Here is a 114327-nt window from a genome sequence, read left to right on the forward strand (position 1 = left end):
GAGCGCGATGCCGGTGGCGACGCCGAGCCCGCCGAGGATCTGACCGGCGATGAGTACGGCGGTGATGCGGCGCCGCAACGCCGGTATCTCCCCGGCGTCCACGGGCACGGCGAGCTGCCGCTCGACGGAGGTCACGGCGAACACTCGGACGCGCTGGAATCGGCTTGGGTCACCGGCGCAGTTTCCAGCCCGCGCCCCCGCATGAACAAGGGGTGTCGCGAGCTATGAGCGCTGTCGGCTCCGCGGGTACGGCAGGTACGGACAGGTAACGGCGTTCCGCACCGGGCACGGCAAGCACCGTACCCAGCCGCCAGCCGCCAGCCGCCAGCCCCGCCCGTCAGAACAGCGGTTCCGGCAGCACTCCCTCCAGCGCCAGCAGCTTCCGCTTGGTCTCCAGGCCGCCCCCGAACCCCCCGATGCCGCCGTCGCTCTCCACCACCCGGTGGCACGGCACGACGACCGGCAGCGGGTTCGAGCCCATGGCCACGCCCACGGCCTGCGCCGCGCCCGGCTGGCCGACCCGGCGGGCCAGGTCGCCATAGCCCACGACCCCGCCGTACGGAACTCCCGCGGCCAGCTCGCGCAGCACCTGACGGTTGAACCCGGAGATCAGCGACCAGTCCAAGGGCAGCTCGAAGTCCCGCCGCTCGCCCGCGAAGTACGCCGTGACCTGGCGTATCGACTCGGCCAGGAGCGGTGAGCCGGGTGCCTCGACCGGCTGGGTGCCCAGACGTGCGGCGAGCCGCTCGAGCGCCTTGTCGCGCACCGCGTCCGTGGCGTGGAAGACCACGTTCACCAGGCCGTCCGGTGTCGCCGCCAGCAGCAGCGGACCGATGTCCGTGCCGACGACGGCCCACACGACCCGCTGTTCGTCCTGCCCATCGCTGTTCATGCGATCCACCGTACGGTCCGCCACTGACAATGCCCGCGGCGCGGACGCCGCCCGGCGTCCGCGCTGCGGGCGAGAGACCCGCCGACAACCGATCAGGTCTGTTGCAGAGCGCTCCGGATCACGTCGGGCTTGTTCGTGATCACGCCGTCCACGCCGTAGCCCGCCAGGCGCCGTGCGGTGTTCGCGGCGTCGATGGTCCAGGCGAAGACCTCCATCGGCCGGCTGTGCGGTCCGACGAGAGAGTGGACCGCGGAGACGTAGTCGGCCGAGAGGGAGGCGTGGTCCGGGTTGATCAGATCGGCGAACCGCGCGTACTCGTGGAGGCGCGCGACCGACGGCTTGCCCAGGAAGGCCGTCGTGATGCCGGGACGCAGTTCGTGGACCGTCCGTACGCTCCGCTCGCTGAAGCTCTGGACGACCAGCCGGTTCCTGAGATGGTCCGGATCCAGCCAGCCTTCGTTGCTCAGGACCTTGAGGGTCTCCCGCTCGATACCCGGATAGAGCTCGGGGTTCTTGATCTCCAGCACGAGCTTCTGGTGATTGTGCGAGACGCGGTTCATGTACTGCTTCAGCGTCGGTACGCGGGTGCCCGCGTACCGGGGACCGAACCAGCTCCCCGCGTCCAGGCGCGCGACCTCCGCCGCGGTGAAGTCCTTGACCTTCCAGGGAGCCCGGTGCGGATAGACCTTCTTGACGTCGGTCGTACGCGCCAGGCTTGCGTCGTGGAGCACGACCAGCTCGCCGTCCTTGGTGCGCTGGACGTCGTTCTCGACCCAGCCGAAGCCCATCGCGGCAGCCTTGTCGATGGAGGCGAGGGTGTTCTCGGGCGCGTAGGCGGACGCTCCGCGGTGCGAGACGATCAACGGAGCTTTGCGCAGGGAGCCGGCCTGTGCGTGGGAGGTGGGCAGTATCAGGATGGTTCCCCCGATGAACGCGGCGGTCGTGGCGGCGGCTGCGCGCGCGTGCATACGTACTCCTCGCGTCGAGCGATCACAGACAGATCAAGAGTGACAGCAGAGAGTCAACGACGGAGGGGTGCGGGATGGACACGGATTGAATGGAGTTGACCAAGTCCGCTCACCGGCATCACACAGGTGCGGCGAGGTCGTGATTCTTTGCCGGAAAATCGTTCGACCATTCAGGTGGGGGTCATACTCTCTGCCTCGACCCTGGCCGTTGTTTCGGTCCCGAGGGTGGGGGGCATTTCTGGGAATTTCTGGCGTAAAAGGGCGGGAAGGGCAGCCGCGCATGCAGGGCACGGTCGACGGCTTCAGTTACGGTCTCGTCACACCGCTGGTGGCGTACCTCATGGCCTGCCTGGGCGGAGCGCTCGGCCTGCGCTGCACCACCAGATCGATGCTCGTCGCCCACTCCTGGCGGGCCGGCTGGCTCGCGCTCGGCTCCGTGGCGATCGCCTCCGGCATATGGACCATGCATTTCATAGCCATGATGGGGTTCACCGTAAAGGAGACCCCGGTCCACTACGACAAGCCGACGACGTTCGCGAGCCTGGGCGTGGCCGTCGTGATGGTCGGCATCGGGATCTTCATCGTGGGTTACCGGGGCGCCACCGGAACGGCGCTCTTCACCGGGGGAACCATCACCGGTCTGGGAGTCGCCTCGATGCACTATCTGGGCATGGCCGGCATGCGCCTCAACGGGAACCTCGAATACAACACCCTCACCGTCTCCGCCTCGGTGGTCATCGCCGTCGTCGCCGCCACCACCGCTCTGTGGGCGGCGGGGCAGGTCCGGGGATTCCTCTGGAGCGTGGGCGCCAGCCTTGTCATGGGGCTGGCCGTCAGCGGTATGCACTACACGGGCATGGCCGCCCTCAGCGTCCATCTCCACGGCACGTCCAGCAGCCCCGGCGGCGACTCGGCCGCCGCACTGCTCGCGCCCATGATGATCGGCCCGCTGGTCTTCCTGTGTCTGGCGGGCGTCGTCGTGATGTTCGACCCGCTGATGGTCATGGGCAAGCCCGACTGGAGGCCCACGGAGCACCGGCCCGGCGTCCCGGCCCACTCCACGGTCCAGTACGTCGGCCGCCGCCCCCTGCCGCGCGCCGGCCGGGAGCGCGGCCACCGCAGCTCACGCACCCCCCAGAACCGCTGATCCGGGCCCGTTGTCAGTGCGGGGTCGTACGGTGGAACCCATGCGGCCCGTATCAAAGATCGAACGTTCGGTGGCGCCCTTCGAGGTCGTCAGCTCCTACCAGCCGAGCGGTGACCAGCCGGCGGCCATCGCCGACCTGGAAAAGCGCATCCGCGCGGGTGAGAAGGATGTCGTCCTGCTGGGCGCGACCGGCACCGGCAAGTCCGCCACCACCGCGTGGATGATCGAGAAGCTCCAGCGCCCCACGCTCGTCATGGCACCGAACAAGACGCTGGCCGCCCAGCTGGCCAACGAGTTCCGCGAGCTGCTGCCGAACAACGCGGTCGAGTACTTCGTCTCGTACTACGACTACTACCAGCCCGAGGCCTACGTCCCGCAGTCGGACACCTACATCGAGAAGGACTCCTCGATCAACGAGGAGGTCGAGCGCCTGCGCCACTCCGCGACCAACTCGCTGCTCACCCGCCGCGACGTCGTGGTGGTCGCCTCGGTCTCCTGCATCTACGGCCTCGGCACGCCGCAGGAGTACGTCGACCGGATGGTCAGCCTCAAGGTCGGCGACGAGATCGACCGCGACGACCTGCTGCGCCGCTTCGTCGACATCCAGTACACGCGCAACGACGTGGCGTTCGCCCGCGGCACCTTCCGGGTCCGCGGCGACACCATCGAGATCTTCCCGGTCTACGAGGAGCTCGCCGTCCGCATCGAGATGTTCGGCGACGAGATCGAGGCACTCTCCACGCTGCACCCGCTCACCGGTGAGGTCATCAGCGACGACAACCAGGTCTACGTCTTCCCGGCGTCCCACTACGTGGCCGGCCCCGAGCGCATGGAGCGCGCGGTCAACGACATCGAGAAGGAACTGGGGGAGCGCCTCGCCGAGCTGGAGAAGCAGGGCAAGCTCCTGGAGGCCCAGCGCCTGCGCATGCGTACGACGTACGACCTGGAGATGCTCCGCCAGATCGGCTCCTGCTCCGGCGTCGAGAACTACTCGATGCACTTCGACGGCCGCGCACCCGGCTCCGCACCGAACACGCTGATCGACTACTTCCCGGACGACTTCCTGCTCGTCCTCGACGAGTCGCACGTCACGGTCCCGCAGATCGGTGCCATGTACGAGGGCGACGCCTCCCGCAAGCGCACCCTCGTGGACCACGGCTTCCGGCTGCCCTCCGCGCTGGACAACCGTCCCCTGAAATGGGAGGAGTTCCAGCAGCGCATCGGGCAGACCGTCTATCTGTCGGCGACCCCGGGGAAGTACGAACTCTCGCGCGGTGACGGCTTCGTCGAGCAGATCATCCGCCCCACCGGCCTCATCGACCCCGAGGTCGTCGTCAAGCCCACCGAGGGCCAGATCGACGACCTGGTGCACGAGATCCGCAAGCGCACCGAGAAGGACGAGCGCGTCCTGGTCACCACGCTCACCAAGAAGATGGCCGAGGACCTCACCGACTACTTCCTTGAACTCGGCATCCAGGTGCGCTATCTGCACAGCGATGTCGACACCCTGCGCCGCGTCGAGCTGCTGCGCGAGCTGCGCTCGGGCGAGTTCGACGTCCTGGTCGGCATCAACCTGCTGCGCGAGGGCCTCGACCTGCCCGAGGTCTCCCTGGTGTCGATCCTCGACGCCGACAAGGAGGGCTTCCTGCGCTCGGGCACCTCGCTGATCCAGACCATCGGCCGCGCGGCGCGCAATGTCTCCGGCCAGGTCCACATGTACGCCGACCGGATCACCCCGGCGATGGAGAAGGCCATCGAGGAGACCAACCGCCGCCGGGAGAAGCAGGTCGCCTACAACGAGGAGAGGGGCATCGACCCGCAGCCCCTCCGCAAGAAGATCAACGACATCGTGGCCCAGATCGCCCGCGAGGACGTCGACACCGAGCAGTTGCTCGGCTCCGGATACCGCAAGGGCAAGGACGGCAAGGGAGCCAAGGCCCCCGTGCCCTCGCTCGGCGGCAAGGCGGCCAAGTCCGCCAAGGGCAAGGCCAAGGAGACGGTGCCGACCGACCGCCCCGCGGCCGAACTCACCGAGCAGATCGAGGAGATGACGGAGCGGATGCGGGCCGCCGCGGCCGACCTCCAGTTCGAGATCGCGGCACGGCTGCGCGACGAGGTGTCGGAGATGAAGAAGGAACTGCGTCAGATGAAGGAGGCGGGCCTGGCCTGAGGCCCCCGCCCACCGTGCCGGACCTCGGCGGATGCGCGCTGTGTTGCAACACCGACACAAAGCGCGCCCCAGGGTTCGGCACGGTCGCCGACGCTGCGTAGGGTTCTGGACATCCGCGGACTCCGCGGCAACAGGGGACAGCTCGAGAGGGGAACAGCGCGTGACGGTCAACATGACCAAGGGTCAGGCCATCAGTCTGCAGAAGAACGACGGGGGCACCTTGACCGCGGTGCGCATGGGGCTCGGCTGGCAGGCGGCTCCCCGGCGCGGCCTGTTCGGCTCGCGCACTCGGGAGATCGACCTCGACGCGTCCGCCGTGCTGTTCGCGGACAAGCAGCCCGTCGACGTGGTGTTCTTCCGTCACCTCGTCAGCGACGACGGATCCGTGCGGCACACCGGTGACAACCTGGTCGGTGGCGTGGGCCAGGGCGGCGACGACGAGGCGATCCTCGTCGACCTCCAGCGCATCCCGGTCCACATCGACCAGATCATCTTCACCGTGAACTCCTTCACGGGCCAGACGTTCCAGGAAGTGCAGAACGCTTTCTGCCGTCTGGTCGACGAGACCAACGGCCAGGAGCTCGCCCGCTACACGCTCGCGGGCGGCGGCCAGTACACGGCGCAGATCATGGCGAAGGTGCACCGCGCGGGCCCTGGCTGGCAGATGACGGCCCTGGGCACACCGGCCAACGGCCGCACCTTCCAGGACCTGATGCCCGCGATCCTGCCGCACCTGTAGGCAGCGCGGCGCCCGGCACACGAAGCGACACGGGGGGACAAGGCGATGACGGCCGAGCTGGTCCGGGGGCAGAACCACCCGCTCTCCCAGGCCCGTCTTGAGGTCCGCGTATCGGCCGGCCGGCCGATCGTGGCCGGGGCCACGCTGAGCGACGAGCAGGGCAGGGTCCGGGGCGTCGAATGGGTGGCTCACCCGGGCGCGCCGACCCTGCCCGGACTCGAGGTCTCCAAGCAGGCGGCGGCCGACCACCGGCTCGCGTTCGACCTGGACGCCCTGCCGGGGACCGTGCACCGCGTCAGCGTGCTGCTCGCACTGCCGACCGGTGTCGGTGGCCCTGTCCGGTTCGGGGCCGTCGCCGCCCCCTTCGTCGCCGTCACCGGCCTCGACGGCTCCGAGGTCGCCAGCTACACCATCACCGGCCTGGACACGGAGTCGGCCGTCGTCGCCCTGGAGCTCTACCGCAGACAGGGCGTCTGGAAGGTACGCGCGGTCGGCCAGGGGTACGCGGGCGGCCTCGCCGAACTCCTCACCGACCAGGGCCTGTCCGAGGCCCGGCAGCTCGCGGGCAGCATCAACGAAGCGGTGGCCCAGGGGCTGGCCCGCTCGGTGTCGGCACCCCCGCCGCGTTCGGCGGACACGGACCGCTCACGACAGGCGGCCGCCTCGGCGCCGGGACCGGACCAGCCGTACGCCGGACCGCAGGGCGCCCCCGGGACCGTACCGCCGCAGTCCCCGTACGACGCGCCGGGTCCGCAAGGAGCCACGGTGCCGCAGTCGGGCTACCCGGGAGGCCCCGCTCAACCCGACCCCTCCACTGTCACCCAGCCGTCCGCTCCCACGGGCGGCCCGGTCAACTACAGCCACCCCGGCAGACAGGCCGCCGCGCCGCCCCCGCCTCCGCCGACCGCACCACCGGCCGCGCCGGGGCAGCCCGCGCAGCCCGTCGCCGGTGACGCGACCGGCTGGTCCATGGAGGAGCGGCTCTACAACCAGGTGTGGGGCATGTTCGAGGACCTGGCGCGCACCACGGCCGCGTATCGCAGCGCCGTCGACTTCGCCGACTCGCGCCTGGAGCAGGAGCTCGACAAGGTCCTGTCCGACCCGCGCAGCCGGATCGGCGGGCAGGGCGACGCCGCGCGTGAGGCCGCCCAGGCCAAGCGCGCCGGTCTGGTCGACCAGGCCCGCGCGGCGCTCGACCGGGACCTCGCCCAGCTCGCGGCCGAGGCCGAGGTGGTCGAGCCCGCGCTGCCCGCGGCGTACGCATCCTGGGACAACCCGGTCTGGCACCGTTACCGGGTGCCCATGGAGATCCCCATGGCCCTGCGCCTCGGCGACCTCCGGCTGCCCGAGAGCGAGAACCTGGGCATCCCGATGCTGGTCCGCCTTCCGCTCGAACGTGGCCTGTGGATCGACAGCGGACGCGCCGGCCTCGACGACACGCTCGCCGACTCCGACGAGCTGCGCCGACTCGCCATGGACACGGCCGTGGCGCACGCCGCCCGGCTGCTCGCCGCCTATCCCGCGGGTGAGTTCACGGTGCATGTGATCGACCCGGCCGGTTCGGGAGCCTCGTGTCTTGCGCCGCTGGTGCGTTCCGGAGTCCTCGACGCTCCGCCCGCCGCCGGGGCCGCGGGGGTGGGCGAGGTGCTGGCCCGGCTCACCCAGCGTGTCGACCTGGTGCAGATGGCGGTGCGTGGCGGCGTGGCCGACTCGCTGCCGCCGGACCTCGACACCGCCGAACAACTGCTGATCGTCAACGACTTCCCGCACGGCTTCGACGACCGAGCCGTGACGCAGTTGCGCTATCTCGCGGACGAGGGACCGGCCGTCGGCGTCCATCTGATGATGGTCGCGGACCGGGAGGACGCCGCCGCCTACGGGCCGCTGCTCGATCCTCTCTGGCGTTCGCTGTTGCGACTCACCCCGGTGCCCGACGACCATCTCGCCGACCCGTGGGTGGGGCACGCCTGGACGTACGAACCCGCGCTCGTCCCGCCGGGCAGTCAGGTGCTCCAGCAGGTGCTCTCCCAGGTGGCGGCGGCCCGCCGGTCATGGAACCGCTGACCCGCAGAGGACTTTGCCAAGCATCGGTAAAGCCGTCCGACCAGCAGGTTTGGTCTTTCTTTTACTAATCGCTTTACCTTTCCTTGGTGTTTCGGGTACTGTTTTCCGTACGGAGGGGAGTACTCCCTACCAGTAGCGGCGTTCCCGTCAATACGGATCTGACCAGATCCCGGGGCGTCGGCCCGTGGACCGCGGACGCCTCACGTGTCCCCTCGGTCGCGGGTGGAAGAGACCTCCGGCAGCGACGACGCTGGTATTTGCCGTTACGACTGCCGGAGGCGCAGTGAATGTTTCCGTGACCCTTTGGGTCCTCACGATCGTGGGCCTCGCCGCCCTCATCGCGGTCGACTTCTTCATCGGTCGCAAGCCGCACGACGTATCGATCAAGGAAGCCGGGATCTGGACGATCGTCTGGATCGCTCTGGCCGGACTGTTCGGCCTGGGACTACTCGTGTTCTCCGGCGGCCAGCCCGTCGGCGAGTTCTTCGCCGGCTTCATCACAGAGAAGTCGCTGAGCGTCGACAACCTCTTCGTCTTCGTCCTGATCATGGCGAAGTTCGCCGTGCCGACGCAGTACCAGCAGCGGGTCCTTCTCGTCGGCGTCCTCATAGCGCTCGTCCTGCGCACGATCTTCATCGCCGCGGGCGCCGCGATCATCTCCAACTTCGCCTGGGTCTTCTACATATTCGGCGCGTTCCTCATCTACACGGCCTGGAAGCTGATCCAGGAGGCGCGGGCCGACGAACCGGAGGAGGAGTTCGAGGAGAACAAGCTGCTCAAGGCCGCCGAGAAGCGCTTCGGTGTCGCGGACCGATATCACGGCACGAAGCTGTGGATCCAGCAGAACGGCAAGCGCGTCATGACGCCGATGCTGGTCGTGATGCTCGCGATCGGCACCACGGACGTACTCTTCGCGCTCGACTCGATCCCCGCGATCTTCGGCCTGACCCAGGACCCGTACATCGTCTTCACGGCCAACGCGTTCGCGCTGATGGGTCTGCGCCAGCTGTACTTCCTCATCGGCGGCCTGCTCAGGAAGCTGGTCCACCTCAGCTACGGCCTGTCCGTCATCCTCGGCTTCATCGGCGTCAAGCTGGTGCTGCACGCACTGCACGAGTCCGGCGTCCACGTTCCCGAGATCTCCATCCCGGTCTCGCTCGGGGTGATCTGCGCGGTTCTGGTCGTCACGACGATCACCAGCCTGATCGCCTCCAAGAAGCAGGCGGCGCTGGAAGCGTCCGAGGGTGCTTCGAAGGCGCCGACGTCGGAGAAGTCCCCGACGAACAGCATCGACGTCTGATCACGTCGGAGGCGGCAACAGCCGCCTCGTGGCGGGGTGTGCGGGTGCAGGGCCGCGCATTCCGCCACGTGTTGGCTCGGGCGACCATCGGAATGCGGGGCCCGCCCGCGCCTGCGACGATCGCTGCATGATCGTTCGGCTCCGGTCACTCCTGACGCAGTGGACGGCCGTCGTGCCCGTGGTCGCGGTGGTCCTGCTGGCCTTCACCTGGGGGCGCGACCTGCCCGGCGCGATCGTCGCACTGGTGACCCTGGTCCTGGCCGGGGCGGTGCTGGCCGCGGTCCACCACGCCGAGGTGGTGGCGCACCGGGTCGGCGAACCCTTCGGTTCCCTCGTCCTGGCCATCGCGGTCACGATCATCGAAGTGGCGCTCATCGTCACCCTGATGGCGGACGGCGGCGCGAAGAGCTCGACGCTCGCCCGTGACACGGTGTTCGCGGCCGTGATGATCACATGCAACGGCATCGTGGGGCTGTGTCTGCTCGTCGCCTCCCTGCGTCACGGGCTCGCCGTCTTCAACGCGGAGGGCACCGGCGCCGCCCTGGCGACCGTCGCGACGCTGGCCACGCTCAGCCTGGTCTTCCCGACCTTCACCACCAGCAGGCCGGGCCCGGAGTTCTCCACGGCCCAGCTCACCTTCGCCGCGCTCGCCTCACTCGTCCTGTACGGCCTGTTCGTGACGACCCAGACCGTGCGGCACCGCGACTACTTCCTCCCGATCACCCGTCTGGGCGAGGTGATCGATGTGGACGAACACGCGAACGCCCCGTCCGCCGGTGCCACCAGGATCAGCCTGGGCCTGCTCGCCCTGGCCCTCGTCGGAGTGGTCGGCCTGGCCAAGGGCGTGTCGCCCACCATCGAGTCAGGCGTCGAGGCGGCCGGTATGCCGCAGTCCGTGGTCGGTGTGATCATCGCGCTGCTCGTACTGCTGCCGGAGACCATCGCCGCGGTCCGGTCGGCCCGCCGCGACCGGGTGCAGACCAGTCTGAACCTCGCCCTCGGCTCCGCGATGGCCAGCATCGGTCTGACGATTCCCGCGGTCGCCCTGGCGTCCGTCTGGCTCTCCGGACCGCTCGTACTCGGCCTCAGTTCCACCCATATGGTGCTGCTCGCGCTCACGGTGGTCGTGAGTTCCCTGACGGTCGTACCCGGACGCGCGACCCCCCTCCAGGGAGGCGTCCATCTGGTGGTGTTCGCGGCGTACTTGGAGCTGGCGGTCACTCCCTAGCCGACGCTCAGCCGTTGGAGGCGACGCTGAGCCGGTGGGGGCGACGCTGAGCCGGAGGAGCCGCTGCTCACTCCGTGGCCGGGGCGACGGCCATCCGGGGCACCGGCCGGGTCTCCGGCAGCAGTGCGAAACACCCGAGGCTGAACAGGGCGATCCCCGTCAGATACGCCGCCACGCCCCAGGGCACCCGCTCTCCCTCGGCCACCGCCGTCGCCACGATGGGCGTGAGCGCGCCGCCCAGGACCCCGCCCAGGTTGTAGCCCACCGCTGCTCCCGTGCAGCGCACCCGAGGCTCGTACAACTCCGGCAGATACGCGGAGATCACGGCGAACGTCGTGATGAACGCGAGCAGCGCCACCAGGAAGCCCAGGAACATCAACAGGGGTTCGCCGGTCGACAGCAGCGCGATCATCGGGAACATCCACAGTGCCGAGGCCGTACACCCCGCCAGACACAGCGGCCGCCGTCCGTAGCGGTCGCCGAGAAGGGCCACCACGGGCGTGAGGGAGCCCTGCACCACCACGGCCGCCATGATGCAGGACAGCATGACGGTACGGCTCACCCCGAGCCGCTCGACGCCGTACGCGAGCGCCCAGGTCGTCACGGCGTAGAACACGGCGTAGCCGACCGCGAGTCCACCGGCCGTCAGCAGGACGAGCCGCCAGTGGTCGCGCACCACCTCGGCGAGCGGCACACGCGCGTGGTCCTCCATTTCGAGGAAGCTGGGGCTCTCCGCGAGCGAACTGCGCAGCCACAGCCCCGCGGCGGCGAGCAGGCCCGCGGCCCAGAACGGCACCCGCCACCCCCATGCCGCGAACTGCGCGTCGGACAGCGTTGTCGACAGCATCAGCATCAGGCCGTTGGCCAGCACGAACCCCACGGAGGGGCCGATCTGCGGAAAGCTCGACCACAGTGCGCGCCGCTCGGCGGGCGCGTGCTCCGCGGTCAGCAGCACCGCCCCGCCCCACTCCCCGCCGAGCCCGAGCCCCTGAAGGAAACGCAGTACAAGAAGGAGCACGGGAGCGGCCGTACCGATCGAGTCGTACGTCGGCACGCATCCGACCGCGACGGTCGCGGTGCCGGTCAGCAACAGCGAGGCGACGAGCACCGGCCGCCGTCCGCGCCGGTCGCCGATGTGCCCGAACAGCATCGAGCCGAGCGGGCGTGCGACGAACCCGACGCCGAACGTCGCGAAGGCCGCCAGCGTTCCCGCCAGCGGTGAGAAGGTCGGGAAGAACAACGGTCCCAGGACCAGGGCGGCTGCGGTCCCGTAGACGAAGAAGTCGTAGAACTCGATGGCCGTTCCGGCGAGCGAGGCGGCCGCGAGCCGGAGCATGGAGGGCGCCCTTACGGTGTGTACATCGTGCATGCCGCGTCAACTACCCACGGTGACGGACGGTTACGGGGGCGCGCGGGAGCATGGTGCGCGTCGGAGGCTGATCCCGATGCGCCGGAGCAGACCGACCTCGTACTGCTCGGAGCGGGCCTCCTCTTGGAACGGCGGGTCTCATCACGGATTGGACGGCCCGTCACCACCGCGCCCCAGCGTGATAGACCGGGTCCGAGCAGCGGTCCGCAACGGGCCGGCAGATCTGGAAGGACCGGAGGAACCGTGCCCCGCACCCTCGCCAACGCCCCGATCATGATCCTCAACGGGCCCAATCTGAACCTCCTCGGGCAGCGGCAGCCGGAGATCTACGGCTCGGACACGCTCGCGGACGTGGCGGCCCTGTGTGCCAAGGCGGCCGCCGCGCACGGCGGCACGGTGGACTTCCGCCAGTCCAACCACGAGGGCGAGCTGGTGGACTGGATCCACGAGGCGCGCCTGAACCACGCCGGAATCGTGATCAACCCCGCCGCGTACTCGCACACCTCCGTCGCGATCCTGGACGCGCTGAACGCCTGTGACGGCCTTCCGGTGGTGGAGGTCCACATCTCCAACATCCACCAGCGCGAGGCGTTCCGGCACCACTCGTACGTCTCGCAGCGGGCCGACGGGGTCATCGCGGGGTGCGGGGTGCAGGGGTACGCGTTCGCGGTGGAGCGGGTGGCGGCGCTGGCGGGGACGGGGCAGGCGCAAGCCTGACTCAGAGCCGCCCCGCCTCCACGATCCGGCGCAGGAACCGCTGGGTGCGCTCCTGTCGCGGGCTCCCGAAGAGCTCCTCGGCCGTGCCGCGTTCGAGGACCACACCGCCGTCCAGGAAGCACACCTGGTCGGCGACCTCGCGGGCGAAGCCCATCTCGTGCGTGGCCAGCACCATGGTCATGCCCTCGTCCTTCAGGTCCCGGACGACGGACAGGACCTCACCCACGAGCTCCGGGTCGAGGGCGGCGGTGATCTCGTCGAGGAGCAGCAGTCGGGGACGTACGGCCAACGCGCGGACGATCGCGGCCCGTTGCTGCTGCCCGCCGCTCAGCCGGTCGGGGTACTCGCCCGCCTTCGCGCCGAGCCCGAGCCGGTCGAGCAGCTCACGCGCGTGTGCCTCGGCCTCCGCGCGGCCCACGCCGTGCACGCGGCGCGGGGCGAGCGTGATGTTCTCCAGCACGGTCATGTGCGGGAAGAGGTTGTACGCCTGGAAGACCACGCCGATCCGACGGCGTACGGCGTCGTGGTCGGCCCTCGGGTCGGTGATCTCCTCGTCGTCCAGCCAGATCGCGCCGTCGTCGATCTCCTCGAGGAGGTTCGCACAGCGCAGCAGGGTCGACTTGCCGGAGCCGGAGGCGCCGATCAGCGCGGTCACCGTGTGCGGGGCGACCTCCAGGTCGACGTCCCGCAGTACGACGGAGTCGCCGAAGGTCTTGCGGACGGATTCCATCCGCAGCACCGGTGTGCCGGTCATATGGTCCCTCCCTGGGCCCGCTGACGGTCCATCCGGGCCGTGATCCAGTCCGTGAAGCGGGTCATCGGAATGGTCAGCGCGACGAAGACCAGTCCCGCGACGATGTACGGCGTGTAGTTGAGGCTGCGGCCCACGATGATGTCGGCGGCCCGCACCGCGTCGACCGCGCCGCCGATCGACACGAGTCCGGTGTCCTTCTGGAGGGACACCAGGTCGTTGAGGAGCGGCGGCACCTGGCGGCGTACCGCCTGGGGGAGGACGACGTAGCGCAGGGCCTGCCGGTTGGTGAGCCCGAGCGAGCGGGCCGCGGCGCGCTGCGAGGGGTGGATGGACTCGATGCCGGCGCGGAACACCTCGGCGACGTACGCCGAGTACGTCAGCGTCAGCGCCGTACCGCCCAGGAGGACCGGGTCCACGGTGACGCCCTGCAGCCGCAGCGCGGGGACGCCCAGGACCACGATCATCAGGTTGATGATGAGCGGGAGGCCGCGGAAGAAGTCCGTGTACGCGGCGGCCAGGGCCCGTACGGGGAAGAACACCGGGCCGCGCAGGGTGCGGGCGATGGCGATCAGCATGCCCAGGACGAGGACCGCGGCGCCGCATATCAGGAGCAGCCGTACGTTCAGCCACAGCCCTTCGAGGACCTTGGGGAACGCCTCGCGCGCGTACTGCCCGTTGAAGAACGTCTCCTTGGTACGCGACCAGCCGGGCGCGTTGACGACGACGAGGTACAGGACGACGCCGGTGACCAGGGTGGAGAGCGCGGCGATCGCCGTCGCGCGGCGGGCGCGGGCGCGCTTGTGGCGCTCCCGTTCGATCCGCCGCTGCGACGGGACGTACGCCTCGGGCATGTCGCCCTCGCCGGAGTCCGCTCCAGGCTCCTCTCCAGGCTCCTCTTGCGACTCCTCCTTGGTGACGGTCACTTGAGCACCGGAGCGTCGACGGCCTCGGACAGCCACTGCTTCTCGATCGAGGCGAGCGTGCCGTCCTGGCGCAGGGCGTCCACGGCCTTCGTCACGCACGGAGTCAGGGCGCTGCCCTTGTCGAGGACGAGTCCGAACTGTTCGGGCGTGCCGCCGGTGTTCTCGAACTGTCCGACGATCTTGGCGTCGGTCACCTCGGCCGCCGTGATGTAGAACGCGGTCGGCAGGTCGACCACGATGGCGTCGACCTGGCCGTTCTTCAGCGCGGACTTGGCCTGGTCGTTCTTCGCGTACGCGGCCGGCTGCTGGGTCGGCTTCACCACGTCGTCGATGTAGTTCAGGCTGGTGGTGCCGACCTGGGCGCCCAGCTTGACGCCCTTGAGGTCCGCGATGCTCTTCGCCTTCGCGGCCTTGGAGCCCTTGAGCGCGATGACGGCCTGGCGGACGTCGTAGTAGCCGGACGAGAAGTCCACCGCCTTCTTGCGCTCGGCGCTGATCGACACCTGGTTGATGTCGAAGTCGAAGGTCTTCACGCCGGGCGCGAAGGCCTTGTTGAAGGGGACGGTCTGCCAGACGACGTCGCTCTTGCCGTAGCCGAGCTGCTTGGCCACGGCGTACGTGACCGCGGACTCGAAGCCCTTGCCATTCGCGGGCTTGTCGTCCTTGAACCACGGCTCGTACGCGGGCTCGTCGGTCGCGATGGTGAGCTTGCCGGACGTCCGGGTGCCCAACGCGCCCTTCGCGCAGGCTTCCCCGGTTGTCCCGGAGGCCTTGGCGGAGGCTTTGTCCTCCGGCTGCGGGGCACAGCCCACGGCGACGGCAAGCAGGGCGACGGTGGCGGCGGACGCGGTGCGGCGCAGGGTGCGTTGGGCGAGATGCATGGCGGGAGAGTGACAGCGAGGCATGCCGTTTGTCGAGGTCACAACGGCAAATGTCCGCATAGTGGGAACGTGTGTTGCGGTTCCGTGAACGCTCGATGAGAAGAGCCGCGGATCAGCCTGCCGACGGCTTTGCCGGGGCCGCCGGCCGAGGGCGGGGATCAATGGGCCGGCGGCCCGTTTCGCGTCAGGAGCCGTCGACCTGAGCGGGGCTGCTTCCAGTGGACTGCACCACCGCACGCGCCGGGAGCGCGCGCAGGGCACCGGTGCGTGCGCTCCATTCACACGAGGCGCGTGTTCGCGGACTTCACGCCCCCGGCCGGGGTTGCTGAGATGGCCCGGACCGGCCGGGGTTCGTCATACGACCCGGACCGGTCGGGGTTCGTTCGTCATGCGACCCGGAGTCACCAGCCGCGCGCGTGCCACTCCGGAAGGTGCGGCCGCTCGGCGCCCAGTGTCGTGTCGTTGCCGTGCCCCGGGTAGACCCAGGTCTCGTCCGGCAGTGCGTCGAAGATCTTCGTCTCGACGTCGTGGATGAGGCTGGCGAACGCCTTCGGGTCCTTGCGGGTGTTGCCCACACCGCCGGGGAAGAGGCAGTCCCCGGTGAACACGTGCGGGTGCCCGTGCGGGTCGTCGTAGACGAGGGCGATCGAGCCCGGTGTGTGCCCCACGAGGTGGCGCGCGGTGAGTTCCACGCGCCCCACCCGGATCGTGTCGCCGTCGCCCACGAGGACGTCGGTCGGCACGGGGATGCCCTCGGCGTCGTCCCGGCCCGCGTACGTGCGGGCGCCGGTGGCCGCCACGACCTCCGCGAGCGCCTGCCAGTGGTCGCCGTGCTGATGTGTGGTGACGACGGACGCGATGCCGTCGTCACCGATCAGCGTGAGCAGGGTGCCGGCGTCGTTGGCCGCGTCGATCAGCAGTTGCTCGTCGGTGGCCCGGCAGCGCAGCACATAGGCGTTGTTGTCCATCGGGCCGACCGCGACCTTGGAGATCATCAGGTTCTGCAGCTCGTGCACATCGGCAGGTCCGCCGACCTTCACCGCTCCGCTGTACGTCATGACGGCAGCCTATAGCGGGGGGAGCGCGGGGAGTGGGCCGCCATCGACGCTCAGCCCCAAGCCGTCGCGCCGTCCGCAGAGCCAGCCGAGCAGCGCCGGTGCGGGACCGGTCACGGTGACCTCGGGTCCGCCGCCGGCATCGCGTCCCGTGCTCCACGCGCGTGTGCCGTCGGTGATCCGTGTGGACGGCACCTCGGGGTGCCCCGTGAACCGATCGGTGAGGAACTCGATCTCCCGTTCCACGAACTCCTCCGGGAGATCCTCGAGCTCGTACCCGATCCCCAGGTCCACGTGGTGCAGCTCGACCTCGCCCCAGCGCCGGAACGGCACCCGGGCCGCGGAGTCCGTGACCCCGCCCCGCAGCTCCACCGTGCGCGACCAGTCCGCGGGCGCCGCCCCCGCGGTCTGGAACCGGGCCGCGCTCTCCCGCAGGTCCGCGAGCTGTCCGTCCAGGGGGCGCGGCGCGTCCCGCTCGATGTCGGCGTCCCGGGCTTCCCCGGAGACGTACATGGGGCGCCCGTCGAGGACGTTCACGAGCGCGTCCGCGTTACGGGAGAGGTGGGCGAGCACATGGCCGCGGCTCCAGCCGGGCAGCCGTGACGGCTCGGCCGCGGAAGCGTTGTCCATTTTGGCGGCTGCGTTGAGCAGCCGTTCGGTCGCGTCACGTACAGACGCCAGGTCGCGCACATGATCCATCATGCGGCCGACCCTAGCCCCGCCACACGTTCGGGTGAAGGTGGTCGGCCACGCCCGCAAATCGAATGCACGTGCTATACCCTCGAGTGCGGCGTCGGGCATGCTGGATGGTCCGGGATTGTTGTGAACCAGGGAAAGCAACCGGCGCTGTCAGTGGCTCCCCCTAGTCTGGGAAAGACGGGGGCCTCGGCCCCTGTCACTTCTCTCAAGAAAGGTGCGGACCGGCGTGGCCGACCGTCTCATCGTCCGTGGAGCGCGCGAGCACAATCTGAAGAATGTCTCGCTCGACCTCCCGCGCGACTCGCTCATCGTCTTCACGGGCCTGTCGGGGTCGGGCAAGTCCTCGCTGGCCTTCGACACGATCTTCGCCGAGGGGCAGCGGCGTTACGTGGAGTCACTGTCCTCGTACGCCCGGCAGTTCCTCGGCCAGATGGACAAGCCGGACGTCGACTTCATCGAAGGCCTCTCCCCGGCGGTCTCCATCGACCAGAAGTCGACCTCGCGCAACCCGCGCTCGACGGTCGGCACCATCACCGAGGTCTACGACTACCTGCGTCTGCTCTTCGCGCGCATCGGCAAGCCGCACTGTCCCGAGTGCGGCCGCCCCATCACGCGCCAGTCGCCGCAGGCCATCGTCGACAGGGTTCTGGAGCTGCCCGAGGGAAGCCGCTTCCAGGTCCTTTCGCCGCTGGTGCGCGAGCGCAAGGGCGAGTTCGTCGACCTCTTCGCCGATCTCCAGACCAAGGGGTACAGCCGGGCGAGGGTCGACGGTCAGACGATCCAGCTCACCGAGCCGCCCACGCTGAAGAAGCAGGAGAAGCACACCATCGAGGTGGTCGTCGACCGCCTCACGGTGAAGGACTCCGCCAAGCGCCGCCTCACCGACTCCGTGGAGACCGCCCTCGGGCTCTCCGGCGGCATGGTCGTGCTCGACTTCGTCGACCTCCCCGAGGACGACCCCGAGCGCGAGCGCATGTACTCGGAGCACCTGTACTGCCCGTACGACGACCTGTCGTTCGAGGAGCTGGAGCCCCGCTCCTTCTCCTTCAACTCGCCCTTCGGCGCCTGCCCCGAGTGCACCGGTATCGGTACGCGCATGGAGGTCGACCCCGAGCTGATCGTCCCGGACGAGGACAAGTCCCTCGACGAGGGCGCCATCCACCCCTGGTCGCACGGGCACACCAAGGACTACTTCGGGCGCCTCGTCGGAGCCCTCGCCGACGCGTTGGGATTCCGGACCGACATCCCCTTCGCCGGTCTCCCGCAGCGCGCCAAGAAGGCCCTGCTCTACGGCCACAAGACGCAGATCGAGGTGCGCTACCGCAACCGGTACGGGCGCGAGCGTGTCTACACCACCCCCTTCGAAGGGGCCGTCCCCTTCATCAAGCGGCGGCACAGCGAGTCCGAGAGCGACGCCAGCCGCGAGCGCTTCGAGGGCTATATGCGCGAGGTGCCCTGCCCCACCTGTGAGGGCACCCGCCTCAAGCCGCTCATCCTCGCCGTCACCGTCATGGAGAAGTCGATCGCGGAGGTCTCCGCGATGTCGATCAGCGACTGCGCGGACTTCCTGGGCAAGCTGAAGCTCGACGCGCGCGACAAGAAGATCGCCGAGCGCGTCCTGAAGGAGGTCAACGAACGGCTGCGCTTCCTGGTCGACGTCGGCCTCGACTACCTGTCGCTCAACCGCGCGGCCGGCACACTCTCCGGCGGCGAGGCCCAGCGCATCCGCCTGGCCACCCAGATCGGCTCCGGCCTCGTCGGCGTCCTGTACGTCCTCGACGAGCCGTCCATCGGCCTGCACCAGCGCGACAACCACCGGCTGATCGAGACCCTGGTCCGGCTGCGCGACATGGGCAACACGCTCATCGTCGTCGAGCACGACGAGGACACCATCAAGGTCGCCGACTGGGTCGTCGACATCGGCCCCGGCGCGGGTGAGCACGGCGGCAAGGTCGTGCACAGCGGCCCCTTGAAGGGACTGCTCGCCAACCCCGAGTCGATGACCGGCCAGTACCTGTCGGGCAAGAGGGAGATCCCGCTTCCGGACGTCCGCCGCCCCGCCGACCCGGGCCGCAGGCTCACCGTGCACGGCGCCCGTGAGAACAACCTCCAGGACATCGACGTGTCCTTCCCGCTGGGCGTGCTCACGGCGGTCACGGGTGTCTCGGGTTCCGGCAAGTCGACGCTGGTCAACGACATCCTGTACACGCACCTGGCGCGCGAGCTCAACGGCGCCCGGAGCGTTCCCGGGCGGCACACGCGTGTGGACGGCGACGACCTCGTCGACAAGGTCGTGCACGTCGACCAGTCGCCCATCGGCCGCACCCCGCGCTCGAACCCGGCCACGTACACCGGAGTCTTCGACCACGTCCGCAAGCTGTTCGCCGAGACGACCGAGGCGAAGGTGCGGGGCTACATGCCCGGCCGCTTCTCCTTCAACGTCAAGGGCGGCCGCTGCGAGAACTGCTCGGGCGACGGCACCATCAAGATCGAGATGAACTTCCTGCCGGACGTGTACGTCCCCTGCGAGGTCTGCCACGGGGCGCGCTACAACCGGGAGACCCTGGAGGTCCACTACAAGGGCAAGTCCATCTCCGAGGTCCTCGACATGCCGATCGAGGAGGCCCTCGGCTTCTTCGAGGCCGTCCCCGCGATCGCCCGCCACCTGCGCACGCTCAACGACGTCGGTCTCGGTTACGTACGGCTCGGCCAGTCTGCGCCGACGCTGTCCGGCGGCGAGGCCCAGCGCGTCAAGCTCGCCAGCGAGCTGCAGAAGCGTTCCACGGGCCGCACGGTGTACGTGCTGGACGAGCCGACCACCGGTCTGCACTTCGAGGACATCAGCAAGCTGATCACGGTGCTCTCCGGTCTTGTCGACAAGGGCAACACGGTCATCGTCATCGAGCACAACCTCGACGTCATCAAGACCGCCGACTGGGTCGTCGACATGGGCCCGGAGGGCGGCAACGGCGGTGGTCTCGTGGTCGCCGAGGGCACGCCCGAGCAGGTCGCCGGGGTTCCGGCCAGTCACACCGGCAAGTTCCTGCGCGAGGTCCTGGGTGCCGACCGGATCAGCGACGCCGCCTCCGTACCGGCTCCCCGCAAGGCGGCGGCCAAGAAGGCGGTCGCGGCCAAGTCGACGGCCAGGAAGACGACGACGAAGGCCGTGAACAACACGACCACGAAGGCCGTGAACAACACGGCCACGAAGAAGGCCGCCGCGGCCACCAGCACGACGGCCACGAAGAAGGCGACCCCCGCGAAGAAGACCACGCGGGCACGCAAGGCCTGATCCGGCCGGACGGGCCGGGCCCGACACATCACGAAGAACACGGTGCCCCATGGAAACTCCCCATGGGGCACCGCCCGTTGCACAGTCGGCCGCCCTTGGACCACATCGGTCTCAGAGGATCCGGCTGCCTCAGGGGGCGTCGAGTTCCGCGGCGAACGGGGGCTCCGCGCCCGCTCGTGAGCAGGTGATCGCCGCCGTGCGGGCCGCGAACCGCAGCAGCTCGCTCCAGCCGTCGGGGCCCAGCTCGGCCAGCGCCGCCGGGGACAGCGCGTCTCGCGCGGCCAGGCCGTGCAGCAGGGCCGCGTTCACCGTGTCTCCGGCGCCGATGGTGTCCACGACCTCGACCGGCTCACCGGGCACGGAGTGGACGGAGCCGTCCTGGGTGAACACCGTCAGGCCGTCGCCGCCCTGGGTGATCACGACGGCCGCGGGACCGGACGCCAGCCATTCGCGCGGGGTGCCGCCCAGCCACAGCGCGTCCTCCTCGGAGAGCTTGAGGAGCGACACCGACGGCAGCCAGCTCTTGAAGCGGGCCCGATAGGCGTCCGCGTCGGGGATGAGCACGGACCGGATGTTCGGGTCGAGCGTGGTGAACACACCGCGCGCGGCGGCGGCCCGCATCAGCTCCTCGTAGGCGCTCGCGCCCGGCTCCAGGACCAGTGAGCAGGTCCCGAAGGACACCGCCCGGGTGGCGTCCGGGAGGCGCTCCGGCGCGGCGAACAGGCGGTCGGCCGTGCCCTCGACGTAGAAGGAGTACGCCGCCGATCCGTCCGCGTCGATGGAGGCGACCGCGAGAGTCGTCGGCTCCGTCCCGCGCTGCACCGAGGACACGTCGACGCCGGCCTCGCGCAGCCCGCCGAGGAGCGCCTCGCCGAAGGCGTCGTACGAGACCCGGGAGCAGAAGGCGGTGGGGGAGCCGAGGCGGCCCAGCGCCACGGCCGTGTTGTAGGGGCCGCCGCCGCGCGCGGGCCGCAGGCCTACGAGCGCGCCCGCGCCCTGCGGTACCAGGTCGATCAGGGCCTCACCGGCGACGACGATCACGACAGGGTTCCTTTCGCGGGACTCTTCTGACTCAGGTCGGTGTGGGAGGCCCCGGATGTCCCGGGCGGCTCGGCGCAGCCGCACGAGGTGCGGTGGACGAAGGCGCAGGGGAGCCGCACGGTGCGGGCCGGGTGGTCCGGCGAGGCGAGCCGTTCCAGGAGCAGCCGGACGGCCTGCGCGCCGATCTCCTTGCTGGGCTGGGAGATCGCGGTCAGCCGGGGTGCGAACAGATCCGCCCAGGCGAAGTCGTCGAAGCAGCACAGCGCCAGGTCGTCCGGCACGGACAGACCGCGTTCGCGCAGGGCGCGCAGGGCCCCGATGGTCATCGCGTTGTTTCCGGTGACCAGCGCGGTCGGGGGCGCCGCCAGGGACAGCAGCGCGTCGGTGGCTCGTTCGGCGGCCGCCGCCTCGGAGTCGCCGTGCGCCACGAGCCGTTCGTCGTAGGGGAGTCCGGCGCCCGCGAGGCCGTGGCGGTAGCCGGAGATCCGCTCGTTCGTGGTGCTGAACCCGGGCAGGCCCGCGACGAGCCCGATGCGCCGGTGACCCCGTTCGGCGAGATGCCCGACCAGCCGTGCCATCGGCTCGGCGTTCTCGGCGCAGACCTGGTCGAAGCGGAAGGGGTGGTCGGCCGGGGCCTTGACCAGGCGGTCCAGGAAGACGGTCGGCACGTTGTGCTGCCCGAGGTAGCGCAGGAGCGCGTCCGGATCGGCGGAGGGCGCGACGATCAGACCGTCGACGCGTCGCTCGTGCAGCAGCTGGACGACCTTCCGCTCGTGCTGGGGATCGTCGTGCGGATCGGCGAGAAGCAGCCCGTATCCGTGCTCCAGGGCCCCCGCCTCGACGCCCTGGAGGATCTCCGTGAAGTACGGGTTGCTGATCGCCGACACCGCGAGGCCGATGGACCGGGTGCGTGCGGTGACCAGCGAACGGGCCAGGGTGTTGGGCGTGTAGCCGAGCACGTCGATGGCGTCCAGGACGGCCTGACGGGTGTGGGGCAGCACGGGGCGCGTGTCGTTGAGCACATGGGAGACGGTCGCCACGGACACTCCCGCGTGAGCCGCCACGTCGACCATGGTTGCCATCGCCCTGCCTCGCCTCTCCCCGGGCGCCCCACTGGGGCCTTCCCCGAACTCTCGGCCTGCTCCGGCGGGAACGTATCGCATTCGACGGTGGACGTAAACGCTTGCGCAAACGTTTACGTCCTGTGACCCGCACCTTGAGGGCACCGTCGGGGCCGCACCTACGAGGACCCCTCGGGCCGCCCCTACGAGGACCCCTCGGGCCGCACCTATGAGGCCCCTTCGGGTCGCACCTGTGCGGACCCCTTCGGGGCGGAATGATCCCTACCGGTATCGTCGGCACACACCACACCCGGCCCCGACCCGTGGAGACGCCATGCCTGCCCGCCGTACCGTCCTGCGAGGAGCGGCGCTCGCCCCGGTCGCCGGGATCGCTCTCAGCGCCTGCTCCGGCGGCGGCGGGGGCGGGACGCCGGGGGCGCCGACCGCGCCGGTCGAGCTTGGCGCGGAGAGCGAGGTCGCCAAGGGCGGCGCCACGCTGTACCGGGAAGAGAACGTCGTGGTCAGCCGTGCCGAGGACGGCTCCCTGAAGGCGTTCAGCACGATCTGCACGCACGCCGGGTGCGCCATCAACAAGCTTCAGGGCACGACGCTGATCTGCCCGTGCCACGGCAGCGAATTCGATGCGGCGACGGGCGAGGTGCTGCAGGCCCCCGCCACCGTGGCGCTGAAGGAGCTGTCCGTGCGGGCCAAGGGCGGCAGGATCGTCGCGGGTCCCTGACCGGGAGTGCGGCGACGCCCGCGTCCCCGGCCGGCCGGGTCACTCCCAGTCCCAACCGATGCCCACGATGCCCGACCGTACCCGCGGCTCGACGAGATGCACCGAGCGATGGCGCCCGCTGAGGGAAAGCTCCTGGCGGCCGCTGCGCGGCGCCGCCGCGGAGTGCTGGGTGAACCGGTGGCAGCGCACGGGCAGCGCATCCTCGGCGAACCGCACCTGGAGGGCGTACTGCCCGCCCGCGAAGCCGAACCCGCGTACGTACTCGCTGGACGCACCGGCCGTGCCGTCCTCGAAGCCGTAGCGGAAGAGGAACGTATCTCCTGCGCGCAGCCGCGTGTCGAAGAGCAGCTCGGCGACCAGCACCCCGGTGTCGTGGTGCCAGCGCACCCGTCCCGTGCGGCAGTTTTCCAGGGCTCGGACCGCCGTGCGCTCCGGGGCGCAACCAGGGTCACCGTGGTGGACGGCCACATAGCGGTCCACGCCGTCCTTGTAGGCCCGCACGATGTGGTGGGACTCGCGCGCGAGCAGCTCGCGGTGCGTGCCTATCCGGACGAGTTCGTGGTGGCCGAGGGTGTGCAGCCCGCCGTCGAGCGGCGACTCCAGCTCGGCCAGGAGCCGCTCCAGGACACCGGAGGCCTCCACCAGGGAGCGGTACGAGCGGCCGGTGGGGCGCTGGGGGTCGCAGCGCTGGTCGGCCTTGGCCAGCAGCCGGATCAGTGACTCGTCCGGGAGCTGGAGGATCTCCTCCAGGGCGCGTACGGCGCGCAGCGACTCGGGGCGCTGTGGGCGCCGGGCGCCCTGCTGCCAGTAACTCAGGCTCGTGACCCCGACTTTGACCCCGTACCGAGACAGGTGGTGCTGTACGCGCTGCAGGGGCAGGCCGCGTGCGGCGATCGCGGCGCGCAGCGCGACATGGAAGGGGCCTCCCGCCAGGGCCGTCTCCAGTTCCGCGATGGCGACGTCCGCGTGCTGTGTGCCGTACCGCATGCAGGGGCCTTTCTGTGAATGTTCACAACGGCTGGTCAGACCGTTGGACGTGGGTCGTCGGGGGCGCCCGGCCGGCGCGCGGGGCTTGTTCACACGCGCCTGTCGCTGTCCACGACCCCGAGTTCCCACGCATTGAAGCGTGTTGACCAAGCCCCGACAACACCTGATACGCAACCTACTCAACCTGCCGTACCGCCCTCTGGCCGATCTGCGATCGCGGTCCCGGCGGCTGAGTCCACAGGCGGGCCGGGAGGTCGTCGCGGTGTCAGCCCTCGCCAGTAGGGTGTGTGACATGGCCGACCCCTCCAGCTACCGCCCCAAGCCGGGACAGATCCCGGACTCTCCCGGGGTGTACAAATTCCGCGACGAGCACCGCCGGGTGATCTACGTCGGAAAGGCGAAAAGCCTGCGCCAGCGCCTGGCCAGCTACTTCCAGGACCTCGCCGGCCTGCACCCCCGCACCCGCACCATGGTCACCACGGCCGCGTCCGTGGAGTGGACGGTGGTGTCCACGGAGGTCGAGGCGCTACAGCTGGAGTACTCCTGGATCAAGGAGTACGACCCCCGGTTCAACGTCAAGTACCGCGACGACAAGAGCTACCCCTACCTCGCGGTGACGATGAACGAGGAGTTCCCGCGTGTGCAGGTGATGCGCGGCCACAAGCGCAAGGGCGTGCGCTATTTCGGTCCGTACGGGCACGCGTGGGCGATCCGCGACACCGTCGACCTGCTGCTGCGCGTCTTCCCGGTCCGCACCTGCTCGGCGGGCGTCTTCAAGAACGCCGCCCGCACCGGCCGCCCCTGCCTCCTCGGCTACATCGGCAAGTGCTCCGCCCCCTGTGTCGGGCGGGTCTCCGACGAGGAACACCGTGAGCTGGCCGAGGAGTTCTGCGACTTCATGGCCGGCCGTACGGGGACGTACATCCGCCGCCTCGAGCAGCAGATGACGGACGCGGCCGAGGAGATGGAGTACGAGCGGGCGGCCCGTCTGCGCGACGACATCGAGGCCCTGAAGAAGGCCATGGAGAAGAACGCGGTCGTGCTCGCCGACGCGACCGACGCCGACCTGATGGCCGTCGCCGAGGACGAGCTGGAAGCCGCCGTGCAGATCTTCCACGTGCGCGGCGGCCGGGTGCGCGGCCAGCGCGGCTGGGTCACCGACAAGGTCGAGGCCGTCACCACCGGTGACCTGGTCGAACACGCGCTGCAGCAGCTCTACGGAGAGGAGACGGGCGACTCCGTCCCCAAGGAGGTGCTCGTCCCGGCACTGCCCGACCCCGTGGAGCCCGTCCAGGAGTGGCTGACCGGGCGCCGCGGGTCGAACGTCTCCCTCCGCATCCCGCAGCGCGGCGACAAGAAGGCGCTCATGGAGACCGTGCAGCGCAACGCGCTCCAGGCTCTCGGCCTGCACAAGACCAAGCGCGCCTCCGACCTGACCACCCGCTCGCGCGCCCTGGAGGAGATCGCCGGAGCCCTCGACCTGGACAGCGCCCCGCTCCGGATCGAGTGCTACGACATCTCGCACCTCCAGGGGGACGACGTGGTCGCCTCCATGGTCGTCTTCGAGGACGGGCTGCAGCGCAAGAGCGAGTACCGGCGCTTCCAGATCAAGGGCTTCGAGGGCCAGGACGACGTCCGCTCCATGCACGAGGTGATCACCCGCCGCTTCAGGCGCTATCTCGCCGAGAAGGAGCGGACGGGCGAGTGGACGGACGGCGAGAACGCCTCCAGCGACAGGACCTCCGGCGACGGGACCTCCGGCGACGGGACCTCCAGCGACAGGACCTCCAACGACGGGGCCCCCACTGACGGGACCTCCACCGAAAGCGCTCCCCTGGGGAACACCACTCTGGAAGGTGACACCACGGGGAACGCCTTCGCGGGGAACGCCTTCACCGAGGAGGACGGCCGCCCCAAGCGCTTCGCCTACCCTCCGCAGCTCGTCGTCGTCGACGGTGGCCAGCCGCAGGTCGCGGCGGCCCAGAGGGCCCTCGACGAACTGGGCATCGACGACATCGCCGTCTGCGGCCTCGCCAAGCGCCTGGAGGAGGTCTGGCTGCCGCACGAGGACGACCCGGTGGTCCTGCCCCGCACCAGCGAGGGCCTGTACCTGCTCCAGCGGGTCCGTGACGAGGCCCACCGCTTCGCCATCACCTACCAGCGCACCAAGCGGGCCAAGCGATTCAAGGCGAGCCCCCTGGACGAGGTGCCGGGCCTCGGCGAGACCCGCAAGCAGGCGCTGATCAAGCACTTCGGCTCGGTGAAAAAGCTGCGGTCCGCGACCATCGACCAGATCTGCGAGGTCCCCGGCATAGGCCGCAAGACGGCCGAGGCGGTCGCCGTGGCCCTCGCCCAGGCGGCTCCGGCCGCACCCGCCGTGAACACGGCGACTGGAGAGATCATGGAAGACGAGGAAGTCGGGGCGTCCGGTACGACCACGGGCTCCCCGGAGGAGCCCGTGACCGCGGGCGCCTCACACGAGCGACGGGGGCAGGAGACATGAGCGACAACGAACGACAAGAGATCCCAGCACAGACCGGACAACCGGCCGAACAACCGGCCGGACCGCAGACCGGAGAGACGGCCGCACCACAGGCCGCCGACGAGACCCAGGGGGGTACGACGATGGAGACGCCCGCGGTGCCCGAAGCCGCCATCCCCGAGCTGGTGATCATCTCCGGGATGTCCGGGGCGGGCCGGTCGACGGCCGCCAAGTGTCTGGAGGACCTCGGCTGGTTCGTCGTCGACAACCTGCCACCCGCGCTGATCCCCACCATGGTGGAGCTCGGCGCCCGCTCCCAGGGCAACGTGGCGAGGATCGCGGTCGTCGTCGACGTACGAGGCCGCCGCTTCTTCGACAACCTCCGCGAGTCCCTCGCCGACCTGGAGGCGAAGAACGTCACCCGGCGGATCGTCTTCCTGGAGTCCTCCGACGAGGCCCTGGTGCGCCGCTTCGAGTCCGTGCGCCGTCCGCATCCCCTCCAGGGCGACGGCCGCATCGTCGACGGCATCGACGCCGAGCGCGAGCTGCTGCGCGAGCTGCGCGGCGACGCCGACCTGGTCATCGACACCTCCAGCCTGAACGTGCACGAGCTGCGCGCCAAGATGGACGCCCAGTTCGCCGGCGAGGAGGAGCCCGAGCTGCGGGCCACCGTCATGTCCTTCGGCTTCAAGTACGGCCTTCCGGTCGATGCCGACCTGGTCGTGGACATGCGCTTCCTGCCCAACCCGCACTGGGTCCCGGAGCTGCGCCCCTTCACCGGCCTGAACGAGGAGGTGTCGGCGTACGTCTTCAACCAGCCCGGCGCCAAGGAGTTCCTCGACCGCTACACCGAGCTGCTCCAGCTCATCGCCGCCGGCTACCGCCGCGAGGGCAAGCGTTATGTGACCATCGCGGTCGGCTGCACCGGCGGCAAGCACCGCTCGGTCGCCACCTCCGAGAAGCTCGCCGCCCGCCTCGCCTCGCAGGGTGTGGAGACCGTGGTCGTCCACCGGGACATGGGGCGCGAGTGACCGGACGTGCCGCACTGCGGCTGAGCAGGCTGCGCCGGGTCGCCTCCGAGGGACGCGGCGACAGGCCCGCCGAGGCGCGCGGCGGGAAGCCGCGCCGCCGGGGTGCCCAGCCCAAGGTCGTCGCCCTCGGCGGCGGCATGGGGCTGTCCGCCTCGCTCGCCGCGCTGCGCCGGATCACCGGCGACCTCACCGCCGTCGTCACCGTGGCCGACGACGGCGGTTCCAGCGGGCGTCTGCGTGACGAGCTGGGCGTGCTGCCGCCCGGCGACCTGCGCAAGGCCCTGGCCGCGCTGTGCGGCGACGACGACTGGGGCCAGACCTGGGCCCGCGTCATCCAGCACCGTTTCCAGTCCCAGGGCGATCTGCACGAGCACGCGGTCGGCAATCTCCTGATCGTCGCCCTGTGGGAACAGCTCGGCGACCATGTCCAGGCCCTGGACCTGGTCGGCAGGCTTCTCGGCGCGCACGGCCGGGTGCTGCCCATGTCCGCCGTACCCCTGGAGCTCCAGGCCTTGGTCAAGGGGCACGACCCGGAGCGGCCCGAGGACGTGGAGACCGTACGGGGACAGGCGACCGTGGCCCTCACCCCCGGCGAGGTGCAGTCCGTGCACGTCGTCCCCGCCGACCCGCCCGCCGTCCCCGAGGCCGTGGCGGCGGTCCTCGACGCCGACTGGGTGGTCCTCGGCCCCGGCTCCTGGTTCTCCTCGGTGATTCCGCACCTTCTCGTGCCCGAGCTCCTCGATGCGCTCACCGAGACGAAGGCGCGCCGGGTACTCTCCCTGAACCTCGCCCCGCAGCCCGGAGAAACCGAGGGCTTCTCCCCGCAGCGTCATTTGGAGGTTTTGGGACGACACGCCCCTAAACTCGCCCTGGACGTGGTGCTGGCCGACGAGGCCGCCGTGCCCGATCGCGACTCACTCACCGATGCCGCCCAGCGGTTCGGCGCCGCGGTCGAGCTGGCGCCGGTGGCCCGGACCGACGGATCTCCGCGGCACGACCCGGAGCTGTTGGCCGCCGCGTACGACCGTATTTTTCGGATGCATGGAAGGATCGGCCCATGGCGATGACGGCAGCGGTGAAGGATGAAATTTCCCGGCTCCCCGTCACCCGGACCTGCTGCAGAAAGGCGGAGGTCTCCGCCATTCTGCGGTTCGCCGGCGGCCTCCACCTGGTGAGCGGCCGGATTGTGATCGAGGCGGAGCTGGACACCGCGATGGCGGCGCGCCGGCTCAAGCGGGACATTCTGGAGATCTTCGGCCACAGCTCCGAACTGATCGTGATGGCGCCCGGCGGTCTGCGCCGCGGCTCCCGGTATGTCGTACGCGTCGTCGCGGGCGGCGACCAGCTGGCCCGCCAGACGGGGCTGGTGGACGGCCGTGGGCGCCCGATCCGGGGCCTCCCGCCGCAGGTGGTCTCGGGGGCCACCTGCGACGCCGAGGCGGCCTGGCGCGGGGCGTTCCTGGCGCACGGCTCGCTCACCGAGCCGGGCCGCTCCTCCTCCCTGGAGGTGACCTGCCCGGGTCCGGAGGCCGCGCTCGCGCTCGTCGGCGCCGCCCGTCGGCTCTCGATCGCCGCGAAGGCCCGCGAGGTGCGCGGTGTGGACCGCGTCGTAGTCCGTGACGGAGACGCGATCGGCGCGCTGCTCACCCGTCTCGGAGCACACGAGTCGGTGCTGGCCTGGGAGGAGCGGCGGATGCGCCGCGAGGTCCGCGCCACGGCCAACCGGCTCGCCAACTTCGACGACGCCAACCTGCGCCGCTCGGCCCGTGCCGCCGTCGCTGCCGGGGCCCGCGTGCAGCGCGCCCTGGAGATCCTCGCGGACGAGGTGCCGGAGCACCTCGCGGCCGCCGGACGGCTGCGCATGGAGCACAAGCAGGCCTCCCTGGAGGAGCTGGGCGCGCTCGCCGACCCGCCGCTGACCAAGGACGCCGTCGCCGGCCGTATCCGGCGGCTGCTCGCGATGGCCGACAAGCGGGCCCAGGACCTCGGCATCCCCGGGACGGAGTCGAACCTCACCGAGGAGATGGCGGACAACCTCGCGGGCTGACCCGTCCGATCGATCGCCAGAAGCCCAACACGCCGGTGCCGATGTCCACTTGGGACGTCGGCACCGGCGTTTGCGTTCCTGTGAGGCACCCTTGACTTGACCATGAAGTGTCATGAGCCTGGCATCTGTTCGCTGCTGTGGCGGACTCACGCAAGGGGGGCTCATGAGACGAAGAGCGAGAGCGATCCTCGCTACGGGCGCGCTCCTGCTGGGCGGTGCGGGCATGGCGCCCATCGCCCAGGCACAGAACGGCGGTTCACCCAAGCCCGACGCGAACGCCGTGAAGGTGTTCCGCGCGGAGATCACGAAGCAGCAGGTACCCCTGCTGCTCGCGGCCGGGCAGGACGGCCACGAACTCGGCGACACGACGTGGAAGAACGGCAAGAGCGCGGTCGAGGTCTACGTCACCGACCAGCAGGCCAAGAAGCTGCGGAAGCAGGGCGTCGACCTCACCGAGCACACCCTGACGGCCAACGCCGAGGCGCGGGTGGAGAACGCGGCCCAGGGCGTGTTCCGCCCGTACAGCGGCAAGGGCAATCTCCAGGAGGAGATCGTCAAGACCGGTGCCGCCCACCCCGACCTCGCCAAGGTCGTCTCCATCGGCAAGACGGTCAACGGCCAGGACATCCTCGCGCTCAAACTGACCAAGGGCGCGAAGAAGTCCAAGGACGGCTCCAAGCCGTCCGTGCTGTACATGTCCAACCAGCACGCGCGCGAGTGGATCACGCCCGAGATGACACGGCGTCTGATGCACTACTACTTGGACAACTACTCCACGGACAAACGCATCAAGAAGATCGTCGACTCCACCGAACTGTGGTTCGTCCTGTCGGCCAACCCCGACGGCTACGACTACACGTTCAAGGACGCCGACGCCCGCCAGTGGCGCAAGAACCTGCGGGACGTCAACGGCGACGGGGTCATCTCCACCGGTGACGGCGTCGACCTCAACCGCAACTTCGCCTACAAGTGGGGCTACGACGACGAGGGTTCGTCACCCAACCCCACCAACGAGACCTACCGCGGCGCGAGCCCCAACTCCGAGCCCGAGACCAGGGCGCTCGACGCCTTCGAGAAGCGGATCGGCTTCACGTACGGCATCAACTACCACTCCGCCGCCGAACTGCTCCTCTACGGAGTGGGCTGGCAGGTGGCGACGCCCACCCCGGACGACGTGCTCTACAAGGCGCTCGCCGGAACCCCCGAGAACTCGGCGATCCCGGGCTACCACCCCCAGGTCTCCTCGGAGCTCTACACGACCAACGGCGAGGCGGACGGCCACGCGGGCAACGTCAACGGCATGGCGATGTTCACCCCCGAGATGTCGACCTGTGAGACCGCCTCGGACATCGACCCGAACGACGCCTGGAACGCGGCCGACTGCGCCTCGATCTTCACCTTCCCGGACGACGAGAAGCTGATCGAGCAGGAGTTCGAGAAGAACGTCCCGTTCGCGCTCTCCGTCGCCGAGACCGCGGCCCACCCCGACCAGCCGTCGTCCTCGGTGGGCCTCGGCGCGGCCGACTTCACCCCGGCCCCCTTCACGACGTCGTACTCCCGCGGGGCCGACCAGGAGGTCTCCGTCGTCGTCCGCAAGTCCGTACGCGACAAGGAGCTCAAGTACCGTGTCAACGGCGGCCGTACGCTGGACATGGCACTCAAGGCCTGGAAGGGCGGCGAGACCTACGGCGGCAAGGACAACCTCTACTTCGACGAGTACCGCGCCAAGGTGAAGGACGGCGACCCCGGCGACAAGGTCGAGGTGTGGTTCACCGGTGAGACCAAGAGCGGCAAGAAGACCTCCAGTACGCACTTCACGTACACCGTGGCCCAGCGGCCCGGTGCCGACACGCTGGTCGTCGCCGAGGAGGGTGCGACCGCCACGCAGTCCCAGGCCTACGTCGACGCCCTGAAGGCCAACGGCAGGAAGCCCCTTGTCTGGGACGTGGCAACCCTCGGCGCGCCCGACGCGCTCGGCGTGCTCGACCACTTCAAGACGGTCGTCCACTACACCGGCGCCGCACGCCCGGGCAACGCCACCCAGCTCCAACTGCGCGCCTTCCTCAACGAGGGCGGCAAGCTGATCGAGGCGGGCGAGCAGGCCGGCGGCAACGTCGACCTCGGCGGCGGCACCCTTTCGAACGACTTCAGCCAGTACTACCTGGGCGCCTACTCCCGTACGTCCACTCCGGGGGCCAACGGATTCACCGGCGCCGGGCAGCTCACCGGCTTCACGGGGGCGCTCGGCGACGCGCCCGGCAATCCGCTGAACACGGCGGGCACCTACGGCGTCACCTCGGACTCGCTGGCGCCCGCGCAGTACCCGCAGTTCGCGTCGAGCGCGGGAGCGGGCCAGTTCGCCGGGACCGTCAACCCGTACGGGCCCTACGCGGGCTCGTACATGGCCGCCGCCGTGCACACCGACGACGCCTACAAGCGCCTCACCCGGACCATCGACCTCACCGGTGTCAGCGCCGCCGACAAGCCGACGCTGCGCACCCAGCTCCTGTGGGACACCGAGCCCGGCTACGACCACGCGGTGCTCGAGGCCCACACCACCGGGGCCGACGACTGGACGACGCTCCCCGAGGCGGGCGGCGCCACCAGCGCCACGGTCCCGGCGGAGTGCGAGGCCGGATTCCTGGTCAGGGAGCACCCCTTCCTCAAGCGGTACCTGACCGTGAGTTCCACCGGCTGCGCCAACACCGGTACCAGCGGGGCGTGGAACAGCTTCACCGGTGCCTCCAGCGGCTGGCAGCAGGTCAACTTCGACCTCAGCGCGTACGCCGGCAAGTCGGTCGAGGTGTCGCTGAGCTACATCACCGACCCGAACACCGGCGGTCACGGCGTCCTCGCGGACAACGCCTCCCTCGTCGTCGGCGGGGCGGCCACCGAGACCGAGGGCTTCGAGACCTCCCTCGGGCCCTGGAGTGCCTCCGGACCGCCTCCGGGCAGCCCCTCCGTGCTCAAGGACTGGGCGCGCTATGGAGAGCTGTTCAAGACATACGGCGGAGTCACCACGCACGACACGGTGCTGTTGGGCTTCGGCCTGGAGCACGTCACCGCGTCGGCCGACCGCGCGGCCCTCATCAAGAAGGCGCTCGGGGCGCTGAACGGCTAACCCTGTGTGACTATCTCGTCAACTCCGAGGGTGTTCCGTACCCCTACTGGTGGGTACGGAACGCCCTGCCGTGTATGGGGTATCTCGATGTCACCGCAGACGCCTCGGGGAGGTAGGGTCGTAGGCGGTCGGGGACATCCCATACAACTCGCCGGCACTGAGTCGGCGTACCTAACGAGGAGATCGGTTCGTGACGATCCGCGTAGGCATCAACGGCTTTGGCCGCATCGGTCGTAACTACTTCCGCGCGCTGCTGGAGCAGGGTGCTGACATCGAGATCGTGGCTGTCAACGACCTGGGTGACACCGCGACCACCGCTCACCTGCTGAAGTACGACACCATCCTGGGCCGCCTCAAGGCCGAGGTGTCGCACACCGCCGACACGATCACCGTCGACGGCCACACCATCAAGGTGCTCTCCGAGCGCAACCCCGCCGACATCCCGTGGGGCGAGCTCGGCGTCGACATCGTCATCGAGTCGACCGGCATCTTCACCAAGAAGGCCGACGCCGAGAAGCACATCGCCGGCGGCGCCAAGAAGGTCCTGATCTCGGCTCCGGCCAAGGACGAGGACATCACGATCGTGATGGGCGTCAACCAGGACAAGTACGACCCGGCGCAGCACCACATCATCTCCAACGCCTCCTGCACCACCAACTGTGTGGCGCCGATGGCCAAGGTGCTCGACGAGAACTTCGGCATCGTCAAGGGCCTGATGACGACGGTCCACGCGTACACGAACGACCAGCGCATCCTGGACTTCCCGCACTCGGACCTGCGTCGCGCCCGCGCCGCCGCCGAGAACATCATCCCGACCACGACCGGTGCCGCCAAGGCCACCGCCCTGGTCCTCCCGCAGCTCAAGGGCAAGCTCGACGGCATCGCGATGCGCGTCCCGGTCCCGACCGGCTCGGCCACCGACCTGGTCGTGACGCTGCAGCGCGAGGTCACCAAGGACGAGGTCAACGCCGCGTTCAAGAAGGCCTCCGACGACGGCGACCTCAAGGGCTACCTGGCCTACACCGAGGACGCGATCGTCTCCTCGGACATCGTCGGCGACCCGGCCTCCTGCACCTTCGACTCCTCCCTGACGATGGTCCAGGAGGGCAACTCGGTGAAGATCCTCGGCTGGTACGACAACGAGTGGGGCTACTCCAACCGCCTCGTCGACCTCACGGTCTTCGTCGGCGGCCAGCTCTAAGTCCCGGAGCAGGCACCTCTGATGTGAGAGCAGGGCTCGGGCAGCGCACAGCCGCGTTGTCCGAGCCCTGCTCTGTGCACGGATCGATCAGCCCTCCCGGACAACAGAGCCCTCCTAGGAGTCCCTTTATGAAGACGATCGACGAACTTCTCGCCGAAGGCGTGGACGGCAAGCGGGTCTTCGTCCGCGCCGACCTCAACGTTCCGCTGGCCGACGGCCTCATCACCGACGACGGCCGTATCCGCGCCGTCCTGCCCACCGTCAAGGCCCTCGCCGAAGCGGGCGCCAAGGTGGTCGTCGCCTCGCACCTGGGCCGCCCCAAGGGCGCACCGGACCCGGCGTTCTCCCTGCTGCAGCCCGCCGAGCGTCTCGGTGAACTGCTCGGCGCCCCCGTGGCGTTCGCCCAGGACACCGTCGGCCCCGCCGCCCACGACGCCGTGAACGGCCTCCAGCCCGGCCAGGTCGCCGTGATCGAGAACCTGCGCTTCAACCCGGGCGAGACGTCCAAGGACGACACCGAGCGCGGCGAGTTCGCCGACCAGCTCGCCGCCCTGGCCGACGTCTACGTAGGCGACGGTTTCGGTGCCGTGCACCGCAAGCACGCCTCCGTGTACGACCTCCCGGCGCGCCTTCCGCACTACGCGGGCTACCTCATCGCCACCGAGGTCAACGTCCTGAAGAAGCTCACCGAGGACGTCAAGCGCCCCTACGTCGTCGCGCTCGGCGGCGCCAAGGTCTCCGACAAGCTCGCCGTCATCGACCAGCTGCTCGGCAAGGCCGACCGTCTGCTCATCGGCGGTGGCATGGCGTACACCTTCCTCAAGGCCAAGGGGTACGAGGTCGGCATCTCCCTCCTTCAGGAGGACCAGGTTCCGGCCGTCAAGGAGTACATGGACCGCGCGGAGAAGAACGGCGTCGAGCTGGTCCTCCCCGTCGACGTCCTGGTCGCTCCGGAGTTCCCGGACCTGAAGACCAAGGCCCCCGCCAACCCCACCACCGTCGCCGCGGACGCCATCCCGGCCGACCAGGAGGGCCTGGACATCGGTCCGGAGACCCGCAAGCTGTACGCCTCGAAGCTCGCCGACGCGGCCACCGTCTTCTGGAACGGTCCGATGGGCGTCTTCGAGCACCCCGACTATGCCGAGGGCACCAAGGCGGTCGCCCAGGCCCTCGTCGACTCCCAGGCCTTCACGGTCGTCGGCGGTGGCGACTCCGCCGCGGCCGTCCGCATCCTGGGCTTCGACGAGAAGGCTTTCGGTCACATCTCGACCGGTGGCGGCGCCTCCCTCGAATACCTCGAGGGCAAGACGCTCCCCGGCCTCGCCGCACTGGAGGACTGACCCCGCATGACGACCCGTATGCCGCTGATGGCGGGCAACTGGAAGATGAACCTCAACCACCTCGAGGCCATCGCGCACGTCCAGAAGCTCGCCTTCGCCCTGGCCGACAAGGACTACGAGGCCTGTGAGGTCGCCGTCCTGCCGCCCTTCACCGACCTGCGCTCCGTGCAGACCCTGGTCGACGGCGACAAGCTCAAGATCAAGTACGGCGCGCAGGACCTCTCGGCGCAGGACTCCGGTGCCTACACCGGCGAGATCTCGGGCCCGATGCTGGCCAAGCTGAAGTGCACGTACGTGGCGATCGGCCACTCCGAGCGCCGGCAGTACCACAACGAGACCGACGAGATCGTCAACGCCAAGATCAAGGCCGCCTTCAAGCACGGCCTGACCCCGATCCTGTGCGTCGGCGAGGAGCTGGCCGTCCGTGAGGCGGGCAACCACGTCGCGCACACGCTCTCCCAGGTCGACGGGGGTCTCAAGGACGTTCCGGCCGAGCAGGCCGAGTCGATCGTGATCGCGTACGAGCCGGTCTGGGCCATCGGCACCGGCAAGGTCTGCGGCTCCGACGACGCCCAGGAGGTCTGCGCGGCGATCCGCGCCCGGCTGGCCGAGCTGTACTCCCAGGAAGTGGCCGACCAGGTCCGCATCCAGTACGGCGGCTCCGTGAAGTCCGGCAATGTCGCGGAGATCATGGCGAAGCCCGACATCGACGGTGCCCTGGTCGGCGGTGCCTCTCTGGACGCCGACGAGTTCGTCAAGATCGTCCGCTTCCGCGACCAGTAAGTATGCGCTAGCGGCGATTCGTCGTACCCTTGCGGGGGTCGTGGCCTTCGGAGTGGGCTTGAGATGCTCACCCAGTAGGCTTCGGCCCCCGTCGTCCATTCAGTTCCGAGGAAGTTGGTCCAGCCGTGGTTTTGGGGTTCTCGATCGCCCTGATCGTCTTCAGCCTGCTGCTGATGCTGCTGGTGCTGATGCACAAGGGGAAGGGCGGCGGCCTCTCCGACATGTTCGGTGGCGGCATGCAGTCGTCCGTCGGTGGCTCCTCGGTCGCCGAGCGCAACCTCGACCGCATCACCGTGGTGATCGGTCTGCTCTGGTTTGCGTCCATTGTCGTGCTCGGCATCCTGATGAAGGTCAACAACTGATCACCGACCGGCATCGGTACAGCAGCACAACTGCACATTACGCAAGCACAATCCGCACGTAAGGCCCCATGTCCGGTACGCGCCCCCAGGCGCGGCCTATCATGGGGCTTGCGTCTAGGGGCCGGGGTGTAACTCCAATCACTGGACGCGCGTTGGGCCTTACGTAGACTGAGGCGCTCGCAGCGAAGCGTCACGCCGACTCGCTTCGCGGCACCATCACGCAGGGAGTTACGACCGTGGCAAGTGGCAACGCGATCCGAGGAAGCCGGGTCGGGGCGGGGCCGATGGGCGAGGCCGAGCGCGGCGAGTCCGCGCCGCGGCTGCGCATCTCCTTCTGGTGCTCCAACGGGCACGAGACGGTGCCCAGCTTCGCCAGCGACGCGCAGGTTCCCGAGACCTGGGACTGCCCGCGCTGCGGCTTTCCCGCCGGACAGGACCAGGACAACCCGCCGGACCCGCCGCGCACCGAGCCGTACAAGACGCACCTCGCGTACGTACGGGAGCGGCGCAGCGACGCGGACGGCGAGGCCATCCTCGCCGAGGCGCTCGCCAAACTGCGGGGCGAAATCTAGGAGTTGAGAACCGGCCGGGCACAGAGGTGCCTGGCCGGACGTGTTTCGTACGCCGGGTCGCGCACGGGCGCACCGCCAGGGCGCACCACCGTGCAGACCCGGTCGTGGGGCGTCCGCGGCGCCGTCGCGAGCCGATTGTCAGTGGTGCCCTCTACGGTTCTTGAAGTGGCGGAACCGGAGGGGGCGTTGTGGCGACGGTCGAGGCGGCGGGGGTGCGGGCACCCGCGTGGCGCGGGGGATTCGGGCGGCTGTGGAGCGCGGCGGTGGTCTCGCGCTTCGGGGACGCCCTGCGCACCGCCGCGCTGCCGCTGCTCGCCGTGCGGCTCACGGACGATCCGCTCGTCATCGCCTCCGTCACGGCCTGCGGCTACCTTCCCTGGCTCCTCTTCGGGCTGCTGGGCGGCGCGGTCGCGGACCGGGTGGACCAGCGGCGGGCGATGTGGGCCGTCGACACCGTACGCGGCGGGCTGGTGGCCTGCTTCGCCCTCGCCGTCGGGCTCGGCCACGCCACGATCGGCCTGCTGATCGCGCTCGCCTTCGCCCTGACCACCCTCCAGACGCTGTTCGACAACGCGTCCACGGCCCTGCTGCCCTCCCTGGTCGGCAAAGAGACCCTGGGCAGCGCCAATGCCAGGCTGATGACCGGCCAGCAGCTCGCCGGCGGCTTCCTCGCCGGCCCCTTCGTGCCGCTGCTGCTCGCCCTCGGGGCCGCCGCGCCGTTCGCGGCCGACGCGGTCACCTATCTGCTGGCCGCGGCACTCGTGGCCTCCCTGCGGATCCGGGCGCCCGAGCGGGAGCCCCGCCCCGCCGGGAGCACCCTGCGGGCGGAGGTGGCCGAAGGAGTGCGCACCCTGTGGCACGACAGGGTGCTGCGCGCGGTCTGCACGGCCACACTGCTGTGCAACATCGGCATGGGCGCCCTGATCGCCACGCTGGTCCTGCACGTGACCGGCTGGCTGCACGCGGGAAACGCGGGCTTCGCGGCCGCGATGACGGCCTACTCGGCCGGATCCCTGGCCGGGGGAGGGCCGGCCCAGTGGATCGCGCGCCGGATCGGGGGGGTACGGAGCCTGTTCCTGGGCGGATGCGTCCAGACGGCGGCCCTGGTACTCCTCGGCACCGTCCGCCACCTGGGTGCACTCCTCGCGGGCATGGCACTGCTCGGACTGATGGGCATGGTGTGGAACGTCAACCAGGTCACGCTGATGCAGCAGCGCAGCCCGGCAGCCATGGTGGGCCGTGTCAGCTCCGCGTTCCGCACCGCCTCCACCTCCGGTGCCCCGGTCGGCGCCCTGCTCGGCGGCACCGTGGCGGGTGCCTACGGGCTGAACGGACCCGCGCTGTTCGCGGCCGTCCTCTTCGGGCTCGCCGTCGCCTCGCTGATACCCGCGCATCTGCCGGACGTATCTGTTGTTGAGCCGGACGACGGCGCTACGACAGCTCACGTCAAGCCCTGATCAATTAGGTTGGGACCGGCAGTGGGGCGAGGCAAGCAGCAGCACACGCAGGAAAGAAGGCGGAAGCCAGAGATGAACGCAGACAGCCGTGCCAGGCTCGACCAGACGCCCGAGTGGACCGCTCTGGCCAAGCACCGCGAGGAGCTCGCGGAGACCCATCTGCGGGACCTGTTCGCAACCGACCCCGGTCGCGGAACCGGGTACACCCTCCAGGTCGGCGATCTCCACGTCGACTACTCCAAGCACCTGGTGACCGACGAGACGCTGCGGCTGCTGCGCGAGCTGGCGGCGGCGACCGACGTCTTCGGTCTGCGGGACGCCATGTTCCGCGGCGAGAAGATCAACGTCACCGAGAACCGGGCCGTGCTCCACGTGGCGCTGCGCGCCCCGCGGGACGCGGTGATCGAGGTCGACGGGGAGAACGTCGTCCCGGCCGTGCACGCCGTGCTCGACAAGATGGCCGACTTCGCCGAGCGGGTCCGTTCGGGTGAGTGGACCGGTCACACCGGCAAGCGCATCAGGAACGTCGTGAACATCGGCATCGGCGGCTCCGACCTCGGCCCGGCGATGGCGTACGAGGTGCTGCGCTCCTTCACCGACCGCGACCTCACGGTCCGCTTCGTGTCGAACGTGGACGGCGCCGACCTGCACGAGGCCGTCCGCGACCTCGACCCGGCCGAGACCCTGTTCATCATCGCCTCGAAGACGTTCACCACCATCGAGACGATCACCAACGCGACCTCCGCGCGCAACTGGCTGCTGACCGAGCTGAAGGCCGGTCAGGATGCCGTGGCCAAGCACTTCGTGGCGCTGTCGACCAACGCCGAGAAGGTCTCCGACTTCGGTATCGACACGGCCAACATGTTCGAGTTCTGGGACTGGGTCGGCGGACGGTACTCGTACGACTCCGCGATCGGTCTGTCCCTGATGATCGCGATCGGGCCGGACCGCTTCCGGGAGATGCTCGACGGGTTCCACCTCGTCGACGAGCACTTCCGCACCGCGCCCGCCGAGACCAATGTGCCGCTGCTGATGGGCCTGTTGGGCATCTGGTACGGCAACTTCCACGACGCCCAGTCGCATGCCGTACTGCCGTACTCGCACTACCTGTCCAAGTTCACGGCGTATCTGCAGCAGCTGGACATGGAGTCCAACGGCAAGTCCGTGCAGCGCGACGGGCAGGACGTGGAGTGGGAGACCGGCCCGGTCGTGTGGGGGACGCCCGGCACCAACGGGCAGCACGCCTACTACCAGCTCATCCACCAGGGCACGAAGCTGATCCCGGCGGACTTCATCGGCTTCGCCGAGCCGGTCGCCGATCTGCTGCCGGGCCTGGTCGCCCAGCACGACCTGTTGATGGCGAACTTCTTCGCGCAGACCCAGGCCCTCGCCTTCGGCAAGACACCGGACGAGGTGCGCGCCGAGGGCGTGGCCGAGGAACTGGTCCCGCACAAGACGTTCAAGGGCAATCACCCGACGACGACGATCCTCGCGAGGAAGCTGTCGCCCTCGGTGCTCGGCCAGTTGGTCGCCCTCTACGAGCACAAGGTGTTCGTCCAGGGCGCGGTCTGGAACATCGACTCCTTCGACCAGTGGGGTGTCGAGCTCGGCAAGGTCCTCGCCAAGCGGGTCGAACCCGCGCTGACCGAGGGTGCGGACGTGCCGGGCCTGGACGAGTCGACGAAGGCGCTCGTCGCGAAGTACCGAGAGCTGCGCGGCCGGTAGGCGCGGTCGCGCGTGGGTCACGGAAAGCGGGCGGTGGGAGTCCGCCCGCTTCCCGTAGACTCCCGGACGATCATGCGGATGAAGGCTCGGGGGAGCGGAAGTTGACTGGTTCGCGAGGAAGATGGCTGAGCGGCACGCTGTCGGCGAGGTCGATTCTGCAACCCAAGGCCGTGGCGCAGGCGGTGTTCCACCCCGTGTGGATTCCGGCGTCGGTCGATCCGTCCGTGGAGCGGCTCAAGCGTGTGCGTGTCATTGCCGGGGCGGTCGCGGCGTTCGGCGTGTACACCTTCGTGCAGGGCAAGTTCGACTTCACCGAGGTCCTGCAGAACATGCTGACGGCGGCCGTCGTCCTGCTGTTCATCACGCCCACGACGGTGGGCGTGATGCTCTTCGTCTGGCGGCGCACCGGGAGGATCCGCCAGCTGCGCGTGCCTCTCTTCAACTCGCTCAAGCTGTTGCTGCTCTTCATCGGCATGGTCGTGGCGACGGTGTTCTTGTGGCAGCTGTCCACCTCGCTCGGCGGCATCATGCTGGTGGTGCTCGGTTTCACCGCGCTCTGGCTGACCGGATTCCTGGCCTACGGAGCCGTGCAGCTGTCCGGGAACTTCTTCGGATCCGCCGCCGTCCACCGCTGCCTGCCGCCGCTGCTCGCCATGGTGACGACCTGGCTGATGGCCATTCCCGACCTGGTCACGGGTGACCTGCACGGGCTCAGTTTCACGATGGGCATCGTCTTCATTCTGGGCGCGCCGGTGACGGTCACGGCCATAGCCTTCCTGGAGATGAACCGGCTCCGCCGCCGCTACGGGATTCGGCTGGGCGCGCACCCCGCCACGTTGCCGCCGCTTCCCGCGCCGTCGGCGTACGGGCCGAACGCGGGGTTCGTGCCGCCGCAGGGGAACCTCTACGCGCCGGGCCCGCAGTACCCGTATCCGCCGCAGCACCCGTACGCCCCGCCGAGCCCCTACCCGCCGCAGCACCCGTACGCGCCGCCGAACCCGAACCCGAACCCGTACAACCAGGGGAACCCGTACGGGTCCTGACCGTGATCAGGCCACCGCGCTCAGGGTGTCCGCGAGCCTTCGTCGGGCGGCGCGGCCCGCGGGGAGCGCGGCGAGGGCGGCGGCGCCCAGGACCGCGGCCAGACCGAACAGGGACAGCAGGAGGGGGGACGGCCCCCGGGCGATACCGGCGCCGATCCCACTCGACTTCCCCTGGACGTCGATCAGCCAGTGCGCCAGAGGCAGCCCCAGCGCCGTACCCGCGAGGACCGCTGCCAGCGCGGTGCAGGTGGTGGCCGTGACGGTGACCGCCGTGATCTGCCGCGGGGACAGCCCGATGGCCTTGAGCGCCAGCAGATCCCGTTCGCCCTCGCGCACGGTGCCGCCGACCGCGGTCAGCAGCTCGATGAGCCCGATCAGGGCCAGTACGGCGATCAGCCCGACGACGACGCCGCGCAGCGGCGAGAGACCGTCGGCCGGGTTGGTCACGGCGTGCACGTCCAGGTGCCCGTGTCCGGCCGCGGTCAGCTCGGCGGCGACCTTGCCCGGGTCGGCGCCGGGGCGCAACTGGAGCTGGTAGAGGGTCGGGCGGAGCTCCGGGTCGTTCTCGCGCAGGGTGTCGAGCGAGGTGGAGATGACGCGGCCGCCGTTCTCCGGCTCGATGCTGCGGCCGACGATGTGCAGGATCTGCGGGCGTGCGCCGACGGTCATCCGCACCCAGTCCCCGACGCGCACGTCCAGCAGGTCGAGCAGCCCCTGACCGGCCACCGCCTCGTCGGGCCCGCGGGCCGGGCGGCCCTCGGCCAGCGAGAACGGGTACGGGTCCTGGTGCGTACCGAGCCCGCGCAGTGCGATCGTCGCCGTCTGGCCCGGAACCAGAGCGGCCACCTCGGCGCCCGGGTGCACGGCGGTGACCTGCGCGTTCCGGGCGAGCAGGGCGCGGGCTGCCGGATCGCCGAGGCTCTCGTCCGGGTGTGCCGTGAGCGCGGCCGCGAGGCCGATCCGTTCGGGTTCGCTGTGGAAGCGGTCGATGGTGGTCCATGCGCTCAGCGCGACCACGATCAGCAGCAGGGGCAGGGCGAGCCGGGCGACCGTGGCCAGCGAGCGCGGCCGCCGCGGGAAAGCCTGGTGCCAGCCCAGCACGAGCGCGGGGGGCAGCCGCAGTCCGAGCGCCCGGCGGGCCACGCCCGACAGACGGCCGGCCGGCGGTGCGGCGGCCCGCAGCACGGGCACGGGGGGCACCCGGCCCGCCCGCCACGCGGCGATCCCGGTCGTCGCGCCGATGAAGAGCACCGCGGCCACCGGCACCGCCAACAGCGCCGCGGTGTGCCCGGGCAGTCCCTGCCAGACGCCCAAGGCGTCGCCGAGGCGGCCGGGGATCCGGCTCCCCAGCGCCTGCGTGAGCGTGGCGGCGACCAGGGCGCCCAGCGACGCGTACACCACGTGCTGGATCAGGAAGATGCGTACCACCTGGCCGGGCGTGAACCCGATCGCCTTCAGTACCGAGATGTCCCGCAGGTGGCCGCGGATACGGGTGCCGATCGCGCCATGCACGGCGAGCGCGGCGGCGAGGAGCGCGCCGAGGCCGAACAGGCCAAGGACCTGTCCCAGCAGCCGGTTGTCGCCCTGGGCCTCGGCGCGGGCCTGCTGCCAGTTCGACACCTGGGTGACCGCGCCGGAGCCGAGCGTCGTCACCGCGCGCTGCACGGCGTAGTCCGTGTCGCCGGGATCGGTCAGGCGCAGACCGATGATCTGGCCCGTGTGTCCGTCCGCGCCCCGCACCGCGGAGGGCAGCGCCCAGACGACCCCCGACCGCTCGCCGGGGCGGTAGCGGGGCTCGGCGCTGTCGGTCACGCCCAGGACGGTCAGGGTGCGTGTGGTGCCGGGCACGGTGAGGGTGTCCCCGGGCTCGGCCCACAGCGCACGGGCGAGACTTTCCTCCAGGACGACTCCGTCGGGCCGGGCCTGGTCGAGCCAGTGACCGGAGACGAGCAGCGGCCGACCGGTGACGGGCGGCTCGACGGCGCCGCGCAGCTCGACGGAGGCACGGGTGCCGCGTGACTCGACGGTGGCGGACGCGGTGCGGTACGGGCCCGCCACGGACTCGACGCCGTCCAGCCGCGCGAGCCGCCCGGCGTCGGCGGACGCGCCGGTGTGGATCCATACGTGCGCGCCGTGCGACTGCGTGAAGACGCGCTGCCAGGGGTTCGTCGCGTATCCGAAGAGCGCCGCGGCGAGCAGCAGTGAGGCGACGATTCCCGCGGTGGCGAGCACGATGAACAGCGCCTCGCCCCGATGCGTGCGCAGATCGGCATGCGCCCAGCGCAGAGTGGCCCGCACGCTGCTCAGTCCCTCAGTTCCAGCACGCCGGATATCCCGGCGCCGCGTGACGGCGTGCCGTCGAGTTCCGCGTCGTCGGCGATGCGGCCGTCGAAGAAGCTGATCACGCGGTCCGCGGCGCTGGCGAGCCGGGCGTCGTGGGTGACGAGCACGATGGTCTGACCGCGCTGGTGGAAGCGGGACAGCAGCCGCATCACCTCGCGGGTGCCCTTGCTGTCCAGGCTGCCCGCGGGTTCGTCGGCCAGCAGCAGGGACGGATGGTTGACCAGTGCCCGGGCCAGGGCGACCCGCTGCTGTTCGCCGCCGGACAGCTCACCCGGCATGCTGCGTCCCTTGCCCGCCAGGCCCAGCTCGGACAGCAGCCGCTCGCGCTCGGCGCGCGCCTGTTTGGGGGAGACCCCGGCGAGCAGGGCGGGCAGCTCCACGTTGTCGGCGACCGACAGATTGGAGACCAGGTTGAAGAACTGGAAGACGATGCCGATGCGCCGTCGCCGTTCCACCGCCCAGCGCGCCTCGCTGTAGGCGTCCGTGCATTCGGCGTCCAGCCAGACGCTGCCGGAGTCGGGCCGCTGGAGGCCGCCGAGGAGGTGTAGCAGCGTCGACTTGCCGGCGCCGGACGGGCCGGTGACGGCCACGAACTCGCCCTGGCGCACGGCAAGATCCACTCCGCGCACGGCATACGCCGGGGCGCCCTCGCCGTAGTGGGTCTTGACCAGGCCCTCGGCGCGCAGCAAGGGAGTCTGACCCTCGGCGCGCGGCACAGGAGCGGTGTGGCTCATTCCAGCTCCTCCAGTTCCTCCTGGCAGCGCTCCAGCCAGTCCAGATCGGCCTGCAGGTGCAGCATGGCGCCCTCGATCAGCAGCTGGGAGATGCGGTTGTCCCGGTCCTCGGCCGCGGCGAGCTTCGACAGATTGCGCATGGTGTTCAGGTACTGCCGCCGCTGCCTGTTGATCAGTGCGATCTGGTCGGCCAGGCCGGTCGTGGGGGCGAGCGCGAGTTTCATGAAGAACTCGTCCCGCACCCGGGGCTCGTCCGCCGTCTCCTGGTACCAGGCATGCAGCGCCTCGCGCCCGCTGTCGGTGAGGTGGTAGATCTTCTTGTTGGGCCGGCTCGACTGCTCGACTTCCTCGCCCTCGATCAGTCCCGTCTTCTCGAGGCGGCCGAGCGTGACGTAGATCTGGCCGACGTTGGGCTGAGGGTACGCGGAGCCCAGCAGTTGCTCAAGGTCCTGCTTGAGCTCGTACCCGTGGGCCGGGCCTCGCGCCAGCAGGGCCAGGAGGGGCAGCCGCACCCGTGCTCTCCTCCCCGCATCCTTGTCATGTGCCGCAGACCGATGTCACACCGATGTCAGGCCGTTGCCCGGTCGATGCGGCCGAAAGACCAATGTGTCTCAGGCCCTAGTATCGCCCATACCTAACAGGTATACATGGCCACTGACGTCGGGCGAAGGTGCCCGACGCCGGTGTACAGGGAGGAACCTATGCGGTGGATACGTGCCGCCGGTAGGGGCCTCCTGGTCGCAGTGGTGGTCCTGACCGGTTACGTCGCCTCCGGCACCCCCGCCGACGGGGCGCACGGCGCCGGTCGCGGCCCGCTCACCCTGGCGACCGCGGGGGACCTCACCGGCTATCTGGGGCCACTGCTCGAAGGCTGGAACCGTACTCACCCCGGTGAGAAGGTCACCCTCGTCGAACTCCCGGACTCCGCCGACGAGACGCACGCGCAGATGACGACCGACCTGCGCGGCGGCGGTGGCAGAAGCCGCTTCGACGTCCTCAACATCGACGTCGCCTGGACCTCGGAGTTCGCCGCCGCGGGCTGGATCTCTCCGCTGGACCGCGGCCGCTTCCCGCTCCACAGCTTCCTGCCGCCGGTCGTGGACACGGCGACGTACGACGGAAGGCTGTACGCGGTCCCGTACGTCACCAACGCGGGACTCCTTCTGTACCGCAAGGACGTCCTCGCCAAGGAGGGCGTCGCGCCCCCGCGGACCTGGGCCGAGCTGGAGCGACAGGCGAGGACCATCGCCCCGAAGTACGGACTCGACGGCTACGCCGGCCAGTTCCTGCCCTACGAGGGTCTCACCGTGAACGCGGCGGAGGCGGTCTACTCGGCGGGCGGCACGATCCTCGGGGACGAGGGCGAGCGCGTCACCGTGAACTCCGAGGCGGCCCGCGAGGGCATCGGGTTCCTCGCCGACGGCGTGCGCGACGGCTGGATTCCGAAGAAGGCGCTGACGTACAAGGAAGAGGAGTCGAAACAGGCCTTCCAGGACGGCCATCTCCTCTTTCTGCGCAACTGGCCCTACGCCTACGTCGGTGCTTCCGGCAAGGGATCGGCGGTGGCCGGGAAGGTCGGCGCGGTCCCCCTGCCCGGACCCGACGGACCGGGCACGAGCGTGCTGGGCGGCTCCAACCTGGCCGTCAACACACATGCGAGGCACCCCGATTCGGCCGCGCGCCTGATCGCGTACCTCACGACCGAGCGGGCGCAGCGCCAGGTCCTCACCAAGGGTGCGCTGCCGCCCGTACGGGCGGCGCTGTACCAGGACCCGGAGCTGATCCGGGAGTTCCCCTATCTGCCCACGCTGCGCGCCAGCGTCCTCGCGGCCGCCCCACGCCCCAAGAGCCCGCGCTACGACCAGGTCAGCCTGGTCGTGCAGGCCGTGGTCCACGATGCGATGACGGGGCAGGAGACGCCTTCCGCGGCGGTACGGCGGCTGGCGCGCGAGCTGGCAGCCATCTCGCCTCGGTAGCACCCCGAGGTGCCCTGTCGGCATCCTGCTAGTTACTTGTTAGGTAACGGGAGCATCCCATCTCCGGGTTTTGTGCCCGAAAAGTCTGCATATAACTGACCAACTTCTCGGTTGATGCTGCCTACTCGTTGACACCTGTGCGACACGCCTACCTAACATGCATGCATAACCGTAGGCACGCACAGACAGGTCCAACGGGTGACCCTCAACACACACCGCTGGTGGCGCGACGCAGTGATCTACCAGGTGTACGTCCGCAGCTTCCTGGACAGCACCGGCGACGGCATCGGCGATCTCGCCGGGGTTCGCGCGGGCATGCCGTACCTCAAGAAGCTCGGTGTCGACGGCATCTGGCTGAGCCCCTTCTACCCCTCGCCGCAGCACGACCACGGCTACGACGTCGCCGACTACTGCGACGTGGACCCGCTCTTCGGCGACCTCGCCGAGTTCGACCTGCTGATGACCGACGCCCGCCGCCTCGGCGTCAAGGTGCTCCTGGACATCGTCCCCAACCACTGCTCCAGTGAGCACCCGTGGTTCCGTGCCGCGCTCGCGGCGGAGCCGGGCAGCGCGGCACGCGCCCGCTTCCACTTCGCCGACGGACGCGGCCCGGACGGCGCCGAGCCGCCCAACAACTGGCATGCCATGTTCGGCGGACCCGCCTGGTCCCGCGTCACCGAGGCGGACGGCAACCCCGGCCAGTGGTACCTGCACATGTTCACGTCCGAACAGCCCGACCTGAACTGGCGCAACCCCGAGGTCGGCGCGCACTTCGACCACGTGCTGCGGTTCTGGCTCGACCGGGGCGTCGACGGCTTCCGCATCGACGTCGCCGCCGGCCTCTTCAAGCACCCCGACCTGCCGGACTCGCCCGACCCGGAGGCCGACGCCCGCACCCGCGACTCGGTCAACCCGCTCGCCTGGAACCGGCCCGAGGTGCACGACGTGTGGCGCCACTGGCGGTCCGTCTGCGAGGAGTACACCGGGCGCGACGGCCGCGACCGGCTGCTGGTCGGCGAGGTCTCGGTACCGACGGCCCGCGAACACGCCCAGTACGTACGCCCGGACGAGCTCCACCAGGCCTTCTTCTTCGACCTGCTCAGCGCGCCCTGGAGCGCCGACGCCTTCCGCAAGGTCATCTCCGAGGCCATGCAGGACATAGCCGGCACCGGATCGACGGTCACCTGGGTCCTCAACAACCACGACCAGGTCCGCACCGTCACCCGCTACGGCGAGCTCGGCACCGAGGGCAGCGGCCTCGGTACGGCCCGCGCCCGCGCCGCCGCACTGCTGATGCTGGCGCTGCCCGGAGCCGCGTACATCTACCAGGGTGAGGAGCTCGGGCTGCCCGAGGTCGTCGACCTGCCCGACGACGTGCTGACGGACCCGATCTTCCGCCGTACGGGAAGCCGCGCCCGTATCCGCGACGGCTGCCGGGTGCCGCTGCCCTGGTCCGGGCACGCCTCGCCGTTCGGCTTCACCTCGGGCGCGGAGAGCGCCAAGCCGTGGCTGCCGCAGCCCGACTACTTCGCCGAGTACGCCACCGACCGCGCGCTCGCCGACACCCGCTCCTTCTGGCACCTCTACCGCGACGGGCTCCAGCTGCGCGCCGGGCTCCCGCAGCTGGGCGAGGGCGCGCTGCGCTGGCTTCAGGCGCCGCCCGGCGTCCTCGCCTTCGTCCGCGACGACGGCCTGGTGTGCGCCGTCAACTTCGGTACGGCCCCCACACCCGCGCCGGTCTCCGGCACCCCCTTGCTGTCCAGCGGCCCCTGTCCGGCCGGCGTGCTGCCCGGCTCCACGGCCGCCTGGTGGATCAGCGACTGCACGAATCCCTGACCCTCCCCTCCTCTCTCCTCCTCCGTTTTCCGTCCGTTCCCCTGCCCTGAAAGGGACATCAACGATGATGCGACGACGTACGACCCTGCTCGCGAGCTGCACCACCCTCGCCCTGGCCCTCGGCGCCACCGCCTGCGGAGGCGGACCCGTGGCCGCCGGAGGCGGCGGTAAGTCGCTCAGCGGCCAGACGATCACCGTGGCCGGTGTCTGGTCCGGCAGCGAGCAGAAGAACTTCCAGAAGGTCCTGGACGCCTTCACCGCGAAGACGGGCGCCAAGACCCAGTTCGTCTCCACCGGCGACAACGTCTCCACGGTCGTCGGCAGCAAGATCGAGGGCGGCAACGCCCCCGACGTGGTGATGGTCCCGCAGGTCGGCGTCCTCCAGCAGTTCGCGAAGGAGGGCTGGCTCAAGCCGCTCTCCAAGACCACCGAACAGTCCGTCGACACCAATTACGCGAGCGTCTGGAAGAAGTACGGCAGCGTCGGCGACACCCTCTACGGCCTGTACTTCAAGGCCGCCCACAAGTCGACCGTCTGGTACAGCCCCGACGCGCTCGACCAGGCGGGTGTCAAGCCGCCGACCACGTACGACGCCATGCTGAAGGCCGGACACACCGTCTCCGACTCGGGCCTCGCCGCCTTCTCCGTCGCCGGACAGGACGGCTGGACGCTCACCGACTGGTTCGAGAACATCTACCTCTCCCAGGCGGGACCCGAGAAGTACGACGCCCTGGCCGCCCACCAGCTGAAGTGGACCGACCCGACCGTGGTCGAGGCGCTCACCACCCTCGGCAAGCTCTTCAAGGACAAGCAACTCATGGCCGGCGGTCAGAAGGGGGCCCTGAACACGGACTTCCCCGGCTCCGTCGAGAAGGTCTTCGGACCCAAGCCCGAGGCGGGCATGGTCTACGAGGGCGACTTCGTCGCCGGGGTCGCCAAGGACCAGTTCGGCAAGAAGATCGGCCAGGACGCGAACTTCTTCCCCTTCCCCGCGGTCGACGGCGGCAAGGCGCCGGTGGTCAGCGGCGGTGACGCGGCCGTCGTCCTGAAGGACGGCAAGAACCAGAAGGCCGCCATGACGTTCCTGGAGTACCTGGCGACCCCCGAAGCGGCCGCCGTCTGGGCCGGGGCGGGCGGCTTCCTCTCCCCGAACAAGAAGCTCGACCTCGCCTCCTACAGCGACGACATCGCCCGCGAGACCGCCAAGTCCCTGGTCGCCGCAGGGGATTCGGTCCGCTTCGACATGTCCGACCAGGCCCCCGCCGCGTTCGGCGGCACCAAGGGCGCCGGCGAGTGGAAGATCCTCCAGGACTTCCTCCGTGACCCCTCGAACCCGAAGGCGACCGCGGCCGAACTGGAGAAGGCCGCGGCCAAGGCGTACCAGGGCTGATCGCCATGACCGCCACCCTCGTGAAAGAGGCGAGCCCTCCGGCCGTGAACATGGCCGACCGCAGACGGCGGGCCAGGCGCCGCGGCCGGATCATCGCCCTCGTCTTCGTCCTCCCCGCCCTGCTCCTGCTCGGCGCGCTCGTCGTCTACCCCGTGGTCTTCTCCGTGGGGCGCAGCTTCTTCGACGCCTCCGGCAGCCGGTTCGTGGGCGGCGACAACTACACCGAGATGTTCCGCGACCCGGCCACGCTCAAGGCCGTACGCAACAGCGCCATCTGGGTCGTCGTCGCGCCGACGCTGCTCACCGGGCTCGGCCTGGTGCTCGCCGTCCTGGTCGAGAAGATCCGCTGGGCCACCGCGTTCAAGCTGCTGCTGTTCATGCCCATGGCGGTCTCCTTCCTGGCCGCCGGCATCATCTTCCGGCTCGCGTACGACGAGGACCCCGACAAGGGTGTCCTGAACGCCGCCGTGGTCGGCGTCCACGACGCGTTCGAGGGAACCTCGTCGTATCCGACCGCCCGCGCCCGCGACGGCCGAGGTCTCACCAAGGGCGCCGACGGTTCGTACCGTACGACCGCCTCCGCCTCGCCCGGCCACACGGTCGGCCTCGGGCTCGTCGGCGTCCTCCCCAAGGACCTGCCGAAGGACGCGAAGCCCGCCTACGCGGCCGCGGGGCAGCAGGCGGCCCGGGACGAGCTGCGCGGTGTCGTCTACCTGGACTTCACACCCGGTGGGGGAGGGAAGGAGGGCCGGGTCGACCGCGGGGAGAGCGGACTGCCCGAGGTGAAGGTCGAGGCGGCGCGCGACGGGAAGACGGTCGCGAGCACGACCACCGCGGCCGACGGCTCCTTCCACTTCTCGGGGCTGGACCCCGGTTCGTACACCGTGCGGCTGCCCGCGTCGAACTTCAGCCCGCCGTACGAGGGCGTGTCCTGGCTCGGTCCGGCGCTGGTCACCCCCGCCATCATCGGCGCGTACCTGTGGATCTGGACCGGCTTCGCCATGGTGCTGATCGGTGCGGGACTCGCCGCCCTGCCGCGCGACGCGCTGGAGGCGGCCCGGATGGACGGCGCCAACGAGTGGCAGATCTTCCGCCGGATCACCGTGCCGCTGCTGGCACCCGTGCTCACCGTGGTCTTCGTCACGCTCGTGATCAACGTGATGAAGGTCTTCGACCTCGTCTACATCATCGCGCCAGGCCCCGTGCAGGAGGACGCCACCGTGCTCGCCACCCAGATGTGGCTGGTGTCCTTCGGCGGCGGCAACAACCAGGGCCTGGGCAGCGCACTCGGTGTGCTCCTCCTGCTCCTGGTCGTCCCCGCCATGGTCTTCAACGTCCGCCGCTTCCGAAGGAGTCAACGATGAACGCGCTCAGGCGGGGGCTCGGCAACGGCCTGGTGCAGGCGTTCCTGGTGATCGTCGGCCTGGTCTGGGTCACCCCGCTCGCAGGGCTCTTCCTCTCCTCGATGCGCTCGGCGCAGGACACCGCCGAGGGAGGCTGGTGGACGGTGCTGACCAGCCCCGGTCAGCTCTCCTTCGACAACTACTCCGCCCTTCTGGGCAATGCGGGGATGACACGGGCGTTCTGGAACACCGTGCTGATCTCCGTGCCGGCCACCGTCCTCGTCGTGGTGATCGCGGCGCTCGCCGGATACGCCTTCGCCTGGCTGGAGTTCCCCTTCCGGGACACGATCTTCCTCGTCGTGGTGGCGTTGTTGGTGGTGCCGGTTCAGATCGGGCTGCTGCCGGTCGCCAAACTCTTCGGCGCGCTGGGGCTGTTCGGCACGATTCCCGGTGTCGTGCTCTTCCACGTCGCCTACGGGCTGCCGTTCGCCATCTTCCTGCTGCGCAACTACTTCGCGGAGATGCCGAAGGAGATGCTGGAGGCCGCCCGGATGGACGGAGGCGGCGAGTGGCGCATCTTCACCCAACTGGTGCTGCCGGTCGGACGTCCGGCCATCGCGAGCCTGGCCATCTTCCAGTTCCTGTGGGTGTGGAACGACATGCTGGTCGCCCTGTTGTTCGCCGACAGTTCCTCGCAGCCGTTGACCGTCGAACTCCAGTCACAGATCAGGCAGTTCGGCAGCAATATCGATGTGCTGGCGCCGGGGGCGTTTTTGTCGCTGATCGTTCCGGTGATGGTGTTCTTCGCGTTCCAGCGGCACTTCGTGCAAGGGGTGATGGCCGGGTCGGTGAAGTGAGGGGCAAAAGACCGCGCAGTTCCCCGCGCCCCTCTTCAGGGGCGCGGGGAACTGCGCGAATGGGGTCTGAGGCGCAGCCCCAGGTACGGCTCAGGCCGAAGCCGGCGGGTACAGCGAGCGCGGCAGCTGGGAGGCCGCCGCCGCGTCCAGGAGCCACAGGGTGCGTGAGCGCCCGTGGGCGCCGGCCGCCGGGGCCTGCACCTCGCCCGCGCCCGAGAGGGCGATCGCCGCGGCCTGCGCCTTGTCCTCGCCTGCCGCCAGCAACCAGACCTCACGGGCGGAACGGATCGCGGGCAGGGTGAGCGTGACCCGGGTCGGCGGGGGCTTGGGGGCGCCGTGCACGCCCACCACCGTCCGCTCCGTCTCACGGACCGCGGGAAGCTCCGGGAAGAGCGAGGCCACGTGGGTGTCCGGGCCGACGCCCAGCATCAGGACGTCGAACGAGGGAACGGAACCGTGGTTCTCGGGACCCGCGGCCTTCGCGAGCTCGGCCGCGTACGCCTCCGCCGCCGCGTCCACGTCGGTACCGTACGGACCGTCGGACGCGGGCATCGCATGCACCCGCGCGGGGTCCACCGGCACCGAGTCCAGCAGTGCCGCACGGGCCTGGGTGTCGTTGCGGTCCGGATCGCCCTCGGGCAGGAACCGCTCGTCACCCCACCACAGGTCGATACGGCCCCAGTCGATGGCGTCCCGGGCGGGTGCGGCCGCGAGCGCCGCGAGGAGCCCGTTGCCGTTGCGCCCGCCGGTGAGGACCACCGAGGCGTAGCCGCGCGAGGCCTGCGCGTCCACGACCTTGGTGATCAGCCGGGCCGCGGCGGCCTGGGCCATCAGCTCCTTGTCGCGGTGCACGACGAGCTGCGGAGTGTTCACTCGGAGGCCGCCTTCTTCGCAGGAGCCTTCGCAGGAGCCTTCGCGGGGGCCTTCTTCGCGGGTGCCTTGGCGGCGGCGGTCTTGACGGCCGCCTTCACCGTGGCCGGCTCCTCCTCGACGGCCTCGGCCGTCGCCCCGTTCAGCCGGTCCACCCCGTACCGCAGCGCCGAGGCGTAGGTGTCGTCCGGGTCGAGCCGGCGCAGCTCCTCCGCGATCAGCTCCGAGGTGTCGCGGCGCTTGAGCGCCACCGCACGGTCGGGCTGGCCCTCGATGGAGAGGGTCGCCAGGGTGCCGTCGGCGCGGTCCAGGGTGATCGGGCCGCAGCTCGTTTCCATACGGACGCCGGTGAGGCCGGGGCCGGAGGACTTGGACCGCTTGACGGGGACGTCCAGCCGGTCCGCGAGCCACATGGCGAGCAGCTCCACGCTCGGGTTGAACTCCTCGCCCTCCACCTCGACCGCGTTCACGTCACAGATGACCTGGTCGAGGGCGGCGGCCAGCATCGAGCGCCAGGGCGTGATGCGGGTCCAGGAGAGGTCGGTGTCCCCGGGGGTGTAGGCGTCGGCACGCGCGTTGAGCTCGCGTACGGGCGCCTCGGCGGCGTAGGTGTCGGTGACGCGGCGCTGGGCCAGCTTTCCGAGCGGGTCGTTGGCCGGGTCGAGCGGCGCGCTCACCGGCCACCAGACGACGACCGGCGCGTCCGGCAGCAGCAGCGGCAGGACGACCGAGTCGGCGTGGTCGGCGACCTCGCCGTACAGCCGCAGCACGACCGTCTCGCCGGTGCCCGCGTCCGCACCGACCCGCACCTCGGCGTCGATGCGGGACTTCGTGCGGTCGCGGGGCGAGCGGGAGACGCGCTTGATGACCACGAGGGTGCGCGAGGGGTGCTCGCGGGACGCCTCGTTGGCGGCCTTCAGGGCGTCGTAGGCGTTCTCTTCGTCGGTGACGATGACGAGGGTGAGCACCATGCCCACGGCGGGGGTGCCGATGGCGCGGCGGCCCTGCACCAGCGCCTTGTTGATCTTGCCGGCCGTGGTGTCCGTGAGGTCTATCTTCATGGGCGACGCCAGCTCCGTCCGTCTCGCTCGAGCATTTCGTCGGCCTCGACGGGGCCCCACGTGCCCGAGGGGTACTGCGCGGGCTTGCCGTGCTTGTCCCAGTACTGCTCGATCGGGTCGAGGATCTTCCAGGACAGCTCGACCTCCTCCGTGCGCGGGAAGAGGTTCGAGTCGCCGAGCAGGACGTCGAGGATCAGTCGCTCGTACGCCTCCGGGCTCGACTCGGTGAACGACTCGCCGTAGGCGAAGTCCATCGAGACGTCCCGGATCTCCATCGAGGTGCCGGGCACCTTGGAACCGAAGCGGACCGTGACGCCCTCGTCGGGCTGGACGCGGAAGACGATCGCGTTCTGGCCCAGCTCCTCCGTCGCCGTGTGATCGAACGGGGAGTGCGGGGCGCGCTGGAAGACCACCGCGATCTCGGTGACGCGGCGGCCGAGCCGCTTGCCGGTGCGCAGATAGAAGGGGACGCCCGCCCAGCGGCGGTTGTCGACCTCCACCTTGATCGCGGCGTAGGTGTCGGTCTTCGACTTGGGGTCGATACCGTCTTCCTGGAGGTAGCCGACGGCCTTCTCGCCGCCCTGCCAGCCGGCCGCGTACTGCCCGCGGACGGTGTCGCGGCCCAGGTCCCGGGGGATCCGGACCGCGCCGAGGACCTTGGTCTTCTCGGCGGCGAGGGCGTCCGCGTCGAAGGAGGAGGGCTCCTCCATGGCGGTCAGGGCCATCAGCTGCAGGAGGTGGTTCTGGATGACGTCCCGGGCGGCGCCGATGCCGTCGTAGTAGCCGGCCCGGCCGCCGATACCGATGTCCTCGGCCATGGTGATCTGGATGTGGTCGACGAAGGACCGGTTCCAGATCGGCTCGAACATGGTGTTGGCGAAGCGGAGCGCCAGGATGTTCTGGACGGTCTCCTTGCCGAGGTAGTGGTCGATGCGGAAGACCTGGTCCGAGGAGAAGACCTCGTGCACGATCGCGTTGAGTTCCTCGGCCGACTTCAGGTCGTGGCCGAACGGCTTCTCGATGACCGCGCGCCGCCAGGAGCCGTTCGACTGGTCGGCCAGGTGATGCTTCTTCAGCTGCTGGATGACCACCGGGAAGGCGGACGGCGGCACGGAGAGGTAGAAGGCGAAGTTGCCGCCCGTGCCCTGTGCCTTGTCCAGCTCGTCGATCGTGGCGCGCAGCCGCTCGAACGAGTCGTCGTCGTCGAAGGTGCCCTGGACGAAGCGCATCCCCTGGATGAGCTGCTGCCAGACCTCCTCGCGGAACTCCGTACGGGCGTGTTCCTTGACGGCGTCGTGGACCACCTGGGCGAAGTCCTCGTTCTTCCACTCGCGGCGGGCGAAGCCGACGAGCGAGAAGCCCGGCGGCAGCAGCCCGCGGTTGGCGAGGTCGTACACGGCAGGCATCAGCTTTTTACGTGACAAATCGCCCGTGACGCCGAAGATGACCAGGCCCGACGGCCCCGCGATACGCGGGAGCCGTCGGTCTGCGGGGTCACGCAGCGGGTTGCTGCTTGACAAGGTTTCAGCCCTCCGAAGGGGCGAGGCGCTTGAGCTCTGCCTCTGTGGACTTGAGCAGGTCGTTCCAGGACGCCGCGAACTTCTCGACGCCCTCGTCCTCCAGGAGCTGGACCACGTCGTCGTACGAGATCCCGAGCTTCTCGACCGCGTCGAGCTCGGCGCGGGACTGCTCGTACGTACCGGCGATGGTGTTGCCGGTGATGTCGCCGTGGTCCTCGGTGGCCTGCAGGGTGGCCTCCGGCATGGTGTTCACCGTGTTCGGCGCCACCAGATCGTCGACGTACAGGGTGTCCTTGTACGCCGGGTCCTTGACGCCGGTCGACGCCCACAGCGGGCGCTGCTTGTTGGCCTGCGCCTTGTCGAGGGCGGCCCAGCGGTCGGAGGAGAAGACCTCCTCGTACGCCTGGTAGGCGAGCCGGGCGTTGGCGAGAGCCGCCTTGCCGCGGGCGGCCTTGGCCTCGGGGGTGCCCAGGGCGTCGAGCCGCTTGTCGATCTCGGTGTCCACGCGGGACACGAAGAAGGACGCCACCGAGTGGATCTTGGAGAGGTCCAGGCCTGCGGCCTTCGCCTTCTCCAGACCCGCCAGGTAGGCGTCCATGACCTCGCGGTAGCGCTCCAGCGAGAAGATCAGCGTGACATTGACGCTGATGCCCCTGCCGATGACCTCGGTGATCGCGGGCAGGCCCGCCTTGGTCGCCGGGATCTTGATGAGCGTGTTCGGACGGTCCACCAGCCAGGCCAGCTGCTTGGCCTCGGCGATGGTCGCGCCGGTGTTGTGGGCCAGGCGCGGGTCGACCTCGATGGAGACCCGGCCGTCCTGGCCCTGCGTCGCGTCGAAGACCGGGCGCAGGATGTCGGCGGCGTCACGGACGTCCGCCGTCGTGATCATGCGGATGGCCTCGTCGACGGTGACCTTGCGGGCGGCGAGATCGGCGAGCTGCTGCTCGTAGCCGTCGCCGCTGCTGATCGCCTTCTGGAAGATCGACGGGTTGGTGGTGACGCCCACGACGTGCTGCTGGTCGATCAGTTCGGCGAGATTGCCGGACGTGATCCGCTTGCGCGACAGGTCGTCCAGCCAGATCGCGACGCCTTCCTCGGAGAGGCGCTTGAGTGCGTCTGTCATGGAAATTGCATCTCCTACGTGTCGTATTTCAGCGTCAGCGCTGGGCTGCGGCGATCGATTCCCGGGCGGCGTCGGCGACGTTCTCGGCAGTGAAGCCGAACTCACGGAAGAGGACCTTGCCGTCGGCCGAAGCACCGAAGTGCTCCAGCGAAACAATGCGTCCCGCGTCCCCGACGAACCGGTGCCAGGTCAGACCGATACCGGCCTCGATCGAGACGCGCGCCTTCACCGACGGCGGCAGGACGCTGTCCCGGTACCCCTGGTCCTGCTCCTCGAACCACTCCACGCACGGCATGGACACGACCCGCGTCGGGACGCCCGCGGCCTGGAGCTGCTCGCGCGCCTCCACCGCCACGTGCACCTCGGAACCGGTGGCGATGAGGATGACCTCCGGCTCCGCGCTCTGCCCGCCGGGCCCTTCGGCCTCGAAGCGGACGTAACCGCCCTTGACCGTGTTCTCGTCGGCCTCGTACGTCGGCACGCCCTGACGGGTCAGCGCGAGACCGTGCGGGGCGCCCTTGCCGAAGACCTTCGTGTAGCGCTTGAGGATCTCGCGCCAGGCGATCGCGGTCTCGTTGGCGTCCGCGGGACGGACGACGTTGAGGCCGGGGATGGCGCGCAGCGAGGCCAGGTGCTCGACGGGCTGGTGGGTCGGGCCGTCCTCACCGAGACCGATGGAGTCGTGCGTCCACACGTACGTCACCGGCAGGTGCATCAGCGCGGACAGACGCACGGCGTTGCGCATGTAGTCGGAGAACACCAGGAAGGTGCCGCCGTAGACACGGGTGTTGCCGTGCAGCGTGATGCCGTTCATCTCCGCGGCCATGGAGTGCTCGCGGATGCCGAAGTGGATCGTGCGGCCGTACGGCTTCGCGCCCGGCAGCGGGTTGTCGGCCGGCAGGAACGAGGAGTTCGGGTCGATCGTCGTGTTGTTCGAGCCCGCGAGGTCGGCGGAGCCGCCCCACAGCTCGGGGATGACCGCACCGAGCGCCTGCAGCACCTTGCCGGACGCGGCACGGGTGGCGACACCCTTGCCCGCCTCGAACGCCGGGAGCTTCTCCTCCCAGCCGGCCGGCAGCTCGCACGCCGCGATCCGGTCGAACTCGGCCGCACGCTCGGGCTGAGCGGTGCGCCACTCCTGGAAGCCCTTCTCCCACTCGGCCTTCGCCTCACGGCCGCGGTCGAGAGCCTGGCGCGTGTGCGCGAGGACCTCGTCCGCGACCTCGAAGGACTTCTCCGGGTCGAAGCCGAGGACGCGCTTGGTGGCCGCGACCTCGTCCTCGCCGAGCGCCGAGCCGTGCGCGGCCTCGGTGTTCTGCGCGTGCGGAGCGGGCCAGGCGATGATCGAGCGCATCGCGATGAACGACGGCTTGTCCGTCACCTTCTTCGCGGCCTCGATCGCGTTGTAGATGGCGTGCGGGTCGATGTCGCCGTCCGGCTTCGGGGCGACGCGCTGCACGTGCCAGCCGTACGCCTCGTACCGCTTGACGGTCTCCTCGGAGACCGCCGTCTCGGTGTCGCCCTCGATCGAGATGTGGTTGTCGTCCCACAGCAGGACGAGGTTGCCGAGCTTCTGGTGACCGGCCAGGGAGGACGCCTCGTGCGAGATGCCCTCCTGGAGGCAGCCGTCACCGGCGATCGCGTAGATGAAGTGGTCGAAGGGGGACTCGCCCTGCGCCGTGTCCGGGTCGAACAGACCACGCTCGTAGCGGGCGGCCATCGCCATGCCCACCGCGTTGGCGACACCCTGCCCGAGCGGGCCGGTCGTGGTCTCCACGCCCGGGGTGTGCCCGTACTCCGGGTGGCCCGGGGTGCGGGAGCCCCACGTCCTGAAGGACTCCAGATCGTTCAGCTCCAGGCCGAACCCGGCCAGGTAGAGCTGCGTGTAGAGGGTCAAGGACGAGTGGCCCGCGGACAGCACGAAGCGGTCACGTCCGGTCCAGTCGGGATCCGCCGGGTCGTGCCGCATCACCTTCTGAAAAAGGGTGTACGCGGCAGGCGCCAGACTCATGGCCGTACCGGGATGGCCGTTTCCGACCTTCTGTACGGCATCGGCGGCCAGGACGCGGGCGGTGTCGACGGCCCGCTGGTCCAACTCGGTCCACTCGAGGTCTGTGGTGGTCGGCTTGGTGCTCACCCTGGGTCAGGGCTCCTCTCCACATGTCACGCATGTCGAATGCCGGTGCACTGGGCGCCCACCGGCCGTTGTCGAGCCTACCCCCGTAGGTACGTGCGTTTTTTCGAGTCATTCCAGACTGCCGGGACTCTCCGGGATCCGCCTCCCGACTGGTCCGTTCCGTGTTCGGCAACTGAATACGGAGCCGCTCGTAAGAGTGCTCAATCGAGCTCCGTCGCGCCCGTCGTGCACGCCCTCTTCCCGCCCCGGTGCGGCCGCTCCCAACACGACCCCACCCCCGCGAAGGCCGAGGTATAGGCAACGTCTACAGTGGCGTGGTACGCGCGAGCCTTTACGGGGAGTTCACACCCGGGGGCTTGCTGGGATGTCTCTGTCAGGGGTGTGCGTGACGGCCGTCGAATCCCGTCCAGCGGGAGTGCTCGGGACGAGCAGCAGCCCAAGCCACCGGCCGTTCGGGGCCCGTGTCAAGGCGTTCGTGGCGCTGACCAAGCCGCGAATCATCGAACTGTTGCTGATCACCACCGTTCCGGTGATGTTCCTGGCCCAGCAAGGTGTACCCGACCTCAAGCTGGTCCTGCTCACCTGCCTCGGAGGTTATCTGTCGGCGGGCGGCGCCAACGCGCTGAACATGTACATCGACCGCGACATCGACGCCCTGATGGAGCGCACCTCGCAGCGCCCGCTGGTCACCGGCATGGTCAGCCCGCGCGAGTGTCTGGCCTTCGGGATCACGCTGGCGGTCGTCTCGACCCTGCTGTTCGGACTGGCCGTCAACTGGCTGTCCGCCTGGCTGTCACTCGGAGCGCTCCTTTTCTACGTCGTCGTTTACACGATGATCCTCAAGCGGCGCACCTCCCAGAACATCGTCTGGGGCGGCATCGCCGGCTGCCTCCCGGTGCTCATCGGCTGGTCGTCCGTCACCGACTCCATGTCGTGGGCGCCGGTCATCCTCTTCCTCGTCATGTTCTTCTGGACGCCGCCGCACTACTGGCCGCTGTCCATGAAGGTGAAGGAGGACTACGCGCGTGTGGGCGTGCCGATGCTCCCGGTCGTCGCCTCCAACAAGGTGGTCGCCCGCCAGATCGTCATCTACAGCTGGGTGATGGTCGCGGTCTCGCTGCTGCTCACCCCGCTCGGCTACACGGGCTGGTTCTACACCCTGGTCGCGCTCGGCGCGGGCGGGTTCTGGCTGTGGGAGGCGCACGGTCTGCAGAACCGCGCCAAGGCCGAGGTGACCGGCGGGAAGCTCAAGGAGATGCGGCTGTTCCACTGGTCCATCACCTATGTGTCGCTCCTGTTCGTGGCGGTCGCGGTGGACCCCTTCCTGCGCTAGGTCCCGTCCGGCGGATTCTTCACGGGCGGGGTACGTGGGCTAAGCCACGTACCCCGCCCGTCGCCGTTTGATCTACCCGTCGGTAGCATCCTGGCCATGGCAGACACGCAGCAGGTTGACGAGACCACCGGCGCCATCCAGGACGTCAAGGCCGAGCGCAAGGCGGCCAAGCTCGCCCAGCGGATCAACGCCTTCGCCAAGGAGCACGGCGGGACCGAGGGACACGTCGAGTACATCGGACAGCGCGGCGCCCGGATCGTCCTCGTCGGCGCGGACGGTGCCTGGGGGGACGTGGTGGCGCCCACCTTCACGATTGCCGAAGAGGCCGTGAAGAAGGCCGGGATCACTGTTCACGAGACGTTCGACGGTGAGTTCGCGGCGAAGGTCAAGACGGGGCCGTACGAGTGGAAGAGGATGGCGGGGATCCAGCTGGGGGCGCCGAAGTAACGGCTGACGATATCTGTTATCTGTCACCTGATAGTTGATATCTGTCATCTGATATCCGTCATCTGATTTCTGTCGGCTGTCACTCGTCAGCTGTCATCTGTCGGCTCTCATCCGTCAGCTGTTGGCACGCCTTGCGCTTCACCAACACCTGACGCCTGCCTCACCCGTTAGGACCTGAAGAACGCAACGGTCCAGTCGCGGGGAGTCCGGATGATCGAAACGCCATCCCTGGTGGACCAGTACTGCCACGGCGTACTGAGGACGGAGCTGGGCCTCGGCACCTTCGAGGCCCACCTCGCCAGAACCGAGGGCCCCCCGGCCCCCGGCACCACCTTCTTCGACACCCAGACCGGCTTCGCGGTGCGCCGCTGGTGCCCGCCCCTGCTCGGTCTGGAACCGCACTGTCCGCCCGCCCGCTATCTGGCCCGGCGCCGCGAGCTCGGCGTCCTGGAGTCGGGGCGCAGACTCCTGCGCGGCAGCGGCATCACGACGTACCTCGTCGACACGGGGCTGCCCGGGGACCTGACGGGACCGGGCGAGATGGCCTCGACCGGCGCGGCCCAGGCCCATGAGATCGTCCGCCTGGAGCTGCTGGCGGAACAGGTCGCGGACACCTCGGGCACGGTCGAGTCCTTCCTCGCCAATCTCGCCGAGTCCGTCCACGGAGCCGCCGCGAACGCCGTGGCCTTCACGTCGGTCGCGGGGGGACGCCACGGCCTGGCGCTCGCGCCGGAACCGCCAGGGCCGGGAGAGGTGCGGGGCGCGGCGGGCCGTTGGCTCGCGGACCGCCGGGTGGGCGGGGCGCTGAGCGACCCGGTTCTGCTGCGCCACTTACTGTGGATCGCGGTCGCCTCGGGGCTGCCTCTCCAACTCCACGCCGGTCTGGGCGAACCCGGTCTGCGCATCGACCGCACCGATCCCGTCCTGCTCACCGACTTCGCCCGTGCCACGGCCGGGCTCGGCACGGATCTCGTCCTTCTGCACGGCTACCCGTACCACCGTCACGCGGCGCACCTCGCCGGGGTCTTCCCGCACGTCTACGCCGACCTGGGTGCGGCGCTGGTGCGTACGGGAGCCCGGGCGGCGGCCGTCCTCTCCGAGATCCTGGAGCTGGCCCCCTTCGGCAAGCTCCTGTTCTCCAGCGGGGCGCACGGCCTGCCCGAACTGCACGTCGTCGGCGCGCGCCTGTTCCGTGAGGCGCTGGCCCGGGTGCTGGGCACCTGGGTCGCCGAGGGCGCCTGGTCGCTGGTGGACGCGCAGCGGGTGGCGGGCCTGATCGCGGCAGGGAACGCGCGGCGGGTGTACGGGGTGGAGTGAGCCAGGCGTCGTACCTCGTACGAACAACGGTGTCGCCGTACCCCGTACTGCCGTGCCGGACCTACGAACGGCTCACGCGCGTGTGAGCGCCGATTCCGCGGCAGGCCCCGGCAGTTCCGTCGCGGCCTCAGGGCGTTCGCGCAGCGACAGCAGGACCCGCAGGGCGCCGATCCACACCAGGCAGGCGCCGAACATGTGGAGGCCGACCAGGGCCTCGGGGAGGTCCGTGAAGTACTGGACGTAGCCGATGACACCCTGACCGAGCAGGATCAGGAACAGGTCGCGGGTGCGGTCGAGCGGTCCCTTGGGGGCGTCGACGGCCTTGAGGACGAACCACAGGGCGAAAGTCAACGTGACCACGATCCAGGCCAGCACGGCGTGCAGCTTGGTGACGGTCTCCCAGTTGACGGCCATGCGTTCGACCTCGCTGGAGTCGCCCGCGTGCGGACCCGCGCCGGTGACCACCGTGCCCACCGCGATCAGCAGGATGGCGGCGGCGACCAGGCACCACACGAGCTGCTGCACTGCTTTGCCGACCAGCGGGCGCGGCTCGGCGGAGCCCTCGCGCGTGCGCTGCCACATCACCGTGGCCACCGTGATGAGCGCCGTGGAGAGAAGGAAGTGCGCGGCGACCGTGTAGGGGTTGAGGCCGACCAGGACGACGATGCCGCCGAGGATCGCGTTGCTCATGACGATCCAGAACTGCGCCCAGCCGAGCCGGGTGAGGTCGCGCCGCCAGGGCTTCTCGGAGCGCGCGGCGATGATCGCCCAGCCGACCGCCGCGCACAGCACGTAGGTCAGCATGCGGTTGGTGAACTCGATGACTCCGTGGAAGCCCATCGCGCTCGTCGTGGTGAGCGAGTCGTCGGTGCACTTGGGCCAGGTCGGGCAGCCGAGGCCCGAACCGGTCAGCCGTACGGCGCCGCCGGTGACCACGATGACCACCGACATGACGAGCGCGGCGAGTGCCGCTCGTTGCACCGTCCGGGAGGTCGGGGTCCAGCGTTCGGCGATGAGGGCGAGCGGGTTGCGCGCGAAGGCTACGGCGTCGGCTCGGGTCACGTTTGGCACGCGCCCCATCGTAGGCGTCCGCTTGTGCACGCCTTCACGAGGCCCCCGCACCTACGCAAATCGCCACCTCAGCGCGTCTCGGAGGCCCGCACACCCGGAGTCGCCCACATCCGGAGTCACTCCCAGCGGAAGAACCTGCCCGCCGCTCCCAGGCCCACGACCGCCCACACGGCCAGGATCCCGAGGTCGCCCCACGGCATGCCCGCCCCGTGCTGGAGCACGTCCCGCAGCCCGTCCGAGAGCGCCGAGACGGGCAGCAGGCCGAGCACGTCCTGGGCGCCGGCCGGGAACTTGTCCATCGGGACGATCACACCGCCGCCCACGAGGAGCAGCAGGAAGACCAGGTTCGCGGCGGCGAGCGTCGCCTCCGCCTTGAGCGTGCCGGCCATCAACAGGCCCAGGCCCGAGAAGGCGGCCGTGCCGAGGATCAGCAGAAGCAGGACGGACAGCGGGTTGCCGTGCGGCGACCAGCCGAGCGAGAAGGCGATCGCCGTCAGCAGGACGACCTGGAGGACCTCCGTGACCAGCACGGACGCCGTCTTCGCGGTCATCAGGCCCCAGCGGGGCAGCGGGGAGGCGGCGAGCCGCTTCAGGACCCCGTAGCGCCGCTCGAAGCCGGTGGCGATGGCCTGCCCGGTGAACGCGGTCGACATCACGGCGAGCGCCAGGATGCCGGGGGCCAGGAAGTCGACCGACTTGCCCTTGCCGGTGTCGATGATGTCGACCGTGCTGAACAGGACCAGCAGGAGTGTCGGGATGATCACCGTGAGGAGGAGCTGTTCACCGTTGCGGAGCAGCATCTTCGTCTCGAGCGCGGCCTGCGCGCCGATCATCCGGGGCAGCGGGGCCGCCCCCGGCTTCGGGGTGTAGGTGCCGGCGGTGGTCACGAACGCAGCTCCTTGCCGGTCAGTTCCAAGAACACGTCTTCCAGGGTGTGGCGTTCGACGGAGATCTTCTCCGGCATCACCCCGTGCTGAGCGCACCAGGACGTGACGGTGGCCAGCAGCTGCGGGTCGATCTTGCCGCCCACCCGGTACGAGCCGGGCGTCAGCTCGGCGGCCGTGCAGTCGGCCGGCAGGGCCTTCAGCAGGGAGCCGACGTCGAGCCCCGGACGGCCGGTGAAGCGCAGGGTGTTCTCGGCGCCGCCGCGGCACAGCTGCTCGGGGGAGCCCTGCGCGATGACCTTGCCCGCGTCGATGATCGCGACGTCGTCGGCGAGTTGCTCGGCCTCGTCCATGTAGTGCGTGGTGAGGATGACCGAGACGCCGTCGGCGCGCAGATCGCGGACGAGGTCCCAGGTGGCGCGGCGGGCCTGCGGGTCGAGGCCCGCGGTCGGCTCGTCGAGGAAGACCAGTTCGGGGCGGCCGACCACGGCCATCGCGAGCGCCAGGCGCTGCTGCTGGCCGCCCGAGAGCCGCCGGTAGGTCGTGCGGCCGCAGCTGTCGAGGCCGAGTCGTTCGATGAGCGCGTCCACGTCCAGGGGGTGGGCGTGGAGCTTGGCCACATGGCGGAGCATCTCGTCGGCGCGGGCGCCGGAGTAGACCCCGCCGGACTGGAGCATCACGCCGATGCGGGAGTGGAGTTCCCCGGACTGTCTCACCGGGTCGAGGCCCAGGACGCGTACCGCGCCGGAATCCGGCTTCCGGTACCCCTCGCAGGTCTCGACCGTGGTCGTCTTGCCCGCCCCGTTGGGGCCCAGTACGGCGGTGATGCCCGCCTCGGCCACCAGGTCGAGGCCGTCCACCGCGGTCTTGTCGCCGTACCGCTTCACCAGGGCCTGGACCTGGACCACGGGCTCGCTTCGCATGAGGCGCAAGTCTAGGGAGCCGGTCGGGTGATCGTTCGGCCGGGGTTCAGGAGACGGTCCCGGGTATGACCCATTCGTCGCGGGGGCGGTGCAGTGCCAGCCAGCGCTCCGCGTACGCCACCGCGTCGGCCACCGGGAACAGGCGTACGTCGGCCGCGCCCACCGGGCCCCGTACGACGGGGCGGTCCCGTTCGAAGTCGGAGCCGAGTTCGTCGAAGCGGTCGGAGTCGACGGAGACCTCCGTGACGACCTCCCAGCGGGTCGTCCCCTGCGGGGTGCGCACCGGGCGTCCCACCTCGACGAGCGGGGACGGTATGCGGTATTCGGCGAGGTGGAAGCTGGTGCACGTGTCGTAGCCCGCGCCGAGCAGGAGCACCCGGGCGTCGAGGTCCTCCAGGCGGGCCAGCGGGCTGCGCTCGCCGAGCCGGCAGTCGGGGGCGTGCCCCTCGACGATCTGCGCCGCGCGGGGGCCGAGGGCCGCGAAGGAGGTCTGCGGATGGGCGCTGCGCAGGGCGCCGGGCCAGGTGCGGACGGTCTCCGGGATCACGCCGACCCCGCGGCTGGGCGTCACGAGCGGGTCGTACGCGGGCATCGTCGCCCGAATGGGCGACCACCACTCCTCGGGTACGGGCGGATTGCTCCACAGCGCCGGGTCGGAGAGGTCCCCGGACTGGGTGGGGACCACCAGAGTGCCGTCGGGACCCAGCGCGTCGAGCAGTCCCTGGACGACGGTGACGGCGCCGCCGTTGACCCAGCCGAGGGAACTCAGGGAGGAGTGCGCGAGAAGCGTTTCTCCTGGCTGGACGCCCAGCTCCAGTAGCTGCGCGGCGAGGGTGTCGCGGGTGACGAGTGGGCCGGTCGGAGGGGGTGTCGACATGGTTCCCGAGTCTTGCGGAGAGCCGGTCCCGAGGCCAGTGAATTGATCGATCAAAGATCGTTTCCGCAGGTCACCTTAGGTATACCTAAGTGATGTAGCGCACCGCCCGCCTCCGGGGGCGCGGCTTGTCAGGCTCCAGGGAATTACGCAACAATGGCGTTGTGAAAAACGTTGGCGAGGCTCGGGAGACCCCCACGGGGGCCCCTCAGGAGGAACTCGCGACCGGTGAGCGTTCGACGCGCAACCGTGTCGCGCGGTCCATCCTGGACCACGGCCCGTCGACCGTGGCCGACCTCGCGGGGCGGCTGGGCCTGACCCAGGCCGCCGTACGCCGTCATCTCGACGCGCTGGTCGCCGACGACGTCGTGGAAGCACGGGAGCAGCGGGTCTACGGAGCGCGTACGCGCGGCCGTCCCGCCAAGGTGTTCGCCCTGACCGACTGTGGCCGGGACGCCTTCGATCAGTCCTACGACAAGCTCGCCGCGGACGCGATGCGCTGGATCGCGGCGCGCGAGGGCGGGGACGAGGCGGTCGTCGCGTTCGCCCGCGCCCGGATGGCCGCCCAGGCCGAGGCGTACCGCAGGGCCGTCGAGGCCGCCGCGCCGGAGCAGCGCACCGAAGCGTTGGCCAAGGCCCTGAGCGCGGACGGGTACGCTGCTGCAGCGCGTAGCGCACCGGTCGGCGAGCAGCTCTGCCAGCACCACTGCCCGGTCGCTCATGTCGCCGAGCAGTTCCCGCAGCTGTGCGACGCGGAGACCGAGATCTTCTCCCAGCTGCTCGGCACCCATGTTCAGCGGCTGGCCACCATCGCCCACGGCGACGGTGTGTGCACCACGTTCATCCCCAAGATTTCCAAGATTTCCGAATCCACCCATAACGCATCTGCAAGTACCGCCGGGAGGAACCCCGCATGACGCTCCCCATCGAGGAGACTGCCCACCCTGAGCTCGAGGGTCTGGGTACGTACGAATACGGCTGGGCCGACTCCGACGTGGCCGGTGCCTCTGCCAAGCGCGGTATCAACGACGACGTCGTCCGCGACATCTCCGCGAAGAAGAGCGAGCCGGAGTGGATGACCAAGCTCCGCCTCAAGGGCCTGCGCCTCTTCGAGAAGAAGCCCATGCCCAACTGGGGCTCGGACCTGTCCGGGATCGACTTCGACAACATCAAGTACTTCGTGCGCTCCACGGAGAAGCAGGCGGAGTCCTGGGAGGACCTGCCCGAGGACATCAAGAACACGTACGACAAGCTCGGCATCCCGGAGGCGGAGAAGCAGCGCCTCGTCGCCGGTGTCGCGGCCCAGTACGAGTCCGAGGTCGTCTACCACCAGATCCGCGAGGACCTGGAGGAGCAGGGCGTCATCTTCCTCGACACCGACACCGCCCTCAAGGAGCACCCGGAGCTCTTCAAGGAGTACTTCGGCACCGTCATCCCGGTCGGCGACAACAAGTTCGCGTCGCTGAACACCGCCGTGTGGTCCGGTGGCTCCTTCATCTACGTGCCGAAGGGCGTGCACGTCGAGATCCCGCTCCAGGCCTACTTCCGTATCAACACGGAGAACATGGGCCAGTTCGAGCGGACGCTGATCATCGTCGACGAGGACGCCTACGTCCACTACGTCGAGGGTTGTACGGCGCCGATCTACAAGTCGGACTCCCTGCACTCCGCGGTGGTCGAGATCATCGTGAAGAAGGGCGCCCGCTGCCGTTACACGACCATCCAGAACTGGTCGAACAACGTCTACAACCTGGTCACCAAGCGCGCCGTGGCGTACGAGGGCGCGACCATGGAGTGGATCGACGGCAACATCGGCTCCAAGGTCACCATGAAGTACCCGGCCGTCTACCTGATGGGCGAGCACGCCAAGGGTGAGACCCTCTCCATCGCCTTCGCGGGCGAGGGCCAGCACCAGGACGCGGGCTCCAAGATGGTCCACATGGCGCCGAACACGTCGTCGAACATCGTGTCGAAGTCCGTGGCGCGTGGTGGCGGTCGTACGTCCTACCGCGGTCTGGTCGAGATCGGCGAGGGCGCCCACGGCTCGAAGTCGAACGTGCTGTGCGACGCGCTGCTCGTCGACACCATCTCCCGCTCCGACACGTACCCGTACGTCGACGTCCGCGAGGACGACGTGTCCATGGGCCACGAGGCGACCGTCTCCAAGGTCTCCGAGGACCAGCTCTTCTACCTGATGAGCCGCGGTCTGACGGAGTTCGAGGCGATGGCGATGATCGTGCGCGGCTTCGTCGAGCCGATCGCCAAGGAGCTGCCCATGGAGTACGCGCTTGAACTCAACCGGCTGATCGAGCTGCAGATGGAAGGCGCGGTCGGCTAAGACCCGCCGCCCGGAAAACAGCTGGTGGCCCGCCCCTCCCGGCGGGCCCGAGGATCTCAACCGACGCAGGAAAGAGAGCAGACCGACAGCCATGGCTGAGGCTCAGAACATCCCGGTGGGTTCCACCACCGCCGGACAGATCGCGGTGGCCGCCGAGTCGACCGTCGCCACGCGCATGAGCGCGCCCCCGTCCTTCGACGTGGCGGACTTCCCGGTCCCCCACGGCCGCGAGGAGGAGTGGCGGTTCACCCCGCTGGAGCGCCTGCGCGGGCTGCACGACGGGACCGCGGTCGCGACCGGCGACGGCCTGAAGGTCGACGTGGAGGCGCCCGCGGGCGTCGTCGTGGAGACCGTCGGCCGTGACGACGCGCGCCTCGGCCGGGCGGGCACCCCGGTGGACCGCGTCGCCGCCCAGGCGTACTCCGCGTTCGAGAAGGCCGGCGTGATCACCGTCCCCAAGGAGACGGTGCTCACCGAGCCCATCCGCGTCGCGGTGCACGGCGAGGGCGGGGTCGCCTACGGCCACCAGGTCGTGGAGCTCGGAGCCTTCGCCGAGGCCGTCGTCGTCATCGACCACACCGGTGACGCCGTGCTCGCCGCCAATGTCGACTACATCCTGGGCGACGGCGCCAAGCTCACCGTCGTCTCCGTCCAGGACTGGGACGACAAGGCCGTGCACGTGGGCCAGCACAACGCGCTGATCGGCCGGGACGCCACCTTCAAGTCCTTCGTGGTCACCTTCGGCGGCGACCTCGTGCGCCTGCACCCGCGTGTGGCCTACGCCGGCACCGGTGGTGAGGCCGAGCTGTTCGGTCTGTACTTCACGGACGCGGGCCAGCACCAGGAGCACCGTCTGCTGGTCGACCACAACACGCCGCACTGCAAGTCGAACGTCGCCTACAAGGGCGCGCTCCAGGGCGACGGCGCGCACGCCGTGTGGATCGGTGACGTCCTCATCGAGGCCAAGGCCGAGGGCACGGACACGTACGAGATGAACCGCAACCTGGTTCTGACCGACGGCGCCCGCGTCGACTCCGTGCCGAACCTGGAGATCGAGACCGGCGAGATCGTCGGCGCCGGACACGCCTCCGCGACCGGCCGCTTCGACGACGAGCAGCTCTTCTACCTGATGGCCCGCGGCATCCCCGCCGGCGAGGCCCGCCGACTGGTCGTCCGCGGCTTCTTCGCCGAGCTCGTGCAGCAGATCGGTGTCGACGACATCGAAGAGCGGCTCCTCGTGAAGATCGACGAGGAGCTGGAGGCGTCGGTCTGATGACTGCCTCGTCGACGTTCGTACGCGCCTGTGGGCTGAGCGAGCTGGAGGAGGACACCCCGAAGCGGGTGGAACTCGACGGCACGCCGGTCTCGGTCGTGAAGACCGAGGGGGAGGTGTTCGCGATCAACGACATCTGCTCGCACGCGAACGTCTCGCTCTCCGAGGGCGAGGTGGAGGACTGCCAGATCGAGTGCTGGCTGCACGGCTCCGCGTTCGACCTGCGCACCGGCAAGCCGTCCGGCCTTCCCGCGACGCGCCCCGTCCCCGTATACCCCGTAAAGATCGAAGGGGACGATGTACTCGTCTCCCTCACCCAGGAGTCCTGAGGAACCCATGGCAACGCTTGAAATCCACGACCTGCACGTCACCGTCGAGGCCGACAACGCCACGAAGGAGATCCTCAAGGGCGTCGACCTGACCGTGAAGCAGGGCGAGACGCACGCCATCATGGGCCCGAACGGCTCCGGCAAGTCGACCCTCGCCTACTCCCTCGCGGGCCACCCGAAGTACACGATCACCGGCGGCACCGTCACCCTCGACGGCGAGAACGTCCTGGAGATGTCCGTCGACGAGCGCGCCCGCGCGGGCCTGTTCCTGGCGATGCAGTACCCGGTCGAGATCCCCGGTGTCTCGGTCTCCAACTTCCTGCGCACCTCCGCCACGGCCGTCCGCGGCGAGGCCCCCAAGCTGCGTACCTGGGTGAAGGAGGTCAAGGAGACCATGGAGCGCCTCTCCATGGACCCCGCCTTCGCCGAGCGCAACGTGAACGAGGGCTTCTCCGGCGGTGAGAAGAAGCGCCACGAGATCCTCCAGCTGGAGCTGCTCAAGCCGAAGATCGCGATCCTCGACGAGACCGACTCCGGCCTGGACGTCGACGCCCTGCGCGTCGTCTCCGAGGGTGTCAACCGCGTCCGCGAGACCGGCGAGGTCGGCACCCTGCTGATCACGCACTACACGCGCATCCTGCGCTACATCAAGCCCGACTTCGTCCACGTCTTCTCCGCCGGCCGCATCGTCGAGTCCGGCGGCGCCGAGCTCGCCGACAAGCTGGAGAACGAGGGCTACGAGGCTTACGCGAAGCACGAAGTCGACATGAAGGGTGGCGCATCCGCGTGACACAGCTGCCGGGCCTCCTCGACACCGAGGCGATCCGCAAGGACTTCCCCATCCTGGACCGTCAGGTCCACGACGGCAGGAAGCTCGTGTACCTGGACAACGCGGCGACCTCGCAGAAGCCGCGCCAGGTGCTGGACGCCCTCAGTGAGTACTACGAGCGCTACAACGCCAACGTCCACCGCGGTGTGCATGTGCTCGCCGAGGAGGCCACGGCGCTGTACGAGGGCGCGCGCGACAAGGTCGCCGCGTTCATCAACGCGCCGAGCCGCGACGAGGTGATCTTCACCAAGAACGCCTCCGAGTCGCTCAACCTCGTGGCCAACATGCTCGGCTGGGCCGACGAGCCCTACCGGGTCGACCACGAGACCGAGATCGTCATCACCGAGATGGAGCACCACTCCAACATCGTGCCGTGGCAGCTGCTGGCGCAGCGCACGGGCGCGAAGCTGAAGTGGTTCGGTCTCACCGACGACGGCCGCCTCGACCTGTCGAACATCAACGAGATCATCACCGAGAAGACGAAGATCGTCTCCTTCGTGCTGGTGTCGAACATCCTGGGCACCGTGAACCCGGTCGAGGCGATAGTGCGCCGCGCCCAGGAGGTCGGCGCGCTGGTCTGCATCGACGCGTCGCAGGCCGCGCCGCACATGCCGCTGGACGTCCAGGCCCTCCAGGCCGACTTCGTGGCCTTCACCGGCCACAAGATGTGCGGGCCGACGGGCATCGGCGTGCTGTGGGGCCGCCAGGAGCTCCTGGAGGACCTGCCCCCGTTCCTCGGCGGCGGCGAGATGATCGAGACGGTGTCGATGCACTCGTCGACGTACGCCCCGGCGCCGCACAAGTTCGAGGCGGGCACCCCGCCGATCGCGCAGGCGGTCGGTCTCGGCGCGGCCATCGACTATCTGAACGCGATCGGCATGGACAAGATCCTCGCCCATGAGCACGCGCTCACCGAGTATGCGGTGAAGCGGCTCGGCGAGGTCCCCGACCTGCGGATCATCGGCCCGACCACGGCCGAGGACCGCGGCGCCGCGATCTCGTTCACCCTGGGTGACATCCACCCGCACGACGTGGGCCAGGTCCTGGACGAGCAGGGCATCGCGGTCCGGGTCGGACACCACTGCGCACGCCCGGTCTGCCTGCGGTACGGAATTCCTGCGACCACGCGAGCGTCGTTCTATCTGTACTCCACGCCGGCCGAGATCGACGCGCTGGTGGACGGCCTGGAGCACGTCCGGAACTTCTTCGGCTGAGGGGCTGGCTGAGACGTGAAGCTTGATTCGATGTACCAGGAAGTCATCCTGGACCACTACAAGCATCCCCATGGGCGAGGCTTGCGGGATGGCGATGCCGAGGTGCATCACGTCAACCCGACGTGCGGCGACGAGATCACGCTGCGCGTGAAGTACGACGGCGAGCAGATCTCGGACATCTCGTACGAGGGACAGGGCTGCTCCATCAGCCAGGCCTCGGCGTCCGTGCTGAACGAGCTCCTCGTCGGCAAGGACGTGTCCGAGGCGCAGAAGATCCAGGAGACCTTCCTGGAGCTGATGCAGTCCAAGGGCAGGATCGAGCCCGACGACGCGATGGAGGAGGTGCTGGAGGACGCGGTCGCGTTCGCCGGTGTCTCCAAGTACCCGGCCCGGGTCAAGTGCGCCCTCCTGAGCTGGATGGCATGGAAGGACGCGACGGCCCAGGCTCTGGGCGAGAGCGCCGAGAGGAAGACGGCATGAGCGAGAACGAGACCCTGACGATGAAGCCGGCCTCGGAGGAAGAAGTCCGTGAGGCGCTGTACGACGTCGTCGACCCCGAGCTGGGCATCGACGTCGTCAACCTCGGCCTGATCTACGGCATCCACATCGACGACGCGAACATCGCGACGATCGACATGACCCTGACGTCCGCGGCCTGTCCGCTCACCGACGTCATCGAGGACCAGGCCAAGTCCGCCACGGACGGCATCGTCAACGAACTGCGCATCAACTGGGTCTGGATGCCGCCGTGGGGCCCGGACAAGATCACGGACGACGGGCGTGAGCAGCTTCGGGCGCTCGGGTTCAACGTCTGAGTCCGCGCACACCTTCGCACACGTCTGTGGCCCCCGGCGGTTCGCCGGGGGCCACAGGTGTTTCTGTGCTCAGGACCAGCCGTTCACCACACGGAACGCCGAGTCCGCGCGGAAGAGCCGACTGTTGTCGTCTCTGTCCAGGCGGAGCTGGAAGTTGCGGTGGCGCAGATAGCGGCCCGGGTAGTTGATCGACTCCAGCATGACGGCGCCCGTGTACGGGGACGTCCGCGGGCAGAAGGTGGCGTCCTTCCGGAAGAGGTCGGAGCCGTCGTCGCGGTCGGCGCGCAGAGAGAAGTTGCGGTGGCGCAGATAGGCGCCGTCGGCGGTGACGAAGGAGTAGCAGTTGGCGTTGCCGAGTCCCGCCACCACCTTGAAGCCGGCGTCCCGCTTGGTCGAGCTCGAGCTGCCCGAATCCACCGGATCGAGCCGTACGAAGCCGTTGCTCAGATGCCAGTAGCGGTTCGGGTAGTTGACCGACTGGAGCGACTTCCGCGAGGAGACGGGCGTGGACTCGGGAGGTTCGCTGGACGAGGCGGTCTTCGACGGCTCGGTGGCGCCGGCGACGGGCTTGTCGTCGGACCCCTGTTCCGAGGGCCCAGGCGAGGCCGAGTCCGACGCGGTGGAGGTGGAGCCGGCGTGCCGCGGGGAGGACAGGGCGTTCTTGCCCGCCGGGGCCGCGCTGCTGCCGTCGGCCGAGGCGGAGAAGCCGGGTATGAACGGGACGTCGGTGTCGGAGGCGGTGTGGTTCGCCCGGTTCTTCGACGCGGCGTCAGAGTTGCTGTCCAGTACGGCGATCGCGGTCGCCGTGGCGATGAGTACCGCCACCGCGAGTCCGCCGGCCATCCACAGCCGTCGGGTTCCGGGCAGCCGTCCCTCGTCCGGGAACTCCCCGGACTCCCAGGGCACCGGCGGCTCGACGAAGGGAGGCAGTTCCGCCGGATAGGGAGTGCCTTGGGGGGTAGGGCGCCAGGCGGGTTCCTCCGAAGTGGGCACGGGCTGGTCGGGCCCGGGCTCGGGTTCGGGCTCTGGCGTGGTTTCTGGCATGCGCGTTCCTCCAGCGTCGCCCAAGGCGCACGCGGATTCGTCTACTGGTCTCAGCACAAGAGGGGGCGCAGGCACACGGAACGGCGGTAGCCGTGGAGACCCGGTGCGCGACTGGTGAAACAGTAGTGGACTTGGTGACTTCTGAGCAGCCGTTTCCCTACTGCTCCCTTGGGTCCCACGGGGATTCATGGGGGTTCATGGGATTTCATGGGCGTGGTGGCTTCACATTGCATTCTCGGTGTGATCCAAGTCCGGGCTCATCGGGGCGCGACAGCGTGAGGTCGTGTCCGCTTCTGTGCAACCCGCCCCCACACGTCCGGTGTTCGTCCTCGGCTGCCCCCGACCCGCTTCCACGAGCTCGGACTGGACGCCGGGCGAGTGGCCGAGCGGATCACCGACGGGCCGCCGACCCTCGGTTCGGCGCTCGGGATCGCGCTGCGGGCGTACGCCGAGGAGCGCGGCAAGGTGCGCTGGGGCGTGTGCGGGTTCCTGGGCGAGGAGTACGCCCCCGGGGCGACCGAGCCGCACCGCGTCGCCGGGGTGGCCGTACCCGCCCGCAAGACCTGGCACCGGCGCACCCACGGCGCGCTGGACACCTCCCGGGCGGGCACCTGGACCACCAGGCTGACGCCTCATCACATACGGCTGGGCGAGGTCGTATTGGGCGAATGGCTGACCTCGTACGGCTAGGAGCTGGCCGGAGCCGTCCGCCCCGACCCCGCCGAACTGCTGCGCTACCGGCGGGCGGAGGTACCGCGCCGGGCCGCCCGCGCCAAGCGGCGGACGCTCGACCGCCTGGCGCGGGTGCGTGAAACCGGGGCCGGTGGCCTGGCGGCCGGCTACGGGGTGAGCGGTGGCGAGGGGCTCGCGCTCCTTGTGTACGTGCGTACGCATCGATGCGTACACTCGTACACATGGGATACGCACTGCTCGCCGGAGCCATCGCCTCCGAGGTGGCCGCCACGACCGCCATGAAGTACAGCGAGGGCTTCAGCAGGCTCTGGCCCTCGCTGGTGACCGTCCTCGGATACGTCATCGCCTTCGTGCTGCTCGCGCAGTGCCTGAAGACCGTCCAGGTCGGCACGGCCTACGCGATCTGGGCCGGCGCCGGCACCGCCGTCATCGCCGCGATCGGCATGGTGTTCCTCGGCGAGGCGCTCAGCTTCACCAAGGTCGCCGGGATACTGCTGATCATCGGCGGGGTCGTGGTGCTGAACCTCGGCGGGGCCCACTGATGGCGGCGCGCCGCTACGACCCCGAGCGGCGGCAGCGGATCATCGACGCGGCGATCCGGGTCGTGGGCGCCAAGGGACTCGCCGGGCTGAGCCATCGCACCGTCGCCGCCGAGGCCGATGTGCCGCTCGGCTCCACCACGTACCACTTCAAGACCCTCGACGAGCTCATGGTCGCCGCGCTGCGCCAGGCGAACGAGGGCTTCGCCAAGGTGATCGCCGCGCGCGGCGCGCTGGAGGACCCCGGGGCCGACCTCGCCGGCGAACTCGCCGGGCTGATGGGCGAGTGGCTCGCGGGCGACCGTACGGGGGTGGAGCTGGAGTACGAGCTCTACCTCGCGGCGCTGCGCCGCCCCGCCCTGCGCCCCGTCGCCGCCGAATGGGTACAGGACCTCGCCGAACCCCTCGCCCGCCGTACCGACCCCGTCACCGCGAGGGCGCTGGTGGCGCTGGTGGACGGGATCTGTCTGCAGGTGCTGCTGACGGGGGCCTCGTACGACGAGGGGTATGCGCGGGAGGTGTTGGGGCGGGTGATCGGCTGAGGGGAGGGCTCGGCGCGGGGGGACGCGCGGAGTGCGAGGGCGGGGTCCTGCCGCGCGTCCCGCAGAGGGGCGTACGGGGGCGCCCGGCACGTGAGATGGCGGGTGGACCGGTTCGCTCGCGCGCCCCGGGCCGCGTTAGGTTTCACCCATGACCGACACGACTGCTACTCGCACCACCGGCGCCGTCGCCGCCGGCCTCGCCACCCTCACGGCCGACGGCACCGTCCTCGACACCTGGTTCCCCGCGCCCGAACTGTCCGCCGAACCCGGCCCGGCCGGCACCGAGCGGCTGTCCGCCGAGCGTGCCGTCGAGCTGCTCGGCGAAGGCGCCGCCAAAGCCATCGGGCCCGACGCCCGCCGAGGCGTCGAAGTGGTCGCGGTCCGCACGGTCATCGCCTCACTGGACGAGAAGCCGATCGACGCGCACGACACCTACCTGCGCCTGCACCTGCTCTCGCACCGCCTCGTGAAGCCGCACGGCCAGAGCCTGGACGGCATCTTCGGCCACCTCGCCAACGTCGCCTGGACCTCGCTCGGCCCGGTCGCCGTGGACGACGTCGAGAAGGTGCGCCTCAACGCCCGCGCCGAGGGCCTGCACCTCCAGGTGACGTCCATCGACAAGTTCCCGCGCATGACGGACTACGTCGCCCCCAAGGGCGTCCGGATCGCCGACGCCGACCGCGTCCGGCTCGGCGCGCACCTCGCCGAGGGCACCACCGTCATGCACGAGGGCTTCGTGAACTTCAACGCGGGCACGCTCGGCACGTCGATGGTCGAGGGCCGCATCTCGGCCGGTGTCGTGGTCGGCGACGGCTCCGACATCGGCGGCGGCGCCTCCACCATGGGCACCCTGTCCGGCGGCGGCAACGTCCGCATCACCATCGGCGAGCGCTGCCTGATCGGCGCCGAAGCGGGCGTCGGCATCGCCCTCGGCGACGAGTGCGTGGTCGAGGCGGGGCTGTACGTCACCGCGGGCACCCGCGTGACCATGCCCGACGGGCAGATCGTCAAGGCCCGCGAGCTGTCCGGGGCGTCGAACATCCTCTTCCGCCGCAACTCGGTGACCGGAACCGTCGAGGCCCGGCCGAACAACGCGGTGTGGGGCGGCCTGAACGAGATTCTGCACAGCCACAACTGATCACGGGTGGCCGTGACCTGCGGCCGCCTCCTCGACCAACGCCCCGACCTGCTGCCGAGCCGTCGGCAGCTGCCGACGTCGAGCACCAACGAGCGCCCTCCCACGGCCCAGGCCGGCCCGGGAGGGCGCTCGCTGCCACTCCAGGCCTGGCCGGTGGGGCGGTCGTCCTGCTCTTTGGACCAATTGCCCGACGTGCTCGACTGGTCCGCCCTGCTGTCCTCGGGCACCCGGTGATCCCGCCGACACCCGCGGACGCTCGCAGCGGGCGTCATGCCGGCTGAGCCGCTCCGGCGCTCTGATCTTTCAACGTCGCGTATGCGCGCTCGACCTCGCCCAGGTACTGCTCCAGGCGGAAGTGGGCCTCCTCGACAACCTTGCCATCGAGGCCCGGGTACGCCAGGCCGGACCAGATGACCGTCCCGCCCCGGAGCCGGACCCGGATGGTCAGCCTGTCCGGCCCCGGCTCGGGCTGCTCCTGGGCTGCCACATCCACCGTGCACGGCATGTCCGTCGGACAGAGCGGTCCGCCCGGGCGGAGCAGCCGCCTCGGATCGAGGCCGGCCATTCTGCTGTCGCTGCGCGCGACCACGTCGAGGCCGTCGACGAAGAGATACGTGTGCACGGCAGCACACACCGGCGGCCCAGGACACGCGCTGATGAGGAGCGTGCTCGCCGCACCGTCGCTTCGCGCATCGGGCGCGGTGGCCCTCAACTCACGTGGGGACCTACGCGGCATCCGCTTACCTCTCAGGTCATCGACCGGGGTGTGCCCGCATGTCAGGCTCCCAGCGTACGGAGCTCGACCGACCGGAAGGACACCATGCCCGCCTACGCCATTGCCCACCTGCAAGAGGCCGCTCCGCACCCGGAGATCGCCGAGTACATCGAACGCATACCCACCACCTTCGAGCCGTACGGCGGACGCTTTCTCGTGCACGCCGCGCAGCACGAGGTGAAGGAGGGCAGTTGGCCCGGGCACGTCGTCGTGATCGGGTTCCCGGGGATCGCCGAAGCGCGGGCCTGGTGGGACTCACCCGCGTACCAGGAGATCGCACCGCTGCGGTCGCGGCACATCGAGGGCGAGATCATTCTGGTCGAAGGCGTCCCCGAGGGCTACGACCCGACCGCCACCGCACAGGCGATGCGGGCGGCCCTGCCTGCCGAGTAGCCCTCCGGCTCGGCCGGCGCGCTCTGTTGATCGGCGGTGTCGACGCTTCGTCAGCTCGTGAGGATGACGAGTTGCCGGGTCGCTCGGGTCATCGCGACATAGCGGTCGACCGCTCCTTCGATGCCCTCGCCGAACGCCTCCGGGTCGACGAGGACGACCAGGTCGAACTCGAGCCCCTTCGACAGCTCCGGGGTCAGCGAACGGACACGGGACGTCGTCCGGAATGCGGGATCGCCGATGACGCAGGCGATCCCGTCGGCGTGCGTGGCGAGCCAGTTGTCGAGGATCGAGCCCAGATCCGCGACGGATCCGTGGACCACGGGAACACCGCCGCTGCGGATGGAGGTCGGCACATTGGCGTCCGGGAGCACGGCCCGGATGACCGGCTCGGCCTCCGCCATGATTTCTTCCGGCGTCCGGTAGTTGATGCTCAGGGAGGCCGACTCGATCCGGTCGAGCCCGATCCGCTCGAGCCGTTCCCGCCACGACTCCGTGAACCCGTGCCTGGCCTGGGCGCGGTCCCCGACGATGGTGAAGCTCCGGGACGGGCACCGCAGCAGCAGCATCTGCCACTCCGCGTCGGTCAGCTCCTGGGCCTCGTCCACGACGATGTGCGCGAAGGGGCCGGCGAGCAGGTCCGGTTCGGCGCCGGGCAGCGCGCTCTCGTCGACCAGGGTGTCCCGCAGGTCCTGTCCGTGCAGCATGCCCAGCGCGCCCTCGCTCTCGTCGATCACGACGTTCTGCAGCAGGCTGTCGATGACGTCGGCCCTGCGCGCGCGTTCGGCGGCCACGGCGGCGTCGTCGCGACGTTTGCGCCGCGCCGCCTCCGGGTCGCCGAGCCGCTGCCGTGCCGCGTCCAGCAGCGGCAGGTCGGACACCGTCCAGGCCTGGGCGTCCTCGCGCTGCAGCTTCCGGACCTCGTCGGGGCCGAGCCAGGGTGCGCACTTGCGCAGATAGGCGGGTACCGACCACAGATCCGAGACGAGGTCGGCCGCTTCGAGCAGCGGCCAGGCGCGGTTGAAGGCCAGGAGCAGCTCCCTGTTCCGCAGCAGTGACGTGCGGAGCAGGTCGGCCGAGACGTCGTCGTCATGCGCCGAGGCGTCGTCGTGCCTGTCCACCAGGATCGTGAGCAGTTCCTCCCAGACCTGGTCACGGGCCTCGTTGTGCGGGGTACCGGGTTCCGCCGCTTCGAACGCCATGGCCCAGTCGTCGGCGCTCAGCCGGATGTCGGACCAGTGGGTCGTGACTGTCATCCCTTTGGTGGGCGGCTCCTCGTAGAACCTGACGGCCGCCTCGATCGCCTTCACCAGGTTCGTGGACGACTTCAGGGCGGCCACGTCAGGGTCGGCCTCGATCGTCGCCTCGGCTCCCTCGGCGACGAGGTCCCGCAGGACGCAGGTCTGCACGCCCTCCTCTCCGAGGCTGGGCAGGACGTCGGCGACGTACGCCAGGTAGGGCCGGTGCGGACCGACGAACAGCACGCCGCCCCGGCGGTGACCGAGGCGCGGGTCGGAGTGGAGGAGGTAGGCGGAGCGGTGCAGGGCGACGACCGTCTTGCCCGTACCCGGACCGCCGTCGACGACGAGAGCGCCGCGTGATCCCGCGCGGATGATGGCGTCCTGGTCGGCCTGGATGGTGCCGAGCACGTCGCGCATCCGCCCCGACCGGTCGCCGCCCAGGCTGGCGATGAAGGCGGACTGGTCGTCGAGCGCGGCGTGCCCGGCGAACCCGTCCGAGGTGAACACCTCGTCCCAGTAGTCGCCGATCCGGCCGCGGGTCCAGCGATATCTGCGGCGGCTCGCCAGCCCCATCGGGTTGGCGTGGGTGGCTCCGAAGAACGGCTCGGCGGCGGGGGAGCGCCAGTCGAGCAGCAGCCGACGACCCGTGCTGTCCGTCAGGCCGAGTCGTCCGACGTACACGGGCTCGGGGCTGTCCGCGCCGACCATGTGCCCGAGGCACAGGTCCAGACCGAAGCGGCGCAGTGCGCGCAGGCGAGCGGTCAGCCGGTGGATCTCGATGTCCCGGTCCATCGCCTGTTGGCCGAGGCCGCCGGGCGCCCTGCGCGCGGCGTCGAGGCGTTCGGTCAGCTCGGCGATCGACTGCTCCAGGCACTCCGCGAGGGCCGCGAAGTGCTGTTCGTCGCCGGCGATCAGCGTCGGGTCGGCCTTGGCGGAGAGGCGGTCGGGAAGGTCGAACGCGCTGGTGGTCAGGGGGTTCACGTCGTTGGCTCCGAATGCTGCGAAGGTGAGGTCGCTCGTGACCCTTGCGCGCGGCAAGGCGTCGGGACCGGCGGGTGCGGGTTCTCGTGTGCGGGGTCCTGACGGGGCGGTCCCGTGTGGCTCATGCGTGGCTCATGCGGACATGCGCGGCTTTTAGCGGCCGGTCGTGCCAGTCGTGCCGGTCATGCCGGTCATGCCGGTCGGGTCGAGGAGAAGCTTCGCGGCCACCGTCGCCCCGTCGGTGCGGATCGTGGGGGCCACGGCCCTCGCTCGTGCGCGGGTCTCGGGGGCCAGGGCCGTGCTGAGCGCGGCCGACAGGGACTCGAAGGTCGGAGTCGGACCGTCGTGGGCCGCGCCGATGCCCAGCTCGGCGACCCGGGCGGCCCAGTACGGCTGGTCCACGATCTGGGGTACGACCACCTGGGGCGCGCCGGCCCGGGCGGCCGTCGTCGTGGTGCCCGCGCCGCCGTGGTGCACGACGGCGGCCACCCTGCCGAACAGCGCCTGCTGGTTGACCTCGCCGACGACGAAACAGTCATCGACGTCGTCGATCGGGGCCAGCTCGGCCCAGCCGCGGGCAAGGAGTACGCGGCGGCCCTGCGCGCGGCTCGCTTCGACGGCCACCCGGGCGATGTCCTTCGGGGCGTGCGCGGCCATGCTGCCGAAGCCCACGTACACCGGCGGTGCGCCCGCCTCCAGGAACGCCTCCAGCCCGTCCGGGAGCGGGCGTTCGTCGGGCAGGATCCACGCCCCGGTCTGTACGAGGTCGAGATCCGTCAGGTCCTTCCACGGGCCCAGGGCGGGGTCTGCCGCCAGCCACGGCCGCTCGGTGACCGCGTAGTCACGGACGTTGTCCACCGGTGGCAGGCCGAGCACCGCCCGGTGGCTGTTCTCCGCCTCGCCGTACAGCTCGTTCACGCGCTGGGCGTCCTGCTCCCACAGCACCTTGAGGTCGGTCTCCTCCCGCGGGGAGGGCCGGCCCGGCCGCGACTGCGGAGGGAAGTGCCGCGACGGCAGCCCGAACGGATGGAAGCACGCGAACACGTAGCGGATGCCCAGTTTCTCGGCCACCGAGCGCGCGCCGGCCGGCATCAGACCGGTCGCCAGCAGCGCGTCACATCCCTCGGCCGCCGCGGTGAGCGTCTCGTACCTCGCGGCGACCAGCTCGGGCGCGAGCCGGAACGCGTTCGCTGCCGACGGCGGCCTCTCGCCGGTCACCACCGAGCGCACCGACGGGCCGAGCGGCACCAGCGGCACGCCGACCCGAGCCAGCAGCGCCACGAACTCCTCGTCCGGCGGCGCGCACACCCGCACCTCCGCGCCGAGTTCCCGCAACCCCACCGCCAGTCCCGCCAGCGGTTCGACGTCCCCGCGCGATCCCCACGTCGACAACAGCACACGCACTTCGCGACTCCCCGTTTCCGCAGATTCCGGCTTCGGCCGGTGATTCTGCGGCACGACGGGGGCCTTGCCGCAAGCCCCCCGGTGCGCTATATGTTGAGAGTGGCAAGGAGTGGGTTACCTCCTTGCCTCTTTCTTTTGCCGTCGTCTTTTGTCGTCCGCTGCGGAATCGATCGTGGCCCCGGGGCATAGCGGCGGGCGGTCACACACGTCACAAGGGGTACAGGGGCGGGCCGTCAGGGCCGTCGGAGCAGACCCTCGGGGAAGACTAGGTGACGATGGATGCCGAAGCGCAGAAGAGCTTCCGGGAGTTCGTGGCGAATCGGTCGTCCACGCTGTTGAAGACGGCCGTGCTGCTCAGTGGCGGCGACCGGCACGCCGCCGAGGATCTGCTGCAGAACGCCCTGATCAAGACCGCGGGGCGGTGGCACCGGATCGACGAACCCGAGGCGTACGTACGGCAGGTCCTGTACCGCCAGCAGGTGAGCCGCTGGCGGCTGAAGTGGCCCTGGCGCGAGTTGAGCGTCGCCGAGCCGCCCGAGGGCGGGTTCCACGACACGGACGCCTCGGCCGCCGCGGAGTTGCGGGTCGTGATGCGGGGGGCGCTGGCCCGGCTCACCGCCCGGCAGCGCACCGTGCTCGTCCTGCGCTACTTCGAGGACCTGCCCGAGGCCGACGTGGCCCGCCTCCTCGGCTGCTCCGTCGGAACCGTACGGTCCACCACCCACCGCTCGCTCGCCCGGCTGCGCACCCTCGCCCCCGAACTGGCCGCACTCGGCCGGGGAGACGACGAGCGGCCGGCGGCCCGTGACTTCTCGCCGCTGGAGGTGCGCCCGTGAACGTCGACGACCTCGTCCGAGACTCCTTCCACGAGCAGGCCGCGGATCTCGCCCCGCCGCCCGTGGACTTCGCCGACCGGGTACTGGCCGTCCGACGGCGCCGCCGGACCCGCACGATTGCGTCCGCCGTCGTGGCCACCGCCGCGGCGGTCGCCGTCGCCGTCGCGATGCCCGTGCTGGGCACCGGCAAGGACGACGTGCGCCCGGCGAACGTCCTGAACGAGAACGACATCATCGCCCACCCCGGCCAGACCCCACCGCGTGACCTGATCGCGGCCGGGGGAGTCGCGCTGGCCGCGTACTACACGCAGACGAACGTCAAGCTGTCGGCCACGCACCACGCCGACGTCCGCACGTACTGGCTCCTCGACGCGCGTACCCGTACGTACGAGAAGACGAAGTGGTCGTTCGTGGCGGTCGCCCCCGGCCTGCGGACCGCCGCCGTCCTGGAGCGGACACTGCCCGCCAAGCGGATCGGTCTGCTCAACCTGCTCACCGGCAAGGTGGAACGCTGGATTCCGGTCGACCACACCGTCGGAGCGGTCGCGTTCTCGCCCGACGGCCGCAAACTCGTCGCGACGACCTACAAGAAGAACCCCGATCTGCATGTCACGCCGAAGGACAATCAGGGCAGCTCCTGGCCGAACTTCCAGGAGCCGGGCCGGACCGGCTTCTATGTCGTCGATGTCGCTTCCGGTAAGGCGGCGTCCTGGAGCGAGGTGTCGCCCGGCGACGGCAGCGGCCTCAACGACCGCCAGGACTTCGGCTTCAGCCACGACGGAAAGCTGGTCTACACCGGGTTCACCACGACACCGGGCCAGTACTTCTACGACTTTCGAGGCCGCCAGGTTCAGGCACCCGCGAACGAGAAGCACCTGCCCTGGTACGTCGACGCGCGGCTGTCCCCTGACGGCAGGCACGCCGCGGGCGACTTCGCGGGCGGCGCGGAGAACACCGCTTCCGCGATCCTGGACCCCGTCACCGGCAGGCGGATCACGACCGTACGCGGGCAGCAACTGCTCGCCTGGGTCGACAACAAGCGCCTGATCGCCTGGGACATCACGCCGGGCTCGAACGAGTTCCACAACCGGCTCGTGGTCGTCGCCCTGGGCAGCGACAAGGAGGTACCGCTGAGCGGATTCCGGGGCGGCAAGGACGGCGCCGCCGGGCGCTGGACACCGGTCTTCGCCAGGCGCTGATCAGGCGGCCACCAACTCCTCGTACGCCGCCAGCAGTCCGTCGGTCACCTCGCGGCCGGCGGGCCGCAGCGGCGCGCGGACCGGACCCGCGGGCAGGCCGAGCCGGCCGAGCAGGGCCTTGGCCGTGACCGTGCCGGGCAGTCCCGACGACATCATCAACTCGATGAGCGGGATGACGCGTTGCTGCCGACGGGCCGCCTCCGCCGTGTCCCCCGCCTCGAACGCGTCGAGGATCGCGCGGAAGGGGCCAGGGGCGGCGTTCGCCACCGTGCTGATGCAGCCGGTCCCGCCGACCGCCCGCAGCGCGAGCACCTGCTCGTCGCAGCCCGCGTAGTACGCCAACTCCGTGCGCGCCAGCACCTTCTGGGTGCCCAGGAGGTCGTACGCGCAGTCCTTGACGGCGACGATCCGGGGGTGCTCGGCGAGCCGGATCAGGGTGTCGGGCTCGATACGGGTGCCGGTGCGGCCGGGAATGTCGTACAGCGTGAGAGGTAGTCCGGTGGCGTCGGCGATCTCCCGGAAGTGGGCTTCGACGGCGTCCTGCGGAGGCCTGCTGTAGTACGGCGTCACGACCAACAGGCCGTCCGCGCCCGCCTTTTCGGCCGCCAGGGCCAGTTCGACGGTGTGCCGCGTGTCGGCGGTGCCGACGCCCGCGACGATCGCGGCCCGGTCGCCGACCGCCTCACGCACGGCGCGTACGAGCGCGGACTTCTCGGCGTCGGTCGTGGTCGGGGACTCGCCCGTGGTGCCGGACAGGACCAGGCCCTCGCAGCCCGCGCGGACCAGCCGGTCGGCGAGCCGCCCCGCCCCGTCGAGGTCGAGCGCGCCCGCCTCGGTGAAGGGCGTGACCATCGCGCAGAGCGCACGGCCGAAGGGAGGAGCGGGGGAAGACGCGGAGGGAGGGGCGGAGGGGGCTGAGGTCGTCATACGAGTAGTCTCGGCAGCTCCATTGTGAAGCTCCACTTAATTCTTCTACGAGGTAAAGGGAAGCATTGCTACCAGGTGGCCGCTTTCGCGAGGCCCTGGTGCCAACCCGGCCCCTCATGGGTCACCATGGCGGGAACGGAAGTCGACGGCAGATCGCGGGAGGCGTCATGAGGCTGGGCAAGGCACTCGCCACCGGAGTCGCGCAAGAGCGGACTCGCGCGGACGAAGACAATCTCCAACTTCCCGAGGAACTCCCCGAGAAAATCGAGGAGCTGGAGGCGTCCGTGCCCGAAGAGGTCCCGGTCGCCCGATGAGGCTGCGGCTCCCCGAGGAACGCCCGACGGAGCCGCCGACCGGATACAAGATCGCCCACCCGGTGCTGTCCCAGGACGGCACCCGGGCCGGGTTCACCGGCGTCTCGCTGGGTGGCGCGGTGCCGTACGGAGTGCTGGACGAGGCGCGCTGCGTCTACGGGCTGCGGCACCGGGCGCCGCACCGCCGCTGCGACTGCGGTTTCCACTGCGTGCACGACTCGGCCACGGCCGAGGCCATGCTCTGCACCGCCGAGCACCGGGCGGCCGTCCTCCTGGAGGTCTCCGTCCTCGGCGCCTACATCCGCTTCGAAAAGGGGTTCCGCTACGCCCGCCAGCGGGTGCGGAGCGCGACGGTCGGTCCCTGCGCCTGCGGCGCGGTGGCCGCCGCGCTCGCGGACGCGGGCTGGGGGCGCCCCGGCTGGCGCGCCCTCGCCGCGGCCTGTGCGGGCTGTGTGCGCGGTCGTACGTCCCTGTCGTTGGCGGGGTTCGCGCGGGTGGCTGGTGAAGGGCTGCGGGTCCGCGCCGGGAGCGGGGCCGTGGTCGGGGAGCTGCCCGCCGGGCTCGGGGTGTCCGAACTCGTGGCCGAGGCGGCACTGCTGCAGGCGCGGCTGGACTGGTTCCAGACCCAGCTGGCACGTCTCGACCAGGGTGGGCCGCAGGGCTGAGTCTCCCTCTCTGATTCCCGACTCTGATTCCCGACTCTGATTCCCGACTCCGATTCCCCAACTCCGATTCTCCGACAACTTGACTCGCCTGGACAAAAAAAGTGTTCGGTGAGACGGTGGAGTCATGTTGGACGTGACCGTGATCGAGGACGCCGAGGCAGCCGCCGTCTCGCTTGACCCCATACGAGCCCGGCTGCTGGCCGAGCTGGCCGCCGGGCCCGCGTCGGCCGCCATGCTGGCCGGAAAGGTCGGACTGCCGCGGCAGAAGGTGAACTACCACCTGAAGGCGCTGGAGCGGCACGGCCTGGTCGAGCTCGCGGGCGAGCGCCGCAAGGGCAATGTCACCGAGCGGCTGATGCGCGCGACGGCGGCGTCGTACGTCATCTCGCCGCTCGCCCTCGCCGCCGTGCAGCCCGACCCGGACCGCTTCCGGGACCAGCTCTCGGCCCGCTGGCTGCTCGCCGTCGGTGCCCGGCTGGTCCGGGACGTGGGAGCGCTGATCACCGGCGCGACGAAGGCCCGCAAGCGGCTCGCCACCTACGCCCTAGACGGTGAGGTGACCTTCGCCTCCGCCGCCGACCGCGCCGCGTTCATCGAGGAGCTGACGCAAGGGGTCGGCGCGCTCATCCGCAAGTACCACGACGGGAACGCGGAGGGCGGGCGCGACCACCGGATCGTCGTCGCCGTCCACCCGACGCTCAAGCCGGAAGCCGTCGCCAAGCTGGAAGCCACCGTCAACTCGGACGCCAAGCCGGAAGGCACCGTCACCCCGGAAGTCACCGCCAAGCCGGAAGCCACCGTCAACTCGGACGCCAAGCCGGAAGGCACCGTCACCCCGGAAGTCACCGCCAAGCCGGAAGTCAGCGTCGAGGCGGGGGCCGCCGAGACGCCGGAGGCCGCCCTCGCGGTGGACTCGACCCCGCCCGGCCAGGACTGAACCTCAGGAGAACCACCACCATGTCCAAGGAATTCGAGATCGCCCGCGAGTTCGAGGTCGACGCCACCCCGGAGCAGATGTGGGAGGCGATCACCACCGGTACCGGCGGCTGGCTGTGGCCGATGGAGTTCGAGCCGCGTCAGGGCGGTACCGGGCCCTTCGGCTCCACGCTCACCAACTGGGACCCGCCGCACCGCCTCACCAGCCTGGTCGAGGACGTCGAGGGCATCTCCCAGCAGACCCTCAACCAGATCGACGAGACCATCGAGCCGCGTGACGACGGCCGCCGGTCGTGGGTGCGGTACGTGCACAGCGGCATCTTCGTCGAGGACTGGGACAACCAGTACGACGGCGCGAGCAAGCACACGGACTTCTATCTGCACACCCTGCGCCAGTACGTGACGCACTTCGCGGGGCGCCCGGTCGCCTTCGCCACCTTCGACGGGCCCGGCGCGTCCACGGCGGCCGACGCCTTCGCCGCCGTCGGACGGGCGCTCGGCCTCGCGGACGACACGGCCGAGGGCGCGCGGGTGCAGGCACGGGGACCCGAGGGGCAGCTCCTCGACGCCGTGGTCGACTACCGCAACCCGTACTTCATCGGGCTGCGCACCGACAACGCCCTCATCCGTTTCTTCGGGCGCAACCACTGGGGTGCCCCCGTCGGCATGAGCGTCCACGACTTCGCGTCCGACGCCGACGCCAAGCACAACGAGACCGCCTGGAAGGGCTGGCTGAACGAGACGTTCGCCGCCTGACATCGGGCAAGGGAAGAGCCCGGCCCCCCGGACGACGGGGCCGGGCTCTTCCCTTTTCGGGGCTGTGGCCTCATCCACAGCCCCTACAGGCCTACGGCCGGAACCGCAGTACCTGCGGGTCGTGGTCGCTGATCTGGTCGGAGAACTCCGAGTTGACGTGCACGCTGTCGTAGTCGAAGTCGCAGCCCTTGCGAATCGACGGGCTGACCAGGATCTGGTCCAGGACCTGCTGGTTGCCCTGGTAGTCGTACGTGTAACGCTCGCTCTTCGGCAGCGACTTGATCGCCGACCAGAGCTCGCCGTCACCCTCGAGGATCTTGGTGGTGTCCGAGAACTCGAAGTCGTTCATGTCACCGAGGGCGAGCACGTCGGCGTTCTTCTGCGCCTTGAGGATCTCGGTGACGAAGGAGTTCACCGCCGTCGCCTGCAGATGACGCTGGGTCTCCGAGCTGCGGGCCGGGGGCTGGTACTGCGCGGTCAGTCCCTGGTCACCGCCCTTGGAGTTGAGGTGGTTGGCGATCACGAAGACCGTCTTGCCACGGAAGACGAACTCGCCGGCCAGCGGCTTGCGGCTGGACGTCCAGGCCGTGTTGGCCGGGTCGATCCGGCCGGGGGAGGCCGTCAGCTGGGCCTTGCCGTGCACCTTGGTGACACCGACGGGGGTCGTCGAGTCGCCGCCCGCGCGGTCGGTGAAGGAGACCCGCTCGGGGTTGAACAGGAAGACCTGGCGGATGTTGCCGCCGGGCTCGCCGCCGTCCTTGTCGTTGACCGGGTCGATGGAACGCCAGTCGTACTTCGGGCCGCCCGCCGCGACGATCGCGTCGATCAGCTTGGTGACCGTCTGGTCGGCGGCGACCGTGCCGTCGTCCGTCGCGCCGTTGTTGTCCTGGATCTCCTCCAGGGACACGATGTCGGGCGACTGGAGGTTGTTCACGATCGCGGCCGCGTGGGCGGCGAACGTGCCGTCGCCCGGGTCCAGGTTCTCGACGTTGTACGTCGCCACGGCCAGCTCGCCGCGCGACTGCTTGCGGGTCGTCTCGCGCTTCAGGTCGCCCTTCTCCAGGGTGCCCAACTGGCTCGCGACGAGCGTGTAGCCGCCGAACTGGTTGTAGTCGAGCGGGCCCGCGGTGGTGCCGGCGAGCTTGTCGCCGACGTTCGCGACGGGGAAGTCGGCGGTCGAGCCGAGGGACTGGATCTGCAGGCGTCCGGTGTTCTGCGAGGTGTACGCGCCGTAGATCGTGCCGCCGCGGCGGGTGACGTTCTCGTGCGGCTTCACCGTGACCCACAGCTCGCTGTACGGGTCGGTGGCGGTGACCACGCGGGTGTCGGCGACCTGGACGTTCATGCCCTCGAGGGACTCGTAGTAGTCCAGGGCGTACTTCTTCGGCTCCAGGGTGAGCGCGTTGATCGAGCCGCTCGCGGCCGTGTCACCGGCGGGGGCGTAGGCGGCCGGCACGGAACGGCTGTTGATGACCGTGGGCGCGGGGACCGCGTTGCCGGACGACAGCACCGTGATCGTCGGCTTGGTGATCTCCGTCAGCGACTGGTTGCCGGAGGAGGCGCCGCCGGGCACGTACTCCGAGACGGTGCCGGTGACGGTGACCGAGTCGCCGACGGCGACCTTCGGGGTGGAGCTGGTGAAGACGAAGACGCCCTCACTGGTGGCCGGGTCGGTGTCCGGGGTCGGGTCCTGGATCCAGAAACCCCGGGACGAGCCGTAGGTCCGCAGGGCCGTGACGATGCCCGCCACGTCCGTGACCTTCTGGCCCGCGTAGGGGGACGTCCGGGTGGTGCCCTGGATGTCGTGGATGTGGACGGTGTCCGCGTGGGCGGGTGCGGTCAGCACCACGGCGGAGACGGTGGAACAGACCGCGGCTACGGTCAGCGCGCCGATGCGCGCGGTTCTCTTGCTCGGCAAGGGAATCCCTCCGGGGACTTACATGAGCGCCGGGACGAGGGTGGAGCGTGTGGTGGTAGCGCGACCTGTGTGCGGGTCGGTGACGCGCGTAGAAGCTGGTGAGACGGGTGCCCCTCTGAACTTCTACGCGCGTCAATCTCGTGTGTGGGAAGGGGAGTTGTCAAGGATGGAGTGATGTACAACTCCTGACAGGGACATGAACCGGGCGGCATGGGTGGAAATCCGTCTAGGCTGAGCCGTGGACGCGGCTTTCCGGTGTGGCGTCCGGATCCTCGGGTCCGGGGGCGGTCCGCGGGCGCGACGGATGTCCTGCGGGACGATGTCCTTACGGAGTCGGGCGTCCTGCTGGGCTCTGGTGGGCGTTCTGCCGGGGCCGGGTGATGCGTTGCCGGGCCCTGGTGGGTGCGGTGTGCCGCCGGATACGGGGGTGCGCTGCCGGGCCCGGTGGGTGTGCTGCCGGGCCCGGTGGGTGGTCTGCCGGACCCCGGTGGATGTCACGCTTGTTCCGCTGGTCATGCTTGTACTGCTTGTACTGCTTGTACTGCGTTTCCTGCTTGTCATGCTTGGTTGGTCCCGCCGGTCGGGTCGCCCGGTTCCGCTCGTTCGGACCGTTCGATCCCGCTGTTCGGGTCCTGATTGTTCGGAGGAGAACCCAGCCGATGTCAGAGAGCTCCCCCTTGCCGCCGGTGCGGCTGACTTCCGAAGCGGAGCTGGCGCGGGACGCGCTCGCCACACCGCTGTTCTCCCGCGCCGCACGGCTGGCCCGCTGGGCCGGCCCGGACACGCGGGTCGGTGCCGGGGGCGAACTCGTCGAGGAACAGCTTCCCGGGGCGGCCGACGCGCTCGGGCTCACCGACGACGACGCGGCGGCGACGGCCAGTGAGGCCTGGCGGGTGGCCGTCGACACCGGGCTCGTCGAGATCGTGGACGAGGAGGAGGGCACGGTCGCCGCGGGCGCGGACCTCGCGCTGCTCACCTCCGGAGCGCCGCAGGACGTCCTCGCGGTGTGGCTCACCGCCCTGGAGACCGTACTGGCCGACGCGAGCGTGCCCGACCTCGACGAACTCGTCGACGCGATGGACGGCGGCGGGGAGATCGACTTCTCCTCGCTGGACTGGGATCCCGAGGCCGAGGCCGAGTTCCTGGACGGAGTGCTCGGCAATCTGTACCTGCTGACCGTGAGCGAGGGCGGGGCCGGCGAAAGCCCCGTACCGCTGCCGGCCCTCGCCGCGTCCATGATCGTGCCCGACGACATGGGGGAGCCCACCAACGACGTACTGGAGCAGGTGTCGGACGCGATGATGCGGCTCGACGACCAGTTCCGGCTGCTCGAACCCGTCGGCCTCGTCGACTTCCAGCCGGTCGACGAGACGCTGATGGCGGACACCGACGAGGAGTCCTCGGGCGGCGCCGACGAGGCCGACGTGTCGCGGTACGGGATGGTACGGCTGACACCGCTCGGCCTGTACGGGCTGCGGGCGCGGCTGCTGGAGTCCGGCCTCTCCGCCCCCGCGGTGGGCGACCTGGCGGACAAGGGCGCGGACGCGCTGCTGGACGGCACCGCCGACTTCCCGCCGACCGCCGCCCGGGCCGAGACCGAGCAGTGGCTCGCCCGGCGTGAACCCCTGGCCGCCGCACGGGAGTTGCTCGCCGCGGCGCGCGGTGGCGACGTCGGGGCGCCGCTGCGCCGGCTGCACTGTCAGCAGGCGCTCTCGCTCGTCGGCCTGGAGGCCGAGCCCGCGCTGCGCGAGGTCCTCGACGACGCCGAGCTGGGCGGACTCGCCCGGGTCTGGCTCTCCGAACACGGCGCCGCCAACGTGCCCCCGCCGTCCGAGGCGATGATCTTCTGGCTCACCATCGACACGATCGCCGCGCAGCTCGCCGCCGAGGGCAACTCCACCGAGCTGCAGGGACTTGTCGAGGGCCTCGCCCAGCAGCACGGCAGTTTCTTCGCCGCGGCCTGGCGCGTCGACCATCCGGCCACCCCGGACGTCCTGGAGGCGATGGGCCGCCTCCACCCCGACAAGAAGGTCGCCAAGGAGGCCCGCAAGGCCGCGTTCAAGGCTCGCTCACAGCAAGGGGGTTGAGCGGGCCGGGGCGGGTCGAGGGGCTTCCCTTGCCCCTCGGCCCCGAGGGGGCGCTCGTTCCTCGGTCCCGAGGAGGCGCCCGCTCCCCGGCCCTGGTGGGCTTCGCCCGTTCTCCAGCCTCGGAGGGGCGCGCGTCCCCGGCCGCGGAGGGGCTTGGCCCCGGGGGCACCCGTTCCCCGGCCCCGATGGGGGGCTTCGCCCGATCCCCGGCTCCCAGGAGGGGCGCTTCCCCGGCGGCGGGGGCTTCGCCATCCCTCGGCCTCCGTGGGGTGTCGCCTGTTCCCCGGTCCCGAGGGGGGTGCTCGTTCCTCGGCCCTGGTGGGCTTCGCCCGTTCTCCAGCCTCGGGAGGGGCGCGCTTCCCCGGCCGCGGGGGGGCTTCGCCTAGTCCTCGGCCCCGGTGGGGGTGTCGCTTGTTCCCCGGTCCCGAGGGGGCGTCCGTTCTCCGGCCCCGGGGGCTTCCCTCGTCCCCCGGCCTCGGTAGTGGCGCTCGTTCCCGGTCCTGGAGGGCTCCGCCCGTTCCCCGGCCCCGGGAGCGGCACTCGTCCCCGGCTCCGGAGGGCTCTCCCCGTTCCCTGGTCGGGAGGACTTTTGGGCCCTGTGGCCGAGTCCTTACGGATTCATGGAACCGAGTGCGGTGAAGTCGCCCGGTGTTCAACCGGCGTTCAGGCGTGGGCGGGACGGTGTGGCCGCAATGCCCTCGGCCACCCTCCACGGTCATCCTCCACCGTCACGGGAGACACCCATGTCGCTCACCCGCAGGGACTTCGCCGGTCGATCCGCGCTGACCGGCGCCGGTATCGTCCTGGCCGGCAGTGTCGGCACCCTCGCCACCGCTCCGAACGCCCTCGCGTCCACCGACACCGAGAGCGTGGGGGAGGACGGCAAGCCGACGGACCGGCACGGCGGAGTCGGATACGGACCGCTGGTCCCGGACCCGAAGGGCCTGCTCGCGCTGCCCGCCGGATTCTCCTACCGCGTCATCACCTACAGCGGCCGTACCAAGCTGGACTCGGGTGAGTTCACGCCGTCCAACCACGACGGCACCTCCACCTTCGACGGGCCGCGCGGCGCCACCCTCCTCGTCAACAACCACGAGCTCAAGGGCCCCCGCGCCGACTGGAAGTACCCCGTGCCGCTCACCGAGGGCCTGGTCTACGACCCGGGCGCGTCCGGCGGCTGCACGGTCGTCGAGGTGCGCCACGACAAGGTCGCCGAGTGGGTCGGCGTCGCGGGCACCTCCACCAACTGCGCGGGCGGCAACACCCCTTGGGACACCTGGCTCACCTGCGAGGAGACCGAGGACAAGGCCGGCCAGAACGGCATGACCAAGGACCACGGCTACGTCTTCGAGGTCGACCCGGTCGACCGCCGTCGCAACCGGAACCCCAAGCCGATCAAGGCACTCGGCCGGTACGCCCACGAGGCCGTCGTCGTCGACCCCAAGCGCGGCCGCCTCTACCTCACCGAGGACGCCTCGGGCCCCAACGGCCTCCTCTACCGCTGGACGCCCCCGCAGGGCTTCGAGCACGGCCACGGACAGCTCTCCACCCTCGCCGCAGACGCCGGCGCCCTCCAGGCCTTCAAGTGCTTCGACTCCGGCGGTCGGTTCATCGACGACCTCTCCCGCGCCACCAGGATCGGCACGGTGTACGGCGTGGACTGGGTCGACGTCCCGGACCGTGACGCGAAGACCGTCTCCGTCCGCAAGCAGTTCACCGACGGCCAGGTCACCCGCGCCCGCAAGCTCGAAGGCATGTGGTGGGGCGACGGCGGCGTCTACATCGTCTCCTCCTACGCCCGCACCGAGAGCCCCGGCCAGGCCCACGACGGAGCCGTCTGGTTCTACGACCCCAAGCGACGCACCCTGACCCTCAAGGTCCTGCTCGGCGTGAACCCCGACCCGTCCAAGGACGGCGCCTTCGACGGCCCCGACAACATCACCGTCTCCCCGTACGGCGGCCTCGTCATCGCCGAGGACGGCGAGGGCGTCCAGCACCTCTTCGGTGCCACCGACAGCGGCCGTACCTACCCGATCGCCCGCAACGAACTGAACATCGGGACCGAAGCCGAGCCGGCCTACAGCGAGTTCACCGGCGTCACCTTCTCGCCCGACGGCCGGACCCTCTTCGCCAACATCCAGGAACCGGGCATCATGCTCGCCATCACAGGGCCCTGGAAGCGCCAGAAGCGCGGGTAGTTAATTCAATGGCTCGAACCGCGGCCGCCCTCCTAAAGTGATGCATGTCCAGGTGCGAAGGCAGGACCTACTTCCACTGATAATGGGGCGGCCGCGGGTTCGAGTCCCGCCACCGGTACAACGCGCCGGTGTAGCTCAGGGGTTAGAGCACCTACGTCGGTTCCGCCGGCCTTGAACTCTGGACACCACAACTTCATGCACCTCCCGGTGCGCGGGCTGCGGCTACTTCTCTTTCAAAGAATCCACGCCGCCGCCGACTTGATCTCGGGAGGCGCAGCTCATGGTGGGTGCCCGGTGCGCAGGCAACGGATACTTCATTGGATCGGACGGTTGCGGGTTCAAGTCCCGTCATCGACTTCGGGTCGGTGTAGCTCAATTGGGTAGAGCATCTGGCTAAGTCCGTCGCCGACCCCTGAACTCGGGCCCCCTCCATTTGCTGTGCCTCCCTCCGAAATACTCATGAATTCGGGGGAATTCATCATGGCGCGATTCAACACCAAGGCGGCCAAGGCGCAGCCCACTTCCCGTGTGACGTCGACCGGCCGCGTGCTGCGTACCCACCAGGGCGGCCGCGGTCAGGAGCGTGACGCGCGCTCCGAGCTCTTCCTGCTGGCCATCGCCAACTTCGTCTCGCAGAACACCTTCTACGAGACCGGCGAGGCCCGCGACGACCGGTTCGCCGCGCTCGTGCGCGAGCTCGCCGTCGCCGACCCCTCGTGGACGGCCGCCCTGCTGGGCTGGCTGCGCGGCGAGGGCAACCTGCGGACGGCCTCGCTCGTGGGCGCCGCCGAGTACGTGAAGGCACGCCTCGACGCGGGCGCCACCGACGGCCCGGCCAACCGCCAGGTCATCGCCTCCGTGCTGCGCCGCCCGGACGAGCCCGGCGAGCTGCTCGCCTACTGGACCTCCCGGTACGGCCGCAACGTGCCCAAGCCCGTCAAGCGGGGCATCGCCGACGCCGTACGCCGGCTCTACGGCGAGAAGTCGCTGCTGAAGTACGACACGGCGGCCAAGGGCTACCGCTTCGGCGACATCCTCAACCTGGTGCACGCTGCGCCCGACCCGGCGAAGCCGTGGCAGGGCGACCTGTTCCAGTACGCCCTCGACCGGCGTCACCACCCGGACACGGCCGTGGTGCCCAAGTCGCTGCCCGTCGTGGTGGCCCACCGCGACCTGATGGCGCTGCGGCCCGCCAAGCGGCGCAAGGTCGTGACCGGCGCGCACGGTGCGCGGCGCCTCGCGGAGGCGGGGATGACCTGGGAGGCACTGGCCGGCTGGCTCCAGGGCCCGATGGACAAGGCGGCCTGGGAGGCCGTCATCCCGTCCATGGGCGCGATGGCGCTCGTACGCAACCTGCGCAACTTCGACGAGGCGGGAGTGAGCGACGAGGTGGCGGCTCAGGTCGCCGCCAGGATCAGCGATCCGGCGGAGGTGGCGCGCTCGCGGCAGTTCCCCTTCCGCTACCTCGCCGCGTACCAGCACGCGCCCTCGCTGCGCTGGTCGTACCCGCTGGAGCAGGCGCTCGGCCACTCGCTGGCGAACGTGCCCGCGCTGCCCGGACGCACGCTCGTGCTCGTCGACCGGTCCGGCTCGATGTTCTACTCGCGGCTGTCGGAGCGCTCGGAGCTCAACCGGGCCGACGCGGCGGCGATCTTCGGCACGGCGCTCGCGCTGCGGGCGGCGGACGCGGATCTCGTCGAGTTCGGCACGAGCAGCAACCGGGTGAAGTTCAAGAAGGGCGAGTCGGTGCTGAAGGTGCTGGAGCGCTTCGGCGACCTCGGCGGCACCAACACGAGCGAGGCGGTGCGCGCGCACTACAGGAAGCACGACCGGGTGCTCATCGTCACCGACGAGCAGGCCACCTACAGCCACTACGGCGACCCGACCGAGCAGGTCCCGGCGCACGTCCCGGTCTACACCTGGAACCTGGCCGGCTACCGGGCGGGCCACGGCCCCTCCGGCAACGCCAACCGGCACACCTTCGGGGGCCTGTCCGACGCCGCTTTCCGGATGGTTCCCCTGCTGGAGTCGGCACGCGACGCCGACTGGCCGTGGGCCGGATAGCCGATCGCGCGTGAGTGCGGCCCGTACTTCGGTACGGGCCGCACTCTTGTGCGCAGCGGGAACTGATATCTAACATTTCAGTTCATGGAGGCGATACGACCCGTGCGTCGGACCCTGCTGAGGGACCGCGCGTACGAAGCGATACGGGACGCCATCGTGGCCGGTGAGCTCGCACCGGGCGCGGTGGTGCGCGACGCCGGGCTCGCCGAGCTGCTCGGGCTGTCGCGGGCGCCGGTGCGCGAGGCCTTCTCCCGGCTGGTCGACGAGGGGCTGCTGGAGTCCAAGCCGCAGAGCTACACGCGGGTGACCCCCCTGGTGACCGCCGATGTGCGGGACGCCGCGGCCGTGGTCGGCGCCATGCACGAGCTGGCCGCGCGCGCGGCGGTCCCCCGGCTGGAAGCGCCGCACATCGAGGTGATGCGCGAGGCCAACGTGCGCTTCGCGGACGCTGTGCGCGCCGGTGACGTGGACGCCGCTCTGACGGCCGACGACGAGTTGCACGACGTACTGGTGCGGGTGAGCGGCAACCGTGCCGCCGCCGCCACCGTCGCCCGCTACACCCCGCTGATCCGCCGTCTGGAACGGCGCCGCTTCGGTGAGGGCGGCAACTGCCGTTCGGCGGGCCTGCACGACGAGCTGATCGACGCCTGCGCCGAACGGGACGTGGCCGCCGCCGTCCGCGTCACCGCGGAGATCTGGGGCGCTCTCGAAGACCTGGCCGATGTCGAACCCTGATGCGGGAGGACCCATGTCCCTTTCCTCGTACGAGCGTTACCCCCTGCTCTTCGGGCCCTCGCCCGTGCATCCGCTGGAGCGCCTGACGAAGCACCTCGGCGGTGCCTGCCTGTGGGCCAAGCGGGAGGACTGCAACTCCGGTGTCGCCTACGGCGGGAACAAGACCCGCAAGCTGGAGTACCTCGTCGCCGACGCGCTCGCCCAGGGCTGCGACACCCTCGTCTCGATCGGTGGCGTGCAGTCCAACCACACCCGCCAGGTCGCGGCCGTCGCCGCCCGCGCGGGGCTCAAGTGCGTGCTCGTGCAGGAGAGTTGGGTGGAGTGGCCCGACTCCGTGTACGACAAGGTCGGCAACATCCTCATCAGCCGCCTCGCCGGCGCCGACGTACGGCTCGTGCGGGCCGGGTTCGGGATCGGTTTCAAGGAGAGCTGGGAGCAGGCACTGCGGGAGGTCGAGGAGGGCGGCGGCAAGCCGTACGCCATTCCGGCGGGGGCGTCGGACCATCCGCTGGGAGGCCTGGGGTTCGCCGGGTGGGCCTATGAAGTGGCTGAGCAGGAGGCCGAGTTGGGCGTCTTCTTCGACACCGTCGTGGTCTGCTCGGTGACCGGGTCGACTCAGGCGGGCATGGTCGCCGGGTTCGCGGCCCTGGAGGAGGCGGGCGGGCGGCCGCGGCGCGTCCTCGGGATCGACGCGTCGGCGGCACCCGCCCGCACCCGTGAGCAGATCGCGCGGATCGCGCACGGCACCGGGCAGCTCATCGGCGTACGGAAGGAGTTGACGGAGGCGGACGTCGAGCTGGACGAGCGCTATCACGCGGGCACGTACGGGATTCCGGACGAGGCCACGCTGGAGGCGATGCGGCTCGCGGCGCGTACCGAGGGGATGGTCACCGACCCCGTCTACGAGGGCAAGTCGATGGCCGGGATGGTGGACCTGGTGGCGCGGGGGGAGATCGGGCGGGAGTCCACCGTGCTCTATGCCCACCTGGGCGGACAGCCGGCGCTCAACGCGTACAGCGCGTTGTTCTAGGTGGTGGGTTTCTTCAGGCGGTCGGTTCCTTTGGGCGGCGGATCTCCTCAGGCGGTGTGCTTCGGCCGGGTGTCGGTGATCACGAACGCCGACACCAGCAGGGCGGTCAGCGCGATCAGCGAGCCGATGCCGAACGCGCGGGCCGCACCCTCGGTGAGGATGTCGGACGGGGAGCCGTGCGCGTGCCGGGCCGCCGTGCCGAAGACCGTGACCAGGATGGAGAGGCCGAGGGTGCCGCCGAGCCACTGCAGGGTCTGCAGCAGGCCGGAGGCGGCGCCCGCCTCCCGTGGCTCGATGCCCGCGAGGATCGTCGCGTTGAGCGGCATGAAACTGAGGCCGACGCCCACGCCCATCAGCACCAGCGGGCCGAACAGGCCGGTGAGGTAGCCGTCGTCGGGTCGCAGCCGCCACAGCCATGCGGCCGCGACGACGAGCAGGGCCATACCGGTGAGCAGCACCGGCTTGGCGCCGAGCCGCGCGAGCAGCCGGGGCACGAAGCGTACGACCGTGAACATCGCCAGGGTCATGGGCAGGAAGGCGAATCCCGCGCGGAGCGGGCTGTACCCCAGGACCTGCTGGCAGATCAGGGTGAGGAAGTAGAACGCGCCGAACATGCCCGCGGGCAGCAGCAGTACGCCCGCGTAGCCGCCCGCGCGGTTGCGGCTGGTGAACAGGCGCAGCGGCATGATCGGTTGGTCCGCGCGGGACTCGATCAGCGTGAAGCCCACCAGCAGCGCCGCCGCCGAACTGAAGCCCAGCAGCGCCTGGGTGTCGGACCAGCCCTCTTCCGAGACCCGGATGAACGCGTACACCAGCGAGGTCATCCCGGCCGTGCCGGCGAGTGCCCCCGCCGCGTCGAACCGGCCCGCGTGGCGCGGGGTCTCGGTGACGAAGCGGGGCAGGGCGACGGCGACCGCGATGCCGATCGGTACGTTGATCAGCAGGGCCCAGCGCCAGGACGCCCAGGAGGTGAGCATGCCGCCGAGGACCAGGCCGATGGAGGCGCCGATGCCCGCCATCGACGCGTAGATGCCCAGGGCGTGGTGGCGGCGCGGGCCGTCGGGGAAGTTCGTGGTGATCAGTGCGAGGGTGCTGGGCGCGGTGAGGGCGGCGCCGACGCCCTGGAGGGCGCGGGCGGCGAGCAGCCAGGCGCTTTCGGTGGCGAGCCCGCCGAGCAGGGAGGATCCGGCGAAGAGCAGGACGCCGATGGTCAGGGTGCGGCGGCGGCCCGCGATGTCGCCGACCCGGCCGCCGAGCAGGAGCAGGCCGCCGAAGGTGAGGGTGTACGCGTTGAGTACCCAGGACAGTCCGGTCGGGCTGAAGTGCAGGTCCTTCTGGATGTCGGGCAGTGCGACATTGACGACTGTGGAGTCCACGCCGACCATCAGGTAGGCGGTGACGATGACGAACAGGACGGCGCCGAGCCTGGCGGGTCGGGGTGGTGCGGAGAGAGCGTCGGTGGTGGTGGGTGGTGCGGACGGGGTAGACGAGGTGGACACGGTGTTCTCCCGGTCTGGCGTCCCCGGACGAAGGTGCACACGGGCAGCACGGACTGCCCGCGAGATAAGCGGGGACTGTCTCCGTTTAACCCTCGCTAAGATACGGAGGGGGTCCCCGGTTCGCAAGGAGTATCTGAATGACGCAGGTCAAGCCCATGCGCGCGGACGCTCGGCGCAACTACGACCGGTTGCTGAAGGTGGCGGCCGAGGCGTTCGCCGAGCACGGGGAAGGCGCGTCGCTCGACGACATCGCCAAGCGGGCGGGCGTCGGGTCCGGCACGCTGTACCGGCACTTCCCGACGCGGCAGGCGCTGCTGGAGGCGGCGTACGTCGACCGGATCGAGGCGCTCGGGGCGCGAGCCGACGAGATCGCCAAGGAGCTGCCCCCGGGTGAGGCGCTGGCGGAGTGGCTCTACGAGCTGTGTGTCGGCACGATCCAGGTACGCGGAATGAAGGCCCTGCTGGGCTCGGCCGTCACGGACGGCAGCAAGGCCGCGCTCACGGCCTGCGGCACTTCCATGAAGGGGGCGGCGCAGCGGCTGGTCGAGGCGGCGCAGCGGGAGGGAACCCTGCGCCACGACATCGAGCCGATCGAGGTACTGCGGCTGGCCCACGGGGTTTCCACGGCCTCGGAGCTGGCGAACGGTCAGGGCAAGCAGATCCGCCGGTATCTGTCCCTGCTGACGGACGGGCTGCGGCCGTAGCGGCGCTGTGCTGTCCGGTGGTGCGCCGTCCGCCGGTGGTGGGTCGGGGCCGTGTCGGTACGTCGAGCCCGTCGCCGCTGGATCAGACGTGGGCCGGGCAACGGAGCCGCTGCTCGATCCGAACGTGAGCGACGGGCTTGCGACGTACCGCCACGGCCCCTTCGGAGGGTGGGCGGCCGCGGGTCAGAGGGACTGGGCCGCGGGCTTCACCATGCCGCGGACCGTGCGGGACTTCACGAAGTCGCCCATCGCCGTCATCTCCCACTCGCCGGAGAACTGCTTGATCAACTTCGCCATCATCACGCCCGTTTGCGGCTCGGCGCCGGTGAGGTCGAAGCGGACCAGTTCCTCGCCGGTGGCGGCGTCCAGGAGACGGCAGTAGGCCTTGGCGACCTCGGTGAACTTCTGGCCAGAGAAGGAGTTGACCGTGAAGACGAGGCCGGTCGCCTCCTGAGGGATGCGGCCGAGGTCGACCACGATCACCTCGTCGTCACCGCCGCCCTCGCCCGTGAGGTTGTCGCCGGAGTGCTTGATCGCGCCGTTCAGGATGGACAGCTTGCCGAAGTAGCAGCTGTCGATGTGGTTGCGCTGCGGGCCGTAGGCGATGACCGAGGCGTCCAGGTCGATGTCCTTGCCGCGGAACGCGGGCTCCCAGCCGAGGCCCATCTTGACCTGGGAGAGCAGCGGGCGGCCGCCCTTGACCAGGGAGACCGTCTGGTTCTTCTGGAGGCTGACGCGGCCCTTGTCGAGGTTGATCTTCCCGGCGCCGATCGGCGGTGCGGCGGGCGGGGCCGGGGGTGCGGCGGGTGCCGGGGGTGCCACCGGGGCCTGCATCGCCGGGGCGGGCGGGGCGACGGGGGCCGGCGCCTGCACCGGCGGGGCCACCGGCGCCGGGGCCGGTTCCTCCACCGAGACGCCGAAGTCCGTGGCGATGCCCGCGAGGCCGTTCGCGTACCCCTGGCCGACCGCGCGGGCCTTCCAGGCGCCGTTGCGGAGATAGATCTCCACGACCACCAGTGCCGTCTCGGTGCCGAGCTGCGGGGGCGTGAACGAGCCCAGGACGCTGTTGTCGTCCGCGTTGCGGATCGTGGCCGTCGGTTCGATGCCCTGGAAGGTCTGGCCCGCGGCGTCCGGGCTCGCGGTGACCACGATCTTCTCGATGCCCGGCGGGACGGCGCCGGTGTCGACGGTGATCGCGTCGGGTGCCGTACCGCCGCCCGAGCGGTACGTCACGCCCGGTCCCGTCGGCTGGTTGTAGAAGATGAAGTCGTCGTCGGAGCGCACCTTGCCGTCGGCGGTGAGCAGCAGGCCCGATACGTCGAGCCGCACCGGGGCGGCGACGTCCACCGTCACGCGCGCGGCGGAGAGAGGGATGTTCGAGCCGGGGGTCATAGCTGTCATGCCTCGTGAACGAGCGAGACCATTTTGCCGTTCCCTTACCTAGCGGCCAATTGGCCCAGCCCGGTAATCCCCGGCTCGGAACCCCTCCCGCGGACTACGGAACCACCACGATCTTCCTGCCCACCCCGGCCGCGAACTGCTCCAGCGCCTGCGGATAGCGCTCCAGCTCGATCCGGTCGCTGATGAAGATCTCCGGGTCGAGCACGCCGTTCGCGAACAGCTCCGCCGCCCGCTCGAAGCTGTGCAGCACCGCCATCGAACCGGTGATGGTGATCTCCTGGTTGTAGATGCGGTACGGGTCGATCGTCACGCGGGTGGCGTAGTCGGCGACCCCGAACTGGAGGAACGTGCCCGCCTTGGCCACCCGGTCCAGGCCGTCCTGGATGGCCGCCGCGTTGCCGGTCGCGTCGACGACGACGTCCCAGCCCTGCGGCCGGTCCAGCTCGTCCGCGTTGGCCGCCGACCCCGAGACACCGAGCGTGCGAGCCGTCTCCAGCCGGGCCTCGTTCAGGTCCACCACGTCCACGCTCGCCGCGCCGGTCCGCTTGGCCAGTTCCAGCATCATCAGGCCCATCGTCCCGGAGCCGTAGATCAGGACATGGGCGCCGAGCCGGGACTGCAGGACGTCGTAGCCGCGTACCGCGCAGGACAGCGGCTCCACCAACGCCGCGTCCTGGGTGCGTACGTGCTCGGGCAGCTTCACGCAGTTCGCCACCGGGGCCACCGCGTACTGCGCGGCCCCGCCCGCCGTCGTCACGCCGATCGCGGCCCAGCGTTCGCAGAGGTTGTTGTGGCCGGTACGGCAGTACCGGCACTCGTAGCAGTACAGGGAGGGGTCGACGGCCACCTGGTCGCCGATCGAGATCTCCGTGACCTGGGCGCCGACCCCGACCACCTCGCCCGCGAACTCGTGCCCGGGCACGATCGGCAGCTTCGGCGCGAACTCGCCCTGGAGGATGTGCAGGTCCGTGCCGCACAGGCCGCAGGCGGCGACCTCGACGACGACCTCGCGGGGGCCCGGCGTCGGGTCCGGGACCTCGGTGACGACGGCGCGGCCCACGGACTCGATGACGGCGGCCTTCATTTGACGGCTCCCAAGGACAGGCCCTGGACCAGTTTGTCCTGGGCGGCGAACCCCGCGGCGAGCACCGGCAGGGAGATGACGAGCGACGCGGCGCACACCTTGGCCAGGAACAGACCCTGGCTCGTGATGAAGCCGGTCAGGAAGACGGGGGCCGTCTCGGCGACCACACCGGTCAGCACGCGAGCGAACAGCAGTTCGTTCCAGCTGAAGATGAAGCAGATCAGGGCCGTGGCCGCGATGCCGGGGAGGGCTATGGGGGCGACGACTCGGGCCAGGATCGTCGGCAGTTTCGCGCCGTCGATCTGGGCCGCCTCGATCACCGCCACCGGTACCTCGGCGAGGAACGACTGCATCATCCACACCGCGATCGGCAGGTTCATGGAGGTGTAGAGGATGACCAGGAGCCAGATGTTGTCCAGCATTCCGGTGTTCTTGGCGAAGAGGTAGATCGGGAGGAGGCCCGCCACCACCGGCAGCATCTTGGTGGAGAGGAAGAAGAACAGGACGTCCGTCCACTTCTTCACCGGGCGGATGGAGAGTGCGTACGCCGCCGGGAAGGCCAGCAGGAGGACGCAGAGGGTGGAGACCACCGAGGCCACCGTCGAGTTGAGCAGCGCGGGCCAGGGGCTCGCGCCGCCGCCCGTGCCGAAGAAGTCCCGGTAGCCGTCGAGGGTGAGGGCGGCGCCGAAGGACGGCGGGTTGGTCGCCGCGTCCGACTCCGAGTGGAACGACGTCAGGGCCATCCACGCGATGGGCAGGAAGAACAGCACACCGAGCAGCCAGGCCAGCAGGCCCAGGCCCGTTCCCCGGGCACGCCGGGGTCGTACGCGGATCGTGGTGGCGCTCATGCGCGGGACACCTCCTCGCGGAACAGGGACGAGACCACGCGCAGCGCGAAGGTCGCGATGATGATCGAACCGATGACGACCAGGACGCCCGCGGCGGAGGCGAGGCCGTTCTCGTGAGCCTGGTAGAAGCTCTGGTAGACGGTGTACGGGAGGTTCGCCGTCCCCAGGCCGCCGGACGTGAGGGTGAAGACCGCGTCGAAGTTCTGGACGATGTAGATCGAGCCCAGCAGGGCGCCCAGTTCGAGGTAGCGGCGCAGGTGGGGGAGGGTGAGGTGGCGGAAGACCTGCCAGTCGCTCGCGCCGTCCACCCGGGCGGCCTCGACCTGCTGGTGGTCGCGGCTCTGCAGGCCGGCCAGGAGGATCAGCATCATGAACGGCGTCCACTGCCAGACCAGGGAGGCCTCGACCGCCAAGAGCGGGGTGTTCGAGATCCAGTCGGGCTGGGGGCCGCCGACGTAGTGCAGCAGTCCGTTGAGCAGCCCGTACTCCGGGTTGTAGAGCACGTGCTTCCAGAGCAGGGCCGCGGCCACCGGGACCACCAGGAAGGGGGCGATGAGGAGGGTTCTGACGATGCCCCGGCCGCGGAACTTGCGGTCCAGGAGCAGGGCCAGACCCAGGCCGATGACCAGGCTGGCGACGACCACGGCCGCCGTCAGGAGGATCGTCGTCCAGACGGAGTGGCGCAGGTCGGGGTCGGTCAGGACGTCCGAGTAGTTGGAGAGGCCGGTGAAGTGGCGGGCCTTGGGGTAGAGCGCGTTCCAGTCGAAGAAGGAGATCACCAGCGTGGCCACGAAGGGGAGCTGGGTCACGGCGACCATGAAGATCAGGGCGGGGAGCAGCGGGGCACGGGTGGCCCAGGCGCGCAGCCGGTCGGACGGCTTTCCCAGGGTGCGTACGGGAGTGGCGGCCACGGGGGCCGTTGTCGTGGCGGTCATCGTCCCTCGTACTCCTTGGAGATCTTCTCGGCGAGTTTCTGGGACTTCTTCAGGGCCGAGTCGACGGACTGGCGTCCGGCGATGGCCGCGCTGATCTCCTGCGAGACCTTGGTGCCGAGGTCGGTGAACTCGGGGATGCCGACGAACTGGATGCCGGGCGCGGGGCGCGGCTGCACCCCCGGGTCACGCGGCCGGGCGCCCTCGATGGCCTCGCGGGTCATCTCCTGGAAGGCGGCGGCCTCCTTGGTGTACGCGGCGTTCGTGTACGTGGAGGCGCGCTTGCCGGCCGGCACGTTGGACCAGCCGATCGTGTCCCCGACCAGCTGCTCGTACTGCTTGCTGGAGGCCCAGGAGATGAACTTCCAGGCCTTGTCGGAGTTGTGGGAGGCCTTCTGCAGGCCCCAGGCCCAGGTGTAGAGCCAGCCGGAGGACTTGGTCTTCTCGACGGGCGCGGGTACATAGCCGATCTTGCCCTTGACCGGGGAGTCGGACGCCTCCAGGGAGCCCGCCGCGGAGGTGGCGTCGTACCACATGGCCGTCTTGCCCTGGGTCATGTTGTTGAGGCACTCGGCGAAGCCGGACTGGGCGGCGCCGGACTCGCCGTGCTTGCGGACGAGGTCCACGTAGAACTTCGTCGCCTTCTCGAACTCGGGGGAGTCGAGACGGGCCTTCCAGTCCTTGTCGAACCAGGTGCCGCCGAAGGTGTTCACGACGGTGGTGAGGGGCGCCATGAGCTCGCCCCAGCCGGGCAGGCCGCGCAGACAGATGCCCTTCATGCCGGACTGGGCGCCGTCGGCCTCCGCGGCCAGCTGTCCCACCTGCTCCCAGGTGGGGTGGTCGGGCATCGTCAGGCCCTTCTGGGCGAAGACGTCCTTGCGGTACATCAGGAAGGACGACTCGCCGTAGAACGGCTGCCCGTAGAGCTTGCCGTCGGCCGCCGTCAGGGACTGCCGCATGGGGGCGAGGATGTCCTGCTCGTCGTAGCCGCTGTCCTGGCGCACGTAGGAGTCCATGTCGTGCAGCCAGCCGTTGCGGGCGTAGATCGGAATCTCGTAGTTGGAGAGCGTGGCGACGTCGTACTGACCGGCCTGGTTGGCGAAGTCCTGGCTGATCTTGTCGCGGACGTCGTTCTCCGGCAGCACGGTGAAGTTCACCTTGATGCCGCTCTCCTTGGTGAAGTGCGCCTTGGTGAGCTTCTGCAGCTCCACCATCTGCGGGTTGTTGACCATCAGGACGTTGATGGAGTCGCCGCCCGACCCCGACCCGCCCGCTCCGACCCAACAGCCGGAGAGCAGCGGGGCGAGCAGCGTCCCTGCGGCGACCGCGGCGAGTGCGCGCGGCCTCCGTCGGCTCTGGGTTCGCATGGATCGCTCCTGGACGTATAGGGAGATAAAGGGCGTTCTCGAGTGTGACTATGCCCTTGTAGTGAGTGAGTTGGGTTTTCAGACTCGGATGACCTGGGGGCCTTGCAAGGAGTACCGGTGTGCCTCCGACGTCGGAAGCAGCGTGCTCGTGACGATCGCTTCCAGGGCGGTGATCTCCGCGAAGCGACAGAAGCTGACCGCCCCGAACTTGGTGTGCACGCCCGCGAAGACCGTGCGCCGGGAGGCCCTGATCGCCTGGGCCTTGACCTCGCTGACCGCCGGGTCGGGGGTGGTGAGGCCGTGTTCGCGGGAGATGCCGTTGGCGCCGATGTACGCCAGGTCGATGACGAAACCGGCGAGCATCTTCGTCGTCCAGTGGTCCACGGTCGCGAGCGTGCCGGGGCGGACCCGGCCGCCGAGCAGCAGGACGCTGGTGTGGTCGGCCTCGGCGAGCGCGCCCGCCGTGGCCAGGGAGGCGGTGACCACGGTCAGTGGCCGGTCCTTGGGAAGTGCCTCGGCGATGAGCTGCGGGGTGAACCCCTCGTCGATGAACACGGTCTCGGCGTCCCCGAGCAGCTCGGCCGCGGCGCTCGCGATCCGGCGCTTCTCGGGTACGTGGCTGGTGGCGCGGAAGGCGAGCGTCGTCTCGAACCCGGCGCTCTCCACGGGGTAGGCGCCGCCGTGGGTGCGGCGGACCAGGCCGTGGTCCTCCAGGGCGCGCAGGTCGCGCCGTACGGTCTCCTTGGCGACGCCCAGTTCGGCGGCGAGCGCGGTGACGTCGACCGCGCCGGTACGGCGGGCGGCCCTGACGATCTCCCGCTGACGTTCTTCCGCGGTCATGGCCGACACCTGCTCCCTGCGTCCTGTGCGTACTGCCCGTTCGGGCCCGGTGTGGGCCTTGGGGGAAGTTCTACAGCGGGTGCGCGGCACTGACCAGGCCTGTTGCGTGACCGATGGTGCCCGGCTGTGACCGTTTGGCGGGGCGGGCGCCCGTGCCGGACCTGGGACGCAGCGGTGGGCGGGGTGGGATCGGGCAGGGTTCGTGCCCGAACATGGCGGCGGGCGGGCCCGTTCGGTGCCCGCCCGCCCTCTCGCGCCCTCGCCGCACGGTCGTCTTCCGGCCGTCCGGTCGTCGCCACGGCCGCCGTCCGGTCGTCACTACGGCCGCCCGGTCATCCGGTCGTCAGTACGGCCGCCCGGTCATCCGGTCGTCAGTCCGGTCGTCCGGTCGTCAGTACGGCCAGATCGGCGGATGCGTCGTGAAGTGGCCGCCCAGGTGGGCGTGGTCCGGGTTGGCCGGGTCGAGCTCGCCCTGTTCGGCGATGAGCTTCTCGGCGTACGGCTCGGAGTCGTCCCGGGGCTCGTAGCCCAGCGCCCGGGCCGTCGAGAGGTCCCACCACAGCCGGGTGTTGGCGGAGGAGCCGTAGACGACCGTGTGCCGTACGTCCTCGGCGGTGAGCGCCGCGTGGAAGAGACGGGCGCCGTCCTCGGGGCTCATCCAGACGGAGAGCATGCGCACGCTGGTGGGCTCCGCGAAGCAGGAGCCGATGCGGACCGAGACGGTCTCCAGGCCGTACTTGTCCCAGTAGAACTGCGCCAGGTCCTCGCCGAAGGACTTGGAGAGCCCGTAGAAGGTGTCCGGGCGGTGCGGGGTGTCGATCGGGATCAGGGCGCCGTCGTCGAAGGGGGCCTCGCCCCGGGGGCGCGGGGTGAAGCCGACGGCGTGGTTGGAGGAGGCGAAGACGATGCGTCGTACGCCCTCTTCGCGCGCCGCCTCGTACAGGTTGTACGTCCCCTCGATGTTCGCCTTGAGGATCTTGTCGAAGGAAGCTTCCAGGGAGATGCCCGCGAGGTGGACGATCGCGTCGACGCCCCGCACGGCCTCGCGCAGGGCGGCCTTGTCCGCGAGGTCCGCGGTGAGCGCGTCCGGCTCGCCCTCGACGGGCAGCAGGTCGAGGAGACGCAGCTCGTAGCCGTAGTCCGGCAGCAGCCCGCGCATCAGGGTGCCGAGTCCGCCGGCGGCGCCGGTGAGCAGAACGGTGCGGGGAGCGGGCATGCGGGTGTCTCCTCACGGCCACGTGAGTGGCCGTATTCGTGTACGGCATTCACATCCATGGACACGCTAAGGAGCCCCGACCTGCTGCGTCAAGTGTCGCGCGGAGGTGGCGAATCCGCTGCCGTGTCGCGGGTTTGCGCGCTTGACCGGCCCCAAGGTCGCGCTTTAGCGTGGTGGCGTTCAGAAATATGGACATGGATCAGAAACATGCACTCGCTGTTGTGTGCGTGAGTACCTGCCCCAGGGAGAGTCCGTGACGTCAGCCCCCCTTGCCGCTCGGCTCAGCGTCCCCAGCGGGCCGCTGTTCTTCCCCGTCACGGCGTACGGCCCCGACGGTGCCCTCGATCTCGACACCTACCGCGCGCACGTGCGGCGCGGCGTCGAGGCGGGTGCCGCCGCCGTCTTCGCCTGCTGCGGCACCGGGGAGTTCCACGCGCTCACGCCCGAGGAGTTCCAGGACTGCGTGCGCGCGGCCGTGGAGGAGGTTGCCGGGCGGGTTCCGGTCGTCGCGGGCGCCGGGTACGGGACCGCGCTCGCCGTACGGTTCGCCCGCCTCGCCGAGGAGGCCGGGGCCGACGGACTGCTCGCGATGCCGCCGTATCTGGTGGTGGCGGGGCAGGAGGGGCTCCTGCGGCACTACCGGGAACTCGCCGCCGCCACCTCGCTGGACATCGTGGTCTACCAGCGCGACAACGCCGTGTTCACGCCCGAGACCGTGGTCGAACTCGCCCGCACCGAAGGGATCATCGGCTTCAAGGACGGGGTGGGCGACCTCGACCTGATGCAGCGGATCGTGAGCGCCGTGCGCAGCGAGGTCCCCGGCGACTTCCTGTACTTCAACGGGCTGCCGACCGCCGAGCTGACGGGGCTCGCCTACCGGGGCATCGGCATCACGCTGTACTCGTCGGCGGTCTTCTGCTTCGCACCCGAGATCGCCCTGGCGTTCCACGCGGCGCTGAACGCGGGCGACGACGAGACGGCGAACCGGCTGCTGGACGGCTTCTACCGCCCCTTCGTCGACCTGCGGGCCCAGGGCCGCGGCTACGCGGTCTCCCTGGTCAAGGCGGGGGTACGGCTGCGGGGGCTGGACGTGGGCGAGGTACGGCCGCCGCTGCACGAGCCGACCGAGGACCATGTGAAGCAGCTCGCGCAGCTGATCGAGCGGGGGTATGCGCTGCTGGAGCCGCTCGAGGGGCCTGAGGGAGCGTTTGAGCGGCCTGAGGGAGCGGGACGGCAGGGGGAGGGCGAGTGAAGGCGTCCGCTTTCGTCTATCCGTGGGACGTCGTCGGGGATCCGGAGGCGGCCGAGCGGATCGCCGGGCTCGGGGTGCGGCAGGCGACGCTCGCCTCCGCGTACCACTCCACGCGCGCGCTGACCCCTCGCCACCCCCGGCACCGGATCGTGACGGCAGCGCACGCCGCCGTCCTGTACCGCGTCGACGACGCACGGTGGGAGGGGCGCGCGCTGCGGCCGTACGCCGCCGGGGAGTGGGCGCCCGGGGACGCGTACGGGGAGGCGGCCTGCGCGCTCGCGGAGGCCGGCCTTGACGTCCACACATGGGTGGTCCTCGCGCACAACTCCCGGATGGGTGCCGAGCATCCGTCCACCTCCGTCGTCAACGCCTACGGGGACCGGTATGCGTGGGCGCCGTGCATCGCGCAGGCCGACACCAGGGCGTACCTCGTCGACCTCGCGGTGGAGGCGGCGGTGCGGCCCGGGGCGCTGGGTACGGAGCTGGAGTCGCTCGGCTGGTACGGCCTCGCGCATCTGCACGCCCACGACAAGATCGGCGGGGTGGGACTCGGGGACGCCGGCCAGTATCTGATGTCGCTCTGCTTCTGCGCGGCCTGCCGGGCGGGGTACGGGGGACACGGGCTCGACGCGGACGACCTGGCGTCGACCGTCCGTGAGGCGCTGGAGCCGGTGTGGCGCGGTGACGTGCCGTCGGAGGGCGGCTGGCCGGTGGTGGAGAAGCTGCTCGGGGGTGAGGCGGCGGCCGCCACGCGCGTGTGGCGTGAGGGCGTGGCCCGTTCGCTCCAGGAGACGGTGGTCGCGGCGGTGCGGGCGGCCGCGCCGGCCGGTTTCCAGGTGTTGCTGCACGCCGATCCCGTGTCGTACCACTGCGGGGCGAACGCCGGGGTCGATCCCGGGCACGTTCTGTCCGTGGCGGACGGGGTGGTGGTGCCGTGCACGGGTGGGGTGGGCCCGCTGACGCCGTTCGCGGAACAGGGGCGGGACGCGGCCGTACTGGCCGCCAACTTCACGGTCGTGTCGGGGATGGGCGGCAGTCCGGGCACCTTGGCGGACGACGCGGCGCGGGCGGCTTCGGCGGGCGCGACCGAACTGCGGCTGTATCACGCGGGCTTGGCTTCGGACGGGGATCTGGATGCCGTGCGGGCGGTGTTGACGGGGCCGGCCTGAGCCCAGGCCTCGGGGCCCTATGAGCCTCGGGTCGTCCGGCGTGCGAGGAGTGGGGGCAGGGTCAGGAGGCGGGTCAGCCCGAGGGCCAGGAGCAGGGGCCGGTAGTCGACCAGTTCGATCAGGCCCGCGCCGACGGCCAGCCCGAGCGCGTTCGGGGCGTACATCAGGGTGTTCGCGGTGGCGGAGGTGCGGCCGAGGAGCGGGGCCGGAGTCTCGCGCTGGACGGCGGTGTACGCGGCGATCAGGACGCAGGGGAGGCCGAAGCCGATCGCCGCGCCGCAGACCAGGGCCACCGCGTCGGACGGGACCGCGCGGAGCGCGACCGCGACCGCCGTGAGGACGATGCCGTACGCGGCGAAGCGGCGCTCGCCCAGTCGGCGCAGCAGGGGACCCGAGACCAGGCCGATCAGTACCGAGCCGACGCCCTGGGCGACGTAGAGGAGGCCGACGTACGCGGGGGAGTGGCCAAGACCCTCGGCGACGGCGTAGACCGTGGCGCCGTTGAGGCCCGCGAAGAGCATGGTCGTGGCCGCGGCCAGGATCAGCGGCCGGAGTTCCGGGTGATGCCGGAGGTGGCGGATGCCCGCGGCGGTCCGGGCCCGCCAGGCCGAGGGATCCGGGACGGGCGGGGTCTCGCGGACCCGCAGCAGCGCGTACAGCCCGGCCGCGAGGGCGAACGTCACGGCGTCCAGGACGGCCACCCTCGCGCCGCCGTACGCCGCGTACAGGCCCGCCCCGGTCAGCGGAGCCAGGAGCTTCATGCCCTCGGCCGCCGTCATGCGCAGGCCGTTGAAGTCGCCGAGGAGGTGTCTGTCGACGGCCGTGGCCACGAGCGCCGACTCCGCCGCGTCATGGACGACGCCCGCCGCCCCGTAGATCAAAAGCACCGTGAAGAGGATCCACAGGCGGCCCCGGGTGGTCACGGCGAACAGCGTCGGCAGGAGCGCGGCCAGGGCCAGGTTCACGGCGATCAGGAGCGGCCGGCGGCGGGTGCGGTCCGCGAGCACGCCGAGGACGGGGCCGACGAGCGTCGGGGCCCAGAGGGCGAACACACACAGCGCCGCCAGACCGTTCGAGCCCGTCAGGTCCTTGACCCAGATGCCCGACACCAGCCACATCGCCGACGAGCCGAAGCCCGAGACCACCACTCCGGCCAGGTACAACCCCGCGTTGCGGTCGCCCAGAACACGCGTCACCGTCCATGTCATGGCAGGTGATCGTGGTGCTAAGGAGGGCGGTCGAGGATCGGGCACCCGACCTATCTCCTCGGCCGGGGAGCGATGAGTTCCGGGCGTGGTTCCGGTCTGTCCTAAGGAGCGAAGTCACAGACGAGCCGAAGAGCTCAAGGGCCGAAGAGGCCAAGAGCTCAAGGGCTGAAGAGCTGGGGAGCAGTGGATGACGGACGACCGGACTTTCGACACCTTCGACCTCGGGCCGCAGGCCCTGATCGTGGCGCGCCTCGCGGCGGAGATGACGCAGGAGCAGCTCGACCGGGCCACGCCCTGTCCCGGGCTCGCAGTGCACCACATGCTCGGGCATCTGGGCGGACTGGCCGTCGCCTTCCGCGACGCCGGGCGCAAGGACCTGGGCGTCACGACCGACACCAACCCCGCTTCCGTGGTGCCGGACATCGGGCCCGACTGGCGCGAGACCCTGCCGAAGGCGCTCGACGAACTCGCCGAGGCGTGGCGCGACCCGGCCGCCTGGACCGGTGAGACCCGTGCGGGCGGGGTGACGCTGCCGGGCGCGGTCGCCGGGGCCGTGGCCGCCGACGAACTGGTCGTGCACGGCTGGGACCTGGCCCGGGCCAGCGGCCAGGAGTACGAGCCCGACGAGGTCGCGCTGCGGGCGGCGTACGGCTTCCTCGCCGCCGCGGCCGAGAACTCCGGTCCGGGCGAGGGCGTGTTCGGCCCCGTGGTGCCGGTGCCCGACGACGCGCCCCTCCTCGACCGCGTGATCGGCCTCAGCGGCCGCGACCCCGGCTGGAAGCCGTAGCCCGGCCGAGTTGCAGAAGCATACGGACGTCGGAAGGGCTGTGTGTGATCTGATCGGGCGCGACGTAGAGGTTTTCGGCCCACGTGCCGAGTGTTCACGGGGCGCAGCATCGCGAAGGCGAACACCGTGCAGGGACCGTCCGGCGGCCCGGACCTCCTTGGTCACTGCAACTTCTTTTGTCTGAAGCGTTGACGAAACACGGCTGCGCTCCTACCTTCAACGCGTCGTACTTCGTACGTCATATATGAGACGCGATACACGAGATCAGATACAGATCCGAGAGGCGCGCATGACCTCTGTGCCCATTCCGATCCCGTCCCGCACGCAATTCGTGCTGGAGGGGATCAAACACCGCATCCTCACCGGGCAGTTGACCCCGGGACAGGCCCTGGTCGAGACCGAGCTCGCCGCGCAGTTCGGGGTGTCGAAGACGCCCGTGCGCGAGGCGCTCAAGACCCTGGCCGGTACCGGACTCGTCGTGATGAACCAGTACAAGGGCGTCACGGTGCGCATGGTGGACGCGGACATGGCGCGCGAGGTGTACGACGTGCGGCTGCTGCTGGAGCCGGAGGCGCTGCGGCGGACCGTACGGCGCCAGGCGTCGCTCGACGCCGCACGTGACGCGCTGACCCGCGCCGACGACGCCTCCGACACCGCCGAACGCTCACTCTCCAACCGGGAGTTCCACCGCGCCCTGTACGTCTCCTGCGGGAACCCGCTGCTCGGCCGGATGCTCGACGAAGTGCGTGACCAGGCCGCTCTCGTGTCGGCGGTCGCCTGGGCCGCCGACCCGTCCTGGGAGCGCGAGGCCGGCGAGCACCGGGAGATCCTGTGCCTCGCCCTGGACGGTGACGCCGACGGCGCGGCCCGCGCGCTGCACGCCCACATCGAGTCGTTCGTGCGACGGGCCTTCCCCGAGACCCAGGAAGAGGTTGGACAGGAATGACAGCGACGTACGAGACCCAGCGGGCGGCGCTCGCCGAGGTCGTGGCGATCCCCGTGACCCCCTTCACGGAGGACGGGACGATCGACGGCGACACCCACCGGGCCCTGCTGCGTCGGCTGCTCGACGGCGGCATCCGCACCCTCACGCCGAACGGCAACACCGGTGAGTTCTACGCCCTGACCCCCGAGGAGCGGAACCTCGTCACCGAGTTGACGATCGACGAGGCCGGCGACCGCGCCGCCGTCCTGGTCGGCGTCGGACACGACATGCCGACCGCCGTCGCCTCCGCCCGGCACGCCCGGGAGCTCGGGGCGCAGATGGTGATGGTCCATCAGCCCGTGCACCCCTACGTCTCGGAGGGCGGCTGGGTCGACTACCACCGGGCCATCGCCGAGGCCGTGCCGGAGCTGGGCGTCGTGCCCTACATCCGCAACCCGGTGCTGCCCGGCGCCCGGCTCGCCGACCTCGCCGACATCTGCCCGAACGTGATCGGTGTGAAGTACGCCGTCCCGGACGCGGCCCGCTTCGCCGCCTTCGCCCGGGACGCGGGGCTCGACCGGTTCGTGTGGGTCGCGGGCCTCGCCGAACCGTACGCCCCGTCCTACTTCTCGGCCGGTGCCACGGGCTTCACCTCGGGCCTCGTGAACGTCGCCCCGGCCGTCTCCCTGAACATGATCGAAGCCCTTCGAGCCGGTGACTACCCGGCCGCCATGAAGGTCTGGGAGCAGATCCGCCGCTTCGAGGAGCTGCGCGCGGCGAACACCTCCGCCAACAACGTCACCGTGGTCAAGGAGGCCCTCGCCTCGCTCGGCCTGTGCCGCCGCGAGGTCCGCCCGCCGAGCAGGGAACTGCCCGAGTCCGAGCGCGCGGAAGTCGCCGGCATCGCCGCGGGGTGGTCCATATGAGCCAGGGAAGAAGAGAGCCGAAGCGCCCCGAGGAGCTCCGGAGCCATCAGTGGTACGGCAGCGGCGTCTCGTCGGGTCTGCGCTCCTTCAGCCACCGGGCCCGCACCCGCCAGCTCGGCTACCTTCCCGAGGAGCACCTCGGCAAGCCGGTCATCGCGATCCTGAACACCTGGTCCGACATCAACCCCTGTCACGTCCATCTGCGCGACCGCGCGCAGGCCGTGAAGCGGGGAGTGTGGCAGGCCGGGGGCTTCCCGCTCGAGTTCCCGGTCTCCACCCTCAGCGAGACCTTCCAGAAGCCGACCCCGATGCTCTACCGCAACCTGCTGGCGATGGAGACCGAGGAACTGCTGCGCTCGTATCCCGTCGACGGCGCGGTGCTGATGGGCGGCTGCGACAAGTCCACGCCCGCCCTGCTCATGGGCGCCGCGTCCGTCGACCTGCCGGCCGTCTTCGTGCCCGCCGGGCCCATGCTGCCCGGTCACTGGCGGGGTGAGGTCCTCGGTTCCGGCACCGACATGTGGAAGTACTGGGACGACAAGCGCGCCGGACTCATCGGCGACTGCGAGATGACCGAGCTGGAGAGCGGGCTCGCACGGTCCCCGGGACACTGCATGACCATGGGTACGGCGTCCACACTGACGGCCGCCGCCGAGGCGCTCGGGGTGACCGTGCCCGGTGCGTCCAGCATCCCCGCCGTCGACTCCGGGCACGACCGGATGGCGGCCGCGGCGGGCCTCAGGATCGTCGAACTCGTCCGCCAGGACCGCAAGCTGTCCGACATCCTCACCGCGGACGCGTTCGAGGACGCCGTGACGACCGTCCTCGGGCTCGGCGGCTCCACCAACGCCGTGATCCATCTGATCGCCATGGCGGGCCGGGCGGGCGTCACCCTCACGCTCGACGACTTCGACCGGATCGCGCGGACCGTGCCGGTGCTCGCGAACGTCCGGCCCGGCGGCCAGAAGTACCTCATGGAGGACTTCCACTTCGCCGGCGGTCTGCCCGGGTTCCTGTCGCGGATCACCGATCTGCTGCACCTGGACCGGCCGACGGTGTCGTACGACAGCCTGCGCGAGCAGCTGGCCGGCGCCCAGGTGCACGACGACGACGTCATCCGCACCCGGCACAACCCGGTCGCGGCCGAGGGCGGAGTCGCCGTACTGCGCGGCAACCTCTGCCCCGACGGCGCCGTCATCAAGCACATCGCCGCCGAGCCGCAGCTGCTCAAGCACACCGGTCCCGCGGTCGTCTTCGACGACTACAGGACCATGCAGCGGACCATCAACGACCCGTCGCTCGGCATCACGGCCGACAGCGTGCTGGTGCTGCGGGGCTCCGGGCCCAAGGGCGGTCCCGGTATGCCGGAGTACGGCATGCTGCCCATCCCCGACCATCTGCTGAAGCAGGGTGTACGGGACATGCTGCGGATCTCCGACGCCCGGATGAGCGGCACGAGTTACGGCGCCTGTGTGCTGCACGTGGCGCCCGAGTCGCACATCGGCGGACCGCTCGCCCTGGTGCGCACCGGGGACACGATCACCCTCGACGTCGAGGCGCGGTCGCTCCAGCTCAACGTGGACGACGAGGAGTTGGAGCGGCGCAGGGCGCAGTGGACGGCGCCGCCCGAACGGTACGAGCGCGGGTACGGGGCGCTCTACAACGAGCAGATCACCCAGGCGGACACCGGCTGCGACTTCGCGTTCCTGGCCCGGCCGGGGAAGGTGCCG

The 114327-nt window shown here is 70.2% G+C and carries 101 protein-coding genes (2 of these 101 cut by a window edge); 62 read left to right on the forward strand and 39 right to left on the reverse strand.

Going from position 1 to position 114327, the window contains the following annotated elements:
- From AQJ27_RS08510 to AQJ27_RS08520, 3 genes are all read right to left on the reverse strand, one after another.
- On the reverse strand, window positions 1–135 hold the beginning of the coding sequence (locus AQJ27_RS08510; RefSeq protein WP_067364840.1) for an MFS transporter. It extends 1140 nt beyond the left edge of the window; 135 of the gene's 1275 nt are visible here — the first part of the coding sequence; its start codon is at window positions 133–135; its stop codon lies off the left edge, out of view.
- Between the two features lie 202 nt (window positions 136–337).
- Window positions 338–892, reverse strand: coding sequence for a methylated-DNA--[protein]-cysteine S-methyltransferase (locus AQJ27_RS08515; RefSeq protein ID WP_054235945.1), 555 nt, complete (start codon window positions 890–892; stop codon window positions 338–340).
- A gap of 92 nt (window positions 893–984) precedes the next feature.
- Window positions 985–1860 carry a glycerophosphodiester phosphodiesterase gene (locus tag AQJ27_RS08520; RefSeq protein ID WP_067364084.1) on the reverse strand — a complete coding sequence of 292 codons (876 nt, stop codon included), beginning with the start codon at window positions 1858–1860 and terminating at the stop codon, window positions 985–987.
- Between the two features lie 280 nt (window positions 1861–2140).
- On the opposite strand from AQJ27_RS08520, the gene AQJ27_RS08525 reads away from it, so the two are divergent.
- From AQJ27_RS08525 to AQJ27_RS08550, 6 genes are all read left to right on the forward strand, one after another.
- The gene (locus AQJ27_RS08525) at window positions 2141–3007 is read left to right on the forward strand and encodes an MHYT domain-containing protein (RefSeq protein WP_067364087.1); all 867 of its coding nucleotides are present in this window, start codon (window positions 2141–2143) and stop codon (window positions 3005–3007) included.
- Window positions 3008–3047: 40 nt separating this feature from the next.
- The gene (uvrB, locus tag AQJ27_RS08530) at window positions 3048–5177 is read left to right on the forward strand and encodes an excinuclease ABC subunit UvrB (protein ID WP_067364090.1); all 2130 of its coding nucleotides are present in this window, start codon (window positions 3048–3050) and stop codon (window positions 5175–5177) included.
- A gap of 160 nt (window positions 5178–5337) precedes the next feature.
- On the forward strand, window positions 5338–5916 hold the full coding sequence (locus tag AQJ27_RS08535) for a TerD family protein (RefSeq protein WP_067364093.1): 579 nt from the start codon (window positions 5338–5340) through the stop codon (window positions 5914–5916).
- A gap of 45 nt (window positions 5917–5961) precedes the next feature.
- Window positions 5962–7980, forward strand: a complete 2019-nt coding sequence (locus AQJ27_RS08540; RefSeq protein ID WP_067364095.1) for a TerD family protein — start codon at window positions 5962–5964, stop codon at window positions 7978–7980.
- A gap of 283 nt (window positions 7981–8263) precedes the next feature.
- Window positions 8264–9280 (forward strand): TerC family protein, encoded by a 1017-nt coding sequence (locus AQJ27_RS08545; RefSeq protein WP_096239791.1) that lies wholly within the window; start codon window positions 8264–8266, stop codon window positions 9278–9280.
- A gap of 127 nt (window positions 9281–9407) precedes the next feature.
- Window positions 9408–10508, forward strand: a complete 1101-nt coding sequence (locus AQJ27_RS08550; protein ID WP_067364099.1) for a calcium:cation antiporter — start codon at window positions 9408–9410, stop codon at window positions 10506–10508.
- Between the two features lie 67 nt (window positions 10509–10575).
- On the opposite strand, the gene AQJ27_RS08555 is transcribed toward AQJ27_RS08550, so the two are convergent.
- A complete protein-coding gene (locus AQJ27_RS08555) occupies window positions 10576–11877 on the reverse strand; it encodes an MFS transporter (RefSeq protein ID WP_201264284.1) in 1302 nt (433 codons plus the stop codon).
- Window positions 11878–12120: 243 nt separating this feature from the next.
- Here AQJ27_RS08555 and aroQ point away from each other — a divergent pair, with 243 nt between their 5' ends.
- Window positions 12121–12594, forward strand: coding sequence for a type II 3-dehydroquinate dehydratase (aroQ, locus tag AQJ27_RS08560; RefSeq protein ID WP_054235938.1), 474 nt, complete (start codon window positions 12121–12123; stop codon window positions 12592–12594).
- Between the two features lies 1 nt (window position 12595).
- Here aroQ and AQJ27_RS08565 read toward each other — a convergent pair whose 3' ends face one another.
- The 5 genes from AQJ27_RS08565 to AQJ27_RS08585 all read right to left on the reverse strand — a co-directional run bounded on the left by AQJ27_RS08565 (window position 12596) and on the right by AQJ27_RS08585 (window position 16909).
- Window positions 12596–13348, reverse strand: coding sequence for an amino acid ABC transporter ATP-binding protein (locus AQJ27_RS08565; RefSeq protein ID WP_067364105.1), 753 nt, complete (start codon window positions 13346–13348; stop codon window positions 12596–12598).
- Window positions 13345–14271, reverse strand: a complete 927-nt coding sequence (locus tag AQJ27_RS08570) for an amino acid ABC transporter permease (RefSeq protein WP_067364109.1) — start codon at window positions 14269–14271, stop codon at window positions 13345–13347. Before AQJ27_RS08570 ends, AQJ27_RS08565 begins: the two co-directional genes overlap by 4 nt.
- Window positions 14268–15152, reverse strand: coding sequence for an ABC transporter substrate-binding protein (locus AQJ27_RS08575; protein WP_067364112.1), 885 nt, complete (start codon window positions 15150–15152; stop codon window positions 14268–14270). The genes AQJ27_RS08570 and AQJ27_RS08575 overlap by 4 nt, the downstream gene beginning before the upstream one ends.
- Before the next feature lie 401 nt (window positions 15153–15553).
- Complete coding sequence (locus AQJ27_RS08580; protein WP_067364115.1) at window positions 15554–16210, reverse strand: MBL fold metallo-hydrolase; 657 nt, start codon at window positions 16208–16210, stop codon at window positions 15554–15556.
- A 9-nt stretch (window positions 16211–16219) separates the two neighbouring features.
- Complete coding sequence (locus AQJ27_RS08585; protein WP_067364118.1) at window positions 16220–16909, reverse strand: maleylpyruvate isomerase family mycothiol-dependent enzyme; 690 nt, start codon at window positions 16907–16909, stop codon at window positions 16220–16222.
- A 223-nt stretch (window positions 16910–17132) separates the two neighbouring features.
- On the opposite strand from AQJ27_RS08585, the gene uvrA reads away from it, so the two are divergent.
- Window positions 17133–20198, forward strand: coding sequence for an excinuclease ABC subunit UvrA (gene uvrA / locus AQJ27_RS08590; RefSeq protein ID WP_067364121.1), 3066 nt, complete (start codon window positions 17133–17135; stop codon window positions 20196–20198).
- A gap of 129 nt (window positions 20199–20327) precedes the next feature.
- On the opposite strand, the gene AQJ27_RS08595 is transcribed toward uvrA, so the two are convergent.
- Together AQJ27_RS08595 and AQJ27_RS08600 are read right to left on the reverse strand one after the other, a co-directional pair.
- On the reverse strand, window positions 20328–21239 hold the full coding sequence (locus AQJ27_RS08595) for a carbohydrate kinase family protein (protein WP_067364124.1): 912 nt from the start codon (window positions 21237–21239) through the stop codon (window positions 20328–20330).
- Window positions 21236–22321 carry a LacI family DNA-binding transcriptional regulator gene (locus AQJ27_RS08600; protein ID WP_067364127.1) on the reverse strand — a complete coding sequence of 362 codons (1086 nt, stop codon included), beginning with the start codon at window positions 22319–22321 and terminating at the stop codon, window positions 21236–21238. Before AQJ27_RS08600 ends, AQJ27_RS08595 begins: the two co-directional genes overlap by 4 nt.
- A gap of 313 nt (window positions 22322–22634) precedes the next feature.
- Here AQJ27_RS08600 and AQJ27_RS08605 point away from each other — a divergent pair, with 313 nt between their 5' ends.
- The gene (locus AQJ27_RS08605) at window positions 22635–23039 is read left to right on the forward strand and encodes a Rieske (2Fe-2S) protein (RefSeq protein WP_067364130.1); all 405 of its coding nucleotides are present in this window, start codon (window positions 22635–22637) and stop codon (window positions 23037–23039) included.
- Window positions 23040–23078: 39 nt separating this feature from the next.
- Here the strand turns inward: AQJ27_RS08605 and AQJ27_RS08610 are convergent, their stop codons facing one another.
- Window positions 23079–24026 (reverse strand): hypothetical protein, encoded by a 948-nt coding sequence (locus AQJ27_RS08610; RefSeq protein WP_067364133.1) that lies wholly within the window; start codon window positions 24024–24026, stop codon window positions 23079–23081.
- Window positions 24027–24318: 292 nt separating this feature from the next.
- Here AQJ27_RS08610 and uvrC point away from each other — a divergent pair, with 292 nt between their 5' ends.
- From uvrC to AQJ27_RS08675, 13 genes are all read left to right on the forward strand, one after another.
- The gene (gene uvrC, locus AQJ27_RS08615; protein WP_067364136.1) at window positions 24319–26529 is read left to right on the forward strand and encodes an excinuclease ABC subunit UvrC; all 2211 of its coding nucleotides are present in this window, start codon (window positions 24319–24321) and stop codon (window positions 26527–26529) included.
- Window positions 26526–27539 carry an RNase adapter RapZ gene (gene rapZ / locus AQJ27_RS08620; RefSeq protein ID WP_067364139.1) on the forward strand — a complete coding sequence of 338 codons (1014 nt, stop codon included), beginning with the start codon at window positions 26526–26528 and terminating at the stop codon, window positions 27537–27539. Before uvrC ends, rapZ begins: the two co-directional genes overlap by 4 nt.
- Entirely contained in the window at window positions 27536–28606 is a 1071-nt protein-coding gene (locus AQJ27_RS08625; protein WP_067364142.1) for a gluconeogenesis factor YvcK family protein, read from the forward strand. Before rapZ ends, AQJ27_RS08625 begins: the two co-directional genes overlap by 4 nt.
- Window positions 28597–29586: a DNA-binding protein WhiA gene (gene whiA, locus AQJ27_RS08630; RefSeq protein ID WP_010987695.1), complete on the forward strand. Its 990-nt coding sequence runs from the start codon at window positions 28597–28599 to the stop codon at window positions 29584–29586. Before AQJ27_RS08625 ends, whiA begins: the two co-directional genes overlap by 10 nt.
- Before the next feature lie 163 nt (window positions 29587–29749).
- The gene (locus AQJ27_RS08635) at window positions 29750–32707 is read left to right on the forward strand and encodes a M14 family metallopeptidase (protein ID WP_067364145.1); all 2958 of its coding nucleotides are present in this window, start codon (window positions 29750–29752) and stop codon (window positions 32705–32707) included.
- A 190-nt stretch (window positions 32708–32897) separates the two neighbouring features.
- On the forward strand, window positions 32898–33908 hold the full coding sequence (gene gap, locus AQJ27_RS08640; RefSeq protein WP_067364148.1) for a type I glyceraldehyde-3-phosphate dehydrogenase: 1011 nt from the start codon (window positions 32898–32900) through the stop codon (window positions 33906–33908).
- Between the two features lie 128 nt (window positions 33909–34036).
- Window positions 34037–35248: a phosphoglycerate kinase gene (locus AQJ27_RS08645; protein WP_067364151.1), complete on the forward strand. Its 1212-nt coding sequence runs from the start codon at window positions 34037–34039 to the stop codon at window positions 35246–35248.
- Between the two features lie 6 nt (window positions 35249–35254).
- The gene (tpiA, locus tag AQJ27_RS08650) at window positions 35255–36031 is read left to right on the forward strand and encodes a triose-phosphate isomerase (RefSeq protein WP_067364154.1); all 777 of its coding nucleotides are present in this window, start codon (window positions 35255–35257) and stop codon (window positions 36029–36031) included.
- A 125-nt stretch (window positions 36032–36156) separates the two neighbouring features.
- Window positions 36157–36393: a preprotein translocase subunit SecG gene (secG, locus tag AQJ27_RS08655; RefSeq protein WP_006373292.1), complete on the forward strand. Its 237-nt coding sequence runs from the start codon at window positions 36157–36159 to the stop codon at window positions 36391–36393.
- A gap of 236 nt (window positions 36394–36629) precedes the next feature.
- Complete coding sequence (locus AQJ27_RS08660; protein WP_075026247.1) at window positions 36630–36965, forward strand: RNA polymerase-binding protein RbpA; 336 nt, start codon at window positions 36630–36632, stop codon at window positions 36963–36965.
- Between the two features lie 188 nt (window positions 36966–37153).
- Window positions 37154–38422 (forward strand): MFS transporter, encoded by a 1269-nt coding sequence (locus tag AQJ27_RS08665; protein WP_079064866.1) that lies wholly within the window; start codon window positions 37154–37156, stop codon window positions 38420–38422.
- 72 nt (window positions 38423–38494) lie between these two features.
- Window positions 38495–40147 (forward strand): glucose-6-phosphate isomerase, encoded by a 1653-nt coding sequence (gene pgi, locus AQJ27_RS08670; protein WP_067364157.1) that lies wholly within the window; start codon window positions 38495–38497, stop codon window positions 40145–40147.
- A gap of 101 nt (window positions 40148–40248) precedes the next feature.
- A complete protein-coding gene (locus AQJ27_RS08675; protein WP_067364159.1) occupies window positions 40249–41190 on the forward strand; it encodes a hypothetical protein in 942 nt (313 codons plus the stop codon).
- Window positions 41191–41196: 6 nt separating this feature from the next.
- On the opposite strand, the gene AQJ27_RS08680 is transcribed toward AQJ27_RS08675, so the two are convergent.
- The 3 genes from AQJ27_RS08680 to AQJ27_RS08690 are packed head-to-tail and all read right to left on the reverse strand — an operon-like array spanning window position 41197 to window position 44779.
- Entirely contained in the window at window positions 41197–43488 is a 2292-nt protein-coding gene (locus AQJ27_RS08680; RefSeq protein ID WP_067364163.1) for an ABC transporter permease, read from the reverse strand.
- A 5-nt stretch (window positions 43489–43493) separates the two neighbouring features.
- Window positions 43494–44267 carry an ABC transporter ATP-binding protein gene (locus tag AQJ27_RS08685; RefSeq protein ID WP_067364166.1) on the reverse strand — a complete coding sequence of 258 codons (774 nt, stop codon included), beginning with the start codon at window positions 44265–44267 and terminating at the stop codon, window positions 43494–43496.
- On the reverse strand, window positions 44264–44779 hold the full coding sequence (locus AQJ27_RS08690; RefSeq protein ID WP_067364169.1) for a PadR family transcriptional regulator: 516 nt from the start codon (window positions 44777–44779) through the stop codon (window positions 44264–44266). Before AQJ27_RS08690 ends, AQJ27_RS08685 begins: the two co-directional genes overlap by 4 nt.
- Before the next feature lie 189 nt (window positions 44780–44968).
- On the opposite strand from AQJ27_RS08690, the gene AQJ27_RS08695 reads away from it, so the two are divergent.
- The 5 genes from AQJ27_RS08695 (at window position 44969) to AQJ27_RS08715 (ending at window position 51669) form a co-directional block, all read left to right on the forward strand.
- Window positions 44969–46243: an ABC transporter substrate-binding protein gene (locus AQJ27_RS08695; RefSeq protein ID WP_067364171.1), complete on the forward strand. Its 1275-nt coding sequence runs from the start codon at window positions 44969–44971 to the stop codon at window positions 46241–46243.
- Window positions 46244–46441: 198 nt separating this feature from the next.
- Window positions 46442–48079 carry a glycoside hydrolase family 13 protein gene (locus AQJ27_RS08700; protein ID WP_067364177.1) on the forward strand — a complete coding sequence of 546 codons (1638 nt, stop codon included), beginning with the start codon at window positions 46442–46444 and terminating at the stop codon, window positions 48077–48079.
- 64 nt (window positions 48080–48143) lie between these two features.
- Entirely contained in the window at window positions 48144–49469 is a 1326-nt protein-coding gene (locus AQJ27_RS08705; protein WP_067364180.1) for an ABC transporter substrate-binding protein, read from the forward strand.
- 5 nt (window positions 49470–49474) lie between these two features.
- Entirely contained in the window at window positions 49475–50833 is a 1359-nt protein-coding gene (locus AQJ27_RS08710; RefSeq protein ID WP_067364183.1) for an ABC transporter permease, read from the forward strand.
- Window positions 50830–51669, forward strand: coding sequence for a carbohydrate ABC transporter permease (locus tag AQJ27_RS08715; protein WP_067364189.1), 840 nt, complete (start codon window positions 50830–50832; stop codon window positions 51667–51669). The genes AQJ27_RS08710 and AQJ27_RS08715 overlap by 4 nt, the downstream gene beginning before the upstream one ends.
- A gap of 90 nt (window positions 51670–51759) precedes the next feature.
- Here AQJ27_RS08715 and pgl read toward each other — a convergent pair whose 3' ends face one another.
- The 5 genes from pgl to tkt are packed head-to-tail and all read right to left on the reverse strand — an operon-like array spanning window position 51760 to window position 58380.
- Window positions 51760–52542, reverse strand: a complete 783-nt coding sequence (gene pgl / locus AQJ27_RS08720; protein ID WP_067364192.1) for a 6-phosphogluconolactonase — start codon at window positions 52540–52542, stop codon at window positions 51760–51762.
- Window positions 52539–53600: a glucose-6-phosphate dehydrogenase assembly protein OpcA gene (opcA, locus tag AQJ27_RS08725; RefSeq protein ID WP_067364195.1), complete on the reverse strand. Its 1062-nt coding sequence runs from the start codon at window positions 53598–53600 to the stop codon at window positions 52539–52541. The genes pgl and opcA overlap by 4 nt, the downstream gene beginning before the upstream one ends.
- Window positions 53597–55120 carry a glucose-6-phosphate dehydrogenase gene (gene zwf, locus AQJ27_RS08730; RefSeq protein ID WP_067364199.1) on the reverse strand — a complete coding sequence of 508 codons (1524 nt, stop codon included), beginning with the start codon at window positions 55118–55120 and terminating at the stop codon, window positions 53597–53599. Before zwf ends, opcA begins: the two co-directional genes overlap by 4 nt.
- 4 nt (window positions 55121–55124) lie before the next feature.
- A complete protein-coding gene (gene tal / locus AQJ27_RS08735) occupies window positions 55125–56243 on the reverse strand; it encodes a transaldolase (protein ID WP_067364202.1) in 1119 nt (372 codons plus the stop codon).
- A gap of 34 nt (window positions 56244–56277) precedes the next feature.
- Window positions 56278–58380, reverse strand: a complete 2103-nt coding sequence (tkt, locus tag AQJ27_RS08740; RefSeq protein ID WP_067364205.1) for a transketolase — start codon at window positions 58378–58380, stop codon at window positions 56278–56280.
- A gap of 379 nt (window positions 58381–58759) precedes the next feature.
- Here tkt and AQJ27_RS08745 point away from each other — a divergent pair, with 379 nt between their 5' ends.
- From AQJ27_RS08745 to AQJ27_RS08755, 3 genes are all read left to right on the forward strand, one after another.
- Complete coding sequence (locus AQJ27_RS08745) at window positions 58760–59713, forward strand: heme o synthase (protein ID WP_067364208.1); 954 nt, start codon at window positions 58760–58762, stop codon at window positions 59711–59713.
- Window positions 59714–59809: 96 nt separating this feature from the next.
- A complete protein-coding gene (locus AQJ27_RS08750) occupies window positions 59810–60160 on the forward strand; it encodes a hypothetical protein (RefSeq protein ID WP_067364211.1) in 351 nt (116 codons plus the stop codon).
- A gap of 210 nt (window positions 60161–60370) precedes the next feature.
- Entirely contained in the window at window positions 60371–61477 is a 1107-nt protein-coding gene (locus AQJ27_RS08755; RefSeq protein ID WP_067364214.1) for an amidohydrolase family protein, read from the forward strand.
- 72 nt (window positions 61478–61549) lie between these two features.
- Here AQJ27_RS08755 and AQJ27_RS08760 read toward each other — a convergent pair whose 3' ends face one another.
- The 4 genes from AQJ27_RS08760 to AQJ27_RS08775 form a co-directional block, all read right to left on the reverse strand.
- Window positions 61550–62557 carry a COX15/CtaA family protein gene (locus AQJ27_RS08760; protein ID WP_067364217.1) on the reverse strand — a complete coding sequence of 336 codons (1008 nt, stop codon included), beginning with the start codon at window positions 62555–62557 and terminating at the stop codon, window positions 61550–61552.
- 107 nt (window positions 62558–62664) lie between these two features.
- On the reverse strand, window positions 62665–63381 hold the full coding sequence (locus AQJ27_RS08765) for an ABC transporter permease (RefSeq protein WP_079064886.1): 717 nt from the start codon (window positions 63379–63381) through the stop codon (window positions 62665–62667).
- 50 nt (window positions 63382–63431) lie between these two features.
- Window positions 63432–64355, reverse strand: coding sequence for an ABC transporter ATP-binding protein (locus tag AQJ27_RS08770; RefSeq protein WP_067364223.1), 924 nt, complete (start codon window positions 64353–64355; stop codon window positions 63432–63434).
- 46 nt (window positions 64356–64401) lie between these two features.
- Window positions 64402–65232: an AAC(3) family N-acetyltransferase gene (locus AQJ27_RS08775; protein WP_067364226.1), complete on the reverse strand. Its 831-nt coding sequence runs from the start codon at window positions 65230–65232 to the stop codon at window positions 64402–64404.
- Between the two features lie 161 nt (window positions 65233–65393).
- Between AQJ27_RS08775 and AQJ27_RS08780 the strand changes: the two genes are divergently transcribed.
- From AQJ27_RS08780 to AQJ27_RS08815, 8 genes are all read left to right on the forward strand, one after another.
- On the forward strand, window positions 65394–66146 hold the full coding sequence (locus AQJ27_RS08780) for a helix-turn-helix transcriptional regulator (protein WP_067364228.1): 753 nt from the start codon (window positions 65394–65396) through the stop codon (window positions 66144–66146).
- On the forward strand, window positions 66143–67567 hold the full coding sequence (gene sufB / locus AQJ27_RS08785) for a Fe-S cluster assembly protein SufB (RefSeq protein WP_067364231.1): 1425 nt from the start codon (window positions 66143–66145) through the stop codon (window positions 67565–67567). The genes AQJ27_RS08780 and sufB overlap by 4 nt, the downstream gene beginning before the upstream one ends.
- A gap of 91 nt (window positions 67568–67658) precedes the next feature.
- Entirely contained in the window at window positions 67659–68840 is a 1182-nt protein-coding gene (sufD, locus tag AQJ27_RS08790; RefSeq protein WP_067364238.1) for a Fe-S cluster assembly protein SufD, read from the forward strand.
- Window positions 68840–69169 carry a bifunctional 3-phenylpropionate/cinnamic acid dioxygenase ferredoxin subunit gene (locus AQJ27_RS08795; RefSeq protein ID WP_054235896.1) on the forward strand — a complete coding sequence of 110 codons (330 nt, stop codon included), beginning with the start codon at window positions 68840–68842 and terminating at the stop codon, window positions 69167–69169. The genes sufD and AQJ27_RS08795 overlap by 1 nt, the downstream gene beginning before the upstream one ends.
- Window positions 69170–69176: 7 nt before the next feature.
- Window positions 69177–69959 carry a Fe-S cluster assembly ATPase SufC gene (gene sufC / locus AQJ27_RS08800; protein WP_067364240.1) on the forward strand — a complete coding sequence of 261 codons (783 nt, stop codon included), beginning with the start codon at window positions 69177–69179 and terminating at the stop codon, window positions 69957–69959.
- Window positions 69956–71212: a cysteine desulfurase gene (locus AQJ27_RS08805; protein WP_054235894.1), complete on the forward strand. Its 1257-nt coding sequence runs from the start codon at window positions 69956–69958 to the stop codon at window positions 71210–71212. The genes sufC and AQJ27_RS08805 overlap by 4 nt, the downstream gene beginning before the upstream one ends.
- 15 nt (window positions 71213–71227) lie before the next feature.
- Window positions 71228–71692, forward strand: coding sequence for a Fe-S cluster assembly sulfur transfer protein SufU (gene sufU / locus AQJ27_RS08810; protein ID WP_067364243.1), 465 nt, complete (start codon window positions 71228–71230; stop codon window positions 71690–71692).
- Window positions 71689–72027 (forward strand): metal-sulfur cluster assembly factor, encoded by a 339-nt coding sequence (locus AQJ27_RS08815; RefSeq protein ID WP_054235892.1) that lies wholly within the window; start codon window positions 71689–71691, stop codon window positions 72025–72027. Before sufU ends, AQJ27_RS08815 begins: the two co-directional genes overlap by 4 nt.
- 69 nt (window positions 72028–72096) lie before the next feature.
- Here AQJ27_RS08815 and AQJ27_RS08820 read toward each other — a convergent pair whose 3' ends face one another.
- The gene (locus tag AQJ27_RS08820; protein WP_079064867.1) at window positions 72097–73071 is read right to left on the reverse strand and encodes an AbfB domain-containing protein; all 975 of its coding nucleotides are present in this window, start codon (window positions 73069–73071) and stop codon (window positions 72097–72099) included.
- A 378-nt stretch (window positions 73072–73449) separates the two neighbouring features.
- On the opposite strand from AQJ27_RS08820, the gene AQJ27_RS08825 reads away from it, so the two are divergent.
- The 5 genes from AQJ27_RS08825 to AQJ27_RS57305 all read left to right on the forward strand — a co-directional run bounded on the left by AQJ27_RS08825 (window position 73450) and on the right by AQJ27_RS57305 (window position 76217).
- Window positions 73450–73761: a hypothetical protein gene (locus AQJ27_RS08825; protein WP_067364249.1), complete on the forward strand. Its 312-nt coding sequence runs from the start codon at window positions 73450–73452 to the stop codon at window positions 73759–73761.
- A gap of 224 nt (window positions 73762–73985) precedes the next feature.
- Window positions 73986–74306, forward strand: coding sequence for a DMT family transporter (locus AQJ27_RS08830; RefSeq protein WP_060902166.1), 321 nt, complete (start codon window positions 73986–73988; stop codon window positions 74304–74306).
- On the forward strand, window positions 74306–74845 hold the full coding sequence (locus AQJ27_RS08835) for a TetR/AcrR family transcriptional regulator (protein WP_067364252.1): 540 nt from the start codon (window positions 74306–74308) through the stop codon (window positions 74843–74845). Before AQJ27_RS08830 ends, AQJ27_RS08835 begins: the two co-directional genes overlap by 1 nt.
- A gap of 148 nt (window positions 74846–74993) precedes the next feature.
- A complete protein-coding gene (dapD, locus tag AQJ27_RS08840) occupies window positions 74994–75983 on the forward strand; it encodes a 2,3,4,5-tetrahydropyridine-2,6-dicarboxylate N-succinyltransferase (protein ID WP_067364257.1) in 990 nt (329 codons plus the stop codon).
- Window positions 75984–75989: 6 nt separating this feature from the next.
- Window positions 75990–76217: a hypothetical protein gene (locus tag AQJ27_RS57305; protein ID WP_067364260.1), complete on the forward strand. Its 228-nt coding sequence runs from the start codon at window positions 75990–75992 to the stop codon at window positions 76215–76217.
- Between the two features lie 34 nt (window positions 76218–76251).
- Here AQJ27_RS57305 and AQJ27_RS08850 read toward each other — a convergent pair whose 3' ends face one another.
- Window positions 76252–76605 carry a hypothetical protein gene (locus AQJ27_RS08850; protein WP_067364263.1) on the reverse strand — a complete coding sequence of 118 codons (354 nt, stop codon included), beginning with the start codon at window positions 76603–76605 and terminating at the stop codon, window positions 76252–76254.
- Between the two features lie 198 nt (window positions 76606–76803).
- On the opposite strand from AQJ27_RS08850, the gene AQJ27_RS08855 reads away from it, so the two are divergent.
- A complete protein-coding gene (locus AQJ27_RS08855) occupies window positions 76804–77151 on the forward strand; it encodes a DUF1330 domain-containing protein (RefSeq protein WP_067364266.1) in 348 nt (115 codons plus the stop codon).
- A 50-nt stretch (window positions 77152–77201) separates the two neighbouring features.
- Here AQJ27_RS08855 and helR read toward each other — a convergent pair whose 3' ends face one another.
- Together helR and AQJ27_RS08865 are read right to left on the reverse strand one after the other, a co-directional pair.
- Entirely contained in the window at window positions 77202–79370 is a 2169-nt protein-coding gene (gene helR, locus AQJ27_RS08860) for an RNA polymerase recycling motor ATPase HelR (RefSeq protein WP_067364269.1), read from the reverse strand.
- 153 nt (window positions 79371–79523) lie between these two features.
- Window positions 79524–80774, reverse strand: a complete 1251-nt coding sequence (locus AQJ27_RS08865; RefSeq protein WP_067364272.1) for a glycosyltransferase — start codon at window positions 80772–80774, stop codon at window positions 79524–79526.
- A 275-nt stretch (window positions 80775–81049) separates the two neighbouring features.
- On the opposite strand from AQJ27_RS08865, the gene AQJ27_RS08870 reads away from it, so the two are divergent.
- Together AQJ27_RS08870 and AQJ27_RS08875 are read left to right on the forward strand one after the other, a co-directional pair.
- Entirely contained in the window at window positions 81050–81610 is a 561-nt protein-coding gene (locus AQJ27_RS08870; RefSeq protein ID WP_067364846.1) for a SigE family RNA polymerase sigma factor, read from the forward strand.
- Window positions 81607–82809: a WD40 repeat domain-containing protein gene (locus AQJ27_RS08875; protein WP_067364275.1), complete on the forward strand. Its 1203-nt coding sequence runs from the start codon at window positions 81607–81609 to the stop codon at window positions 82807–82809. The genes AQJ27_RS08870 and AQJ27_RS08875 overlap by 4 nt, the downstream gene beginning before the upstream one ends.
- Here the strand turns inward: AQJ27_RS08875 and dapA are convergent, their stop codons facing one another.
- Window positions 82810–83736, reverse strand: a complete 927-nt coding sequence (dapA, locus tag AQJ27_RS08880; RefSeq protein WP_067364278.1) for a 4-hydroxy-tetrahydrodipicolinate synthase — start codon at window positions 83734–83736, stop codon at window positions 82810–82812. It lies immediately after the preceding gene.
- 167 nt (window positions 83737–83903) lie between these two features.
- On the opposite strand from dapA, the gene AQJ27_RS57310 reads away from it, so the two are divergent.
- The 4 genes from AQJ27_RS57310 to AQJ27_RS08895 all read left to right on the forward strand — a co-directional run bounded on the left by AQJ27_RS57310 (window position 83904) and on the right by AQJ27_RS08895 (window position 86407).
- On the forward strand, window positions 83904–84050 hold the full coding sequence (locus AQJ27_RS57310) for a hypothetical protein (RefSeq protein WP_165854120.1): 147 nt from the start codon (window positions 83904–83906) through the stop codon (window positions 84048–84050).
- A complete protein-coding gene (locus tag AQJ27_RS08885; RefSeq protein ID WP_067364281.1) occupies window positions 84047–84715 on the forward strand; it encodes a hypothetical protein in 669 nt (222 codons plus the stop codon). The genes AQJ27_RS57310 and AQJ27_RS08885 overlap by 4 nt, the downstream gene beginning before the upstream one ends.
- A gap of 124 nt (window positions 84716–84839) precedes the next feature.
- Complete coding sequence (locus AQJ27_RS08890; RefSeq protein ID WP_235613498.1) at window positions 84840–85652, forward strand: ArsR/SmtB family transcription factor; 813 nt, start codon at window positions 84840–84842, stop codon at window positions 85650–85652.
- A gap of 20 nt (window positions 85653–85672) precedes the next feature.
- Window positions 85673–86407 carry an SRPBCC family protein gene (locus AQJ27_RS08895; RefSeq protein ID WP_067364284.1) on the forward strand — a complete coding sequence of 245 codons (735 nt, stop codon included), beginning with the start codon at window positions 85673–85675 and terminating at the stop codon, window positions 86405–86407.
- 91 nt (window positions 86408–86498) lie between these two features.
- Here AQJ27_RS08895 and AQJ27_RS08900 read toward each other — a convergent pair whose 3' ends face one another.
- Window positions 86499–88325, reverse strand: coding sequence for an endonuclease/exonuclease/phosphatase family protein (locus AQJ27_RS08900; RefSeq protein ID WP_067364287.1), 1827 nt, complete (start codon window positions 88323–88325; stop codon window positions 86499–86501).
- A gap of 659 nt (window positions 88326–88984) precedes the next feature.
- Here AQJ27_RS08900 and AQJ27_RS08905 point away from each other — a divergent pair.
- The 5 genes from AQJ27_RS08905 (at window position 88985) to AQJ27_RS08925 (ending at window position 96439) form a co-directional block, all read left to right on the forward strand.
- Complete coding sequence (locus AQJ27_RS08905) at window positions 88985–90412, forward strand: hypothetical protein (protein ID WP_067364289.1); 1428 nt, start codon at window positions 88985–88987, stop codon at window positions 90410–90412.
- A 743-nt stretch (window positions 90413–91155) separates the two neighbouring features.
- Window positions 91156–92610 (forward strand): alkaline phosphatase PhoX, encoded by a 1455-nt coding sequence (locus AQJ27_RS08910; RefSeq protein ID WP_067364291.1) that lies wholly within the window; start codon window positions 91156–91158, stop codon window positions 92608–92610.
- 480 nt (window positions 92611–93090) lie between these two features.
- Window positions 93091–94674 (forward strand): TROVE domain-containing protein, encoded by a 1584-nt coding sequence (locus tag AQJ27_RS08915; RefSeq protein ID WP_067364294.1) that lies wholly within the window; start codon window positions 93091–93093, stop codon window positions 94672–94674.
- 84 nt (window positions 94675–94758) lie between these two features.
- Complete coding sequence (locus AQJ27_RS08920; RefSeq protein WP_067364297.1) at window positions 94759–95409, forward strand: GntR family transcriptional regulator; 651 nt, start codon at window positions 94759–94761, stop codon at window positions 95407–95409.
- A 13-nt stretch (window positions 95410–95422) separates the two neighbouring features.
- Complete coding sequence (locus AQJ27_RS08925) at window positions 95423–96439, forward strand: 1-aminocyclopropane-1-carboxylate deaminase (protein ID WP_067364300.1); 1017 nt, start codon at window positions 95423–95425, stop codon at window positions 96437–96439.
- 47 nt (window positions 96440–96486) lie between these two features.
- Here the strand turns inward: AQJ27_RS08925 and AQJ27_RS08930 are convergent, their stop codons facing one another.
- Window positions 96487–97938, reverse strand: a complete 1452-nt coding sequence (locus AQJ27_RS08930; protein WP_096239787.1) for an MFS transporter — start codon at window positions 97936–97938, stop codon at window positions 96487–96489.
- A 137-nt stretch (window positions 97939–98075) separates the two neighbouring features.
- Here AQJ27_RS08930 and AQJ27_RS08935 point away from each other — a divergent pair, with 137 nt between their 5' ends.
- Complete coding sequence (locus AQJ27_RS08935) at window positions 98076–98642, forward strand: TetR/AcrR family transcriptional regulator (RefSeq protein WP_067364309.1); 567 nt, start codon at window positions 98076–98078, stop codon at window positions 98640–98642.
- Window positions 98643–98825: 183 nt separating this feature from the next.
- Here the strand turns inward: AQJ27_RS08935 and AQJ27_RS08940 are convergent, their stop codons facing one another.
- The 7 genes from AQJ27_RS08940 to AQJ27_RS08970 form a co-directional block, all read right to left on the reverse strand.
- On the reverse strand, window positions 98826–100034 hold the full coding sequence (locus tag AQJ27_RS08940; protein WP_067364311.1) for a TerD family protein: 1209 nt from the start codon (window positions 100032–100034) through the stop codon (window positions 98826–98828).
- Window positions 100035–100137: 103 nt separating this feature from the next.
- Window positions 100138–101127, reverse strand: a complete 990-nt coding sequence (locus tag AQJ27_RS08945; protein ID WP_067364314.1) for a zinc-dependent alcohol dehydrogenase family protein — start codon at window positions 101125–101127, stop codon at window positions 100138–100140.
- Window positions 101124–101975 (reverse strand): carbohydrate ABC transporter permease, encoded by an 852-nt coding sequence (locus AQJ27_RS08950; RefSeq protein WP_067364318.1) that lies wholly within the window; start codon window positions 101973–101975, stop codon window positions 101124–101126. Before AQJ27_RS08950 ends, AQJ27_RS08945 begins: the two co-directional genes overlap by 4 nt.
- Window positions 101972–102910: a carbohydrate ABC transporter permease gene (locus AQJ27_RS08955; protein ID WP_067364321.1), complete on the reverse strand. Its 939-nt coding sequence runs from the start codon at window positions 102908–102910 to the stop codon at window positions 101972–101974. The genes AQJ27_RS08950 and AQJ27_RS08955 overlap by 4 nt, the downstream gene beginning before the upstream one ends.
- Entirely contained in the window at window positions 102907–104274 is a 1368-nt protein-coding gene (locus tag AQJ27_RS08960; RefSeq protein WP_067364325.1) for an ABC transporter substrate-binding protein, read from the reverse strand. The genes AQJ27_RS08955 and AQJ27_RS08960 overlap by 4 nt, the downstream gene beginning before the upstream one ends.
- 78 nt (window positions 104275–104352) lie before the next feature.
- Window positions 104353–105114: a DeoR/GlpR family DNA-binding transcription regulator gene (locus AQJ27_RS08965; RefSeq protein WP_060902183.1), complete on the reverse strand. Its 762-nt coding sequence runs from the start codon at window positions 105112–105114 to the stop codon at window positions 104353–104355.
- Window positions 105115–105505: 391 nt separating this feature from the next.
- A complete protein-coding gene (locus tag AQJ27_RS08970; RefSeq protein ID WP_067364332.1) occupies window positions 105506–106330 on the reverse strand; it encodes an NAD-dependent epimerase/dehydratase family protein in 825 nt (274 codons plus the stop codon).
- A 253-nt stretch (window positions 106331–106583) separates the two neighbouring features.
- Here AQJ27_RS08970 and AQJ27_RS08975 point away from each other — a divergent pair, with 253 nt between their 5' ends.
- Window positions 106584–107582 carry a 5-dehydro-4-deoxyglucarate dehydratase gene (locus AQJ27_RS08975; protein WP_067364849.1) on the forward strand — a complete coding sequence of 333 codons (999 nt, stop codon included), beginning with the start codon at window positions 106584–106586 and terminating at the stop codon, window positions 107580–107582.
- The gene (locus AQJ27_RS08980) at window positions 107579–108751 is read left to right on the forward strand and encodes a hypothetical protein (RefSeq protein ID WP_067364334.1); all 1173 of its coding nucleotides are present in this window, start codon (window positions 107579–107581) and stop codon (window positions 108749–108751) included. The genes AQJ27_RS08975 and AQJ27_RS08980 overlap by 4 nt, the downstream gene beginning before the upstream one ends.
- A 17-nt stretch (window positions 108752–108768) precedes the next feature.
- On the opposite strand, the gene AQJ27_RS08985 is transcribed toward AQJ27_RS08980, so the two are convergent.
- Window positions 108769–109959, reverse strand: coding sequence for an MFS transporter (locus AQJ27_RS08985; RefSeq protein ID WP_067364335.1), 1191 nt, complete (start codon window positions 109957–109959; stop codon window positions 108769–108771).
- Window positions 109960–110146: 187 nt separating this feature from the next.
- On the opposite strand from AQJ27_RS08985, the gene AQJ27_RS08990 reads away from it, so the two are divergent.
- The 4 genes from AQJ27_RS08990 to araD form a co-directional block, all read left to right on the forward strand.
- A complete protein-coding gene (locus AQJ27_RS08990) occupies window positions 110147–110746 on the forward strand; it encodes a TIGR03086 family metal-binding protein (RefSeq protein ID WP_067364339.1) in 600 nt (199 codons plus the stop codon).
- 289 nt (window positions 110747–111035) lie between these two features.
- Complete coding sequence (locus tag AQJ27_RS08995) at window positions 111036–111692, forward strand: GntR family transcriptional regulator (protein WP_067364342.1); 657 nt, start codon at window positions 111036–111038, stop codon at window positions 111690–111692.
- Complete coding sequence (locus tag AQJ27_RS09000) at window positions 111689–112597, forward strand: dihydrodipicolinate synthase family protein (RefSeq protein WP_067364344.1); 909 nt, start codon at window positions 111689–111691, stop codon at window positions 112595–112597. The genes AQJ27_RS08995 and AQJ27_RS09000 overlap by 4 nt, the downstream gene beginning before the upstream one ends.
- Window positions 112594–114327 carry the 5' portion of an L-arabinonate dehydratase gene (gene araD, locus AQJ27_RS09005; RefSeq protein ID WP_067364347.1) on the forward strand. 18 nt of this gene lie beyond the right edge of the window, so the window shows 1734 of its 1752 coding nt (coding positions 1–1734); its start codon is at window positions 112594–112596; its stop codon lies beyond the right edge, outside the window. The genes AQJ27_RS09000 and araD overlap by 4 nt, the downstream gene beginning before the upstream one ends.

This window comes from Streptomyces olivochromogenes (assembly GCF_001514115.1).
Lineage (GTDB): Bacteria > Actinomycetota > Actinomycetes > Streptomycetales > Streptomycetaceae > Streptomyces > Streptomyces olivochromogenes.

What these genes read in the sequence shown, in the direction of transcription:
- AQJ27_RS08795 (WP_054235896.1), top strand. Translation starts at nt 68,840, where the DNA reads ATGACTGCCTCGTCGACGTTCGTACGCGCCTGTGGGCTGAGCGAGCTG.
- dapD (WP_067364257.1), top strand. Translation starts at nt 74,994, where the DNA reads ATGACCGACACGACTGCTACTCGCACCACCGGCGCCGTCGCCGCCGGC.
- AQJ27_RS08915 (WP_067364294.1), top strand. Translation starts at nt 93,091, where the DNA reads ATGGCGCGATTCAACACCAAGGCGGCCAAGGCGCAGCCCACTTCCCGT.
- AQJ27_RS08715 (WP_067364189.1), top strand. Translation starts at nt 50,830, where the DNA reads ATGAACGCGCTCAGGCGGGGGCTCGGCAACGGCCTGGTGCAGGCGTTC.
- AQJ27_RS08705 (WP_067364180.1), top strand. Translation starts at nt 48,144, where the DNA reads ATGATGCGACGACGTACGACCCTGCTCGCGAGCTGCACCACCCTCGCC.
- AQJ27_RS08835 (WP_067364252.1), top strand. Translation starts at nt 74,306, where the DNA reads ATGGCGGCGCGCCGCTACGACCCCGAGCGGCGGCAGCGGATCATCGAC.
- AQJ27_RS08585 (WP_067364118.1), bottom strand. Translation starts at nt 16,909, where the DNA reads ATGATGGATCATGTGCGCGACCTGGCGTCTGTACGTGACGCGACCGAA.
- AQJ27_RS08710 (WP_067364183.1), top strand. Translation starts at nt 49,475, where the DNA reads ATGACCGCCACCCTCGTGAAAGAGGCGAGCCCTCCGGCCGTGAACATG.
- AQJ27_RS08955 (WP_067364321.1), bottom strand. Translation starts at nt 102,910, where the DNA reads ATGACCGCCACGACAACGGCCCCCGTGGCCGCCACTCCCGTACGCACC.
- dapA (WP_067364278.1), bottom strand. Translation starts at nt 83,736, where the DNA reads ATGACGACCTCAGCCCCCTCCGCCCCTCCCTCCGCGTCTTCCCCCGCT.
- AQJ27_RS08550 (WP_067364099.1), top strand. Translation starts at nt 9,408, where the DNA reads ATGATCGTTCGGCTCCGGTCACTCCTGACGCAGTGGACGGCCGTCGTG.
- AQJ27_RS08895 (WP_067364284.1), top strand. Translation starts at nt 85,673, where the DNA reads ATGTCCAAGGAATTCGAGATCGCCCGCGAGTTCGAGGTCGACGCCACC.
- AQJ27_RS08775 (WP_067364226.1), bottom strand. Translation starts at nt 65,232, where the DNA reads ATGTCGACACCCCCTCCGACCGGCCCACTCGTCACCCGCGACACCCTC.
- AQJ27_RS08645 (WP_067364151.1), top strand. Translation starts at nt 34,037, where the DNA reads ATGAAGACGATCGACGAACTTCTCGCCGAAGGCGTGGACGGCAAGCGG.
- uvrB (WP_067364090.1), top strand. Translation starts at nt 3,048, where the DNA reads ATGCGGCCCGTATCAAAGATCGAACGTTCGGTGGCGCCCTTCGAGGTC.
- AQJ27_RS08815 (WP_054235892.1), top strand. Translation starts at nt 71,689, where the DNA reads ATGAGCGAGAACGAGACCCTGACGATGAAGCCGGCCTCGGAGGAAGAA.
- AQJ27_RS08935 (WP_067364309.1), top strand. Translation starts at nt 98,076, where the DNA reads ATGACGCAGGTCAAGCCCATGCGCGCGGACGCTCGGCGCAACTACGAC.
- AQJ27_RS09000 (WP_067364344.1), top strand. Translation starts at nt 111,689, where the DNA reads ATGACAGCGACGTACGAGACCCAGCGGGCGGCGCTCGCCGAGGTCGTG.
- AQJ27_RS08925 (WP_067364300.1), top strand. Translation starts at nt 95,423, where the DNA reads ATGTCCCTTTCCTCGTACGAGCGTTACCCCCTGCTCTTCGGGCCCTCG.
- AQJ27_RS08520 (WP_067364084.1), bottom strand. Translation starts at nt 1,860, where the DNA reads ATGCACGCGCGCGCAGCCGCCGCCACGACCGCCGCGTTCATCGGGGGA.
- AQJ27_RS08940 (WP_067364311.1), bottom strand. Translation starts at nt 100,034, where the DNA reads ATGACCCCCGGCTCGAACATCCCTCTCTCCGCCGCGCGCGTGACGGTG.
- AQJ27_RS08890 (WP_235613498.1), top strand. Translation starts at nt 84,840, where the DNA reads ATGTTGGACGTGACCGTGATCGAGGACGCCGAGGCAGCCGCCGTCTCG.
- AQJ27_RS08910 (WP_067364291.1), top strand. Translation starts at nt 91,156, where the DNA reads ATGTCGCTCACCCGCAGGGACTTCGCCGGTCGATCCGCGCTGACCGGC.
- AQJ27_RS08945 (WP_067364314.1), bottom strand. Translation starts at nt 101,127, where the DNA reads ATGAAGGCCGCCGTCATCGAGTCCGTGGGCCGCGCCGTCGTCACCGAG.
- AQJ27_RS08605 (WP_067364130.1), top strand. Translation starts at nt 22,635, where the DNA reads ATGCCTGCCCGCCGTACCGTCCTGCGAGGAGCGGCGCTCGCCCCGGTC.
- AQJ27_RS08820 (WP_079064867.1), bottom strand. Translation starts at nt 73,071, where the DNA reads ATGCCAGAAACCACGCCAGAGCCCGAACCCGAGCCCGGGCCCGACCAG.
- sufB (WP_067364231.1), top strand. Translation starts at nt 66,143, where the DNA reads ATGACGCTCCCCATCGAGGAGACTGCCCACCCTGAGCTCGAGGGTCTG.
- AQJ27_RS08540 (WP_067364095.1), top strand. Translation starts at nt 5,962, where the DNA reads ATGACGGCCGAGCTGGTCCGGGGGCAGAACCACCCGCTCTCCCAGGCC.
- rapZ (WP_067364139.1), top strand. Translation starts at nt 26,526, where the DNA reads ATGAGCGACAACGAACGACAAGAGATCCCAGCACAGACCGGACAACCG.
- AQJ27_RS08970 (WP_067364332.1), bottom strand. Translation starts at nt 106,330, where the DNA reads ATGCCCGCTCCCCGCACCGTTCTGCTCACCGGCGCCGCCGGCGGACTC.
- AQJ27_RS08685 (WP_067364166.1), bottom strand. Translation starts at nt 44,267, where the DNA reads ATGAGCCACACCGCTCCTGTGCCGCGCGCCGAGGGTCAGACTCCCTTG.
- AQJ27_RS08950 (WP_067364318.1), bottom strand. Translation starts at nt 101,975, where the DNA reads ATGAGCGCCACCACGATCCGCGTACGACCCCGGCGTGCCCGGGGAACG.
- AQJ27_RS08985 (WP_067364335.1), bottom strand. Translation starts at nt 109,959, where the DNA reads ATGACATGGACGGTGACGCGTGTTCTGGGCGACCGCAACGCGGGGTTG.
- AQJ27_RS08990 (WP_067364339.1), top strand. Translation starts at nt 110,147, where the DNA reads ATGACGGACGACCGGACTTTCGACACCTTCGACCTCGGGCCGCAGGCC.
- AQJ27_RS08960 (WP_067364325.1), bottom strand. Translation starts at nt 104,274, where the DNA reads ATGCGAACCCAGAGCCGACGGAGGCCGCGCGCACTCGCCGCGGTCGCC.
- AQJ27_RS08965 (WP_060902183.1), bottom strand. Translation starts at nt 105,114, where the DNA reads ATGACCGCGGAAGAACGTCAGCGGGAGATCGTCAGGGCCGCCCGCCGT.
- AQJ27_RS08580 (WP_067364115.1), bottom strand. Translation starts at nt 16,210, where the DNA reads ATGACGTACAGCGGAGCGGTGAAGGTCGGCGGACCTGCCGATGTGCAC.
- AQJ27_RS08555 (WP_201264284.1), bottom strand. Translation starts at nt 11,877, where the DNA reads ATGCACGATGTACACACCGTAAGGGCGCCCTCCATGCTCCGGCTCGCG.
- tpiA (WP_067364154.1), top strand. Translation starts at nt 35,255, where the DNA reads ATGACGACCCGTATGCCGCTGATGGCGGGCAACTGGAAGATGAACCTC.
- AQJ27_RS08695 (WP_067364171.1), top strand. Translation starts at nt 44,969, where the DNA reads ATGCGGTGGATACGTGCCGCCGGTAGGGGCCTCCTGGTCGCAGTGGTG.
- AQJ27_RS08995 (WP_067364342.1), top strand. Translation starts at nt 111,036, where the DNA reads ATGACCTCTGTGCCCATTCCGATCCCGTCCCGCACGCAATTCGTGCTG.
- AQJ27_RS08635 (WP_067364145.1), top strand. Translation starts at nt 29,750, where the DNA reads ATGAGACGAAGAGCGAGAGCGATCCTCGCTACGGGCGCGCTCCTGCTG.
- whiA (WP_010987695.1), top strand. Translation starts at nt 28,597, where the DNA reads ATGGCGATGACGGCAGCGGTGAAGGATGAAATTTCCCGGCTCCCCGTC.
- AQJ27_RS08905 (WP_067364289.1), top strand. Translation starts at nt 88,985, where the DNA reads ATGTCAGAGAGCTCCCCCTTGCCGCCGGTGCGGCTGACTTCCGAAGCG.
- AQJ27_RS08750 (WP_067364211.1), top strand. Translation starts at nt 59,810, where the DNA reads ATGGCAGACACGCAGCAGGTTGACGAGACCACCGGCGCCATCCAGGAC.
- AQJ27_RS08760 (WP_067364217.1), bottom strand. Translation starts at nt 62,557, where the DNA reads ATGGGGCGCGTGCCAAACGTGACCCGAGCCGACGCCGTAGCCTTCGCG.
- sufC (WP_067364240.1), top strand. Translation starts at nt 69,177, where the DNA reads ATGGCAACGCTTGAAATCCACGACCTGCACGTCACCGTCGAGGCCGAC.
- AQJ27_RS57310 (WP_165854120.1), top strand. Translation starts at nt 83,904, where the DNA reads ATGAGGCTGGGCAAGGCACTCGCCACCGGAGTCGCGCAAGAGCGGACT.
- AQJ27_RS08920 (WP_067364297.1), top strand. Translation starts at nt 94,759, where the DNA reads ATGGAGGCGATACGACCCGTGCGTCGGACCCTGCTGAGGGACCGCGCG.
- AQJ27_RS08575 (WP_067364112.1), bottom strand. Translation starts at nt 15,152, where the DNA reads ATGCATCTCGCCCAACGCACCCTGCGCCGCACCGCGTCCGCCGCCACC.
- AQJ27_RS08885 (WP_067364281.1), top strand. Translation starts at nt 84,047, where the DNA reads ATGAGGCTGCGGCTCCCCGAGGAACGCCCGACGGAGCCGCCGACCGGA.
- AQJ27_RS08770 (WP_067364223.1), bottom strand. Translation starts at nt 64,355, where the DNA reads ATGCGAAGCGAGCCCGTGGTCCAGGTCCAGGCCCTGGTGAAGCGGTAC.
- opcA (WP_067364195.1), bottom strand. Translation starts at nt 53,600, where the DNA reads ATGAAGATAGACCTCACGGACACCACGGCCGGCAAGATCAACAAGGCG.
- tal (WP_067364202.1), bottom strand. Translation starts at nt 56,243, where the DNA reads ATGACAGACGCACTCAAGCGCCTCTCCGAGGAAGGCGTCGCGATCTGG.
- uvrC (WP_067364136.1), top strand. Translation starts at nt 24,319, where the DNA reads ATGGCCGACCCCTCCAGCTACCGCCCCAAGCCGGGACAGATCCCGGAC.
- AQJ27_RS08870 (WP_067364846.1), top strand. Translation starts at nt 81,050, where the DNA reads ATGGATGCCGAAGCGCAGAAGAGCTTCCGGGAGTTCGTGGCGAATCGG.
- pgi (WP_067364157.1), top strand. Translation starts at nt 38,495, where the DNA reads ATGAACGCAGACAGCCGTGCCAGGCTCGACCAGACGCCCGAGTGGACC.
- AQJ27_RS08755 (WP_067364214.1), top strand. Translation starts at nt 60,371, where the DNA reads ATGATCGAAACGCCATCCCTGGTGGACCAGTACTGCCACGGCGTACTG.
- AQJ27_RS08565 (WP_067364105.1), bottom strand. Translation starts at nt 13,348, where the DNA reads ATGACCGGCACACCGGTGCTGCGGATGGAATCCGTCCGCAAGACCTTC.
- AQJ27_RS08525 (WP_067364087.1), top strand. Translation starts at nt 2,141, where the DNA reads ATGCAGGGCACGGTCGACGGCTTCAGTTACGGTCTCGTCACACCGCTG.
- sufD (WP_067364238.1), top strand. Translation starts at nt 67,659, where the DNA reads ATGGCTGAGGCTCAGAACATCCCGGTGGGTTCCACCACCGCCGGACAG.
- AQJ27_RS08855 (WP_067364266.1), top strand. Translation starts at nt 76,804, where the DNA reads ATGCCCGCCTACGCCATTGCCCACCTGCAAGAGGCCGCTCCGCACCCG.
- AQJ27_RS08765 (WP_079064886.1), bottom strand. Translation starts at nt 63,381, where the DNA reads ATGATCGGCGCGCAGGCCGCGCTCGAGACGAAGATGCTGCTCCGCAAC.
- AQJ27_RS08610 (WP_067364133.1), bottom strand. Translation starts at nt 24,026, where the DNA reads ATGCGGTACGGCACACAGCACGCGGACGTCGCCATCGCGGAACTGGAG.
- AQJ27_RS08830 (WP_060902166.1), top strand. Translation starts at nt 73,986, where the DNA reads ATGGGATACGCACTGCTCGCCGGAGCCATCGCCTCCGAGGTGGCCGCC.
- AQJ27_RS08600 (WP_067364127.1), bottom strand. Translation starts at nt 22,321, where the DNA reads ATGGCAACCATGGTCGACGTGGCGGCTCACGCGGGAGTGTCCGTGGCG.
- AQJ27_RS08515 (WP_054235945.1), bottom strand. Translation starts at nt 892, where the DNA reads ATGAACAGCGATGGGCAGGACGAACAGCGGGTCGTGTGGGCCGTCGTC.